This is a genomic window from Streptomyces sp. NPDC037126, from assembly GCF_055605965.1.
On record NZ_JBVJTD010000011.1, the window covers coordinates 57,446 to 170,373 of the forward strand.

Consider the following 112,928-nt stretch of genomic DNA (forward strand, 5'->3'; position numbering starts at 1 on the left):
TGCTCGGCGACGCGGTCCGCGACGCCCTCGACCCGAAGCTGAGGTGACGGCGGCGTGCTGCTCGAAGTGCGGGACCTGCGGGTGGAGTTCCGGACGCGCGACGGGGTCGCGCACGCGGTCAACGGGGTGTCGTACGCCGTCGACGCGGGCGAGACCCTCGCCGTGCTCGGGGAGTCGGGGTCGGGGAAGTCGGTGACCGCGCAAGCGGTGATGGGGATCCTCGACACACCGCCCGGAAGGATCACCGGCGGGGAGATCCTCTTCCAGGGCAGGGACCTGCTGAAGGCGAAGGAGGAGGAGCGCCGGAGGATCCGGGGCGCCGGAATGGCGATGATCTTCCAGGACGCGCTGTCGGCGCTCAACCCCGTGATCCCGGTGGGGGACCAGCTCGGGGAGATGTTCGTCGTCCACCGGGGGATGTCGAGGAAGGACGCGCGGGCCCGGGCCGTCGAGCTGATGGACCGGGTGCGCATCCCGGCCGCCGCGCAGCGGGTGCGGGACTACCCCCACCAGTTCTCCGGCGGGATGCGCCAGCGCATCATGATCGCCATGGCGCTGGCCCTGGAGCCGGCGCTCGTCATCGCCGACGAGCCCACCACCGCCCTGGACGTCACCGTGCAGGCCCAGGTCATGGACCTGCTCGCGGAGTTGCAGCGCGAGTACCGGATGGGGCTCATCCTCATCACCCACGACCTGGGGGTGGTGGCGGACGTGGCCGACCGGATCACCGTGATGTACGCGGGAAAGATCGTCGAGTCCGCCCCCGTCCACGACATCTACAAGGCGCCCGCCCACCCCTACACCCGAGGTCTGCTGGACTCCATCCCGCGCCTGGACCAGAAGGGCCAGGAGCTCTACGCCATCAGCGGTCTGCCGCCGAACCTGACGCGCGTCCCCCCGGGCTGCTCCTTCCACCCGCGCTGCCCGATCGCCCGGGACGTCTGCCGCACGGACGAGCCCCCGCTGTACGAGGTGTCCGAAGAGCGCGGCAGCGCCTGCCACTTCTGGAGGGAGTGCCTGCATGGCGGCGACCAGTGAGCCGATCCTGGAGGTCAGCGGCCTCGTCAAGCACTACCCGCTGATGCGGGGCATCCTCTTCAAGAAGCAGATCGGCGCGGTGAAGGCGGTCGACGGGGTCGACTTCACCCTGGCCCGGGGCGAGACGCTGGGCATCGTCGGCGAGTCGGGCTGCGGCAAGTCGACGGTCGCCAAGCTGCTGTGCAACCTGGAACGGCCGACCGCGGGCACCATCAGGTTCAAGGGCGAGGACATCACCCGGCTGTCGGGCCGTGCGCTGAAGGCCGTGCGCCGCAACATCCAGATGGTCTTCCAGGACCCGTACACCTCCCTCAACCCCCGGATGACGGTGGGCGACATCGTGGGGGAGCCGTACGAGATCCACCCCGAGGCGGCCCCGAAGGGCGACCGGCGCCGCCGGGTCCAGGAACTGCTGGACGTGGTCGGCCTCGACCCGGAGTACGTCAACCGCTATCCGCACCAGTTCTCCGGCGGCCAGCGCCAGCGCATCGGCATCGCCCGGGGGCTGGCGCTGCGCCCGGAGGTCATCGTCGCCGACGAGCCGGTGTCCGCCCTGGACGTATCGATCCAGGCCCAGGTGATCAACCTCCTGGCCAGACTCCAGACGGAGTTCGACCTCTCCTACGTCTTCATCGCGCACGACCTGTCGATCGTCCGGCACATCTCGGACCGGGTCGGGGTCATGTACCTGGGCCGGATCGTGGAGATCGGCCGGGACACCGAGATCTACGAGCATCCGACGCACCCCTATACACAGGCGCTGCTGTCGGCGGTGCCGGTCCCCGATCCCGAGGCCCGCGAACGCCGTGAGCGGATCATCCTCAGCGGCGATGTGCCGTCCCCGACGGACATCCCCTCCGGCTGCCGGTTCCGCACCCGCTGCTGGAAGGCGCGCGAGCGGTGCGTCGTGGAGGTGCCGGCGCTGGCGGTCCCCGCCGTCTTCCGGGACACGGCCGGGCCCGCCGCCCACGACTCTGCCTGTCACTTCGCGGAGGAGATGCCCCCGACCGGGGGCCCCGCACCCGGTCCGGCGCCACGCGAGGAGGTGCGGGAGAACGGCAACGGGCCGGGATGACATGGCGCATCCCGGCCCGCTCACGGCACCCGCACGGCCGTACGCGGTTCAGCCTCGCGCGTCCGTATATCGGTACCGCTTCCGTGAAGTTGCCCGTCCGTTAACGCCGTTGGCGCCTGCTCGCGGGGTCAGGCCAGCGAGCGCCGGAGGAAGTCCAGCTGGAGCCGCAGCAGGTTCTCGGCGACGGTCTCCTGCGGTGTCATGTGCGTCACCCCGGACAGCGGCAGCACCTCGTGCGGGCGGCCCGCGGCCAGCAGGGCGGAGGAGAGCCGCAGGGAGTGGGCGACGACCACGTTGTCGTCCGCCAGCCCGTGGATGATCATCATCGGGCGGTGCGGCTCGGCCGGGTCGACGAGACCGGCGTCGCCGATCACCGAGTTGCGCCGGTAGACCTCGGGCTGCTCGTCCGGATGCCCGAGGTAGCGCTCCTGGTAGTGGGTGTCGTACAGCCGCAGGTCGGTGACGGGGGCGCCGACCACCGCCGCGTGGAAGACGTCCGGGCGGCGCAGCGCCGCCAGCGCCGCCAGATAGCCGCCGAAGGACCAGCCCCGGATCGCCACCCGGTCCAGGTCCAGCGGGAACCTGCCGGCGAGGGCGTGCAGCGCGTCGACCTGGTCCTGGAGCACGACCGCCGCGATGTCGTCATGGATCGCCTTCTCCCAGGCGGGCGAGTGCCCCGGGGTGCCGCGCCCGTCGGCGACGATCACGGCGAAGCCCTGGTCCGCGAACCACTGGGAGGTCAGGTGGGCGTTGTGCGCGGCGACCACCCGCTGTCCGTGCGGGCCGCCGTAAGGGTCCAGGAGCACCGGCAGCGGAGCGTCGCCGTGGTAGTCCCGTGGCATAAGCACGGCGCACGGAATTCGGCGTGCGCCCCCCTCGGTGAGGGTCACCCGGGGGGACATACCAGGATCTTCGGCGTACGACCGGACAGTGGCCGTCGGTTTTCCGTCACGCAGCACCTGGACATGGGCGCCCGGCCTGTCCAGCGTCGCGGACTGGAGCACCGTCACGCCCCCGGCCCGCACCGCCGCGTGCACACCGGGCTCCTGCGACAGCCGCTCCACACCCAGTTCGTTCACCCGGTACACATGGATCTCGCCGGTCTCCGGCAGCTCCGCCTCCGCGCCCGCCGAGGCGGAGACCAGCACGTCGTCCGCACCCACGTCCAGTACCGCACGGATGTGCAACTGCGCGCCGGTCAGCGGCCGTTCGCCGACCGTCAGGACCCGCGCCCCGCCCTCGTCCGCGATGCGGACAAGCTGCCCGGAGGGGCTCCAGCAGGGGGCGCCGGGGAACAGTTCCAGCCAAGTTGGATCTTCATCGGCGTGCACCATCCGGGTGGCCCCGGTGTCCGGGTCCACCGCCAGGAACAGCTGGCTGCCCTGGTCCCGCGCCTGCACCAGGAGCAGCGGCGCGCCCGCCTGTGACCAGTGCACACGAGCCAGATACGGGTAGCGCGACCGGTCCCACAGCACCTCCGTGCGCCCCCCGTCGAGGCCCAGCACGAACAGCTGGACGTCCGCGTTCGCCGTGCCCGCCGCCGGGTACCCGAACTCGTTCGGCCTGCGTTCCGGGTGGGCCGGATCCGCGATCCACCACCGCGCCACGGGCGTGTCGTCGACCCGCGCCACCAGCAGCCGGTCCGACCCCGGCGCCCACCAGAAGCCGCGCGAACGCCCCATCTCCTCGGCCGCGATGAACTCCGCGAGCCCGTAGCCCACGCCCTCCGCCTCCGGCTCGGCGAGCGCCCGGTCGCCCTCGCCCTCGGCGCCCACCACGCGCAGCGCACCCTGCGCGACGTAGGCGACGTGCCGGCCGTCCGGCGACGGACGCGGGTCGATCACCGGTCCGGGGACGGGGAGTTCACGCGCCGTACCGGCCCGCAGCTCGGCCGTGAAAAGCCGCCCTGACAAGGCGAAAGACGCCAGCTCCAGGGTGCCGTCGGTGGCGTAGCCGACGATGCCGGCCCCGCCCTCCCGGCTGCGCTCACGGCGCGCCCGCTCCTCGGGCGAGAGCTGTTCGGAGGCACCCTGGAGAAGGGCGCCCGGATCGGCCGCGAGGCGCTCGGCGCCCTCCGGCAGATCCAGCACCCACAGGGAGTTGGCCCGGTCCGTGCCCGAACCGGAGCGAAGGAAAGCGACACGCGAACCGTCGGGTGCCACGGTGAACGCACGCGGCGCGCCGAGCGTGAACCGCTGGGTCCGGGCGTGCCGACGGGGGAAGGAGTCAGCCTCGGTCGTCATACCCCGACCATATTGGCCATGCGCCCCCTTGTGCGGCCGTGCGCCGAGCGATGCGCGAGTACGGATAGTTATGATCACTACCGCTGTGTGGGTATGAACCTGCTGGCGTCCGCATGGATTTGCTCAACCGATCAGGAACAGCCGCGTCCCTGGGATCTTTGGAGGTGAGCCGCCGTGGCACTCTCGATTTCGGCGGTGGTGCTGCTGGCGATCATCGTCTTCTTGTTGATCAAGAAGTCCGGACTCAAGGGCGGTCATGCGCTCATCTGCATGCTGCTCGGCTTCTACCTCGCCTCCTCGACGGTGGCCCCGACGATCAGCCAGCTGACGACGAACGTCGCCAGCATGATCGGCAGCATCAAGTTCTGACGCCGTCGCGGCGGACCGGGTGTACACCGTGCGGTCACCGTTCGTCTCCCTGGTGACCGCCTCGTAGGGTGGTCCCATGACGGAACTGCCAGCCCGGCGTCTGCTGCTGGTGCACGCGCACCCGGACGACGAGTCGATCAACAACGGCGCGACCATGGCCAGGTACGCGGCCGAGGGTGCCCTTGTGACCCTGGTCACCTGCACCCTCGGGGAGCGGGGCGAGGTCATCCCGCCGCACATGCGGCACCTGACGGGACCCGCGCTGGGCGCGCACCGGCGCGGCGAGCTGGCCGCCGCCGTGCGTGAGCTGGGGGTGACGGACGCCCGGCTGCTCGGCGGCGCGGGCCGCTACGGCGACTCCGGGATGCTGGGCACCGCGGACAACGACGACCCCGGGTGCTTCTGGCGGGCGGACGTCGACCAGGCCGCGGGTCACCTCGCCGACGTGATCCTGGAGACCCGTCCCCAGGTCCTCGTCACCTACGACGACAACGGCGGATACGGACATCCCGACCACATCCAGGCCCATCGCGTCGCCATGCGCGCCGTGGACGTCGCGGCCGAGCGGGGCCACCGCATCGACAAGGTGTACTGGAACCGCGTCCCGCGCTCGGTCGTGGAGGCGGCCTTCACCCGGCTCCAGGACGAGCTGACCGCACTGCCGTTCGACAAGAGCGCGGTCGTGGACGACGTACCGGGCGTGGTGGACGACGAGCGGATCACCACCACCGTCGACGGCGGCCCGCACGCGGCCGCCAAGGCCGCCGCCATGCGCGCCCACGTCACCCAGATCGAGGTGGCCGGACCGTACTTCGCCCTGTCCAACGAGCTGGCCCAACCGCTGTTCACCACCGAGTACTACGAGTTGGTGCGGGGCGAGGGACGGCCCGGCGAGACGGACCTGTTCGCCGGCATCGGCGCCGAGGGGGCGTCATGAGCGGCGGTGGACAGGGCTCGATGCTCGCGCAGCCGCTGCGGCCGCCGTCCGCCGGACGCGCCGCCGCGTACGTGGGCCTGTTCGTGCTCGGCGGGGTCGTCGCCCTCGCCGGGACGCTGGTGCAGGCCGCATGGTTCCCCGGCGGGCTGCTGCTCGCCCTCGCGGGCGCGGCCGGGCTGTTCCTCGGCGGGTCGTACGCCACCCGGAGCCGGGGCGGGGCGGTGGCACCGGCCGCGGGCTGGATCGTCACCGTCATCCTGCTCACCACCGCGCGCCCCGAAGGCGACTTCCTCTTCGGTGCCGGCGGCGGTTCCTACCTCTTCCTGCTCGGCGGCATGGCTCTCGCTGTGATCTGCGCCACCCTCGGTGTGGGGCGGGAGCCCGGCGACGGCTCCGCCCGACTTGGCAAGTGACGTACCACTTTCGCCGTGCCGCGCACGTGCGAGTCCGGTGTGGGTTTCCTCGGCGGTCATGGGATACGCGCCAGAGGTGGCCAGTATGGTGGTGCGCGCCGCCGAGCCTCCCCCAAGGTCTCGACTTCGCTCGAGTTGGGGGGACCCCCAGAGTATTCAGGTCGCAACGGGCGGCGGAGCCAACTGGGAGAACCTGCCTTGAGTCGTGAAACTGACACTCCGTCCTCCGGTCCCAACGGGCACGGCGGAGCCGCATACCCCTCCGGCACGCCGCCGTACGGGACCCCCATGGCTTCCGACGACGCTGCGGACGCGGGCCGCTCGGCCGCGCGCCCGGAGGAACGCAAGACCGAGACCACGCTGACGACCCGGATCCGGATCAACATCCCCGGATCGCGGCCCATCCCGCCGGTCGTGGTGCGCAAGCCCGTCGCGGAGTCCGAGAGCACCCGGGACGAGGCCCCCGCCGCCGAGCCGCGGCCCCCGGCCGCCCCGGCGCCCGCCGGTACCGCCCAGGCCCCCGCCGAACCCCCGGCCGCCCAGGCCGAGGAGAAGGCCAGCGACTGGTTCGCGCCCCGCAAGTCCTCCCCCGGCAAGGGCGGAGCGGGCGGCGGAGGCACGAACGGGGCCGGGATTCCGGGCGGTTCCACCACCTCCACCGGCGCGTCGGGTGCCCGTCCGGGTGGTCCGGGAGCCACCGGTACGACCGGCACCACCGGCGCGCGCCCCGGCGGCGGCCGTCCCGGCGGTGTGGTCGGCTCCATGAGCGTGCCCGGCGCCTCGCGCTCCGGCGGCACGAACGGCTCCGGCCTGCCCAGCGCCACCGGCGGCCCCGTGGCCCCCGGCCACGGCGGCGGCACCGGCTCCTTCGACGTGACCGAGGCGCTGGCCGCGGGCCCGCTGGGCGGCGGCTCCCGCTCCGGTGCGGGCGGCGGCGACGCGCGCCGCGACGACCTGCCGTACTTCGCCGAGAACGGCGGGCAGGACGGCTTCGGCACCGGCGCGGGTGCCGGCGGCGCGCACGGCACGGGCGGTGCCAGCGGCTTCAACGGGCCGGGCGGCCGCGGCGGTGCGGGCGGCCCGCAGGGCCCGGCGGGCCCGACCAGCGGTCCGGTCACCGGTGACGGCCCCCTCGTCCCGCCGGCCGGCGGCCCCGGCGAGCCCTTCGACGGCGTGTCCGGCGCGGGCGGCTTCGGCGGCGCCCCGCGCAGCGCCCTCGCCGACCTCGACGGTCCCACCGGCCCCGGCCCCTCGGGAGCCACCCCCGGCACGGGCCCCACCGGGCTCGGTCCCGGTGGCGGACTCAGCGACGACACCGCGATCCTCACCCCGCAGAAGCCGGCCCCCGAACCGGGCACGCCCGGCTTCCGCGCCCCGGACAACGTCTCCGGACACACCGTCACCAGCGGCATCCCGGTCGTCCCGGGCGCCGGCGGCTCGCCGTTCGGCCCGGGCGGCCCCGCCGACGGACCGGCCCCGGCCACGGCACCCAGGTCCACCCCGGCCGCCGCGCCCAAGGCGGCGGCCAAGCCGAAGAAGAAGGGCCGCAGCAAGCTGGTGCTGCTCGGCGTCGGCGTGGTCGTGGTCGCGGGCGGTGTCTACGGCGCCGGCCTGCTGATGAACCACACCGACGTGCCCAAGGGCACCACCGTGCTCGGCGTCGACATCGGTGGCGGCACCCGCGACGACGCCGTCAAGAAGCTCGACGACGCCTTCGGCGGCAAGGTGAACAAGCCGCTGAAGCTGGCCGTGGGCGGCAGGACGGTCGCCCTCACCCCGGAGAACGCCGGTCTGCAGTTCGACTTCCAGGCCACCGCGAGCAAGGCCGCGAAGAGCGACTACAACCCGGTCTCCGTGATCGGCACCCTCTTCGGGCAGCAGCGCGTGGTCGACCCGGTCATGACGGTCGACGGGGAGAAGCTCCAGGCCGCGCTCCAGCAGGCCGGCGGCGGCTCCGGCTCGGTCACCGAGGGCGGGATCACGTTCAAGCCCGGCACGGCGGTCGCCGTGTACGGCAAGCCGGGCAAGGCCATCGACGCGGCCCAGTCGACGCAGGCGGTCGAACAGGCGTACCGCACGGCGGTGGAGACCGGCGCGTCCACCCCGGTCGACGTCCCGACGAGCACCAGCCGGCCGACGGTCCCCGACTCCGAGGTCGACCGCGAGATGAAGGAGTTCGCGAAGCCGGCGATGTCGGCCAACGTCACGGTGCGGACGGACGCGGCGCACTCGGTCCCGATGAGCCCGCAGAAGTCGCTGTGGAAGTTCCTGAAGGTGACGGCCGTCGACGGCAAGCTCGTCGACAAGCCCGACCTGGCCGCCCTGAAGCAGCTGTACGGCCAGGCCTTCGACGGTGTGCTCATCACCCGGGCCAACGGCGAGAAGACGCCGGTCACGCCCCAGGACGTCTACGGCGCCCTGCGTCAGGCGCTGATGAGCACGACCAACCGGGTCGCCGTGATCAGCACGAACCCGAACTAGCGGCGTCCGAGGGGGCGTCCGGCAGCGTGCGCTGTGCCGGGCGCCCCCTCGGCCGGTGTCACCCCGACGGCATGACATCTGTCATCCGGCTCTCGGGACCGCCGACACTGCCGGGGACGCGCCCCCTGCCGCCACGATGGGGAGCATGACAACGACAGCGGCACCGGCCACCACCACCCCGGTGGTCGGCTTCGACCAGGTGACCAAGACGTACGGGGCCGTCCGGGCCGTCGACGGCCTCTCGCTCCGGCTGTACCCGGGGGAGACCGTCGCCCTCCTCGGTCCGAACGGGGCCGGCAAGTCCACCACGCTCGACCTGCTCCTCGGCCTCAAGCACCCGGACGGCGGCACGGTGAGCCTGTTCGGCGGCACCCCGCGCGACGCGATCGTCGCCGGGCGGGTCGGGGCCATGCTGCAGAGCGGCGGCCTGATGGACGACGTCACCGTGGCCGAACTGGTGAAGCTCTCCTGCTCGCTGCACCCGAAGCCGTACAAGCCCGCCGACGTGATGGCCCGCGCGGGTATCGCGCAGATCGCCGACCGCAAGGTGAACAAGCTGTCCGGCGGCCAGGCGCAGCGGGTCCGCTTCGCCCTCGCCACCGCCGGCGACAGCGACCTGATCATCCTGGACGAGCCGACCACCGGCATGGACGTCTCCGCCCGCCAGGCCTTCTGGGCCACCATGCGCGAGCAGGCCGACCAGGGCCGTACGGTCCTGTTCGCCACCCACTACCTCGAAGAGGCCGACGCCATCGCCGACCGGGTCCTGGTGCTGCACCGCGGTCGGCTGCTCGCCGACGGCACCGCCGCCGAGATCAAGGCCAAGGCGGGCGCCCGCCGGGTCGCCTTCGACCTGGAGGGCGAGATCGACGAGACGGCCCTGCGCGCCCTGCCGTTCCTCACCTCGATCGACGTGTCGGGCCAGACCGTCCGCATCCAGTCCTCCGACGCCGACGCCACCGTGCACGCCCTGTACGGCCTCGGCGTCTACCCCCGCAACCTCGAAGTCGCCGGCCTCGGTCTGGAGCAGGCCTTCGTCGCCATCACGGAGGCCGAGGAGGCCAAGCAGTCATGAACTCGCTGATCAAGCTCGAACTGACCCGCGCACTGCGCAACAAGAAGTTCCTGTTCTTCTCGGTGCTCTACCCCTCGTTCATCTACCTGATCTTCGCCAGCAGCTCCGGCTCCGACCAGAAGGTCGGCGACACCGGCCTGACCGTCGCCACCTACCTGATGGTCTCCATGGCCTCCTTCGGCGCCCTGACCGCCGTCCTCATGGGCAACAGCGAGCGCATCGCCAAGGAGCGCGAGAGCGGCTGGGTGCGGCAGCTGCGGCTGACCCCGCTGCCCGGGCGCGGCTACGTCCTCGCCAAGACCGCCAGCGCGGCCGTGGTGAGCCTGCCGTCCATCATCGTGGTGTTCGCCGTCGCCGCCGGCGTCAAGCACGTACGCCTGGACGCCTGGCAGTGGCTCGCCCTCACCGGGGTCATCTGGGCCGGCAGCCTGGTCTTCGCGGCGCTCGGTGTCGCCATCGGCTACATCGCCTCCGGGGACGCGGTCCGCCCGATCACGATGATCGTCTACTTCGGTCTGTCGATCCTCGGTGGCCTGTGGATGCCGTCCACGACGTTCCCGCAGGTCCTGCAGGACATCGCGAAGTGGCTGCCGACGCACGCGTACGCTGCACTGGGGCGGGCGATCGAACAGAGCCAGGCCCCGAGCACGACGGACGTCGCCATCCTCGCCGTCTACTTCGTCCTCTTCGCGGGCGGCGCGGCCTGGCTGTACCGGAAGGACACGCTGAAGGCGTGAGTACGATGACGGAAGACCCGCTGGCCCGCGAGAAGCGGCCGGAACGCACCGTGACGATCGGCCAGGGGTCCCGCACCCGGCGCGAGCTGCGCGTGAAGGTGCTGTGGATCGGCGTCTGGCTGGTCTTCCTCAGCTCGCCGATCCAGGACCTCACCGGCGGCCACCACACCACCGGTGCCACCGTGGCCGGCGCGTTCGGCCTCGCCGCCTTCGTCGGGGCCTACCTGACGCTGGTCTTCCGCAACATGGGCCAGCCCTTCACGCCGGGGTTCGTGGTCTCCCTGCTCTCGGTCCTCGGCGTGCTGGCCCCCGTGCTGGCCCTCACCCTGGGCGAGTCCTGGCTCGGGCTCTTCGTCTACCTCTCGGTGGCCTGCGGGGCGACCCTGCCGGTCCGGGCGGCGTCCTGGGCGATCCCGGCCACCGGCGTGGTGATGTTCCTCGTCGGCCTGCACGACGGCCGGCAGGCGAACGACTACCTGATCCTCGTGGTCCTCATCGGGTTCGCGATGGTCGGCGTGGGCCAACTGGTCCGTACGACGATCGAGTTGCGCAAGGCCCGGGCCACCGTCGCCCAGCTCGCCGCGAACGAGGAGCGGCTGCGCCTCGCCCGTGACCTGCACGACCTGCTGGGCCACTCGCTGTCGCTGATCACGCTGAAGAGCGAGCTGGCCGGGCGGATGCTGCCCGACCACCCCGACAGGGCGGCCCAGCAGGTCGCCGACATCGAACAGGTCAGCCGGCAGGCCCTGGTCGACGTCCGCGAGGCCGTCACCGGCTACCGGCGCCCCCGGCTCGCCGCCGAACTCGCCGGGACCCAGGTCGCCCTCACCGCGGCCGGTGTCACCGCCGAGGTCCCCGCCGAACCGGACCTCGCCGGCGTGCCCGAGGAGGCCGAGTCCGCGCTGGCCTGGGCGCTGCGCGAGGCGGTCACCAACGTGGTCAGGCACAGCGGCGCCGACCGCTGCCTGGTCCAGCTGGTGCACCGCCAGACCCTGGACGGACCGGAGCTCGAACTCATCGTCGAGGACAACGGATCCGGCGGTTCCGGCGCGGGCCCCGGCAACGGCCTGACCGGTCTGACCGAGCGTCTGGAGAAGGCGGGCGGAAGCCTGGAGGCGGGCCGTGCGAAGCACGGTTTCCGGCTGGTCGCCCGCGTGCCCACGGCCACCCCGGTGGACGTAGGATCCGGTGCATGACGAGCACGATCAAGGTCCTGCTGGCCGAGGACCAGTCGATGGTCCGCGAGGCGCTGGCCGCGCTGCTCGGCCTGGAGGACGACATCGAGGTCGTCGCCCAGGTCGCCCGCGGGGACCAGGTGCTCGGGGCCGTCGGCGCGCACGGCGTGGACGTGGCTCTGCTGGACATCGAGATGCCGGGCTGCACCGGCATCGAGGCGGCGGCCCAGGTCCACCGGGCGTTCCCGCAGGTCAAGCTGGTCGTCCTCACCACCTTCGGGCGGCCCGGCTATCTGCGCAGCGCCATGGAGGCGGGCGCCGACGCCTTCCTCGTCAAGGACGCCCCCGCGGCCCAGCTCGCCGACGCGGTGCGCAAGGTGCTCTCCGGCGAGCGGGTCATCGACCCCACGCTGGCCGCCGCCGCGCTCGCCGAGGGCGCGAACCCGCTCACCGACCGCGAGCGCGAGGTGCTGCGCGCGGCGGCCGACGGCTCCACCAACGCCGAACTGGCCAAGGCCCTTCATCTCTCCCAGGGCACGGTCCGCAACTACCTCTCCACGGCCATCCAGAAGCTCGCGGTCCGCAACCGGGCGGAGGCGGTGCGGATCGCCAGGGAGAAGGGCTGGCTCTGAGGGCTCAGTTGAGCTTCGAGCGTGCCGTGCGCGCCTGCTGCCGCACCTTCTCGGCGGCCGGCTCGTCGACCACCTCGATCAGGTCGGCGTAGGAGTCCATCTCCTCGGCTCCCTCGGTGAACCGGCCGCGCTGCACGAGGAGTTGCCCGCGCTCGTAGCGCAGCCTGGCCGGGTGCGCGGGGATCAGCAGCGCCAGGTCCACCGCCCGCAGGGCGACGTCCGACCGCTCGGGCCGGGCCGTGGCCCACGCCCGGATGTTGTTCAGGATGCGCTGCACGACCTCCAGCGGCGCGGCGGGCTCCAGCATCGTGGGGTCCAGCGGCGCCCCGGTGGATCCCACGACCAGCAGCTCGGCGTCGGGGCCGGTCAGCACCCGGCCGCCGTCGAAGGGATCGGCCAGCACCTGCTCCCCGGCCGTCCCGAACCCCACCACGAAGTGCCCGGGCAGCGCCACGCCGTACACCGGGGCCCCCGCCCTGCGCGCCACCTCCAGCCACACCACCGACAGCAGGATCGGCAGCCCGCGCCGCCGCCGCAGCACCTCGTGCAGCAGCGAGGACTCCAGGCGCTGGTAGTCGGCGGGCGTCCCGTGGAACCCGTGGCGGGCGCCGAGCAGCCGGTGCACGGCCTCCGCCCACGCGCGCGGGCCGCCGGGCCGGTACGGCAGCTCGCCCGCGAGCCGGTCGAGATCGGCCTGTGCGGTGTCGATGCCGGTCTCGTCGAGCGAGCCGTCCGCCTCGGCCCCGATCAGCAGGCACAGCGCCGACAGGTCGGGCCGCTCGGACCCGGCCTCCTCGGCGAAGCGCCGGCGCAGCTCGGCGGACCGTTCCGGCCCGGGCGGATACGGCGGCGGCAGATAAGGGTGACGCATGGCAGGCTCATGCCCTTCCACGGCGGTTCCTACGACCGTTCACCACCACGACCGCCTTCCCCGGGCCGCCCCGCGGCGTCCGGCTCCCGGTAGTGGTGGTAGCTGTGGTGGCGGCTGAAGCCCAGGCCGGCGTAGAGGGCACGGGCGCCCTCGTTGTCCGTCTCGACCTGGAGCCAGGCCGCCGAGGCGCCCTCGTCCAGGGCGCGCCGGGCGAGCGCGGCCATCACCTCGGTGGCCAGCCCCTGACGCCGCCGGCCGGGGTCGACCTCCACGGCGGCGAACCCGGCCCACCGTCCGTCCACGACGCACCGCCCGATCGCCGCGGGGGGCTCGCCCTCCGCGCCCGGCACGGAGGCGAACCACACCGACGGCCCGCCGCCCAGCACCCGCAGGGCCACCTCGCTCACCCCCTTGCGCTGATACCGCGCGAGCCACGCCTCGTCCGCCCGCCGGGTGAGGACGACGTCCGCGCCCTCCGCCCGGTCCGCGACCGGCGCCAGGGCGCCCGTCCACAGCTCGGCGGTCACCTCCCGCACCCAGCCGCGCCGCTCCAGCTCCGCGCACAGCAGTTCCTGGGTGCCCTCGGCGCCGGTGGCGGTCTGCACGTAGGCGGCGAGGCCACGCTCGCCGTACCAGCGTCGTACGGCGTCCAGGGCCGCGTCGAGGGGCAGGCCGGGATCGCCGATCGGCAGCACGCTGTTGGCCCGCCGGGTGAAGCCCGCCCGTCGCCCGGCCACCACCCCGGCCGGACGCTCCCCCGGTGCCGAAAGCCCGGGGGCACCCCCGGGGCGCGGCACCTCCTCGACGGAGGCCCGCAGCTCCCACTCGCCGAGCCGCTCGCTCTCCACCGGGCGCCAGCCACGCGAGGCGATGTGCGCCAGTTCCGGATACGTGGCCGCGGGACCGCGGCGCCGGGCCGGAGCGGCCGGCACCACCTTGCCCGCGACCAGGGTGGATTCGGCGATCCGGACGCTCTGCCCGTCCCGTCGTGTGATCATGAGCACGCCATCATCCCATGATGTGAGAACACCGACCGTGTCGGTGAACTTCTCCGGCGCCGCACCCGGTTCGCCCAACCGCCTTACGGATACGCGTTTTCCCACGTCAGCGGGGGTGATGCGGACTTCGAGACGTCCTGACGCCGAGATTTCCACTGGTCAGTTCACCCCTCCTGTTCGGATCATGCTCCGGAACGGAGATACTAGGGGCGGGCATCGACGACGCCGCGCTCCCGCGCGCCAGGCGGCGGAGCCTGAGGAGGCCCGCCAGCGCCCTATCGAGGAGGAACGACAGCGTGACCTACGTCATCGCGCAGCCTTGTGTCGACGTGAAGGACAAGGCGTGCATCGAGGAGTGCCCGGTCGACTGCATCTACGAGGGCCAGCGGTCCTTGTACATCCACCCGGACGAATGCGTCGACTGTGGTGCCTGTGAGCCGGTCTGCCCGGTCGAGGCGATCTTCTACGAGGACGACACTCCGGAGGAGTGGAAGGACTACTACAAGGCGAACGTCGAGTTCTTCGACGAGCTGGGCTCTCCCGGCGGTGCCAGCAAGCTGGGGCTGATCGAGCGCGACCACCCCTTCATCGCCGCGCTGCCGCCGCAGGGCGAGTGACCGTCTGAGCGCCTAGCGGCCCCGAACCGCGCCGCCTCGGTCCCGTACGGCCCGATCGCCCACGATCGCCGCTGTACGGGACCGAGGCGTTTGCCGCACCGTACGAAAGAGAGCCTGATTCCCGTGTCCGCAGTCTCCGACCGCCTTCCGACGTTTCCCTGGGACAAGCTGGAGCCGTACAAGAAGACGGCCGCGGCCCACCCGGACGGCATCGTCGACCTCTCCGTCGGCACCCCGGTCGACCCGGTCCCCGAACTGATCCAGAAGGCCCTGATCGACGCGGCCGACTCCCCGGGCTACCCGACGGTCTGGGGCACCCCGGCACTGCGCGACGCGATCACCGGCTGGCTGGAGCGCCGTCTGGGCGCCCGCGGCCTGACCCACCACCACGTCCTGCCGGTCGTCGGCTCCAAGGAGCTGGTGGCCTGGCTCCCGACCCAGCTGGGCCTCGGCCCCGGCGACCGGGTCGCGTACCCGCGCCTGGCCTACCCGACCTACGAGGTGGGCGCCCGCCTGGCCCGCGCCGGGTACGAGGTCTACGACGACCCCCGCGAGCTGGACCCGGCCGGCCTGAAGCTCCTGTGGCTGAACTCGCCGTCCAACCCGACGGGCAAGGTCCTGTCCAAGCGGGAGCTGACGGAGATCGTCGCCTGGGCCCGGGAGCACGGCGTCCTCGTCCTGTCCGACGAGTGCTACCTGGAGCTGGGCTGGGAGGCCGACCCGGTCTCGGTCCTGCACCCGGACGTCAACGGCGGCTCCTACGACGGCATCGTCGCCGTCCACTCCCTCTCCAAGCGCTCCAACCTGGCGGGCTACCGCGCGGCCTTCGTCGCCGGTGACCCGGCCGTCCTGGGGCCCCTGCTGGAGATCCGCAAGCACGGCGGCATGATGACCTCCGCGCCCACGCAGGCCGCGGTCGTGGCCGCCCTCGGCGACGACGCCCACGTGCACGAGCAGCGCGAGCGCTACGCGGCCCGCCGCGAGGCCCTGCGGGCGGCCCTGCTCGGCCACGGCTTCCGCATCGAGCACAGCGAGGCGAGCCTCTACCTCTGGGCCACCCGGGGCGAGTCCTGCTGGGAGACGGTCGCCCATCTGGCCGGCCTGGGCATCCTCGTCGCACCGGGCGACTTCTACGGCGAGGCGGGCGAGCAGTTCGTCCGCGTGGCCCTCACGGCGACGGACGAGCGCGTCGCGGCGGCGGTGTCCCGGCTGTAGCCCGCACAGGCCGACGGGGCCCAGGGAAGCCCCTGGACCCCGTCGCCGTCAGCGGGTGCTCAGGTGAGCGGGAGCCCGTGGACCGGCAGGTTCGACGTCGGCAGCCCGCCCTTGGTGAGGGAGTCCGTCGGCAGCCCGCCCTTCGTCGCACCGGCGGCGGTGTCACCGAGGGCGCCACCCGCGGCCCCGGCCGCGGACCCGGCGGCCTGCTGCGCCGCGGGCGCCGCCTTCTTCACGGCGGCGCCGCCGGTCCTGCCCGCGGCCGGCACCGCGTTCTTGACCGCGTTGCCGCCCGCGTTGCCCGCGAGCGACGTGACGTTCTGCGTGGCACCGTCGACCGTGTTGCCGACGTGCGCCCCGTCCAGCGCGGTCAGGCCGCCCAGGTTCGGGGTGGCCGCCGGCAGGTTCGTGGCCGCACCGGCGGAGCCGGCCGCACCGACCCCGGCGGCCGCTCCCGCTGCGACAAGCAGCGCGGCACGGGCGATCCGGCGGGTCAGAGGGAGGGACATGATGCTCCATTCGACGGGAGAGAACGGTGGTGTGTCCGAGCTCGGACGCCGTGACTACCGCTCGAAGCCCGCGAAGGTTGCGGACGCCCCGGGTAAAGAATGGATAACGCATCGCATTATCAGGTGTGGATAAAAACGGGCAAAGAAGCGCTGCCCGAAAATCAGCAGAATCCTTACGGCCCTTGATTTCCCTGGGTTTCCGGGCCTGGACCCGGCCTTCGCCCGACGAGCGGGCCCCGCGGGGCCGCGTCACTCCCGCGGGCGAGAGCCCGCACTACTGTCCGGTCACGATCCGGACGGCGCCCACCGACTGCTCCGCACCGGCGGTCCCGGCGGCGGCGCTCGTCCACCGGCTGCCGCCGCTCCCCGCGCTCCATTCCCGCCCCGCGTACGCCACCCGCCGGATGTGCAGCGTCGAGGCGTTGGCCACCGCCCAGTGCGCCAGCTGCCAGCCCCGCTCGCGCTCCGTGCGCCCGGTCCGGTCCGTCCTCGTGCCCAGCGGCACCGGAACGGTCACGGTGCGCCCGTTCGCGGTCGCGGTCACGCTCGGCCGGGGAGACGGCGAGGGCACGGGAGTGCCGCCCACCTCCGCACCGGTCTCCTGCAGCGCGTCCCGCCCGAAGTCCCGCACCAGCGCGGCCCGCACCGCGTCCGGACCCGTCGCCTCGGCCGCGCCGTCCGGACGTCCGTCGCAGGTCAGCGTGGCCGCCGCCTGCCCGGTCAGCGCCGCCGCGAGGAGCCTGGCGTCCGGTTCGTGCTTGGCGTACGCCTCCGGGTAGCCGCTGCGCTGCACCCGCTGCGCGGCCACCGTCAGCGGAAGGTCGTCGTAGTCGGGCACCTTGGCCAGGTGGGCGTAGAAGATGCCGGCCGCGTACGTGGGGTCCATGATCTGCTGCTCGGTGCCCCAGCCCTGGGAGGGCCGCTGCTGGAACAGGCCGAGCGAATCCCGGTCTCCGTGCTCGATGTTGCGCAGCCCGGACTCCTGGAGCGCGGTGGCGAGCGCGATCGTCACGGCCCGCTCGGGCATGTTCCGCCCGGTGCCGACGGCGGCGATCGTGGCCGCGTTCACGGCCTGTTCGGGCGTGAAGTCGTACGACGTCCCGGCGCCCGAGGCCGGGACCACCGTGCAGCCGCGAGCCCCGCCGCCCCCGGTGACGTACTGCACCACGAGGTAGGCGGCGACGCCGCACAGGACCAACAGGGCCGCGGCGAAACGGAAGAGGCGACCGCGACGCTTGGGACGGGTGGGGGACGGCTCTGACACGCGTACAAGGTACTGGAGTCGCCCCGGGCCCCCACCAGGGGTCGGCACAGTGCGGGCCCGGGGGCCCGCACCTGCGGCGCGCTAGGGTCGGGGCCATGGCCGACACCTCGCTTGACCTCACGCTGGACGCCGCCGCGCTCACCGCGCGGCTCGTGGACTTCGCCTCCGAGAGCGGCACCGAGAAGCCGCTCGCCGACGCGATCGAGACCGCGCTGCGCGCCCTGCCGCACCTGACGGTGGACCGGTACGGCAACAACGTGATCGCCCGCACCCGCCTGGGCCGCGCCGAGCGCGTGATCCTGGCCGGCCACATCGACACCGTGCCGATCGCGGACAACGTCCCCTCGCGGCTGGACGAGGACGGCGTGCTGTGGGGCTGCGGCACCTGCGACATGAAGTCGGGCGTCGCGGTCCAGCTGCGCATCGCGGCCACCGTCCCCGCCCCCAACCGCGACCTGACGTTCGTCTTCTACGACAACGAGGAGGTCGCCGCCCACCTCAACGGCCTGCGGCACGTGGCCGAGGCCCACCCGGAGTGGCTGGCGGGCGACTTCGCGGTCCTGCTGGAGCCCTCCGACGGCGAGGTCGAGGGCGGCTGCCAGGGCACCCTGCGGGTGCTGCTGAGGACCAAGGGCGAGCGGGCCCACTCGGCGCGCGGCTGGATGGGCGCCAACGCCATCCACGCCGCCGCCCCGGTCCTCGCCCGTTTGGCGGCCTACGAACCGCGGTACCCGGTGATCGACGGTCTGGAGTACCGCGAGGGCCTGAACGCGGTGGGCATCAGCGGCGGGGTCGCGGGCAACGTCATCCCCGACGAGTGCGTGGTGACGGTCAACTTCCGCTACGCCCCCGACCGCACCGAGGAGGAGGCGATCGCACACGTCCGCGAGGTGTTCGCGGACTGCGGCGTCGAGGAGTTCGTGGTCGACGACCACAGCGGCGGCGCGCTGCCCGGCCTCTCCCATCCGGCCGCGGCGGCCTTCATCGAGGCGGTGGGCGGCACCCCGCGGCCCAAGTACGGCTGGACCGACGTCTCCCGGTTCTCCGCGCTCGGCATCCCCGCCGTGAACTACGGCCCCGGCAACCCGCACCTGGCGCACAAGCGCGACGAGCGCGTCGAGGTCGCCAAGGTCCTGGCGGGCGAGGAGCGGCTGCGCAGCTGGCTCACCGCGTAGGTGACGGGCACGGCACACGCGTGCCGGACATGCGCATGTCCCCCCTCCGTAACCCGCGTAGATCTAGTCTGACATCGAACTACCCGGCAAGCGGAGGGAGCGCACATGCCTACCGGCAACCCCGTGGGGAAGAAGCAGCCGCCGGACGAGCAGCGACTCGGACCGGTCCTCCGAAGACGAGGTCAGGTGACGGCCAGTACGACCGACCAGCGGCTGCTGGACGAGCGTGCCCCCACGGACTGGGTCCACACCGACCCCTGGCGGGTCCTGAGGATCCAGTCGGAGTTCATCGAGGGCTTCGGCACCCTCGCCGAGCTTCCCCCCGCGATCAGCGTGTTCGGTTCGGCCCGGACACCGGTCGACTCCCAGGATTACGACGCCGGGGTGCGGCTCGGCCGGGGGCTGGTGGAGGCCGGCTGGGCGGTGATCACCGGTGGCGGTCCCGGGGCCATGGAGGCGGCCAACAAGGGCGCGTGCGAGGCGGGCGGCGTCTCCGTCGGGCTCGGCATCGAACTGCCCTTCGAGCAGGGCCTGAACCCCTACGTCGACATCGGCCTGAACTTCCGCTACTTCTTCGTCCGCAAGATGATGTTCGTGAAGTACGCGCAGGGCTTCGTGGTGCTGCCCGGGGGCCTCGGCACCCTCGACGAGCTCTTCGAGGCGCTGACCCTGGTCCAGACCCAGAAGGTCACCCGCTTCCCGATCGTCCTCTTCGGCACCGAGTACTGGGGCGGCCTGGTGACCTGGCTCAGGAACACCGTGGTGGCCCAGGGCAAGGCGGCCGACAAGGACCTGCTCTTGTTCCACGTCACCGACGACGTGGCGGAAGCGGTGGCCCTGGTGTCGAAGGAAGCGGGCCGCTAGGCCCCGAGCGGCGTTCCGCCCTCCGGATCCCGGCGCGGAGGGCGGATCCGGGGGCGGATCCCCGGCGGCTAGGCCAGACCCCGGCGGGCGACCGAGGGGGCGCGGTGGCCGGCGATGGCCGACACCATGTCCAGCACCTGACGGGTCTCGGTGACCTCGTGGACGCGGTACACCTGCGCCCCGAGCCACGCGGACACCGCGGTCGTCGCCAGCGTGCCGAGCAACCGCTCCTTCACCGGCCGGTCCAGCGTCTCCCCGACGAAGTCCTTGTTGGACAGCGACACCAGCACCGGCCACCCCGTGGCGATCATCTCGTCCAGCCGCCGCGTCGCCTCCAGGCTGTGCCGCGTGTTCTTCCCGAAGTCGTGCCCGGGGTCGATCAGCACCGACTCCCGCGGCACCCCGAGCGACACCGCCCGCTCCGCCAGCCCCACGGTCACGTCCAGGATGTCGGCCATGACGTCGTCGTACGTCACCCGGTGGGGACGGGTACGCGGCTCGGCACCGCCCGCGTGCGTGCACACCAGCCCCACCCGGTGGCGCGCCGCCACCTCCGCGAGCCCGGGGTCGACGCCGCCCCACGCGTCGTTCAGCAGGTCGGCGCCCGCCTCGCACACCGCCTCGCCGACCTCGGCCCGCCAGGTGTCGACGCTGATGACCACGTCCGGGAAGCGGCGCCGCACCTCGGCCACGAAGCCGACCGTCCGCCGCGTCTCCTCCTCGGCGGAGACCTCCTCGCCCGGCCCGGCCTTCACGCCGCCGATGTCGATGATCGCGGCGCCCTCGGCCACCGCCTGCTCCACCCGGGCGAGGGCCGGCTCGTCACGGAAGGTGGCCCCCTGGTCGTAGAAGGAGTCCGGGGTCCGGTTGACGATCGCCATGATCACCCGTTCGTGCGGCCCGAATTCCCGCCTGCCCAGCCTGAGCATCCGCTGTGACCTCTCCTAGTACGTCCGGCAGTACGACCGCCTGCGACCCTAACTGTCACACTCGCATGGCACGATCGGACCCTGACAGATTCAGCGTCCGGCACAGCGTCCGGCACGAAGCGTGGGGACCCTAAGGCGATGGTGATGTTCTTGTTCCTGGTCGTCGCGCTGGCCGTCGTGGTCGCCGCGGTGACACTCGCCGTGGTGGGTGGCGGCGAGAGCGGCCCGCTGCCCGAGGTGGCGCCCGAGCGGCTGCAGGACCCGCTGCCCGTGGACCGCCCGGTGAGCCGCGGCGACGTGGAGAGCCTGCGCTTCCCGGTCGCCCCGCGCGGCTACCGCATGGCCGACGTCGACGACGCGCTCGGCCGCCTCGGCGCCGAACTCGCCGAGAGCGAGTCCCGCATCGCCGACCTGGAGTCCGCGCTGGCCGGCGCCCGGGCCGCCGCCGCGCACGCCCGCCTGGACAAGCACGACCGGCCGGAGGACCAGCGATGACCGTCGCCGTCGCCGGGCCGGACGGCGCGCTGCGCTGCCCGTGGGCCCTGTCCACCGACGACTACGTGTCGTACCACGACGAGGAGTGGGGCCGCCCCGTCCACGGCGACGACGCCCTCTTCGAGCGGGTCAGCCTGGAGGCCTTCCAGTCCGGCCTGTCCTGGATCACGATCCTGCGCCGCCGGCCCGGCTTCCGCGCCGCCTTCGCCGGCTTCCGCATCGAGAAGGTCGCCGCCTTCACGGACGAGGACCGCGAGCGGCTGCTCGCGGACCCCGGCATCATCCGCAACCGCGCCAAGATCGACGCCACGCTCGCCAACGCGCGCGAGCTCGCCGGCTGGGCGGAGGGCGAACTGGACGAGCTGATCTGGTCCCACGCCCCGGACCCGGCCGGGCGCCCGGTGCCGAAGACGCTCGCCGACGTCCCGGCCGTGACCCCCGAGTCCACCGCCCTGTCCAAGGCGCTGAAGAAGCGCGGCCTCAGATTCGTCGGGCCGACGACGGCCTACGCCCTGATGCAGGCCTGCGGGCTGGTCGACGACCACCTGGAGACCTGCGTGTCCAGAAGCGCCCGGTAGGAGGCGGGGGAACCGCGCGAGCGGCCGTGCCGCGGCGCGGTTCCCGCGGTGCGTCACCGCCCCAGGTACTTCGGCTTCTCCTTGTTCACGAAGGCCTGGACGGCGATGGCGTGGTCCTCGGACTGCCCGGCCCTCGCCTGCAGCTCGTCCTCCTTGTCCAGCGTCTCCGACAGGGAGTGCGTCAGCCCGAAGGCCACCGCCTCCTTGATCGCCGCGTACGCCACCGTCGGCCCCTCCGCCAGCGCCCGCGCCGTCCGCTCCGCCTCCTCGCGCAGCGCGGCCGCGGGGACGACCCGGTTGGCGATGCCCAGCTCCAGGGCGTCCTGGGCGCTGATGGTGCGCGGGAAGAGCAGCAGGTCGGCGGCGCGGCTCGGGCCGATCACCCGGGGCAGCGTCCAGGAGATGCCGGAGTCCGCGGTCAGCGCCACGCCCGCGAAGGACGTGTTGAAGGCCGCGGTGTCGGCGACGATCCGGTGGTCCGCGGCGAGCGCGAAGCCGAAGCCCGCCCCGGCCGCGACGCCGTTCACCGCGGCGACCACCGGCTTCGGCGCCCCCGCGAGGGCCCGGACGATCGGGTTGTAGTGCTCCTTGACCGTGCTCATCGTCTGCCCCGACCCGGTCTCCCGGTCGGCGGCCAGCAGCCCGATGTGCTCCTTGAGGTCCTGGCCCACGCAGAACGCCCGCTCCCCGGCGGCGGTCAGCAGGATCGCCCGTACGGCCGTGTCCCCGGCCGCGGCTTCGGCGGCCTCCCGCAGGGCGACCTTCGTCGCGATGTTCAGCGCGTTCATCGCCTCGGGGCGGTTCAGCGTGATCGTCGCGAGCCCGTCGCTCACCTCGTAGAGCACGGTGTCGGCCATGGCTTCCCCTCTGCTATCGCGGCTGGTGACGTACCGCTCAGTACGTCGATGTCTGAGGACAGCATGGCGGAGATCGCAGGACCGGGGCCGGACCCGACGTGTGACCTGCGTCAAAGAAAACCGGAGCCGAGCCGGCCGGCGGGTCTCCGTGCGGTGGCGCAGTATCGCAGCCACATCCCCGAATTGAGTGGTTTTGCTCGCGCGCGTTGCCCAAGCGATGCCGACTGATGTTGGTCATCGGGTCCTGAGATGCGGGATAATGGCTTGGAAGCAATGTGTTCGATGCCGGTGTCGCGTGTCCGTCCGGGCCGCGGGTGCCCGCCCGGGCGCCGTCGGCAGACGATGAGCCTGGTTTCAGGAAGGGGAACGAGCATGGCGGCCATGAAGCCGCGGACGGGCGATGGCCCGCTCGAGGTGACCAAGGAGGGGCGGGGCATCGTCATGCGCGTTCCGCTCGAAGGCGGCGGTCGACTCGTCGTCGAGCTGACCCCTGACGAGGCCGAGGCGCTCGGCGACGCCCTCAAGAAGGTCGTCGTCTGACGCGCGAGCGAGTCGGTCCATCCGGCTGCCCCGGCATCGTACGCGGTGCCGGGGCGGTCGCGTCCTCAGGCCCTTTCACCCCGCGTGCCCCCGCAGGCCCACGACAGGCCCCGCGCGGTCCTACCGCTTGACCGCGCACAGCAGGCCGTCGCCCACCGGCAGCAGCGACGTGATCAGCTCCGGGCTCTCGCGCACCGTGCGCAGCAGCTCCCGCAGCCGCAGCACCTCCGTCGGCTGCGGCCCCGAGTCGACCGTACGGCCGTTCGCGAAGACGCCCTCGAAGACGACCAGACCGCCGGGGCGCAGCAGGCGCAACGATTCAGCGAGGTAGTCGAGGTACTCCTGCCGGTCCCCGTCGCAGAAGACGAGGTCGTAGCCGGCGTCCGCGAGCCGGGGGAGCACCTCGAGCGCCCGGCCGGGAATGAAGCGAGCCCGGTTGCTGGCGAAGCCGCAGGCACGGAAGGCCTGCCGGGCGAACTGCTGGTGCTCCGGCTCCGGATCGACCGTGGTGAGCACCCCGTCCGGGCGCATGCCGTGCAGCAGATGGATTCCGGACACCCCGCAGCCCGTGCCGATCTCCGCCACGGCCTTCGCGTCCACGGAGGCGGCGAGCAGTCGCAGCGCGGCGCCCGTGCCGGGCGACACCGAGCGCAGCCCCGCCTCGCGGGCCCGGTCACGGGCCCACCGCAGCGCTTCGTCCTCGGCGACAAAGGCGTCGGCGAACGCCCAGCTCGTCTGCCGGTTGCCGGTAATGACCCTCTCCTGTCCCCATGGTTGCCTGGGCGTGACTGTATCCGTTGGTGTCGGGAACCCGCAGATGGGACCGGGCGTTTATAGGGATGTGACGGTGGCGGGGGCCACGACGGGGGGTAAGAGGTGGATCAGGACGCCGAGCAGCTGCTCACGCAGCCGCATGAGCCGTATCAGCGTGTATCAAATTCTCGTAAAACCGCTTATCCGGAGCTAACGGGCGAGGTGGCTATGGTAGGGGCTCCACTGGACACCACCAGAGCCGACAGGGGAGGTGCGGCTGCGCCCGGGGACCGGGGTGGAGTGCTGCGGCGCTTCCTCGGGTCGGCGGGCAGGCCGAAATCCGTGACCGACACCGCTGCTGACCACCGCGCCGCAGGCGACGCCCAGACCGCGACCTTCGCCACCGACGCGGACGGGCAGGCGTGGACTCCGCCCACGTGGGACGAGATCGTCAGCACACACAGCGGCCGCGTCTACCGCCTGGCCTACCGCCTCACGGGCAACCAGCACGACGCCGAGGACCTCACCCAGGAGGTCTTCGTCCGCGTCTTCCGCTCCCTGTCGACGTACTCGCCGGGCACCTTCGAGGGCTGGCTGCACCGCATCACCACGAACCTGTTCCTGGACATGGTCCGGCGCAAGCAGCGCATCCGCTTCGACGCCCTCGGCGAGGACGCGGCCGAGCGCCTGGCCAGCCGCGAACCCACCCCGCAACAGCTCTTCAACGACGCCCACTTCGACGCCGACGTCCAGCAGGCCCTCGACACCCTCGCGCCCGAGTTCCGCGCCGCCGTCGTCCTGTGCGACATCGAAGGACTGTCGTACGAGGAGATCGCCGCGACCCTGGGCGTGAAGCTCGGCACGGTCCGCTCACGCATCCACCGCGGACGCTCCCAGCTCCGCAAGGCCCTGGCCCACCGGTCCCCGGAGGCCCGCGCGGCCGAGCGGCGCTCCTTCATTGCCCGGGTCCCCGCTCTGGGGGGAGGGGGCGCGACCGCGTGACCGGATCACGACCGAAACCTGTCGAGGAGGCACGCCTCGCAGAGCAGCACCTGGGAGACCGGCTCTCCGCCCTGGTGGACGGAGAGCTCGGCCATGAGACGCGTGAGCGGGTCCTCGCGCACCTGGCCACCTGCGCCCGGTGCAAGGCCGAGGCGGACGCCCAGCGCCGACTGAAGAACGTCTTCGCGGAGGCGGCACCGCCCCCGCCCTCCGAGAGCCTGCTGGCCCGGCTCCAGGGGCTGCCCGGGGGCGGCGACCTGGACGGCGGCGCCACGCCCCCCGGGGGCGGACTCTTCGGACGCGACCCCGACGCCGGGACCTCCGGCGTCTTCGGCGTCAGGCGCGCCGAGCGCTTCGCGTTCGGGTACGTGCCCGCGCGCCCGCACCCGGTGCCCGCCCCCGAGGAGCGCGGCTTCCGCATCCACCCCGTCGGCCGGCCGGACGACGGCCGCTCCGCCTCGCGCGGACTGCGGTTCGCCTTCGCCGCGGCCGGAGCGGTGTCGCTGGCCGCGGTCGCCCTCGGCGGCGTGACCTCAGCGATCCCCGGGGACATGACCGCGGACGCCCGCGGCGGTACCGGCACCGGCAGCAATGTGGTCCCGGCCCGCACCGCGGGCACCGGCGGGACCACGGGCACGGGCACGGGGTCGGCCGCGCCCGACACCCAGCGCCGGCGCTCGTTCGGACCGCTGCTGGCCCAGGGCGGCTCGCTGCTCGGCCGGACGACGGCGGCGCCGACCGCCATGTCCGCGCCGCTGGTGCCCGGGGCACCGACTCCCACGCCCGGCCAGAGCGAGGACGACGCCCATGGGCTGACGGCACCGGTGATGGCCGGTGCGGCCGCGGTGTCCCCGTTGATACGCCCGCTGGAGGAGACCCTGGCCTTCCCGCTCACGGACTGGTCCGGGGCCCCCGAGGTCCCGGGCTCCGGCCTGCTGTCCACGCCCGCCCCCGGCACCGGTCCCACGCCCTCGGCGTCCCCCGCCGCGCCCCCTCAGGCCCGCTGACCGGCCACTGCGCCGCGGCTCGCGAACCTGGTTGAATCCAGTGCGCAGTCGATGTTCCGCGGTCACCGCACGAAGCGGGTGGCCGCGGCCACCCGTGGGGAGAGCATGAACGAGGGCAACCGTGTCCCACCGGAGGCGGTGCCGCGGCCGACGCCAGCGGCCGGCCAGACCTCCGCCGCGACCGACACCGACTACGAACTGCCCAGGCCCACCGGGGCGTCCGCGGCCGACACCGAGAAGACCCATCCCGACCGGACCGACGGCACGCTCGCGGTCGGCAGCGCGCTCGGGGCTGGCGGTGCGGTTCAGGACGGCAGTGTGGACGGCGATGCGATCTCGGGCAGAGGTTCGGCTCAGGACGGCGGTTCGGCCTCGGGCGGAGGTTCGGCTCAGGAGGGGAGTGGGGTTTCGGGCGGAGGTTCGGCTCAGCCGGGTGATCTCGGGCGGTCCGACGGTTCGGCTCCGGCCGGGGGCGCGGCGGCTCGGGCAGCCGAGCCGGCTCAGGCCGAGGGCGCGGGGGCTGCCGTGGGTGGGCCGACTCCGGCCGGCGGTGCCGATCAGGGAGCACGGCACGTCCAGAGTGGCGCTCCGGTCCAGGCCGGTCGGCCGACGCCGTTGCACGACCCCGACCCCTACAGCACCCCGCCCTACGGCGAACCGGGTCCCTGGGCCCCCGCCCCGCCGGTCCAGCACCCGGCGGCAACCCCGCCCCAGGGCACGGCCGAGCCCCTACCGACGGCTCCGCCCACGCCTGCGCCGGGCCTTGCGGCGCCGGGCCCTGTGTCGCAGCCCCCAGCCCCCATGACAGCCATCCCCGCGCCGACTCCCGCGCCCGCGGCCCCCGCCCAGCGAACCGCCGCGCCTGCTCCGTCCCCCACGGTTCCTATCCCCGCGCCCGCGCCGCATCCAGCGGCCCCCACCCAGGGATCCGCGACGCCCGGTCAGGGGTCCGCTGTGCCCGCGCCGAATCCTGCGGCGCCCGCTCAGGGGTCCGCCGTGCCCGCGCCGCATCCAGCGGCCCCCGCTCAGGGATCCGCCGTGCCCGCACCGGCCCCCACGGCGCCAGCCCCGGCCCCCGGCGCCCCCGTGCCCGCACCGGTCCCCGTGATGCCCTCCGCAGCGCCCACGGCCCCGGATCCGGGCCTCCCGGCGCCCACCCAGGCGTACGCCACCCCCGATGCCGGTCAGGCCCCGGCTGTCCCGGGCCCGACCACCTCCCTGGACGCCCCCACCACCCCCGACCCCTGGCGGCGTTACGACCCCTGGGCCGGCGGTTCTCCGTCCGGGCAGGCCCTGACGCACAGCCCGCTCCAGTTGGGCGGCGGCGTCGGGCCCGTCAAGGAGGGGCGCGGGCGGGGGAAGCGGTTCCTCGTGGTGTGGTCGCTGGTGGTCGCGGTGGTGGCCGCCGGCGTCGGCGGGATCGTCGGCGCCTATGTCGAGCGCCAGGGACTGGGGGGCGGGGCGGCTCCCCCGGCCCAGGCCGGGCGGGCGCCGGACAGCGTGGCCGGTATCGCCGCCCGTGCACTGCCCAGCGTCGTCACCCTGCACGTCTCCGGGTCCGACGAGGAGGGCACCGGCACCGGCTTCGTGCTCGACACCCACGGTCACATCCTCACCAACAACCACGTCGTCGCCCCCGCCGCGTCGGGCGGCCGGATAACCGTGACGTTCAGCAGCGGCGACACCGCCAGGGCCACGGTCGTCGGCCGGGACAGCGGCTACGACCTCGCCGTCGTCCAGGTCCACGGGGTCGGCGGGCTCACCCCGCTGACCCTCGGCAACTCCGACGACGTCCGGGTCGGCGACCCCGTCGTCGCGATCGGCGCGCCCTTCGACCTGTCCAACACCGTCACCTCGGGCATCATCAGCGCCAAGGAACGGCCCATCACCGCGGGCGGCGAGAAGGGCGACGGCAGCGACGTGTCGTACGTCGACGCCCTGCAGACCGACGCCCCGATCAACCCGGGCAACTCCGGCGGCCCGCTCCTCGACTCCCGGGCCGAGGTCATCGGGATCAACTCCGCCATCCGCTCCGCCGACGGCGGCTCGGACTCCGGGGACGGCCAGTCCGGCTCCATAGGCCTCGGCTTCGCCATCCCGGTCAACCAGGCCAGGCGGGTCGCCGAGGAACTGATCGACGACGGCCACGCCACCCACCCCGTGATCGGTGTCACCGTCGACATGGGCTACACCGGCGACGGCGCCCGTGTCGACAGCCGCAGCGCCGACGGCGGCCCCGCCGTCGTCAAGGGCGGCCCGGGCGAGCGGGCCGGGCTCAGGGCGGGCGACGTCATCACCTCGGTCGACGGCGAGCGCGTCCACACGGGTGAGGAGCTGATCGTCAGGATCCGCGCCCACCGGCCCGGCGACAGGCTGCGTCTGACAATCGAACGCGGCGGTACCGAGCGGGAGATCTCACTCGTGCTGGGCGCGTCGGAGCAGAACTGACAGAAGTCTCACCTCGGGACGGTACCGGTCGGACGGGAACGCCGGGTACCGTTGAGCGACCGAGGACATCGCAAGGAGCGTCAGGTGTTCAATGACATAGGGCCACTGGAGCTGGTGACGATCATCGTTATCGCCGTGCTCGTCTTCGGTCCGGACAAGCTCCCCAAGGTCATCCAGGACGTGACGCGGACGATCCGGAAGATCCGCGAGTTCTCGGAGAGCGCCAAGCAGGACATCCGCAGCGAACTGGGCCCGGAGTTCAAGGACTTCGACTTCGAGGACCTCAACCCCAAGACGTTCATCCGCAAGCAGCTGGACAACGACGATCTGGGGCTGAAGGAGATCCGCAACGGCTTCGACCTGAAGAAGGAGATGGCCGAGGTCACGGACGCGGTGAACGGCCATGACGTCGAGTCCTCCGGCGCGGCGGCGTCCTCGTCGTCCGGCGCGTCCGGCGGCCGCGTCGACATGTCCAAGAAGCCCGAGGACCCCGGCAACGACGAGCGGCCCCCGTTCGACTACGACGCCACGTAGCCCTCCGACGACACGCGCACGCGGGCGCACGCCGCGCACGTGACGCGTTTCATAGCACGCACCCGTCGCACACGGCCTGAACTGGCCGTTCGTGCGACCCATGCATCAAGCGCCTGCCCTGCGGGTCTCAGCGGTGTGGATATGCTGCCGAGTTGTTGTGCGGACCGGACGAGTACGCCCGAAGGGGGGCGGGCCACCCCGGTCCGACGAGAGCGAGGAGGCGTCCGGGCAGATGGAGACGACAAGTCGGGTGGGCGCGCAGGCGCCGGCCGCGGGGGACGGGCAGCAGCTCTCCTCCGCCCGGCGCGCGGTCGACGGTTACCTGGAGGCGACCTTCCCCTGGTACGGCCTCGACGAGGCGTTCGCGGGGCCGCGCTGGCTGATGCAGGTCGGCACGGCGGCCGACGGAGCCGTGGAACACGGTGCGATCGGGCACGGTGACGAGCCCTCCGTCCTGGCCGAGGCGGCCGGGTCGGCGGGGGAGCAGAGGGAGAAGTTCGCGGTCGTGATCACCGTCGCCGCGCACCCCTCCCGCAGGAGCGCGGACGGCACGGGACTGCTGGAGGCGACGTCGGTGTCCTCGGCGGCATGGCTGGCCGGGGTGGGGCTGCTGTCGTTCACCTGGCCCGGCCAGATGGACCACACGCTGCGGGACGACTGGCTTGAGCAGCAGACGGAGACCGCGTGGGCCCTGGCCGACGATCTCGAGGGACCGGAGTGGTCCAGGCTCTCGCTGCCCGTGGACGGGGTCGCGGCCTCGTTCTACTACCGGGAGTCCGAGTTCGGCTGGGTGCTGGCCGGCACCACGGAGGCCGGTGTGCACCTGGGGGCCTACGGACGAGGGATGAGCGCCTACGGGCTCGGGTTCGCCGCGGTGAAGGACATCACCACGTACGCCTAGCCGGCGCGGAACGCAAAAAGGGGCGCCGTACGCTTCGGCGCCCCTTCGCCACAGCGCCCGGGGCCGTTCGAAAGGCGCGGACAATTCACGACCGGCCGCCCGTCCCCCACGCTCCTGCCGCCCGCCCGCCGAAGGCCCCGACGGCTTCCGGCAGACGTCGTAGAGCGAGATCAGCGCAAGGATGCCGACCGCAGCCGAAGTGTCCCGCCTTGTGCGTCGAGCTGATCGAACTGGCCTGGTCCACGAACTACCCGTCGAGAGGTAGGAACAGTTGATGGATCCTGTGGTCGTACGCCCCTTCGAAGCCGCTGACCTCCCAGGGGCGGCCAAAGCGCTGATCGAAGTGCATGAGACCGACGGGTATCCCGTCGAGGGCGTTGAAGACCCACAGGCGTGGCTCAGGCCGGACGACGTGTTGGCGGCCTGGGTGGCCGAAGCGGACGGAGCCGTTGTAGGGCACGTGGCGATCATGCGTCCTCGGAGGGAAGACGCCGTCTCCCTGTGGGTTGCGGAGAGCGGGGAGGACGAAGCCCGGGTCGCGGTTCTGGCCCGGCTCTTCGTGACCCAGGCGGCTCGTGGCAACGCCACAGGGAAGCGACTCATGGAGGCGGCGATGAGCAGTGCCCGTGCCGACAGTCTTCGCCTGGTCCTGGACGTCGTGGAAAAGGACACCGCCGCGATGCGCCTCTACGAACGCCTTGACTGGCGCAAGATCGGCGAAGCCACCCATCACTTCGGACACGGCCAGAGCATCCCCGCCGTCTGCTACGTCGCACCCGAAGCCTGAACCCGAGCGCGGGCTGACCCCTTGGGGCCTGAAGGGAACTTGTGGCTGACCTGGTCGCGAACTTTCTGTACTGGCGACCCGGCGCCAAATCCGGGGCGGTCCCAGGGAGTAGGCGCGAGGGGGCTGTGGTCGGCGCACGTCGGATGGATGATGATCCAATGACTTCTTGGCTGAGCACCCGGAGCACCTGGTTGCTCGTACTGCTCCTGTGGGCGGTCACCCTGACCGGCGCCATGATCGGATTTGGGTTCGACCGGGCCTTCCTCGAACACCCTCCTCTGAGGCCCTTCGCCTCTGACCTCCCCGTGACAGTGGGCGGCACTTTGTTCGTCGCCATCGCCAGTGCCGTTGGGTTGCGTCGCGGGCAACGGAAGCAGGGGCGATGAGGTAGAGCCGGTTGCCGTACGGCAGCTCACCGCACGCATCCGGATGTCCGACCGAAACGTCGACGGCTCCGCCGCTGGTCAGAAGACTGACCGATGGCGGAGCCGCAGATCGCAGGCGCGTGGGTTCAGAACTTGTTCTTCGGCGTGAGCCCCAGCGACAGGCCGGACAGGCCCCGCTGTCGGCCGCCCAGCTTGCCGGCGATCGCGCGCAGCGCGGCGCCCGCCGGGGAGTCCGGGTCGGTGAGCACGACCGGCTTGCCCTCGTCGCCGCCCTCGCGGAGGCGGACGTCGATCGGGATGTTGCCGAGGACCGGGACCGTCGCGCCGGTGGTGCGGGTCAGGCCGTCGGCGACCAGCTGGCCGCCGCCCGTGCCGAAGACGTCGACCATCTCGCCGCAGTGCGGGCAGGGCAGGCCGGACATGTTCTCGACCACGCCGACGATCTTCTGGTGGGTCTGGACGGCGATCGACCCGGCGCGCTCGGCGACCTCGGCCGCCGCCTGCTGGGGCGTGGTCACGACCAGGATCTCGGCGTTCGGGACCAGTTGGGCCACGGAGATCGCGATGTCGCCGGTGCCGGGCGGGAGGTCCAGGAGCAGGACGTCGAGGTCGCCCCAGTAGACGTCCGCCAGGAACTGCTGCAGGGCGCGGTGGAGCATCGGGCCGCGCCAGACGACGGGGGCGTTGCCGGGGGTGAACATGCCGATGGAGATGACCTTCACGCCGTTGGCCGACGGCGGCATGATCATGTTCTCGACCTGGGTGGGACGGCCGTCCGCGCCCAGCATGCGGGGCACGCTGTGGCCGTAGATGTCGGCGTCGACGACACCGACCTTCAGGCCGTCGGCCGCCATAGCCGCCGCGAGGTTCACGGTGACCGAGGACTTGCCGACGCCGCCCTTGCCGGAGGCGACCGCGTAGACGCGGGTGAGGTTGCCGGGCTTGGCGAAGGGGACCTCGCGCTCGGCCTGGCCGCCGCGCAGGGCCGACGCCAGCTCCCTGCGCTGCTCGTCGCTCATCACGTCCAGCGTGACGCCGACGCCGGTGACGCCCTCGACCCGGGAGACCGCCTCGGTGACGCGCTGGGTGATCGTCTCGCGCATGGGGCAGCCGGAGACCGTCAGGTACACGGTGACCGCGACCGCTCCGTCAGCGCCGATCTCCACCGATTTGACCATCCCGAGTTCGGTGATGGGTCGGTTGATCTCGGGGTCGTTCACCGTCGCCAGTGCCTCGCGCACCGCGTCTTCCGTAGCCATAAGAACGATGGTACGGCGCGCCGAGGGGCCTCCGGGTAGCCCCTCAGCGGTCTTCTGCGTCACGTCCCGGAGGGCGTTCCGTCCGTTCCGCCGGGAATATGACATGGCCGGGGTGGCCGTCGTGCCGGCGGCGCTCCTCCAGCTCCTTGACCAGGTCCTGCAGCTCCGAGCGGATCCAGTCGCGGGTGGCGACCTCGCCGAGGCCCGTGCGCAGCGCGGCGACCTCCCGGGTCAGGTACTCGGTGTCGGCGATGGACCGCTCGTTCTGTTTGCGGTCCTGCTCCAGGTTGACCCGGTCGCGGTCGTCCTGGCGGTTCTGCGCGAGCAGGATCAGCGGGGCCGCGTAGGAGGCCTGCAGGGACAGCGCCAGGGTCAGGAAGATGAACGGGTACTCGTCGAAGCGCAGATGCCGGGGCACGACGATGTTCCACAGCACCCACAGGATGATGACGATCGTCATCCAGACGATGAAGCGTCCCGTGCCCAGGAACCGGGCGATCCGTTCCGACAGCCGGCCGAAGGCCTCCGGGTCCCACTCGGGCAGGAACCGGTGCCGCGGCGGGCGCGGCTGGTCCAGCCGGGGCGCGCGCGGGCGCGTGGCCGCCGTGGCGCCCGAGGGGGCCCGTTCGCGGCCGTGCTCGCGGGTGCTCTCGCGCTCAGGAGTCATGTGCGGACGCCCCCTCTCCTTCGTTCAGATGGAACTCGGTCTCCCGCCAGTCGTCGGGCAGCATGTGGTCCAGGACGTCGTCCACGGTCACCGCGCCCAGCAGCGACCCGGCCTCGTCCACCACGGGCGCCGCCACCATGTCGTACGTGGCGAAGAACCCGGCGATGACGGGCAGGGCGGCGTCCGGGGACAGGGTCTGCAGGTCGTCGTCCACGAGCGAGCTGACCAGGGTGTACGGGGGGTCGCGCAGCAGCCGCTGGAAGTGGACCGTGCCCAGGTACTTGCCGGTCGGGGTCTCGTCGGGCGGCCGGCAGACGTAGACCTGGGCCGCGAGGGCGGGGGAGAGGTCCGGGTTACGGACCCGGGCGAGCGCGTCGGCGACCGTGGCGTCCGGGCGCAGCACGATCGGCTCGGTGGTCATCAGACCGCCGGCGGTGTGCTCCTCGTACGACATCAGACGGCGCATGTCGGCCGCGTCGGCGGGCTGCATCAGGCTCAGCAGCCGCTCCTTGTCCGCCTCGGGCAGCTCGGAGAGCAGGTCGGCCGCGTCGTCGGGGTCCATGGCCTCCAGGACGTCCGCCGCGCGCTCCTCCTTCAGCTTGCCGAGGATCTCGATCTGGTCGTCCTCCGGCAGCTCCTCCAGGACGTCGGCGAGCCGGTCGTCGTCCAGGGCGGCGGCGACCTCCGCCCGGCGCTTGGGGGAGAGGTGGTGCAGGACGTTGGCGAGGTCGGCGGGGCGCAGCTGCTCGAAGGTGGCGAGCAGGCTCTCGGCGCCCTGTCCGTGCTCCTCCAGGGAGAAGCCGGTGACGGCCGACCACTCGGCGGTCAGCGTCTCGCCCCTGGCCCGCCGGAAGGCACTGCCCTTCCGGCCCTTGCGGACGAAGACGCGGTCGACCTCCCAGTCCCGGCGGGCGGGCAGCTGCTGCACGGACACGTCGAGGACGGTGACCTCCTCGCCGGTCTCCACCAGCGTCACCCGCCGGTCCAGCAGCTCGCCGAAGACCAGCCGCTCGGTGGGCCGCTGCTCGAACCGGCGGACGTTCATCACGCCGGTGATGATGACCTGGCCGGACTCGATGCCGCTCACCCGGGTCATGGGCAGGAAGATGCGGCGCCGGGTGGCCAGTTCGACGACCATCCCGAGCACGCGCGGGGGTCTGCGGCCCACGCGCAGCATCACTACGAGGTCGCGGACGCGGCCCACCTGGTCGCCGTTCGGATCGAAGACGGGGACCCCGGCGAGGTGCGAGACGAAGATCCGGGGGGCGCCGGCTGCCATGGCTCTGCTTCCTCTGCTTCCGTGGCCCGGGAATTCTCCGTGGCCCGGGAACCGCTCTGTGCTCGGGTATTTCGCTTTGGTCGGGAATTGCTCGGATTTGCCCGTACGGGTGCGCTTCAGGCTAGCCCGTACCGCTCGGACACGCCCCGGTGGGGGGCCCGGAGGAACTGGCTCCGCCGGGCGGCCGGGGCACCGGTACGCTGCCGTACGCCGCTCAGGAACCGTCAGAAAGGCGATCCCATCTGTGACTGCGACTCCCCACGGCCGTACCCGCCGGGCCGCGCTGGTGACCGCGATGTGCGCACTGGCCGTGACGGGGGTGGCGGTACTGACCGGATGCGGCGGTGACGATCCGGACGTGGGGACGAACGGGGTGGGCAAGCTGCCCGCCGACCGGATCCAGTCCAGGAGCCGTACGGCGGCCGACGCGGCGGCCGCCGTACGGCTGTCCGGGACCGTGGTCACCAGCGGCCGTACGTACCAGCTGGACATGCGGCTGAAGGCCGGCGGCGGGACCGGCTCGGTCACCTCGGGGAACGCCACCTTCAAACTGCTGCGGATCGGGCGGCAGCTGTACCTGAAGGCCGACGCGGGCTTCTGGAACCACGCCGACGGCAAGGACGGCGGCGACGGGACCGCGGGCAAGCTCGACGGGAAGTACGTGAAGGTGCCGCAAGGGGATCCCGCGTACAAGAAGTTCAGCGGTTTCACGGACAAGGACGTCCTCCTCGCGGGTCTGCTGACGTTGCACGGCACGCTGGCGACGGACGGCCACCACGACCAGTCGGGTACCCGCACGATCCGCATCGCGGGCGATCACGGCACCCTGGACGTCTCCCTGGAGGGCACTCCGTATCCGCTGCGCCTGGTGCGGGCCGGTGGCGGGGGCACGCTGAGCTTCTCGGACTGGGGCAAGGACTTCGCGGTCGCGCAGCCGGCGCAGGACGAGACGGTGGACTACGGCAGGCAGCTGCCCACGTCGTAGCGCCGTACCCGCCGCCGGGTGCGGGGCCGCCTCACTTCTTGCGGCGCCTGGCCAGGAGTCTCGGCAGGGCCGCCGGGACCGGTCTGCGCGTCGTCGCCGGGGACGGCACCGGACGCTCGGCCAGGCTGCCGGAGGGCACCGGCGCCACCGTCCCCGTCGGCACCAGGCGGAGCACCCGGCACTCACGGGCCCAGCGGCCCGGCATCTCCTCGCCGTCGGGGGCGTTCAGGCGCTTGCCCTTCAGCTCGGCCACCGCGGCCTCCCACTGCGGCGAGCCCGCGGCCAACTCCGACACGGCCGCGCCGAAGGACACCAGCCGGCCGCCCTTGTCCTTGCTGCGCACGGTCACCTCGGCGGAGCCCCCGTCGGCCAGCCCCTCCAGGGGCTGCTCCCCGGGCCCGTCGCCGACCAGGCACACCGCGCCCTCGTGCCACACGTGCCACAGGGCACGTGCCGCCGGTGCGCCGGCGCCCCTGACCCAGATGAGGCCGGACTTCTTCGAGGCCTCCTCGATCAGGGCCCGGTCGCGCAGCTCGCTTGTCATGACGCTCACCCTATCCAGCCCGCTCAGAGCCAGCCGTTGCGCTTCAGCACCCGGTGGATGCCCACGCACATGGCCACCGTGAGGCTCAGGACCAGCGGGTAGCCGTACTTCCAGTGCAGCTCCGGCATGTGGTCGAAGTTCATCCCGTAGACACCGGTCACCATCGTCGGCACGGCGATGATCGCGGCCCATGCGGTGATCTTGCGCATGTCCTCGTTCTGCGCGACGGACGCCTGGGCGAGGTTGGCCTGAAGGATGGAGTTGAGGAGCTCGTCGAAGCCGAGCACCTGCTCCTGGACCCGGGCGAGGTGGTCGGCGACGTCCCGGAAGTACTTCTGGATGTCCGGGTCGACCAGCCGCATCGGCCGCTCGCTCAGCAGCTGCATGGGCCGCAGCAGAGGCGCGACCGCCCGCTTGAACTCCAGCACCTCGCGCTTGAGTTGGTAGATCCGCGCCGAGTCCACACCGCGCGAGACCCCGCCCCGGCGGCCCGGCGAGAAGACCTCGGTCTCCACCTCGTCGATGTCGTCCTGGACCGCGTCGGCGACCGCGATGTAGCCGTCCACGACATGGTCGGCGATGGTGTGCAGCACCGCCGAGGGGCCCTTGGCCAGCAGCTCCGGGTCGTCCTGCAGACGGTGCCTGAGGGCCCGCAGGGAGCCCTGGCCGCCGTGCCGGACGGTGATCAGGAAGTCCCGGCCGGTGAAGCACATGACCTCGCCGGTCTCGACGACCTCGCTGTTGGCGGTGAGCCGGTCGTGCTCGACGTAGTGGATGGTCTTGAAGACGGTGAACAGCGAGTCGTCGTACCGCTCCAGCTTCGGCCGCTGGTGGGCCTGCACCGCGTCCTCCACGGCCAGCGGGTGCAGCCCGAACTCGCTCGCGATGCCCGCGAATTCGGCCTCGGTCGGCTCGTGCAGCCCGATCCAGACGAAGCCGCCGTCGCGCCGCACCAGCCGCATGGCCTCGTGCGGGCCGAGCGGCTTGTCGCTGCGCAGTCGGACGCCGTCGCGGTAGACGGCGCAGTCGACCACGGCCGACGGCGTGGCCGGGTCGCGCGTCGTGTCGTACGCCGGCGCGCTCGTCTCCTTGCGCAGCGAGACACGGGACGGACGGACCACGGCGCGCAGGTCGCGGATCATCGACATGGGCAGGCTCCTTCGCTACAGGCAACGAAAGACCGCCGGCGACGGGTGGAACTACCCGGAATGGGGACGTCCTGACTGCAGATGTTTGGCACGTCCACAAAGCGGGGAGCACCGCACCGTTGCGGTGGCGACTTCGCTACTGATGCAGAACTGATTCGGATCAGGCGGATCAGGTGATCAGACGGATCAGGCAAAGCGAGACGAAGTGCTCTTCCGAACGGAAACGCGCACAGGAAGGCGGCAGTCAGCCAGAAACCAGCCAGTGACTACATCAGTGGGCGGAAGAGCGAGTGGTACTGCACGGTCGACTTCGATCCATGACAGCCCCACCTCCTCCGGCCGGTCCCTCGTAAGGGAGTCTCCTGGGTTCCGGGACCCGATCGCGACGCTTCTGCGTGCTGTCCCGAACCACCGGCTCAGAGTAGCAGCCGCCCCTGCTGTCAAGGCGCCGCTTTGCCCGCTACTGACGAGTTCTATGCTCACCGCATGGTTGATGTTCTTCCTCTGGTCGAGGCCCGGTTGACCACCGCGCTGGGCGAGCCGGACGCGCGCGCCGCCGTCACGTTCCTCGGCACGGACCGCATCGAGGTGCTCCGCTTCACCGAGGGGGACGTCGTCCGGTACGCCACCCTCGGTATGTCCGCACAGCCCATGACCGACCCCACCGCGATGCTCGCCGATCCCGTCAAGGGGCCCCGCGCCGAGCTGGTCCTGTCCGTGCGCGCGGGTGCCGCCGACACCGACAAGGTGCTCCGTCCGCTCGCCGTGTTCGCCGCGTCCCCGCAGGTGGAGGGTCTGGTGGTGATGCCGGGCGCCTCCCTGGACACCGGTGGCCCGCTGTGGCCCGGCGCCCCCTTCACCTCGGTCCTGGTGGGCGAGTCCGGCGGGCTCGTGGAGGATCTGGAGCTGGACGCCCCGCTGGACCCCGTACGGTTCCTGCCGCTGCTGCCGATGACGCCGAACGAGGCGGCCTGGAAGCGCGTGCACGGCGCCCAGGCCCTCCAGGAGCGCTGGCTGGCGAACGGGACGGACCTGAGGGATCCCTCCCGCAGGTCCGTCCCGCTGGAGTGAGCAAGCTCACCAAGCGTCTTCGGGTAGGGGTCAGTCGGCGAAGACCCCGACCCCGTCCTCGGCGGCGTGCCGCGGCTGGAGCTCCTGCGCCTCGTGGCGCAGGGACCGGTGCCGCACGGCGACCACGGACGCGCCCACCACGGCGGTGACCGCCGCGACCACGAACGGGACGTGGATGTCGGTCCACTCCTCGATCCTCGGCGCGAGGTAGGGCGCGGCGGCGGCCGCGAACCAGCGGACGAAGTTGTAGCCCGCGCTCGCCACCGGGCGCGGCGCGTCCGACACGCCGAGGGCCAGTTCGGTGTAGACGGTGTTGTTCACGCCGATGAAGGCGCCCGACAGGATCGTGCAGACGACCGCGGCGGTGTGGCTGCCGTAGCCGAGCACCAGCACGTCCACCGCGAGCAGCACCAGTGATCCGCCGAGCACCTTCAGCGAGCCGAAGCGCCGCTGCATGCGCGGGGCCACGATCACCGAGAAGACGGCGAGCAGCAGGCCCCAGGCGAAGAAGACCGCGCCGGAGCGGTAGGGGGTCATGTCCAGCACGAAGGGCGTGAAGGCCAGCACGGTGAAGAACGTGTAGTTGTAGAAGAACGCCGAGACGGCCACCGAGGCCAGGCCGCCGTGGCCGAGCGCCCTGATCGGGTCCAGCACCGAGGTCTTCCGGGCCGGCCTGGGCTGCTCCTTCAGGAACGCCGTGATGCACAGGAAGCCGATCGCCATCAGCGTGGCCGTGCCGAAGAACGGGTAGCGCCAGCTGATGTTGCCGAGGACCGCGCCGAGCAGCGGGCCGCAGGCCATGCCGAGGCCGAGCGCGGACTCGTAGAGCAGGATCGCCGCCGCGCTGCCGCCGGCCGCCGCGCCGACGATGACCGCGAGCGCCGTGGAGACGAAGAGCGCGTTGCCGAGGCCCCAGCCGGCCCGGAAGCCGACGAGTTGGCCCACGCTGTCCGAGGTGCCGGCGAGGCCCGCGAAGACGACCACGAAGGCGAGGCCGAGCAGCAGCGTCCTGCGGCCGCCGACCCGGCTGGAGACGAACCCGGTCAGCAGCATCGCGACCGCGGTGATCAGGAAGTACGAGGTGAAGAGCAGGGACACCTGGCTCGGCGTGGCCCGCAGGCCCTGCGCGATCGACGGCAGGATCGGGTCGACGAGGCCGATGCCCATGAAGGCGACGACGGAGGCGCCGGCCGTGGCCCAGACCGCCTTGGGCTGTCGCAGGAGGCCGCCGGCTCCCGCGTCGAGGGGGTCCATGTGCTTCTCCCATCAGCACGGGGATGGTTGCGTTATGCACATAGTAAGTTAGCGCTCCTAATTAATGCAAGATGCATCTAGTTTGGTCCGGCGGGTCGGCGGTCCCGGTGGTTCCGGCCGGACGGGTGATCGTCCTTGACGTGGGCGGGCAGGGGTAGGACCGTGGAGCCCTATGAGGGGCGAACCCAGTTGCCCGCGGTGTGGTGGCCGGGTCAGGGCTCCCGGTCTCTTCGCCGATTCGTGGCAGTGCGATGTGCACGGCGCGGTGTACCCGCTGCAGCCCGTGATCCCGCCCAGCGTCGAGGCCCTCGGTGCCGTGGTGCACCGCACCCATGTCCCGCTGTGGATGCCGTGGCCGCTGCCGGTCGGCTGGCTCTTCACCGGTGCCGCCTACGCGGGCGACGAGCGCAGCGGCGGCCGGGCCACCGCCGTGGCCTGCTCGGGACCCGGTCCGCTCGGCGGCCCGGGGGAGCTGATCCTGGTCGCCGAGGAACTCGGCGTCGGCCTCGGCGCGCGGTACGCGGGCATCGACGGCCCGGACCCGGGGCCCTACATGAACGTCGAGAAGCCGCCCCAGGCCAAGGTGCTCGCCGCCGGCCGGCCGACCCCGCTCTGGCACGTCTACCGCACCCCGGACGACCGCGCCGTCTTCGCGGGAGAGGCGCTCGGCATGTGGCTGTGGGCGGTGACCTGGCCCGAGCAGGCCGGCCTGCTCATGTACGACGAGCTGGTGCTGACCGATCTGCGGGACGCGGGGGCCGAGCTGGACCTGGTGCCCTTCGGCGCGCTGTCCCCCCGGCTGCTGCGTCCCTGAACGCTCGCTGTAGGGGGCGCTCGGCTGCGGCGGGTGTGACAGGGTGCGTCGTTTCTGCGGCTATCCTTAGGTGTCCCTCCTCGTCCTGCCCCCGTCTGGAGTCACCGTGCGCATCGATCTGCACTGTCACTCCACGGCCTCCGACGGCACGGACACCCCGGCCGGACTCGTGCGCAAGGCCGCCGCGGCCGGACTGGACGTCGTCGCGCTGACCGACCACGACACCACCCGGGGATACGCCGAGGCGACCGCCGCGCTGCCCGAGGGGCTCACCCTGGTCACCGGCGCCGAGCTGTCCTGCCGTCTCGACGGCGTCTCGATGCACCTGTTGGCCTACCTCTTCGACCCCGAGGAGCCCGCCCTGCTCGCCGAGCGCGAGCTGGTCCGGGACGACCGGGTGCCGCGGGCCAAGGGCATGATCGCCAAGCTGAACGCGCTGGGCGTGCCGGTCACCTGGGAGCAGGTCGAGCGGATCGCCGCCGGCGGCTCCGTGGGGCGCCCGCACGTCGCCTCCGCGCTGGTCGAGCTGGGTGTCGTGCCCACGGTGAGCGACGCGTTCACCGAGGAGTGGCTGGCCGACGGCGGCCGGGCCTTCGTGGAGAAGCACGAGACCGACCCGTTCGAGGCGATCCGGCTGGTCAAGGGCGCGGGCGGCGTGGCCGTCTTCGCGCACCCGGCCGCCGCCAAGCGGGGCCGTACGGTCCCCGAGTCCGCGATCGCCGAGATGGCCGCCGCCGGTCTGGACGGCATCGAGGTCGACCACATGGACCACGACCCGGACGACCGGGCCCGGCTGCGCGGCCTCGCCGGCGAGCTGGGTCTGCTGGTCACGGGCTCCTCGGACTACCACGGCAGCCGCAAGACCGTGTCGCTGGGCGAGTACACGACCGACCCGGAGGTCTACGGGGAGATCACGCGGCGGGCGACCGGCGCGTTCCCCGTCCCGGGGGCCGGCGGAGCCTGAGGCGTCGACCAGGTCGCCCTTCCGGTTCCTCCCTTTGCCGGCCCGTGCCGGCTCACGCCCGTAGCTCTTCTTCACGCAAGGCCAGTACCTCCCGCATGTTCGACATCGCCGTCTTCGGCTCCCTGTTCCTGACCCTTTTCGTCATCATGGATCCCCCCGGGATCACCCCGATCTTCCTCGCCCTGACCGCCGGACGTCCGGCCAAGGTGCAGAAGCGGATGGCGTTCCAGGCCGTCTGCGTGGCGTTCGGGGTCATCGCCGTCTTCGGCGTCCTGGGCCACCAGATCCTGAACTACCTGCACGTGTCCGTCCCCGCGCTGATGATCGCGGGCGGTCTGCTGCTCCTGCTGATCGCGCTCGACCTGCTCACCGGCAAGACCGACGAGCCGAAGCAGACCAAGGACGTGAACGTGGCCCTGGTGCCGCTGGGCATGCCGCTGCTGGCGGGGCCCGGTGCCATCGTGTCCGTCATCCTGGCCGTGCAGAAGGCGGGCAGCGTCGCCACGCAGGTCTCGGTGTGGTCCGCGATCCTCGCGATCCACGTCGTGCTGTGGCTGGTGATGCGTTACTCGCTGCTGATCATCCGGGTCATCAGGGACGGCGGCGTGGTCCTGGTGACGCGGCTCGCGGGCATGATGCTCTCCGCGATCGCCGTGCAGCAGATCATCAACGGGATCACTCAGGTGATCCGGGGGAGCTGAGCTCGTGGTCTCGGCTCCCCCGGAAAGCTTGAGTGCTACTCCCCGTTACGAGGCCGGGGTCTCGGCCGGGCGGATCCACAGGCGCTGTCCCACGGCGGCGGCCTGCTGAACGATCCGGTTGACGGAGGCGGCGTCCACGACGGTGGTGTCCACGGTGGTGCCGTCGACCTCGTCGAGTCGCATGATTTCGAAGCGCATGGCTTCTCCCTTCGTCTGGTCATCCTCCTGCGGAGAACTACTTGGCGCACCGGCGTGTATCCGGTGTCGTACTAGACAACGCGCTGCCCGTTACAAACATTCCCTACGCTAATGAAATTTTTCGAACGACTAATTACTGAACGGTAAGTGGCGTGCGTGGGGCCGACCGGGACCGGTTGTGTTCGCAGCGTGACCACCGGGACAATGGAGGCGATGAACGACGACCTGGCGGCCCTCGGCGCCCGCATCGACCGCACGAACGAGCTGCTGGAACGCATGCTCGCCGAGGTGGCGAAGACTCCCTCCACCCACGCGATCTTCGTCGACGCGGGGTACCTGTACGCGGCCGCGGGCCGGCTGGTCGCCGGGACGGAGGACCGCCGGGCCTTCGACCTGGACGCCGAGGGTCTGATCGACGCGCTGATCGACAAGGCCCGCACGATCTTCGCGGACAGCCGGCTGCTGCGCGTCTACTGGTACGACGGCGCCCGGCGCCGCATCCACACCGCCGAGCAGCAGTCCATCGCCGAGCTCCCCGACGTCAAGGTCAGGCTCGGCAACCTCAACGCCAACAACCAGCAGAAGGGCGTCGACTCCCTCATCCGGACGGATCTGGAATCACTGGCCCGGCACCGCGCGATCAGTGACGCGGCCCTGCTCGGCGGCGACGAGGACCTGGTCTCGGCGGTCGAGGCGGCCCAGGGCTACGGCGCCCGCGTCCACCTCTGGGGCATCGAGGCGCCCGAGGCCCGCAACCAGGCCGAGCCGCTGCTCTGGGAGGTCGACAGCCAGCGCACCCTCGACCTGGAGTTCTTCAAGCCGTACGTCTCCCGGCGCACGGCCGCCGCCTACGACGCCACCACCGGGACCCGCCCCACCCGCGAGGACGTCCGCTTCGTCGGCGCCCAGATCGCGGCGAAGTGGCTGGCCTCCCGGGGCCGCGAGGCGCTGGTCGAACTGCTGCCCGGCCACCCGTACCTGCCCGGCTCCGTGGACCAGGACCTGCTGGTCGAGGCCGAGGGCCTGCTCCAGTACTCCCTGCGCGGCCAGGCGGACCTGCGCCGCGCGCTGCGCGACGGCTTCTGGGACCACCTGCAGGCGCAGTACTAGCGCCCGTCCGCGCAGTCGTCCCAGAAGCCGGCGAGCGCGCTGGCCGTCTCCAGCGGGCGGTCGGTGTTGGGGGAGTGCTCGGCACCCTCCACGACCGTCCGGCGCGCCCCCAGCCGTACCGCCATGTCGTCGAGCAGCGGCAGCGGCCAGGTGTCGTCCAGCGCGCCCGACAGGACGTGGAACGGCAGCGGTACGGCGGCCAGTTCCGCGACCCGGTCCGGCTCGGCGCACAACTGGCGTCCGGTGGCCATGAGTTGGGCGGGCTTCGTGCCGAGCCAGCGGCGCCGCAGGTCGTCCCGCTCGTCCAGACCGCCGTCCAGCGCGGGCGTCTCCGTCTCCTCGGGCGCCTCCATCGCCTGCATCGCCTCCCACACCTGCGCCATCGTCATCACGGCGAGCGCGTCCCGCAGCAGCTTCACGCGCTCCTGCTGGGACTCGGAGATGTGCGCCGGGCCGGAGGCCATCAGCGTGAGCGAACGGAACGGCGAGTGGTCCAGCAGCACGGCGGCGCGTGAGATCTGGCCGCCGAGGGAGTGCCCGAGCAGATGCACCGGCTGCCCGAGCGCCTCCGCCTGGGCCAGCACGTCCCGCGCCAACTCCTCCCGGGCGTAGGCCGATTCGTCGTGCTCGGGCCCGTCCGACTCGAACTGCCCGCGCCCGTCCACGGCCACGGTCCGGTACCCGCGCTCGGCCAGCGGCACGTGCAGCGGGTTGAAGTCCTCCTTGCTGCCGGTGAAGCCCGGCAGCAGCAGCGCGGTCCCTCTCGCCTCGACCCCGGGGGCCGCGGGGGCGTCGACGACGGCGAACTCCCCGCGCGCCGTCCGAAGAGCGTACGCACGGGCCCCGGGGGGCGGAACGAAGGTATCGGGCCTGCTCATGGGGAGAGGTTAGCGGGCGGTGGCGACGCGCCGAGGCGCGGGAGGGGACCGACGGGCGGCGGGGGTGCGTCGGGGTGCGGGAGGGCAACTGGTGGGCGGTGGGGGCGTGTGTGTGGGCCGGTCGTTGGGTGGTGGGGAGGCGTGGGGTGCGGGAGGGCGGTCGGCGGCGGGCCGTGGGGAGGCGTGGGGGTGCGGGAGGGCGTACCGCGGGCGGGTGGTGACGTGTCGGGGTGCGGCAGGGCGGTCGGCGGGGACGGGTGGGCGTCCGGCGGGTGGTGGGAGGCGTCGGGGTGACGGGGGCGGGCGGTGGGTGCCGGGTGTGTGGGAATGACGACGGCCCGGCCCACCGAAGTGGGCCGGGCCGTCGTCGGGCTCCGGTGCCGCCGTGCGGGCGGCGCCTGATCAGGCCTCAGGGGCCTCCACGACCGCCGTCGCCTTGCGGGTACGGCGGCGCGGCTTGGCCTCCGGCTCCGCGGTGGCCTGCGCCGGGATCTCCGCGGCGGCCGTCTCGGCGACGGCCTTGCGGGTACGCCGCGCCTTGGGAGCGACCGGCTCGGTTCCGTCGACCGCGTCGACGGCGGCTGCGGCGGTCTTGCGCGTGCGGCGGGGCTTGGCCTCGGCCGCGGGGGCCTCGGTCTCCGCCTCGGGGGCTGCGGCGGCCGTCTTGCGGGTCCGGCGCGGCTTGGCCTCGGTGCCTTCGGCGGTGTCCGTCGCGGCCTCGGCGGCTGCGGCGGTCTTGCGCGTGCGGCGGGGCTTGGCCTCGGCGGCGGGGGCCTCGGCGTCCGCCTCGGGGGCTGCGACGGCCGTCTTCCGGGTCCGGCGCGGCTTGGCCTCGGCGTCCGCCTCAGGGGCGGCAGCGGCGGTCTTGCGGGTCCGGCGCGGCTTGGTCTCCGTGCCTTCGGCCGTGTCGGCAGCGGCTTCCGCGGCCGCAGCGGCGGTCTTGCGCGTGCGGCGGGGCTTGGCCTCGGCCGCGGGGGCCTCGGTCTCCGCCTCGGGGGCTGCGGCGGCCGTCTTGCGCGTGCGGCGCGGCTTGGCCTCCGTGCCCTCGGCGGTGTCCGTCGCGGCCTCGGCGGCTGCGGCGGTCTTCCGCGTGCGGCGCGGCTTGGCCGCCGGGGCGGCCTCGTCCGCCGCCGGCTCGGCGGTCGCGGTACCGGCCTCGACGGCCGGCTCGGCCGTCTTGCGGGTGCGGCGGCGCGGCTTGGCCTCGGGCGCCTCCACGGTGTCCACCACGGCCTCCGCCTCGACGGCCGGCTCGGCCGTCTTGCGGGTGCGGCGGCGCGGCTTCGCCTCCACGGCGGGGGCGGCCTCGGCGACGGGCGCGGGAGCCTCGATCGGGCTGTCCGGCACCGTCGGCTCGGTCACCGCGGTCTCGGCAGACACGGCCTCCGGGCGCTCCGCGGACTTGCGGGTGCGGCGGCGGCGCGGCTGCTCCGCGGCGCCCCGGTCCTCGACCGTGTCCACGGCCTCGACGGCGGCTTCGGCGGCCTCGGGCGCCGTGGGCGCCACGGCGGCGGCCGTCACCGGCTCCCCCGACGCTCCACCGCGCGTACGGCGGCGGCGACGCGGGGTACGGGTGCCCGCGGACTCCTCCACACCGGTGGACTCGGCCGCCGGTGCGGGCGCGGAGGCGTCCATCGGGGCGCCGCCACGCGTGCGGCGGCGACGGCGCGGGGTACGCGCCGGACGCTCGCGCTCGGCAGGGGACTCGGCGCTGTCGCCACGGCCACCGCGGTCGCCACGGCCACGGCCGCCACGGCCGCCGGTCTCGCCCAGGTCCTCCAGCACCTCCGCGTCCAGGCCGGCACGGGTCCGCTCCGAGCGGGGCAGTATGCCCTTGGTGCCCGCGGGGATGCCGAGGTCGGAGAACAGGTGCGGGGACGTGGAGTACGTCTCCACCGGGTCGTTGAAGTCCAGCTCCAGCGCCTTGTTGATGAGCTGCCAGCGCGGGATGTCGTCCCAGTCGACGAACGTGATCGCCGTACCCTTGGCGCCCGCGCGGCCGGTACGGCCGATGCGGTGCAGGTACGTCTTCTCGTCCTCGGGGGACTGGTAGTTGACGACGTGGGTCACGCCCTCGACGTCGATGCCGCGCGCGGCCACGTCGGTGCAGACGAGCACGTCGACCTTGCCGTTGCGGAACGCGCGCAGCGCCTGCTCGCGGGCGCCCTGTCCGAGGTCGCCGTGGACCGCGCCGGAGGCGAACCCGCGGCGCTGCAGCTGCTCGGCGATGTCGGCGGCCGTGCGCTTGGTACGGCAGAAGATCATCGCGAGCCCGCGGCCGTCGGCCTGCAGGATGCGCGCGATCATCTCCGGCTTGTCCATGGAGTGACCGCGGTAGACGAACTGCTTGATGTTCGCGACCGTCGCGCCCTCGTCGTCCGGCGCGGTGGCGCGGATGTGCGTGGGCCGGGACATGTACCGGCGCGCGAGGCCGATGACCGCGCCCGGCATGGTCGCCGAGAACAGCATGGTCTGGCGCTTCGCCGGCAGCATGCCGATGATCTTCTCGACGTCGGGCAGGAAGCCCAGGTCGAGCATCTCGTCGGCCTCGTCGAGGACCAGGCACTTGACGTGCTTGAGGTCGAGCTTCTTCTGGCCCGCGAGGTCCAGCAGACGGCCCGGGGTGCCGACGACCACGTCGACGCCCTTCTTCAGGGCCTCGACCTGGGGCTCGTAGGCACGGCCGCCGTAGATCGCCGTCACCCGCACGTTGCGGACCTTGCCGGCCGTCAGGAGGTCGTTGGTGACCTGCGTGCACAGCTCGCGCGTGGGGACGACGACGAGCGCCTGCGGGGCGTCGGTGAGGGCTTCGGGGGCGGCGCGTCCGGCCTCCACGTCGGCGGGGACGGTCACGCGCTCGAGGAGCGGGAGGCCGAAGCCCAGCGTCTTGCCGGTGCCGGTCTTGGCCTGGCCGATGACGTCCGTGCCGGAAAGGGCGACGGGGAGCGTCATCTCCTGGATGGGGAAGGGGTTGATGATGCCGACGGCCTCCAGGGCCTCGGCGGTCTCGGGGAGGATCCCAAGGTCTCGAAACGTCGTAGTCAGGGTGCTGCCTCTTCTGTGTGGCGCGGTGCGAGGCGAGCGCGGGGGTCGTGGTGACCGTGCCGGGGACGTCGGCCGCCGTACGGGCGAACCACTCGGGCAAGCCGTATGACACGGGACCTCTGCCGACGCTCTAGCGCTCGTACCGCTGAGGGTGTCCCTCCGGTCGTCGTACGTAATGAGCCGTACGGCCAGGGAGGGCTGTCGGGTCGGAGCCGATCGGGCCACCGACCGGGCATCCTCATGCGTGCGGCCTGTCGGGACGCGTCAAACACCAGTCGACGCACTCAGCAGGCGCATTACCACCATACCCCGGATTCGCGCACATGCGATGGCCGATTTGGTCACGTAGTCGTGGTCACAGTGGTTGACCAGGGGCTTGAGGGGGGCGCCAAGCGGGCTATTGTGCGCCTCATGACTAGCTCTGACAAGCCTGAGAACGGGTCCGCCGCCGCTTCCGGACCCACCGGTGTCGCCGCCCAGGACTGGACGCAGGCCTCCGCCGAGCCGCAGTACCACGCCGCGGTCGTGGACCTGCTCGGCGCGCTGGCGTACGGGGAGCTCGCCGCGTTCGAGCGGCTCGCGGAGGACGCCAAGCTGGCGCCGACCCTCGCGGACAAGGCGGAGCTGGCGAAGATGGCCTCGGCCGAGTTCCACCACTTCGAGCGGCTGCGGGACCGGCTGACGGAGATCGGTGAGGAGCCGACGGCCGCCATGGACCCGTTCGTCGCCGCGCTCGACGGCTTCCACCGCCAGACCGCGCCCTCGGACTGGCTGGAGGGCCTGGTCAAGGCGTACGTCGGCGACTCGATCGCGAGCGACTTCTACCGGGAGGTCGCGGCCCGGCTCGACTCCGACACGCGCGAGCTGGTTCTGGCCGTTCTCGACGACACCGGGCACGCCGGTTTCGCGGTGGAGAAGGTGCGTGCCGCCATCGACGCCGACCCGCGGGTCGGGGGCCGGCTGGCGCTGTGGGCGCGGCGGCTGATGGGCGAGGCCCTGTCGCAGTCCCAGCGGGTGGTCGCGGACCGGGACGCGCTGTCGACGATGCTCGTGGGCGGGGTGGCCGACGGGTTCGATCTCGCCGAGGTGGGGCGGATGTTCTCGCGGATCACCGAGGCGCACACGAAGCGGATGGCCGCGCTGGGCCTCGCGGCCTGAGGGCCTGTCTGACGATTCCCGTCTGCCGCGCGACGCGATGCACGCACGCTCGCCGCGCCGGTCCCGGACCCGAGTACGTCCGGTACGAGGGCCTGGGTCCGGCACGCCGAGAGCACGCACCTGACGCCGCGCGGCCGCCCTTCGGGCGACGACGCGAATCGTCAGACAGACCCTAGGCGCCGGTGCGCTCCGTGGGGGTCGCGGGGCCACGCGGCCGCGGGTTCGCCGTGGTCGCCGGCGCGGTTCCCCGCGCCCCTTCGGGGCGCTTCCCGCTACGCCGGGGCTGATCGTCGGCGCAGGCGGGGGGAGGGGCGCAGGAGGAGGGACAGGGAGGCCGCCGCGATGACGGCGGCGCCCAGGAGGCTCGGGAGGGTGCTGCCGGGGCCCAGGGCGCTGTGCGTGACGAAGTCGCCGAAGAGCGCCCCGGCCGCGCCGGTCGAGAACACCAGGGGCCGGGCGGGGAGACGGTGTCCCAGGCGGCGGGTGGCCGCCCAGGCGAGGACCAGACCGAGCGCAACGGATCCGAGTGCTTCCAGGATCATCTCGAGGGTCCCTCCCACGGCCTGTCTGCCCTTGACGGTCGTAGCCCGTCATACCCCTGACCTGCGGAGCGCAATCCTCCGCCGTGGAGAAGTTGTGCTCCATCTGTGGGCGGACCCCACGCACGGAAGGGCCCGGCGGCACTAGGCCGCCGGGCCCTTCCCGTGACGTCGTCTACAGCGCGCCGAAGCCCACCTTGCGGACGGTCGGCTCGCCGATCTCCACGTACGCCAGGCGGTCCGTCGGGATGAGGACCTTGCGGCCCTTCTCGTCCTGGAGGCTCAGCATCTGCGTCTTGCCGGAGAGCGCGTCGGACACCAGGCGCTCGACCTCCTCGACGCTCAGGCCGCTCTCCAGAACGATCTCGCGGGGCGCGTACTGCACGCCGATCTTGACCTCCACGGCTATGTCCCTCCGACGGTCAGTGATGTGCGCGATCTTCCGCGCCGTACGCTGCACACATTAGCCCGGTGAGGGGACGTACACGCTGCGAGCCCGAACGCCAGGAGCGAACAGCGTCCGGGAGCGGACCGTCCTCAGTGCTGATCGGTGCCGTGCAGCGGGAAACCGGCGATGCCGCGCCAGGCGAGCGAGGTCAGCAGCTGCACCGCCTGGTCGCGCGGGACACTGCGGTCGCTGTGCAGCCAGGAACGGGCGACCACCTGCGCGAGACCACCGAGGCCGGAAGCGAGCAGCATGGACTCCGCGCGCGAGAGACCGGTGTCCTCGGCGATGACGTCGCAGATCGCCTCGGCGCAGTCGTTGGTGACCTTGTCGACGCGCTCGCGCACGGCGGGCTCGTTCGTCAGGTCCGACTCGAAGACCAGGCGGAAGGCGCCGCCGTCGTCCTCCACGTACGCGAAGTAGGCGTCCATGGTCGCCCGGACGCGCTGCTTGTTGTCCGTCGTGGACGCGAGCGCGCCCCGCACGGACTGGATCAGTGCCTCGCAGTGCTGGTCCAGCAGGGCGAGGTAGAGATCGAGCTTGCCGGGAAAGTGCTGGTAGAGCACCGGCTTGCTGACGCCGGCCCGCTCGGCGATGTCGTCCATCGCCGCGGCGTGGTAGCCCTGCGCGACGAACACCTCCTGGGCCGCGCCCAGCAACTGGTTCCGCCGGGCTCGGCGGGGCAGCCGAGTGCCACGCGGGCGCGCCGCCTCAGTTTGCTCGATGGCTGTCACGCCGCCTCCCAAAGTCGTCCACATGCGGTGTCGGCCGCGCGGCCATCGTACTTTTCGGTAACCGTGGTGTGCGCGGTGCGAGCGCAGAATTTCACGTACCGGACGGTGGCGAAAGCCGCGGGGCGGTGCCCCGCGCGACCGTATGCGTAACCGGAGGTCAGCGGTAGTCGTCCTCGTCGAGTGAGACGACGCGCGCCTGTTCGGCCAGATCGGCCTCGTTCGCCCGGTCCGGGTCGAGGTCGGTCAGGGGGTCGTCACGGTCCGGGTTGATGTCGGCGTGCTGCTCGGCGGCGTCCACCTCGGGGGCCTCGACATCGAGCTCCTGGGCCGTGTCGGCGTCCAGGTCCTCGATCGCGTCGGGCTCGGTGGGGTCATAGGCCATGGTGGGCTCCCTTCCTACGAACGTCCCTGGGACAGCAGGGGCCACACGCGGGTGCCCTTTCTACGAGCGTAGGAGACACGCGATTCGGACGCCATGCCGTGGACGCCTGTTCGTCCCCCGGTGGTGTGTCGCATTCTGTGACGGCGAACACACGGGCCACGGCGTGATCACCTCGTAACATTGCCGCATGTCTTCGACCGAGTCGCCTTCCGTGTCGGCCGCCAGTGTGCTTCCCAGGGTGGCGCCCGTCCGGGTCGGCGAGGGTGAGCGGCTGCGGTCGGTGGGCCTGCCCGGGGTCACCCTGTCGATCCGTTCCCGCCCGCCCGCGCGCGAGGGACTGCCGCCCGCGCTGTACGTGCACGGGCTCGGAGGCTCCTCGCAGAACTGGTCGTCGCTGATGGCCGAGCTGGACGGCGTGGTCGACAGCGAGGCGGCCGACCTGCCGGGCTTCGGCGACTCGCCGCCCCCGGACGACGGCGACTACTCGGTCACCGGGCACGCGCGCGCGGTCATCCGTTATCTCGACGCGGCCGGGCGCGGCCCGGTCCATCTGTTCGGCAACTCGCTCGGCGGTGCCGTCACCACGCGCGTGGCCGCCGTGCGCCCCGATCTCGTGCGCACGCTGACGCTGGTCTCGCCCGCCCTGCCGGAGCTGCGGATCCAGCGCTCGGCGGTGCCGACCGGGCTGCTCGGCGTGCCGGGTGTCGCCGCCCTGTTCACCCGCCTGACCAGGGAGTGGACGGCCGAGCAGCGGGTGCACGGCGTCATGGCGCTCTGCTACGGCGACCCCGGCCGGGTGTCGCCCGAGGCGTTCGGGCACGCCGTCGAGGAGCTGGAACGGCGGCTGCAGCTGCCGTACTTCTGGGACGCGATGGCCCGCTCAGCGCGCGGCATCGTCAACGCCTACACGCTGGGCGGGCAGCACGGGCTGTGGCGCCAGGCCGAGCGGGTGCTCGCGCCGACGCTGCTCATCTACGGCGGCCGGGACCAGCTGGTCGGCTTCCGCATGGCCCGCAAGGCAGCCCGCGCCTTCCGCGACTCCCGCCTGCTGTCCATGCCGGACGCCGGGCACGTGGCGATGATGGAGTACCCGGGGGTGGTCGCCGGGGCCTTCCGGGAACTGATGGCGGAGTCGGGGGACACCGACGGCGGCGGCCACGGGGCCGTCAAGGGCGGCGGCGCCGCCACGGACGCGGGGAGCTGAGGGACAGAGTGGGACGCCACAGCCGCCGCGGGCCGGAGCCCAAGGGCGAGGCCGCCGACATACCGGCGAAACGTACGGACCGCCGGGGCGCCGCCTCGGGCGGCGAGCGGCCCACGCCGGGCCCGGGTGCCTCGGGGGCGCCCGAGGCACCGCGAGCCACGCGGCCGACGCAGTCCGGGCAGTCCGCGCAGCCCAGGCTTCCGGGACAGCGGCAGGCGCCGCAGGGCCGCCCCGCCGGCCACTCGCCGCGCGGCCCGCAGCAGGCCCCCGCTTTCCCGCCCGGCACGCCCGCGCAGGGCGTGCCCCGCGTCCCGGGCCCCACGGGCGCCCAGGGCGGTGGACGCCGTCCCGACGGCACTCCGGCGCGCGGTGTGCCGAGGCCCGCGGACGGTACGCCGGCTCAGGGGGTGCCGCGCTTTCCGGGCACCCAAGGGGGCGGCCGCCGCCCCGAGGGCACTCCGGCGCGCGGTGTGCCGGGTCCCGCCGGTGGTGCGGGGGCCCGCGGCGGGCATCCGGAGCAGCGGGAAGCCGGCGGCGGATGGGGGGACGTCGCGGGGCCGCCCGGCGCCGGCGGGCCCGAGGCGACGCTTCCGCGGCAGCGGAAGGCGGGGCCGGACGGCGTCCGGCGTGGGCCGCGGCAGGACTATCTCGACGCCTTCGAGGGCGGTGAGGGGGACCTCGACGACGTCGACGTCTTCACGCCCCGCGCGGGCGCCCCGCGCCGTGCCGAGGAGCGGACCGAGGTACCGCGGACCGAGTCGGGGGCCGCCGGCACGGACACCGCCGAGGTGCCCGCGCAGCGCGGCGGCAAGGGTCGCGCCTTCACGGGCATCGCCGCGGCAGCCGTCACCACCGTGCTCGCGGTGGTCGTCGCCGGGCAGGTGACCGGCGGCCGGGACGGCGGCGCCGCACGGTCCGGGTCCGCCACCGGCCAGGCCCGGGACACCCGGACGTCCGCCCCCTCCGCGCCGGCGGGCGCGGTGGCGCTGACGTACGAGCAGAAGATGGACCGCAAGTACCCGCTCAGCGCCACCCTGAAGGGTCCGGGGAAGTTCGAGACCGTCCCCGGTTTCGACAAGGCGCCGGGCACCGGGCAGAAGTACACGTACCGCGTGGACGTCGAGCAGGGACTCGGTCTCGACGGCGCGCTGTTCGCCGACGCCGTGCAGAAGACCCTGAACGACGACCGCAGTTGGGGCCACGGCGGCGTGCGCACCTTCGAGCGTGTCTCCTCTGGCAAGCCCGACTTCGTGATCACGCTGGCGAGCCCCGGCACCACCGCCAAGTGGTGCGCCAAGTCGGGTCTGGACACCACGGAGGACAACGTCTCCTGCGACTCGGCCGCCACCCAGCGCGTGATGATCAATGCGTACCGGTGGGCCCAGGGCAGCAGGACGTACGGTGACAAGATCCATGCGTACCGGCAGATGCTGATCAACCACGAGGTCGGCCACCGGCTCGGTCACGGCCATGTGACCTGCCAGAAGAGCGGCGAACTCGCACCGGTCATGCAGCAGCAGACCAAGTTCCTCGACCACGACGGGATCCACTGTCTGCCCAACCCCTGGCCCTACCCCAAGAGTTGACAGCCGCCACTTATGTCACATTGACATCAGCTGCGAGTTCGTTCATATTTCTTGACCATGTGGTCTAGTCATGCCGTCTCCAACAGCGCCGCCATCGAGCTGGCGCTGTTCGGTGTGACCGCTCTCTGCGTGGCCGACATCCACTGTCGCTGACGCCGCCCCTGGCGTTCGCGTCGCGACCTTTCTTCCTCCTTTTCCGCCCGTGACCCTGTCACGGCGTTTTCGACGACCCGGCGCCGGGGCCGACGTCTGTTCGCAGCCGTCTCACTTCTCGTACATCTGTCTCGCTCTGCGAGAAACCCCTGATCAGCACCGAGAGGTCGTCATTCCGATGCGTCAAACGTCCGTCACAGCGCGCCGCGTGGCAGCGGTATCCGTCAGCCTGGTCGTGGCAGCGGGCGCCGCCGCCTGCGGCCCGAAGGACAACGATGCCAAGGGCTCCGGTGGCGACTCCGCACCCCACAAGGGCGGCACGCTCACGGTCCTCAACTCCCAGCCGCAGACCGACTTCGACCCCGCGCGGCTCTACACGTCCGGCGGCGGAAACGTTCCCTCCCTCGTCTTCCGCACCCTCACCACCCGGGCCCGGGCGGGCGGAGCGGCCGGCGCCAAGGTCGTGCCCGACCTCGCCACCGACACCGGGCGTCCCAGCAAGGACGCGACCGTGTGGACGTACACCCTGAAGAAGGGCCTCGAGTACGAGGACGGCACCCCGATCACCTCGGCCGACGTCAAGTACGGCATCGAGCGCTCCTTCGCCCCCGAACTCTCCGGCGGTGCGCCCTATCTGCGGGACTGGTTGGTCGGCGCGGCCGACTACCAGGGGCCGTACAAGGACAAGAAGGGCCTCACGGCGATCGATACGCCGGACAGCCGCACCCTCGTCTTCCACCTGAACAAGCCGGAGGGCGAGTTCCCCTACCTCGCCACGCAGACGCAGTTCACGCCGGTCCCGCGGGGCAAGGACACGGGCACCAGGTACGAGGAGCACCCGGTCTCCTCCGGCCCCTACCGGGTCGTCAGGAACGACAACGACGGCGAGCACCTGCTCCTGAAGCGCAACCCGCACTGGTCCGCGGCCACCGACGAGCAGCGCAAGGCCTACCCGGACACCATCGACGTCCGCTCGGGCCTGGACTCCTCGGTGATCGACCAGCGGCTGTCCGCGTCCCAGGGAGCGGACGCCGCCGCCGTCACCACGGACACCAACCTCGGCCCCGCCGAACTCGCGAAGGTGACCGGCGACAAGGAGCTGGCCGCGCGCGTGGGCACCGGCCACTTCGGCTACACGAACTACATCGCGTTCAACCCGACCGTGAAGCCGTTCGACAACCCCGAGGTGCGCGAGGCCGTCGCCTACGCCGTCGACCGCTCCTCGGTGGTCAACGCGGCCGGCGGCAGCGCCCTCGCCGAGCCCGCCACCACCTTCCTGCCCGACCAGAAGTCCTTCGGCCACACGCCCTACGACCCGTTCCCGGCGGGCGCGTCCGGCAACCCGGCGAAGGCCAGGCAGCTGCTCGCCCAGGCCGGGTACAAGAACGGGCTGACCGTCACCCTGACCCACTCCGACGCCAAGGACTTCGCGACCAGTCCGGAGATCGCCACGGCCCTCCAGGACGCGCTCAAGAAGGCCGGCATCACGGTCAGGCTGCAGGGCCTGGAGGACAACGACTACCGGGACAAGATCCACGGTGTGAAGACCGAGCCCGGCTTCTTCCTCGCCGGCTGGGGCGCCGACTGGCCCTCCGGCGGTCCCTTCCTCGCCCCGATCTTCGACGGCCGGCAGATCGTCAAGGACGGTGCGAACTTCAACGCGAGCCAGCTCAATGACAAGTCGGTCAATGACGAGATTGACTCGATCAACAAGTTGACCGACCTCGACGCGGCCGCCAAGCGCTGGGGCGCCCTGGACAAGAAGATCGGCGACAAGGCCGTCGTGGTGCCGCTGTTCCACCCGGTCTACAAGCGCCTGGTCGGCAAGGACATCCGTAACGTCGTCATCAGCGACTGGACCGGCGTGCTGGACATCTCCCAGGTCGCGGTGAAGTGACGCCGTGAGTGAGGCACTTGCCGCCGTCGAGGCCGCCGGGACGGACTCCTCCGTCCCGGCGGCCTCGGGGGCCCGTCAGTTCTGGCGGCGGCTGCGGGCGCAGCGCGCCGCCCTGGTCGCCGCGGCCGTCGTCGCGCTGCTCGTCCTGGCCGCCCTCGCCGCGCCCCTGCTCGCCGCGCTGGAGGGCCAGGACCCCACCACGTACCACCCCGCTCTGATCGACTCCGCGCGCGGAGGCGTGCCCGTCGGCCCCCTCGGCGGCATCGGCGCGGACCACTGGCTGGGCATCGAACCCCAGACCGGGCGCGACCTGTTCGCCAGGCTCGTCTACGGGGCGCGGGTGTCGCTGGGCGTGGCGCTGGCCGCGACGGTGGTGCAGGTCGCCATCGGGACCGCGATCGGTGTCGCCTCGGCACTCGGCAACCGATGGGTTGATCAACTGTTGAGCCGGGCCACCGACGTCATCGTTGCGATGCCCCTCATGATCATGTCGCTCGCGCTGCTCGCGATCGTGCCGTCGAGCTTCCCGCGGCCCGTGCTGGTCACCCTCGTCATCGGCCTGATCGCCTGGGGCAACATCGCGAAGATCGTCCGCGCCCAGACGCTCACCCTGAAGGGGCTCGACCACGTGTCCGCCGCCAGACTGAGCGGCTGGGGCACCTGGCAGGTCGCCCGGCGCGAGCTGCTGCCGGGCCTGGCCGCGCCCGTCATCACCTATGCCGCGCTGCTGGTCCCCGCCAACATCTCCGTCGAGGCGGCGCTGTCCTTCCTCGGCGTCGGCGTGAAGCCGCCCACCCCGTCCTGGGGACAGATGCTGACCGCCGCGGACGTCTGGTACCAGGCCGCGCCCCAGTACCTGCTGCTGCCGGCCGGCGCCCTGTTCGTCACCGTCCTCGCGCTCACCGTCCTCGGCGACGGCGTGCGCACCGCCCTCGACCCGCGTGCCGCCTCCCGCCTGCGGGTCGGCACCGGCCGCAAGGACTCCGCCGCGACCGGGAAGGAGGCATCGGCATGAGCGGCTTCGGCGGCTTCCTGCTGCGCCGCGCCGTCGGCACCGTGGTCACCCTGCTCGCCATCTCGGTGGTCGTCTACGTCGTCTTCTACGTCACCCCCGGCAACGTCGCCCAGATCACCTGCGGCCCGCGCTGCTCGCCCCCGCAGGTCCACCAGGTGGCCGAGCAGCTGAGGCTCGGGGACCCGCTGTACCTGCGCTACTGGCACTTCCTGGAGGGCCTCCTCGTCGGCCAGGACTACTCGACGGGCACCTCGGTCGAGCACTGCGCGGCGCCGTGCCTCGGGCAGTCGTACCAGAGCGGGCAGCAGGTGCTGGGCATCATCCTGGGCAGGCTGCCGGTCAGCCTGTCGCTGGTCCTCGGCGCCATGGTGCTGTGGCTCGTCCTCGGCGTCGGCACCGGTGTGCTGTCCGCGTGGCGGCGCGGCCGGGTCTCCGAGCGCGTGCTGACCGCCGTCACCCTCGCGGGCACGGCCACGCCCGTCTTCGTCATCGGCCTGGTGCTGATGATCGTCGTCTGCGGCGAACTGCAGCTGCTGCCCTTCCCGCAGTACGTGAACCTCTCCGACGATCCCGAGCAGTGGGCGTGGAACCTGCTGCTGCCCTGGCTCTCGCTCGCCCTGATCGAGGCGGCCGCGTTCGCCCGCCTCACCCGCGCCGCCATGCTGGAGACCCTCGCCGAGGACCACGTCCGGACCTTCCGGGCGTACGGCGTGGCCGAGCGTTCCGTCGTCGGACGGCACGCCCTGCGCGGCGCCCTGGCGCCCGTGATCGCGCTCAACGCCAACAACGTGGGCTCGGCCGTCGGGGGCGCCGTCCTCACCGAGACGCTGTTCGGCCTGCCGGGCATCGGCCAGGAACTGGTGCACGCCGTGACGGTCGTCGATCTGCCGGTGGTCGTCGGCATGGTCCTGGTCATCGGTTTCTTCGTGGTCCTCGCCAACGCCGTCGCGGACGTGCTGTACGCGGTGGCCGACCGACGGGTGGTGCTCGCATGAGCCTGGTGGAAGTCACGGACCTGACCGTCGAGTTCGGCTCCCTGCGGGCCGTCGACGGGCTCTCCTTCAACCTGGCCGAGGGCGCCGCCCTGGCCCTGGTCGGCGAGTCCGGCTCCGGCAAGTCCACCGTCGCGGGCGCCCTGCTGGGCCTGCACCGCGGCACCGGGGCCAGGGTCGGCGGCTCGGTCCTCGTCGCCGGCACCGACGTGCGGCGGGCCACCGACGAGGAACTGCGGCGGCTGCGCGGCGCGCAGGCCGCCATGGTCTTCCAGGACCCGCTGTCCTCGCTCGACCCCTACTTCGCGATCGGCGACCAGATCGCCGAGGTGCACCGCGCGCACGCGCGCGTGTCGCGGCGCGCCGCACGCGCGCGTGCCGTCGAGGTGCTCGACCGGGTCGGGATTCCGGACGCGGGGCGGCGGTCCCGGTCCCGCCCGCACGAGTTCAGCGGCGGCATGCGCCAACGCGCCCTCATCGCCATGGCCCTCGCCTGCAACCCCCGCCTGCTGATCGCGGACGAGCCGACCACCGCCCTCGACGTCACCGTCCAGGCCCAGATCCTCGACCTGCTGCACACGCTGCGCGAGGAGACCGGGATGGGGCTGCTGCTCGTCACCCACGACGTGGGCGTGGCGGCCGAGAGCGTGGACGACGTCCTCGTGATGCGGCACGGCAGGGCGGTCGAGCGCGGCCCGGTCGGCGCGGTCCTCGCGGCGGCCCGGGAGACGTACACCCGCGAACTCCTCGACGCCGTCCCGCGCGTGGACGCGCGCCGCACCGGCTCCGGGGCGGCGGGCGAGGTGGTCCTGGAGGCCGCCGGCGTGCGGCGCGAGTTCGGGCGCGGCAAGCGGGCGTTCGCCGCCGTGGACGACGTCTCGCTGACCGTCCGCCGCGGCGAGACGGTGGGCGTGGTCGGCGAGAGCGGCAGCGGCAAGACCACGCTCGGCCGCATGCTGGTCGGGCTGCTGGAGCCGACCGCCGGCGCGATCCGCTACGAGGGGCGCCCGCACACCGGAGTGAACCCGGCCGTGCAGATGGTCTTCCAGGACCCCGTCTCCTCGCTCAACCCCCGCCGCGGCGTAGGCGAGTCCATCGCCGACCCGCTCCGCGCGCGTGGCGGCCACGAGGAGGGGCACATCCGGGAGCGCGTGGCGCAGCTGCTGGAGCGCGTGGGGCTCGAAAGGGCGCACTACGACCGCTACCCGCACGAGTTCAGCGGCGGACAGCGCCAGCGCATCGGCATCGCCCGGGCGCTCGCCGCCGAGCCGCGCGTCATCGTCTGCGACGAACCCGTCTCCGCGCTCGACGTCACCACACAGGCCCAGGTGGTGGCGCTGCTCGGCGAGCTGCAGCGGGAACTCGGGCTCGCGCTGGTCTTCATCGCGCACGACCTCGCCGTCGTACGGCAGGTCAGCGACCGGGTCGCGGTGATGCGCCGGGGCCGGCTCGTCGAGTACGGACCGGCCGACGAGGTGTACGACAGCCCGCGCGAGGAGTACACCAGACAGCTCCTGGCCGCCGTACCCGCGCTCGACCCGGAACTGGCCGCCCGGCGGCGCGCCGCCCGCCGCGAACCCGCGGCGGCGTAACGTTTCGTGCTCGGATGATCGCCGTGTGACTGCTTAGCGCGGCCGAACGCGACCCGCACGCGAAAGTTACGACCGTTCACCCCTTTTGGTGGTGCGACGGACAACCGTCCGCCGCACCACCACCTTGTCCCCTTACGTTCGTCCCGCTGCGAGCCGCCGGGACAACGGCGGCTCCCCAGACGGGAGATCGGGGGTGCACACATGCGCATAGGACTGGTTACGCAGGGTGGCTACCCGTATGTGACCGGCGAGGCGGCACTCTGGTGCGACCGGCTCGTGCGCGGGCTCGGGCGGCACGAGTTCGACGTCTACGCCCTCAGCCGCAGCCGGCACCAGGAGGACGAGGGCTGGGTCCCCCTCCCACCGCACGTCGGCCGGGTGCGCACGGCGCCCCTGTGGACGACCGGGGACGACTCGCCCGCGTACGGGCGGCGCGCGCGCCGGCGCTTCACCGAGTGCCACGGGGAACTGGTCGGCGCGATGTGCGCCGCGACCGACCCGGCCGAAGCCGCCGACGCCGGGTGCACCGCTCTGGCGGACCGTTTCGCCAGCGCGCTGTACGGCCTCGCCGAACTCGCCCGCGAGGAGGGCGCACTCGCCGGCGCCCTGCGCTCCGACGCCGCCGTACGCACCCTGGAACGCGCCTGCCGCGCCCCCGCGGCGCCGCGCACGGCGCGCGAGGCGCGCGTGCCCGACCTGCTCACCGTCACCGCACACCTCGAACGCGCCCTGCGCCCCCTCTCCCTCGACTGGTACGGCGACGACGGCCTCGGCGCGGCCGACCTCTGCCACGCCACCGCCGGGGGGCCCGTGGCCCTCCCCGGGCTGCTCGCCCGGCACTTCTCCGGGGTGCCCCTGCTGGTCACCGAGTACGGCGTGCAACTCCGCTCGCACTACCTGGCCCTCGGCCCCGGTGCCGCCGCCCCCGCCGTACGCGCCCTGCTCGCCGCCTTCCACGGCCGGCTCGCCACCGAGGTCTACCGCCGGGCCGAGATCCTCACCCCCGGCAACGCGCACGCCCGCCGCTGGCAGGAACGCTGCGGCGCCGAACGGTCCCGCATCCGCACGGTGCACCCGGGCATGGAGGCCGACCGCTTCACGGAGGTCGGCGAGTCCCCGGACCGCGCGGCCCCGGACACGCTGGTCTGGGTCGGGCGCGTGGAACCCGCCAAGGACCTGGTCTCCCTGCTGCACGCCTTCGCCGAGGTCCGCAAGGTGGAGCCCAGGGCCCGCCTGCGGATCGTCGGCGCTCCCTGCGGCCCCGAGGGGGCGGCCTACCTCGGCCACTGCAGGGTGCTCGCCGCACAACTCTTCCCGGACGAGGCGGAGGGCGCGCACGACATCGGCGACAACCCGGTCTCCTTCGAGGAGGTCGGCGGCCCCGAGGCCCCCACCCTGCCCGACGCGTACGCGGCCGGCGCGGTCGTCGTCCTCTCCAGCGTGGTGGAGGGCTTCCCGGTCAGCCTCGTCGAGGCCATGTTCTGCGGCCGGGCCACCGTCTCCACGGACGCCGGCGCGGTGGTGGAGGTCATCGGCGGTACGGGACTCGTCGTACCCCCGCGCAATCCGCGGGCGCTCGCCGACGCGTGCGTGGCACTGCTGCGCGACCCCGAGCGCCGTGCGCGCCTCGGCGCCGCCGCACGCGCCCGCGCACTCGAACTGTTCACCGTCGAGCAGAACATCGCGGCATTTCACGGCATTTACCTGGAGATCGTCGCGCGCTGCCCGGTGCGCCGGGTCGTCCTCGACGAGGCCGGCGCCCCCCTGCCGTTCGCCACGCCCCCCGAGTCCCACGTCCCGGGCCGCTGGACCGGCCGCACCGCACGCGTCCTGCCCCGGGCCGACCCCGGCTGGGCCACGAGCCCACCGGTCCGGGCGACACGGGTGACGGAGGGGGCGTGACGGACGGGATGAACGAGGCGAGCGGCCCGGACACGCCCGGGATGCCCCGCGCCGTCGACGCGTGGGACGCGCGACCGGGGAAGTGGGCCGAAGCCGCTGGGGGGTTGGAAGCGGCGGGGGCGTACGCCGGTGCTGTCGATGCCATGGGTGGCTCTGAGGGTTCCGGCGCGTTCGAGGGGGCCGGTGGTGCTGAGGTGGGCGACCGCTTCGAAGTGGCCGGTGGTTCTGATGCGGCCGGCGCGTTCGAGGGGGCCGGTGGTGCAGAGGTGGGCGAGCGTGGCTCTCGTGTCGTCGGCGTCCCAGGGGTTGCCGACGGTCCTGGACCGCTCCGTGCGGGTGAGGTGCCCCTGACGGCGCTGTACCCCTCCGAGGCGTCCGCCAGCGGCCCGCAGTCACCGGCGTCCTCGGCCGTCCGGCCCGCTGAGGCCGCCCCCGCCACGTGTACCGGTCGGCCGGAGCCCGCCGCGTCCGGCCCGGACAGCGGGCGCAGAAGCGCACCCCGGCGCGGAGCCGGGGACCCCGTGAAGACGCTGCTGCACCGGCACCGGGAGCTGTGCGAGCGGGCCGTGGACCCGCTGGAGATCGCCGCCGGTCTGGAGGCCCACGGCATCACCGACCGCACCGCCGCCCGCTTCCGCCACCGTGACGTCTTCTCACTCGCCGACGAGCTGTACGCGCGCGTGCCACGGGGCGGCGAACTCCGCCCCGGCCCCGAGCCGTTGCCGGCCCCCCGGGCACGCGTGGGCTGGGTCCTGCTCACCCTTCTGCCCGGTGTCCTCGGCGCGGCCGCGGTGACCGGGGTCCGGCTCACCCGAGGAGAGCCCCGACTGCTCGTGGCCGTCGGCGGCGTCCTCGCCGTCGCCCTCGCCACCCGCGCGGCCCTGCGCCACGCACCTCTCGCCGCTCCGTCCGGCACGCGCGCGTGGCGGACGGTGGCCGCCACGTACGCGTGCACCCTCTGGCTGCTCGGATACGTCCTCCTCGGCGACGGCCTCCTCCACGGCGTGCTGACCGGCGGCCCCGACGCGCCGCCCACCGGCGCCCCGGGCGACCCCTGGCCCACGGCCACGGCGCCCGCCCTGGCCCTCACCCTGGCCTGCGCCCCCGCGGCATGGTGCGCCCACCTCCTCACCGCCGGCGCCCGCCGCAGGCTCGCCGGCAGCCGGGGCCTGGAGGACTTCACGGCCGCCGCCAGACCGTTGCTGTTCGGCACCCTCGCCCTGTTCCTGGGCGCGCTCACCGCGCTGCTCCTGCTGTGCGGCTCGGTCCTGCGCGAACCCGCGGCCTACCCGCAGGCCCTCACGCTCGGCGCCCTGCTCCTGCTCGCCCGCCTGCTCAGCGCGCACCACCACCGACGCGCCCCCGCGTACGCCCTCGGCGCCGCGGCGGCCACCGAGGCGCTGGCCGTCGCCCTGGTCCTGACCGGCCGGCTGCCCCGCTGCCGCTTCGTGGCGGTGCCCGTCGAGCGCCTCGTGGACGCCTGGGGCGAAGCCGCCGTACCGGCCCTCGCCTGCGGCATCGCGGCCCTGGCCCTGCTGGTCCACGCCGGCCGCACCCTCACCCGGGCCGCCGCCCACGCGCCCACGGGAGCACCCGGGTGAACCCACCGTCACCGGCCCGCCCGGACCCCCTCGTCCCCCACCCGCGGCGCGCGACAGCACCCCGGGCGGCGGCCGCGGACGCCCGGCGCGCCGCCCCAGGCACCAGCACCACCCCCTTGAAGGAGAAGACCAGATGACCACCTCCCGACCCGGAGCGTCCGGAGCCACCGGAACCGCCGGAGAGCCCGCAACAGCCGGAGCCCGCGCCACGGCCGGTTCCGCCCGCGTGCACACCCCGGGAGCCGCACGATGAGGGTCCTGCTGATCGGAGCCAACGGATACCTCGGCCGCTTCGTCGCCGACCGCCTGCTCGCCGACCCGGCCGTCCAGCTCACCGCGCTCGGCCGCGGCGACGACGCCGACGTCCGCTTCGACCTCGCCACCGGCAGCCCGGGCGCGCTCACCCGCTTCCTCGACGCGGTCCACCCCGGAGTCGTCGTCAACTGCGCCGGCGCCACCCGCGGCGGCGCCCGCGAACTCACCCGGCACAACACCGTCGCCGTCGCCACGGTCTGCGAGGCCCTGCGGCGCAGCGGCTGCGGGGCCCGCCTGGTGCAGATCGGGTGCAGCGCCGAGTACGGCCCCAGCCAGCCCGGCTCGTCCACGGCCGAGGACGCGGTGCCCCGCCCCGGCGGCCCGTACGGCGTCAGCAAGCTCGCCGCCACCGAACTGGTCCTCGGCTCCGGCCTCGACGCCGTCGTGCTGCGCGTCTTCTCGCCCGCCGGGCCCGGCACCCCGGCCGGCTCCCCGCTCGGCCGCCTCGCCGAGGCCATGCGCCGCGCCATGCAGTCCGGCGACGGCGAACTCAAGCTCGGCGGGCTCGGCGCCCAGCGGGACTTCATCGACGTACGCGACGTCGCCCGCGCCGTGCACGCCGCCTCGCTCTCCGCCGCGCAGGGCGTCATCAACATCGGCTCCGGCCGTGCCGTGCGCCTCAGGGAGGCCGCCGCCGTCCTCGCGCGCGTGGCCGGCTACGGCGGCGCGCTGCACGAACTCGACGCCCCGCCCGGGTCCCTGCGCAGCGCCATCGGCCACCCGCGCGCCGACTCCGAGCACGCGGCCCCGGTGGCGTACCCCTACCCGGACGGTTGCGGCAGCTGGCAGCAGGCCGACGTGCGCACCGCGCGCGACCGGCTCGGCTGGCGGCCCCGCATCAACCTCGAAGAATCCCTGGCCGACATCTGGATGGAGGCGGCATGCCGCATCTGACCAGCACCACCACGGACACCACCAGCACCCGGGTCCGCACCGTCCTCGGCGTCCCCGGTTACGCCCACCCGCTCGTCGCGCCCGCCCAGTGGGCCGAGCTGGCCCGCCCCGGCACCCCGCTGGACTGGGTCGTCCTCGACGTGGCCGACGGACCCGGCACCCGCCCCGACCCGCACTGCCTGGAGGCGGCGGGCCGGCTGCGCGGGGCCGGCGTCCGCCTCCTCGGCCACCTGGACCTCGCCCACGGCGCCCGCGCCCTCGGTGACCTGCTCGCCGACGCCCAGCGCCATCTGGACTGGTACCGGGTCGACGGCTTCCTCCTGGACCGCTGCCCCGGGGAGCGGTCCGCGCTCCCCGGGGTCCGCCGCGCGGTCACCACGCTCAGGACGATCAGTGACACCGCCCACATCGTGCTCGGCCACGGCAGCCATCCGCACCCGGGCTACGCCGAGAACGCCGACCAGCTGGTGACCTTCTCCGGGCCCTGGTCCGACTACCGCTGGTCGCAGGTCGCCGAGTGGACCGCCGACTACCCGCCCGACCGGTTCTGCCACTTCGTGCACAGCGTGCCCCGGGGGCATCTGGAGGAGGCGCTGCGCATCGCGCGCTGGCAGGGAGCGGCCACGATCTACTTCACCGACCACACCGACCGGCGTGGCCGCGCCGACCCCTGGGAGACCATGCCCGGCTACTGGGACGAGATCGTCTCGCGTATCGGAACGGGTGTCTCGGAATGAAGGAGGGCGTGGCAGTGTTGCAGCAAGAACCACTGTAGTGATCGACCGACCAACGGAGTCCCCGTGTCGCTGCCACCCCTGGTCGAGCCAGCTTCTGAGCTCACCGTAGACGAGGTCCGCAGGTACTCCCGCCACCTGATCATCCCCGATGTGGGCATGGACGGGCAGAAGCGGCTGAAGAACGCCAAGGTGCTCTGTGTGGGGGCCGGCGGCCTGGGCTCGCCGGCGCTGATGTACCTGGCCGCCGCGGGCGTGGGCACCCTTGGCATCGTGGAGTTCGACGAGGTCGACGAGTCGAACCTGCAGCGCCAGATCATCCACAGCCAGTCCGACATCGGCCGCTCCAAGGCCGAGTCCGCGCGGGACACGGTCAAGGGCATCAACCCGTACGTGAACGTGATCCTTCACGAGGAGCGGCTCGAGGCCGACAACGTGATGGAGATCTTCGGCCAGTACGACCTGATCGTCGACGGCACCGACAACTTCGCGACCCGGTACCTGGTCAACGACGCGTGCGTGCTGCTGAACAAGCCGTACGTCTGGGGCTCGATCTACCGGTTCGACGGCCAGGCCTCGGTCTTCTGGTCCGAGCACGGCCCCTGCTACCGCTGCCTGTACCCGGAGCCCCCGCCGCCCGGCATGGTCCCCTCCTGCGCCGAGGGCGGCGTGCTGGGCGTGCTGTGCGCGTCCATCGGCTCCATCCAGGTCAACGAGGCCATCAAGCTCCTCGCGGGCATCGGCGAGCCGCTGGTCGGCCGCCTGATGATCTACGACGCCCTGGAGATGACGTACCGACAGGTCAAGGTTCGCAAGGACCCGAACTGCGCGGTCTGCGGCGAGAATCCCACCGTCACCGAGCTCATCGACTACGAGGCCTTCTGCGGCGTGGTCTCCGAGGAGGCCCAGGCGGCGGCCGCCGGCTCCACGATCACTCCCAAGCAGCTCAAGGAGTGGATCGACGACGGCGAGAACATCGAGATCATCGACGTCCGCGAGCCGAACGAGTACGAGATCGTCTCCATCCCGGGCGCCAAGCTGATCCCGAAGAACGAGTTCCTCATGGGCGGCGCCCTGGAGACCCTTCCGCAGGACCGGAAGATCGTCCTGCACTGCAAGACGGGTGTCCGCAGTGCGGAAGTCCTCGCCGTCCTGAAGTCCGCGGGCTTCGCCGACGCCGTCCACGTCGGCGGCGGGGTCATCGGCTGGGTCAACCAGATCGAACCGGACAAGCCGGTCTACTAGGCATCGGCCCCGCCGACCGGCAGACCTGACGAGGCCCACGGCACTGAACACTTCAGCCGCCGTGGGCTTCTGCCGTTGCCGTTCGCCCGCCGCCCGGCCTCACCGTTCTGCGAGGATCCTGGCATGCAGTTCGACGACCCTGCCGGGCTGAGCCGCGCCTGCACGGAACGGCTCGGTGAGAAGGCCGGGCGGCAGTTCGCCGCCATGGCCCGCCGCGGCTTCCGGCTGGACCGCCCGGTGGGCGGTACGCGGGCCACCGGCCGATGCCGACTCGGTGGGCCCGCCCTCCTCGAACCGGAGACCTGCTGGCCCGAACACCGCGGGGTTCCGTTGTCCCTGCACGCCGTGCTGGACACCGATGCTCTCGCTGCCTGGCTGGGCGACCAACTGCCCGTACGGCCGGGCCTGCTCAACTTCTTCCACCTCGATCCGGACGTGCCGTATGAGGAGTACCGCCGACTGGACACGTCCGGACCCGGGATCTGCCGCGTCGTCCCCGCCGACCCGGCACGGGCGGTCGAGACGACGGCACCCGAACCGGCGAGAAGCTACCCGACCGTACCCGTTCACGCGGCCGAGGCGGCCATGCTCCCGGACTGCTGGGACGTCGAGGACGAGGACGTGGAGTTCGACAGGGACCAGCACTGGGGCGCGGCATCGCTCATCCTCGACGAGATGGCGGACCTCGACGGGAACACCGCAGGCAGCCACTGCGCCTTCGGCTGGCCGGACACCTCGTACACGCTCAAGGTGTCGTCCCGCGACGCCGACGGCCCTGCCGTCCATCTGCTTCAGCTCGCCGGGGACGCCGAACTGGGATGGGGCTGGGGTGACGCCGGCACGCTGTACTTCACGATCCCGGCCCAGGCACTCGCGGCCGGCGACTTCGGCCAGGCCGTGGCGCAGGCCCTGTGCTGTTGATCCGCACGACGAGCGCGCACCGTCGTCCGTCGGCGGTGACCGGGCTGAGCGCGCGCACCCCGGTCGGCCGCTGAACGCCCGAGCCGGTCCGGCCGCTCACCCCTGCTGCTCGGGCTGTCGGCCGGACGCCGCGGCCCTTCAGGCCGCGAGGGCGTCGTCCTCGGCCGGTTCGTCCTGGGCTGCCAGGCCGGCCACCCACAACGGCATCAGCCGGTGCACCGCCAGGACGGCGATGAGTGCCGGTGCGGCGTACGTCGTCACGGCATGGCCGGCGGACGCACCCGCGATCAGCAGGCCGACGGCGGTTGCGGCAAGGAGCAAGGTCATCAGCCGATGGGCGCGGGCCTGCACCCGGGCGCGCTCGGTCAACTGCCTTTCGTCCAGGGCTCGTCCGCGCAGTTCGAGCAGGCCACGGGTGGCCGCGTTGATCGCCCCGGTCGCGACCACCCACGGCAGCAGCAGCACCACCATGACCACGACGGCCCAGATCGGCCTGGCCTCCGTGAGGGTGCTGTAGGCCATGAGGGCGCCTATGGCCGCCGTGAGCACCACATGTGCGGCGACCACCGTGCGCCGACGTGCGCCCGTGGCGTACAGGGGGCGGCCCCGGCGATCGTTCATCAGCCGCAGCATGTGGCGGTCGTAGCGTGTGAGCGGCGTCGTGGTCATGACGTCTTCCTCCCGTAGATCTCATCCGTGAGCGGCCGGAACGGGTCCAGCGAGAAGAGCGCCTCCACCGGCAGCTCGAAGAACCTCGCGATCTTCAGAGCCAGGTCGAGACTCGGGTTGTACTGCCCCCGCTCGATGTAGCCGATGGTCTGGTAGTGCGCCCCCACCGCCTCGGCCAGGTGCTGCCGCGAGACTTTCCGCTCGGCGCGAACCATGGCCAGTCTGTTGTGTACCTGCTCGCTCATGTATAAGAACTACTACATCTTGAGAAAGGGTTGCAACACGCGAGAAGGGAGGCGGCCGCCCTGCCCTCCGGTGAGACGACGAAGCCCACGGTGTCCGACCCGGTCGGACGCCTGGGCTTCTGCCGTGCTCCGGGTCTCAGCGTGTCTCGACGACGAGCTTCTCGATCACGACCTCATTGACGGGTCGGTCGGTGCGGGGGTCGGTCTGCGTCGTCGCGATGGCGTCGACGACCTTCCTGCTGCCCGCGTCGGCGACCTCCCCGAAGATGGTGTGCTTGCCGGTGAGCCACGCGGTGGGGGCCACGGTGATGAAGAACTGGGATCCGTTGGTGCCCGGCCCGGAGTTGGCCATCGCGAGCAGGTACGGCTTGTCGAAGGCGAGGTCCGGGTGGAACTCGTCCGCGAACCGGTATCCGGGGCCACCCGTGCCGTTGCCCAGCGGATCGCCGCCCTGGATCATGAAGCCGTCGATGACCCGGTGGAAGACCGTGCCGTCGTACAGTGCGTCGGTCGTCGACGCGCCCGTCTCCGGGTGGACCCACTCCCGCTCGCCTTGCGCCAGTTCCACGAAGTTCTTCACCGTCTTCGGCGCGTGATTCGGGAGAAGGCGGATCACGATGTCGCCCTGACTGGTCTTCATGGTCGCGTACAGCTGCTCTGCCACGGTGATCCTCTCTGACGGTTCGTCATGCGATCGTGGCACGCGGCCGTCGGCGGCACGCATCGTCGCCTTCGGGCGGCGCGGCAATCCCGCCGAACGGGTGACGGCCGGGGCCTGGCCGCAGCGCATGCGATCAGCCGGTCGGCGCCGAGCCGGCCTCCTCGGGAGCCTGCTGGTCCTCCATGTCCGCGACGCGCACGGGTCCGCCGGTGGTGACGGACCGGACGGCCGCGAGGGCGACGGCCAGGGCGGCACGGGCGTCCTGGCCGGTGACCCGGGCCTCGGGGCGGCCGCCGGTCCGCCGTCAGGAGCAGACCTTGCTGTCCTTCGGCACCGTCCCGTCCAGCAGATAGGCGTTCACCGCCGAGTCGACGCAGTCGCTGCCGTTTCCGTACGCGCCGTGGCCCTCGCCCTTCCAGGTCAGCTCCATCCCGACGCCCTTGCCCAGTCCGTCGGCCATTCTCCGGGCGCCCTCGTACGGGGTGGCCGGGTCGCCGGTGTTGCCGACGAGCAGGATCGGGGCCGCGCCCGGCGCGCTCACCTGCGGGGTGTCGAACTGGCCCGGCACCGGCCAGTCGTGGCACCAGCCCGCCGTGTCCCAGCCCAGGAAGTCCCCGAACACCGGTGAGATCCGCTCGAATCCGGCCAGCCGTTTCTTCGTCTCGGCGGGCGTCGGCCGCTCCTTGTCGTCCAGGCACGATATGACCCGCTGGGAGTGGGACGTCGTGCCGTAATGGCCCCCGGGCTGCCGCTCGTCGTAGTCGTCGGCGAGCGCTAGCAGTTCCGAACCGTCGCCGCTCTCGGCGGACTTCAGCGCGCTGGTCAGGCGTGGCCAGCTGGACTCGCTGTACAGCGGCAGCACTATCCCGGTGACCGCGAGCGTCTGGGTCAGCTTCCGCCCGGACGAGGTGGGCAGCGGCCGGGCGTCGAGCCGCTTGAGCAGGTCCGCGATTTCGCGCGAGCCCTGCGCGGGGTCCTGGCCGGTGGACTTCAGGTAGTCGTCCAGCGCCCGCTGGAATCCGCGGGCCTGGTTCTCCGCCTGGCCGACGGTGTCCGCGGTCGGGTCGACCACCGCGTCGAGGGTCATCCGGCCCACCCGCTGCGGGAACAGGTGGGCGTACACACCGCCGAGTTCGGTGCCGTAGGAGATGCCGAAGTAGTGCGTCTTCGCGTCGCCGAGGACCTGGCGCATCAGGTCCATGTCGCGTGCGGTGTCGGTGGTGGACACATGGGCCAGCAGTCGGCCGGCGGCTTTCTGGCAGCCTTTGCCGAAGTCGGCGGCGTCCTGGAGGTAGGCCTTCTCCTCGGCGGGGGTGTCCGGTGTGGCGTCGACGTCCTCGGCGGCCTCGATGTCACGGTCGCCGCGGCAGCGGACGCCCTCGCTCGCGCCGACCCCGCGCGGGTCCCAGCTCACCAGGTCGTAGCGCTCACGGAGCCTGGAGACGGTGGCCGCGTAGTACGGCATCATCGACACGCCGGAGCCGCCGGGGCCTCCGAAGTCGAACAGCAGCGAGCCGATGCGGTCGCCTCCGGTCGCCTTCGCGCGGATGAGGGCGAGGCCGATCGTCGTGCCGCCCGGCCTGGACCAGTCCAGCGGCACCTTGAGCGTCGCGCACCGCCAGTCGTCGCTCGGGGCGGGGGAGTCACCCGCGGCCTTGCACCGCTGCCAGTCGAGGCGCTGGGAGGTGAGGGAGGCGGGCACGACGGTGTGCTCGGCCGGCGACCCCGGCGAGGGTGCGGCGTGCGTTCCCCCGCCCCCGTCGTCCTTCCCGCTCCGGTGTCCCTTTCCGTTGGCGCCGCCGTCCGGCGAGCCGCCGCAGCCGGCCAGCAGCAGCGCGGCGGCCACGGCGGCCGTCCACCGCATCAAGCGCACCATGCGCACCCCCCTCACAGGCCCTCCGCGTCGTGCCGCGCCGGGCGTTCCAGGCCATGGTAGGCGTACCGACCCGAGCCCGTGGGGGCCTGTGGATAACCCTCTGACCTGCGGAATCTTTGGGGAGTGTGGTGGCTGATCAGGTGCAGACCGTGCCGGCCTCCGGCTCCTTGCCGTCCAGCAGATAGCTGTTCACCGCGCTCTGCACGCACTTGTTCTTGCTGTCGTACGCGCCGTGCCCCTGGCCCTTGTACGTCAGCTCCACCGCGACGCCCTTGCCGAGCGCGTCCACCATCTTCTTCGCACCCTCGTACGGGGTGGCCGGGTCGCCGGTGTTGCCGACGATGAGGATGGGCGCCGACCCGGGCGCGCTGACGTCGGGATGGTCGGCGGCGCCCGGTACCGCCCAGTCGGTGCAGCTGACCATGCCCCATGCCAGGTAGTCCCCGAACAGCGGTGAGGCGGCGCGGAACTCGGGCAGCTTCTGCTGGACGAAGCCGGTGGTGTACCGCGGCTTCTCGTCGGCGCAGTTGATCGCCGCGTTCGCCGCGGTGATGTTGCTGTACTCGCCGTTCTCGCTGCGGCCGTTCATCGAGTCGGACAGCAGCATCAGGACCCGGCCGTCGCCGTCGTACGCCTGCTCCAGCCCTTCGGTGAGGTACTCCCAGAAGTCCTTGGAGTACAGGGACTCCGCGATGCCGTTGGTCGCGGCGGTCTGGGTGAGCTGCCGCGGGAAGATGCCCGGGAGCGGCTTCTTGTCCAGGTCGCTCAGCAGTTTCGCGATGCGGTCCTTGACGTCCTGCGGGGAGTTCCCGATCGGGCACTCCGTCGGTTTGGAGGTGCAGTCCTCGGCGAAGTTGTCGAGCGCGAGCTGGAAGCCCCGCGCCTGGCCGAGCGCGCTCTGCTCGGGGTTCTGCGTCGGGTCGACGACGGCGTCGAAGACGGCCCGGCCGACCTTCTTGGGGAACAGGTGGGCGTAGACGCCGCCGAGTTCGGTGCCGTAGGAGATGCCGAAGTAGTACAGCTTGGCGTCGCCCAGGACCTGCCGCATCAGGTCCATGTCACGGGCCGCGTCGGTGGTGCTCACCCGCGGCAGGATCTTCTTGGAGTTCCTCTCGCAGGCGGCGTTGAACTGCCTGGTGCGGTTGATGAGTTGGGCCTGCTCGGCGGCGTTGTCGGGCGTGGCGTCCTGCTGGAAGTACGAGTCGAGCTCGGAGTCGCCCTCGCACTCGACCGGTGCGCTGCGGCCGACCCCGCGCGGGTCGAAGCTGACCAGGTCGTAGCGGGTCCGCAAGGCCGCGTAGTCGTTGCCGAACGCGGGCAGCGTGGTGACGCCGCTGCCGCCGGGACCGCCGAAGTTGAACACGAGCGAGCCGATCCGTTTGCTCGGGGGTCCGCCGGCCTTGGCGCGGATCAGCGCGATGCCGATCGTGTCCCCTTTGGGCCTGCTCCAGTCCAGGGGCGCCCGCATGGTGGCGCACTGCCACTGGGTGCCGTTCGGCAGCGGGGAGGGGGCACCGCCGCCGCCCTGCGCCTCGGACGGGGCGGGGCAGTCCCTCCAGTCCAGCTTCTGCGCCGTGAGATCCCCGTCCTGGTCACTGTCGCCGCACCCGGCCAGCAGCGCGGCCAGTAGCACGGCGGTCGTGGTCACGGCGGTGGCACGCAGCCGGAAGGGGTTGGCCATGTATCCATCCTGGGGGCGCGCACGCCGGCCCGCGCGGGGCACGAGCCGTACGAGGTACGCCGTCGGCCGCTGCTACAGGGCGCCCTTGCGGCTCAGGTGGTTGAAGGCCAGCCAGCCCGGAAGCACGGGCAGCCAGAGCGTCAGCAGCCGGTACAGCAGGACGGCCGGCGCGGCGACCTCCTTGGGCAGACCGACGGCGATCAGGCCGACCGTCAGGGTCGCCTCGACGGCGCCGACGCCGCCCGGGGTCGGCGCCGCGGACCCGAGCGCGTTGCCGGCCAGGAAGACGACGGCGACGCTGGCGATGCTCAGCGAGGTCGAGCCGTCGCCGAACGCCCTGATGGAGGCGTCCAGGCACATCACGAAGCAGAACGTCAGCAGCAGGATGCCGCCGATTCCGGTGACGAGCTTCTGCGGCCGCTGCACCACGTCGAGCATGCGGGGCACGACACCGGCGAACAGCGACCTCACGCGCGTGACGACGAACTTCCGAAGGAACGGCACCGAGGTCACGACGAGCACCAGCACCGCCACCGTCAGCAGACCGGCGATGACCGTGCGGGACGGCGACAGCGACGGCGTCTTCTCGGTGCCGGTGAGATAGCCGAAGGACAGCAGCATGAGGATGTGGCAGCCGAGCCCGGCCAGCTGCGACGCGCCGACGCTCGCCACCGCGAGCCCCGGCCGGACCCCCGCGCGCTGCAGATACCGGGTGTTGAGGGCCACACCGCCGACCGCCGCCGGTGCCACGATCTTCACGAACGAGCCGGCCACCTGGGCCGCCATGCCCCGCAGGAACGGCACCCGCTCCGGTACGAACCCGAGGAGCTGCATCGCCGCCGCGACATAGCTGAGCGCCGAGAACAGCAGGGCCGCCACGACCCAGCCCCACTGGGCGTTGGCGATCAGCGGTCCGAACTCGATGTGGGTGAGCTGCGTCAGCAGGAAGTACGCGCCGATGGCACCGGCGATGAGACTGATCAGGGTGCGCGGCCGCACCCGTTCGAGCCGGGCCGGCTCCACCGGTGCCTGGGGCCTGATCCGCAGCACCTGGTGGCGGATCTGGGTGAGCAGGTCCTCCTCGCGCGCTTCGTCGAGGGCCTCGTCGAGGGCGCGCTTCTCGGCCCGCGCCTGCGCGCGTACGGCCTTCTTGTCGGTCGTCTCAAGGAGGTCCGTGCCGTGCTCCCCGGCTTCCTCCAGGCGGGCCTGCTTGGTCTGCCGGGACGCCTCCAGGACCGCCTCGCGCTCGCGCTGGGCCCGCTCCCGGGCCAGTTTTCGCAGCGTCGCGCGCGTGGAGCGCGTCAGGGCGATCGGCTGGAGCAGTGGCAGGCAGTCGGCGACCGCGTCGGGCCCGAGGACCCGGACCGCCGAGGCCACCGCGCGCTCGGCGCCGACCCGCAGGCCGAGCGTGGTGACCAGCTGGGCCACGTCCATGCGCAGCAGCAGGTCACCTGCCGCGATCTCGCCGCCGCGCAGCTCGGCGAGGATCACATTGCCGGAACGATCCACCAGAATCGCGTCACCGGCCAGCCTGCGGTGCGCGATGCGCCGCGACTGCAGCGCGCGTACCTGGTGCCAGGTGTTGCGCAGCAGCTCGTCGGTGATCTCCTCGTCGGCCAGTGAGTCCAGGGTGTGCCCGCCGGTGTGCTCGTAGACGAGCATCACCGCGTCCGGGCCGAGTTCCGAGGTGGCGATCAGCTTGGGGGCGTTGGCGCCCGCCGCGATCGCCGCGTACGCCAGCAGGGCCTCCTGCTCCAGCGCCTGGCGAAGCGACTGGAGGCTGGAGCGGGTGGCGAAGCCGCGCAGGGTCAGATTGCGCCAGGCCCGGTAGAAGAAGCCCTGGGCCTGCTGCTCCCGGTCGACGACCGTGACGTCCAGCGGCGGGCCGTCCTCCAGGGTGACGAAGTAGCGGCGCCCGCGGTCGCCGTTCTCCGCCTCGGAGACGTCCTCGCGGGCCGCGCTGACCGGGTGGAAGCCGACGTGCCTGAGGCCCGCCATCAGGGTCTGGCCGGTGGGGCGGACGTTGGGGGAGCCGACCGCGTACAGGGTTCCGTAGGCGATCGTCCAGCCGATCAGCACCGTCAGGATGATCGAGAAGGGGGTCGTGTAGCCGGTGACCAGCATGGAGAACGCGTCGAGCAGCAGCACGATCCACAGCACCGCGCGCCATCTGGGTCTGCGGGACATGCCGACGGCCGTCATGTAGGCGATGACGGGGGCCAGATAGCCGTGCACCGGGTCGGTCAGGGCGTGGATGTCGCCCGGCGAGGGCTGGGTGAGCGCTTCCTGGATCGAGCCCGGGGCGGCCCGTGCGACCCACAGGTCGGTGGCGAGTGTCACTCCGTGGGCGAGGACGGCCGCGAGGACGCCGTCGGCGATCCGCAGCCCGTCCCGTTTGATCAGCCGTTCGATCGCGAAGGCGACCGGTACGAGGAGGATCGCGATGCTCGACGCTAGCCCCGCGAACCTGATCAGCAGGTCGGGGGCCTGCCCGGTGCCCTTGTTGATGTCCTGTTCGAGACCCGAGGTGGTGCCGTGCGCGAACGCGGCGACGGCCAGCAGCACCACGATGGCGAGCAGGCCCACCAGGAGCCGCATGAGGTCGGAGGGGCGGTGCACGCGCGCGGGGAGCAGCGGTTCGTCCCCCTCGACCTCCTCGGCGTGCGGGTCGTCGGCGTCGGCGCTCGGCTCGGCCGGCGGGTTCTGCGGGATGTGCGCCCCCTCGGCCGCGGTCTCGTCCTCACGCGCGCGCGTGTGACGCGTCTCATTAGCTTCGGTGCGGTCCTCGCGCGCACGCGTGCCGTCCGCCTCGTGGGCGCCGGCGTCCTCCCCCTGCTCGCGTGGACCGTCGTCCGGGCGCGGACCGGTGTCCTCCCGGTGCGCGTCGCTGTCCCCGTCGCCCGGGCGGGCGGCGCCGGGGCGCGCGGGGGTGTCAGGGCTGCCGGCCCCGCCCTCCGGGTGCACGCCCTGCTGCTTCATGGTCTCTTCTTGGTCTCGTATCACCAGTCACCGCCCGCACGATGGTGGCATGCCCGGCCGACACGCGCGGGCATCAGGGTGCGGATGCGCGGGCGGACAGTCTGCCGGAAGTGCCGCCCAGGGGCGAGAGGGCCGCCGGGTGCGCTCCCCGCCACGATGTCGGCGGGGTGCGGCAGGATGGGGCGAATGAGCGACCAGAGCCCTGCCGAGGACACCCGGGAGGCATACCCGGACGCCCTGCCGGAGTACGCCGAGCGGGTCCTTCAGGTAGCCGAGCTTATTCCGCCGGGGCGGGTCATGACGTACGGCGACGTGGCCGAGTTCCTGGAGGAGGGCGGCCCGCGCCAGGTCGGCCGTGTGATGTCCCTCTACGGCGGCGCCGTCCCCTGGTGGCGCGTCGTACGGGCCGACGGTGCGCTGCTGCCCGGCCACGAGCTGCGCGCGCTCGAGCACTACCGCACCGAGGGCACGCCGCTGAAGGAGGCGGGCAGGAGCGCCGAGGGCCACCTGCCGCGGCTCGACATGCGGCGGGCCCGGTGGGACGGCGACACGGGCGCGGAGGGTCACACCTGACAGCTTCCGCCATCGGATGCCGCCGGGGAGGGCCTGTAGTCCGTACGAGGGACACCGGGGACGTCCGTGGCATGACGTACGTTCGTGGGATGAGGGACCCGCGTGGCCGGAGTGCCGTGAGGGAAGAAGCGGAAGCCCTGCTTCCGACCGGGGCGGCGGCGTAGCGTCGTCGGCACGTGTCCCCCTCACCCCACGGTCACCGCCTCGCACGCGTGACCGCCCGACCGCCAGCACGACCACAGGACCGGCCAACCTCGTGAGCTCCTCGTTCTCCACCAGGCGCCTGCCGCACCTCCAGGTGCGGCAGGGGACCCGTGGCGCTTACCGACTGGTCCGTACCCCGCCGGCCCGACTGGATCCCCCTCCACTGGACGCCGCCCAGCGTGCCGTGGTTGACCACAGGTCCGGACCGCTGCTCGTCCTCGCAGGTCCGGGCACCGGCAAGACCACCACCCTCGTCGAGTCCGTGGCGGCCAGGATCGCCCGTGGCGGTGACCCGGAGCGGATCCTCGTGCTGACGTTCAGCCGCAAGGCCGCCGTCGAGCTGCGCGACCGCATGGCCCTGCGCATCGGCGCGGCCCACGCGCCGCGGGCGACCACGTTCCACTCGTACTGCTACGCGCTGGTGCGCGCCCACCAGGACAGCGGCCTGTTCGCCGAGCCGCTGCGCCTGCTCTCCGGCCCCGAGCAGGACGTCACGGTCCGCGGGCTGCTCGCCGGTCAGCCGGAGCTGGAGCGGCTCGGGCTGAACCACGTGCGCTGGCCGGACGAGCTGCGCGCCTGTCTGACCACACGCGGCTTCGCCGACGAGGTCCGCGCCGTCCTCGCCCGCAGCCGCGAGCTGGGCCTCGGCCCGGACGCCCTGGACGCCTTCGCCCACCGGATCGGCCGGCCCGACTGGCGGGCAGCCGCCGCCTTCCTCGCCGAGTACCTCGACGTGCTCGACCTCCAGGGCGTGATCGACTACGCGGAACTGGTCCACCGCGCGGTCCTGCTCGCCCGGCGCCCCGAGGCCGCGGCCGAGCTCGCCGCCCGGTACGACGCCGTGTATGTCGACGAGTACCAGGACACCGACCCCGCCCAGGTACGGCTGCTGCACGCCCTGGCCGGCGGCGGACGCACCCTCGTCGCCTTCGGGGACCCCGACCAGTCGATCTACACCTTCCGGGGCGCCGACGTGAACGGCATCCTCGACTTCCCGGCGGCCTTCCCGCGCATGGACGGCCGCCCAGCCCCCGTCGAGGTGCTGCGCACCTCCCGCCGCTCCGGCGCCGACCTGCTCGCGGCGACCCGGCTGATCACCCGGCGCATGCCGCTGCCCCGGCTGCCCGCCGACAGGGTCCGCGCCCACCGCGAACCGGCCGCCGTACGGGACGGCGGACGCGTGGAGGTCCACACGTACCCCACCCCGGGCACGGAACTGGACAACATCGCGGACATCCTGCGCCGCGCGCACCTGGAGGACGGCGTCCCCTGGGGCGACATGGCCGTCCTGGTACGCGCCGGATCCCGCACCCTGCCGACCCTGCGCCGCGCCCTCACGGCGGCCGGCGTCCCCCTGGACATCGACGGCGACGACCTGCCCCTGCGGCACGAACCGGCGGTGGCCCCCCTGCTGACGGCCCTGCGGGCGGTGGCCACGGCGGAGGCACGTGGCCCGGCGGAGGAACGGAGCCTCGCGGAGGGGGCGCCGGCGGAGACCCGGCTCCTTGAGGAAGAGGTTGCGGCGCAGGCGTCGCACCTCGAAGAGGTGGAGACCCAGAGCGAAGAGGCGCAGACCCAGAGCGCCGAGGAAGAGGCAACGGCCGAGGCGTCGCGCCCCGGGGAGACGGTCCCGGCGGCGGACGCGCAGACCACGCGCGCGTGCTGGCTCGACACCGAGACCGCCCTCACCCTGCTCGCCTCGCCGCTCGCCGGCATGGACACCGCCGACCTGCGGCGCCTGGGGCGCGCCCTGCGCGAGGAGGCGCGGGCCGCCGGGAACCCGCTGCCGCCGCCCTCCGACGAACTGCTCGCCCAGGCGCTCGCCGAGCCCGAACGGCTGGTCGTGCACGACCCGGCGTACGCGCGCGGGGCCCAGCGCCTCGGCGCGCTGCTCCGCACCGCCCGCGAACGCCTCGCGGGCGGCGGCACGGCCGAGGAGGCGCTGTGGGACCTGTGGGAGGGCACGCCCTGGCCCGCCCGCCTGGAGCGGGCCGCACGGCGCGGCGGCGCGGCCGGCCGCAACGCCGACCGGGACCTGGACGCCGTGTGCGCCCTGTTCGCCACCGCCGCCCGCGCCGAGGAACGCACCGGGGGCCGCGGCGCGCTGAACTTCCTGGAGCAGATCGACGCCGAGGACATCGCCGCCGACACGCTCACCCGCCGCGCGGTGCGCCCCGACGCCGTACGCCTGATGACCGCGCACCGCTCCAAGGGCCTGGAGTGGCGGCTGGTCGTGGTCGCGGGCGTCCAGGAGGGCCTGTGGCCCGACCTGCGCCGCCGCGGCTCGCTGCTGGAGGCCGACCGCATCGGCCGCGACGGACTCGCCGAACCGCTGACCCCGGGCGCGCTGCTCGCCGAGGAGCGCCGCCTGTTCTACGTCGCCGCCACGCGCGCGCGTGAACGACTCGTCGTGACCGCGGTGAAGGCGCCGGCCGACGACGGCGATCAACCGTCCCGGTTCCTGACCGAGCTGGGCGTCGAACCGAAGGACGTCACCGGCCGCCCCCGCCGCCCACTGTCCGTGGCCGCGCTCGTCGCCGAGCTGCGCGCCACCACCGTCGACCCACGCGTGTCCGACGTGCTGCGCGAGGCCGCCGCCCGCCGGCTGGCCCGGCTCGCCGCGCTCGCCGACGAGGACGGCCGCCCGCTGGTGCCGTCCGCCCACCCCTACCGCTGGTGGGGCATGTTCGAGCCGACCGAGAGCAAGGTGCCGCTGCGCCACCGCGACCAGCCCGTCGTGCTCTCCGGCAGCGCCCTCGACCAGCTCGCCAACACCTGCGCGCTGCAGTGGTTCCTGGGCCGCGAGGTGAAGGCCGACGCGCCCGCGACCACCGCGCAGGGCTTCGGCAACGTCGTCCACGTCCTCGCCGACGAGGTCGCCTCCGGCCGCACCCCCGCCGACCTCGACGTCCTGATGGAACGCCTGGACTCGGTGTGGAACGCGCTCGCCTTCGACGCGCCCTGGAAGTCGCAGCAGGAGAAGGCCAACGCGCGCGTGGCACTCGAACGCTTCCTGAACTGGCACGTACTGGACCGCGTCGGCCGCACCCCGGTCGCCAGCGAGCAGGACTTCGACGTCACCCTGGAAGCCGGCGACTACCAGGTCCGCATCCGCGGACAGATGGACCGCGTCGAGACGGACGCCGACGGCCGTGCCTACGTCGTCGACTTCAAGACCGGCAAACAGGCCCCCAGCGCGGCGGAGGTGGCCCGCCACCCCCAGCTCGCCGTCTACCAGCTCGCCGTCCGGGAGGGCGCCGCCGACACGGCCTTCGACGGGGTACGGCCCGAAGCGGGCGGCGCCGAACTGGTGCACCTCAGGCAGGCCGCCGCCAAACGCGACGGCGGCGACGACCTGCCCAAGGTGCAGACCCAGGAGCCACTGGCGGGGGAGTGGGTCGGCGAGCTGCTCGCCACCGCCGCCGGCAAGGTCCTCGACGAGCGCTTCGCCCCCAGCACCGGCCAGCACTGCACGCACTGCGCGTTCCGCGCCTCGTGCAGCGCCCGGCCCGAGGGACGGCACGTGGTGGAGTGACCCAGGACACGCGGCGATCCGGCCACACACAGGGGTGACGCACAGCACCACCCGTGCTGACCTGCGCTTCTTCGGTCCCGGGAGGTCGCTGTGTCCTCGACTGTCAGTGCCCGCCGCTAGCCTCTTTCGACATGTCCGCCCGTATCACCGATCCCGAGCAGCTCAAGGAGCTCCTCGGCATCCCGTTCACCCCGGAGCAGACGGCCTGCATCACCGCGCCGCCCGCCCCGCAGGTGATCGTGGCCGGAGCAGGATCGGGCAAGACCACCGTGATGGCGGCCCGTGTGGTCTGGCTGGTCGGCACCGGACAGGTCGACCCGGCACAGGTCCTCGGCCTCACCTTCACCAACAAGGCCTCGGGCGAGCTGGCCGAACGCGTCCGCAAGGCGCTGATCAAGGCCGGCGTCACCGACCCCGACGCCATCGACCCGGACGACCCTCCGGGAGAGCCGGTCATCTCCACGTACCACGCCTTCGCCGGCCGGCTGCTGACCGACCACGGACTGCGCATCGGCCTGGAGCCCACCTCCCGGCTCCTCGCCGACGCCACCCGCTACCAGCTCGCCGCACGCGTGCTGCGCGAGGCACCCGGCCCCTACCCGGCACTCACCCGCTCCTTCGCCGACCTCGTCAGCGACCTGCTCACCCTTGACTCCGAACTCGCCGAACACCTCGTCGACCCCGAGGAGTTGCGGTCCTGGGACGCGGACCTCCTGGACACCCTTCGCAGCGCCAAGCTCACCAACGCCGACCTGCGCAGGATCCCCGAGACCGCCGCCGCCCGCCGGGAACTCGCCGACCTCGTGCGGCGTTACCGCACCGCGAAACGCGAACGCGACCTGCTCGACTTCGGCGACCAGATCGCCCTGTCCGCCCGCCTCGCCGCCGTCCCCGAGGTGGGCCGTCTGCTGCGCGAGGAGTTCCGGGTGGTGCTCCTGGACGAGTACCAGGACACCTCCGTCGCCCAGCGCGTCCTGCTCGCCGGCCTGTTCGGCGGCGGCACGGGCCACCCGGTGACCGCCGTCGGCGACCCCTGCCAGGCCATCTACGGCTGGCGCGGGGCCTCCGTCGCCAACCTGGACGACTTCCCCCAGCACTTCGCCCACGCCGACGGCCGCCCCGCCACCCGGCAGGCACTCAGCGAGAACCGCCGCAGCGGCGGCCGCCTCCTCGACCTCGCCAACGGCCTCGCCACACCGCTGCGCGCCATGCACGCGGGCGTGGAGGCCCTGCGCCCGGCCCCCGGCGCCGAACACGACGGCACGGTCCGCTGCGCCCTGCTGCCCACCCACGCCGAGGAGATGGACTGGATCGCCGACTCCGTCGCCCACCTCGTGCGCACCGGCACGGCACCCGCCGAGATCGCCGTGCTGTGCCGTACGGCCACCGACTTCGCCGAGATCCAGGGCGCCCTCGTCGCCCGTGACATCCCCGTCGAGGTCGTCGGCCTGTCCGGGCTGCTGCACCTGCCCGAGGTCGCCGACCTCGTCGCCGTCTGCGAGGTGCTGCAGGACCCCGGCGCCAACGCGGCCCTGGTGCGCCTGCTGACCGGGCCCCGCTGGCGCATCGGTCCCCGCGACCTCGCCCTGCTGGGCCGCCGCGCCCGCCTGCTCGTCGCCCACGCGCGCGTGGACGGCACCGACGATCCGGACCGCCGGCTCGCCGCGGCCGTGGAAGGCGTCGACCCCTCCGAGGTGATATCACTCGCGGACGCCCTCGACACCTTCCTCGAATCACCCATGGAGGGCGGCTACGGGGAAGACGGCGACGACGGGCTGCCGTTCTCCCCGGACGCGCGCGTGCGCTTCGCCCGCCTGGCCGCCGAACTGCGCGACCTGCGCCGCTCGTTGGCCGACCCGCTGATGGACGTCCTGCACCGCGTCCTCGCCGTCACCGGCCTGGAGGTGGAGCTGTCGGCGTCCCCGCACGCCCTGGCCGCCCGCCGCCGCGAGACCCTGTCCAACTTCCTGGACGTCGCCGCCGGATTCGCGGCCGGCGACGGCGAGGCCACCCTGCTCGCCTTCCTCGGCTTCCTGCGCACCGCGGCCCAGTACGAGAAGGGCCTCGACAACGCCCTGCCCGGCGGCGAGAACACCGTCAAGGTGCTCACCGCGCACAAGTCGAAGGGCCTGGAGTGGGACGTCGTCGCCGTCCCCGGGCTGGTGACCGGCACCTTCCCCAGCGCCCAGGGCCGCGAGAAGTGGACCGCGCAGGCCAAGGTGCTGCCGCACGCCCTGCGCGGTGACACCGACACCCTGCCCGACGTCGACGGCTGGGACGCGCGCGGCATGAAGGCCTTCCACGAAGCCATGAAGGACCACCAGCACACCGAGGAACTCCGCCTCGGCTACGTCACCTTCACCCGCCCACGCTCCCTCCTGCTCGGCTCCGGCCACTGGTGGGGCCCCAGCCAGAAGAAGAAGCGCGGCCCCTCCGACTTCCTCCAGGCCCTGTACGACCACTGCACCGCGGGTCACGGCGAGATCGAGGCCTGGGCGGACGAACCCGCCGAGGACGCGGAGAACCCGGCCCTGCACACGGCCGGCGCCGACCAGGTCTGGCCGCTGCCCCTCGACGACGCGGCCCTCGCGCGCCGCCGCGCGGCCGCCGAGACGGTCCTCGCCCACCTCGACACCATCGCCGCCGGGGACGGCGCCCCGCCGGCCGCCCACGACCCCGCCGCCTTCGACGACCCCGACTGGCCACCGCCCCCGGACGACGAGGACCCCTACGGCGAGGCCCCTCACGGCGAGGCCCCGTACGGCGAAGCCCGCTACGGCGAGGACCCGTACGAGGAGACCGCACGTCACCCGGACGAGCCGCCGTATGACGACGCCCCACACCCGGACGACCCCGCCGACTGGGACTCCTGGAGCGCCGGCCGGCCGGCCGTGCCCCACCAGGCACCCGCCCCCACGGCACACGGCCGTCCCGGCGAGCCCCGCCGGCAGCCCCCCCTCACCCCGGAAGAGACGCGGCTCATCGCCTCCTGGGACCGCGACCTGGACGCACTCACCGGGGAACTGCTGCGCGCCCGCCGCGCCGTCACCGACGTACCGCTGCCCGCCACCCTCACCGCGACCCAGCTGATGCGCCTCGCCGAGGACCCGGACGGGCTCGCACAGGAACTCGCGCGCCCCATGCCGCGCCCCCCGCAACCGGCCGCGCGCCGAGGCACCCGGTTCCACGCCTGGGTGGAAGCACGCTACGAAGAGCTGACGCTGCCCCTGCTGGAACCCGACGAGCTGCCCGGCAGCGACGCCGAGATCGCCGACGAGGCCGACCTCGAAGCCCTGAAGGAGGCCTTCGAACGCACCGAGTACGCCCGGCGCACCCCGTACCGCGTCGAGACCCCCTTCCAGCTCACCCTCGCCGGCCGCGTCGTCCGCGGCCGCATCGACGCCGTCTACCGGATCGGCGACGGCACGACGGCGACGTACGAGATCGTGGACTGGAAGACCAGCCGCACCCGCGCCGCCGACCCGCTCCAGCTCGCGGTCTACCGGCTGGCCTGGGCCGAGCAGCAGGGCGTACCGCTCGACTCCGTCACCGCCGCCTTCCTGTACGTGCGCAGCGGCGAGGTCGTACGCCCCCGGAACCTCCCCGGCCGGGCCGGGCTGGAACGGCTGATCGCAGGCGAGCCGGAAGAGGCACACGACGCAACGGAAGTGACACGGCCCGCATCCTGAGTGTGACGAACCCCCGCCGACGATGTCGGTGCGGGCGGATAGGCTCGTGAGCATGAGCCAGACCCCGGACAGCGCCGTCCACACGTACATCGAGCAGCACCGCGCCGCCTTCCTCGCCGACCTCACCGCCTGGCTGCGCATCCCCTCCGTGTCGGCCCAGCCCGACCACGCGCCCGACGTACGGCGCAGCGCCGACTGGCTCGCCGCGAAACTCGAGGAGACCGGCTTCCCGACCACCGAGGTCTGGCCGACCCCCGGAGCCCCCGCCGTCTTCGCCGAGTGGCCCTCCGACGACCCGCAGGCACCCACCGTGCTCGTCTACGGCCACCACGACGTGCAGCCCGCGGCCCGCGAGGACGGCTGGGACAGCGACCCCTTCGAACCGGTCGTCCGCGAGAACCGTCTCTACGCGCGCGGGGCCGCCGACGACAAAGGCCAGGTGTTCTTCCACACACTCGGTGTCCGCGCCCACCTCGCCGCCACCGGCCGCACCGCCCCCGCGGTCAACCTGAAGCTCCTGATCGAGGGCGAGGAGGAGTCCGGCTCCCCGCACTTCCGCGCCCTGGTGGAGGAACGCGCCGAGCGCCTCGCCGCCGACGCCGTGATCGTCTCCGACACCGGCATGTGGGCCGAGGACACCCCGACCGTGTGCACCGGCATGCGCGGCCTCGCCGAGTGCGAGATCCGCCTCTACGGCCCCGACCAGGACATCCACTCCGGATCATTCGGCGGTGCCGTGCCCAACCCCGCCACCGCGGCCGCCCGCCTCGTGGCGGCTCTGCACGACGAGCACGCGCGCGTGGCCGTCCCCGGCTTCTACGACGGCATCATCGAGCTGACCGACCGCGAACGCGAGCTGTTCGCCGAGCTGCCCTTCGACGAGCAGCGCTGGCTGCACACCGCCAAGTCCCACGCCCCCCACGGCGAGGCCGGGCACACCACCCTCGAGCGCATCTGGGCCCGCCCCACCGCCGAGGTCAACGGCATCGGTGGCGGCTACCAGGGCCCCGGCAGCAAGACGATCATCCCGTCCTCGGCCATGGTGAAGCTGTCCTTCCGGCTCGTCGCCGGACAGGACCCCGGCCACATCGAGAAGGCCGTCCGCGCCTGGGCCGCCGAGCAGGTGCCCGCAGGGATCCGGCAGGAGATCACCTTCGGCTCCGCCACCCGCCCGTGCCTCACCCCCCTCGACCACCCCGCGCTGCAGTCCCTGGCCCGCGCCATGGGCCGCGCCTTCCAGAGCCCCGTCCGCTTCACCCGAGAGGGCGGCTCCGGACCCGCCGCCGACCTCCAGGAAGTCCTCGGCGCCCCCGTCCTCTTCCTGGGCATCTCCGTCCCGTCCGACGGCTGGCACGCACCCAACGAGAAGGTCGAGCTCGACCTGCTCCTCAAGGGCGTCGAGACCAGCGCCTACCTGTGGGGCGACCTGGCCGACAACTGGCGACCCGCACCCTGACCGGCTGGCGCCGCACGGAAGGCCGCCGCGCGCGGGGCACACTGGAGGAACCGCCCCGCACGCCCCGCCCACGCCCGACGCGGTGCCCCTCCGTCCCACGTCCCGCCGAACCGCCCGCCCGAAGAACCGCCGTACTGGGGGAGTTGGAAGCACCCGTGACCACCTGGACCGACCACACAGCCGACCGACCCATCTCGCTTACCGCCCCGAGCGGCATCGACCGCGCCGCCCACCACCGGCTGGACGAGGCCTGGCTCGCGGCGGCGTGGAGCCATCCCACGACCCGCTGCTTCGTGGTCTCCGGCGGCCAGGTGCTCATCGACGAGACCCCGGACGGCCGGACCGAACTCGTCATGACGCCCTCCTTCGAGGCCCCGCTCACCGAGGCCCACCGCTACTTCCTCGGCATCGACGAGGAAGGCGTGGCCTACTTCGCACTCCAGAAGGACGCACTGCCCGGCCGCATCGACCAGTCCGCGCGCCCCGCGGGCCTGCGCGAGGCGGGCCTGCTGCTGTCACAGCGGGACATCGGGCTCATGGTCCACGCGGTCGGCCTGGAGAACTGGCAGCGCACCCACCGCTTCTGCTCCCGCTGCGGCGAGCGCACCGTCATCGCCGCCGCCGGCCACATCCGCCGCTGCCCCGCCTGCGGCGCCGAGCACTACCCTCGCACCGACCCGGCCGTGATCATGGCCGTCACCGACGCGGACGACCGCATCCTGCTCGGCCGCCAGGTCCACTGGCCCGAGGGCCGCTTCTCCACGCTCGCCGGCTTCGTCGAGCCCGGCGAGTCCATCGAGCATGCGGTGCGCCGCGAGGTCTCCGAGGAGGTCGGCGTCACCGTCGGCAACGTCGAGTACGTGGCCAGCCAGCCCTGGCCCTTCCCGTCCAGCCTCATGCTCGGCTTCATGGCCCGCGCCACCACCACCGAGATCGAGGTCGACGGCGACGAGATCCACGAGGCCCGCTGGTTCTCCCGCGAGGAACTCCACGAGGCCTTCGAGTCCGGCGCCGTCCTGCCGCCCTACGGCATCTCCATCGCCGCCCGCCTGATCGAGATGTGGTACGGCAAGCCCCTGCCGACGCGCAGCTTCGTCTGAGCGGACCGGAGGTGCCGGACGAGCCGTACTGGAACCACAACGTCCACTACCACCGCGCCGTGCTGGCAGCCGTACCCGACGGCTGCCGCACGGCCCTGGACGTCGGCTGCGGCGACGGCCTCCTCGCGCGCAAGCTCGCCACCCGGGTACGGACCGTCACGGGCGTCGACCGCTCACCGGAGATGATCCGGCAGGCCCGCGCCCGGCAGCCCGGCAACGTCACCTTCGTCGAGGCCGACTACCTCGACGGCGGCTCGCTCCCGCAGGGCGCCTACGACTGTGTCAGCGCGGTCGCCGTCGTGCACCACGCCCGCTTCGAGGACGCGATCGGCGCCCTGACCCGGCTGATCCTCGTAGGGCTCGCGTACAACCGCACCCCGCTGGCCTGGATGATCAGCGGCTGCGGAGTGCCGGCGAGCCGCCTCCACGCACGCCTGCACGGCGGCAAGGGCGGCCCGGACGGCATGCCCATGGAGGACTCGGCCATGCACTGGGGCGAGATCCGCGAGGCCACCCGCCGGCTGCTGCCGGGCAGTCGCTACCGGCGGCGGCTGCTCTGGCGCTACACGGTCGTATGGGACAGGACGCGGCAGAGCGGCCCCTGACCGATCAGGGGCCGCCCTGCTTGTGCCGTCGCGGAAGCCGCGGAAGCCTTACGCGGCGAGCTTCTGCTTCACCTGAGCCAGCGACGGGTTCGTCAGCGTGGAGCCGTCCGCGAAGAGCACGGTCGGGACCGTCTGGTTTCCGCCGTTCGCCTTCTCCACGAAGGCCGCGGAATCCGGGTCCTGCTCGATGTTGATCTCGGTGTAGGCGATGCCCTCCCGGTCCATCTGGCTCTTCAGCCGCCGGCAGTAGCCGCACCAAGTCGTGCTGTACATCGTCACAGTGCCCTGCATGTCTCTCGCGCTCCTCAAGGCAGCTCGGAAAGTTCGTCCAGGAGGAGAACGTAAGCCACCGGCCGCCCCATTCCCGCCGGGGGTATGCACCCCAGCTGTGACACCTGCCGCATTGGTACGACGAGATGCCCCCGCCTGTGGACAACCGACGCAGCCGTCCCGGGCGACCTGGCAGCATGGCGGTGTGACACCAGCAACGCACCCCACCCTCTTCCCGCAGGGCACCGGCAGCCCCCAGTGCTCGGCCACGCCGAGCGGGGCCGACGCCGTGCTCGAAGGGCTCGACCCCGAGCAGCGCGAAGTGGCCACCGCCCTGCACGGCCCGGTGTGCGTACTGGCCGGAGCGGGCACGGGCAAGACGCGGGCGATCACCCACCGCATCGCCTACGGGGTGCGCGCCGGGATCCTGCAGCCCTCCAGCGTGCTCGCCGTCACCTTCACCAACCGCGCCGCCGGAGAGATGCGCGGCCGGCTGCGTCAGCTCGGAGCCCAGGGCGTCCAGGCCCGCACCTTCCACTCCGCCGCCCTCCGCCAGCTCCAGTACTTCTGGCCGAAAGCCATCGGCGGCAGCCTGCCCCGGCTCGTCGACCGCAAGATCCAGCTCGTCGCCGACGCGGCCGCCGCCCTCGGCACCCGACTCGACCGCGGCGAGCTGCGCGACGTCACCGCCGAGATCGAATGGTCCAAGGTCACCCAGACCATCCCCGCCGACTACCCGTACGCGGCCGCGAAGGCCGGCCGCGAGACACCCCGCGACCCCGCCGAGATCGCCCACCTCTACGCGGCCTACGAAGACCTCAAACGCGACCGCGCCGTGATCGACTTCGAGGACGTCCTGCTGCTCACCGTCGCCGTCCTCCAGGACCGGCACGACATCGCCGACCAGGTACGCAGCCAGTACCAGCACTTCGTCGTCGACGAGTACCAGGACGTCAGCCCCCTGCAGCAGCGACTGCTCGAACTGTGGCTCGGTGAACGCGACAACCTCTGCGTCGTCGGCGACGCCAGCCAGACGATCTACTCCTTCACCGGAGCAACGCCCGACCACCTCCTCGACTTCCGCGCCCGCCACCCCGCCGCCACCGTCGTCAAACTCGTCCGCGACTACCGCTCCACCCCCCAGGTGGTCCACCTCGCCAACGGCCTGCTCGCCCAGGCCCACGGCCGCGCCGCCGACCACCGGCTGGAACTCGTCTCCCAGCGCCCCGCAGGACCCGAACCCCTCTACACCGAGTACACCGACGAGCCCGCCGAGGCCGAGGGCGCCGCCCGCCGCATCCGCGAACTGATCGACGCGGGCGTCCCCGCCGCCGAGATCGCCATCCTCTTCCGCACCAACTCCCAGTCCGAGACCTACGAGCAGGCCCTCGCCGACGCCGGAGTCCCCTACCAGCTACGCGGCGCCGAACGCTTCTTCGACCGCCCCGAGGTGCGCAAGGCCGGCATCGCCCTGCGCGGCGCCGCCCGCTTCGGAGGCAACGACTCCCTCCTCGACGACACCGTGGACCTGCCCTCACAGGTGCGTGCCGTGCTCTCCGGAGAAGGCTGGACCAACCGGCCACCGGCAGGCTCCGGAGCCGTCAGGGAGCGCTGGGAATCCCTCGCCGCCCTCGCCAACCTCGCCCACGACCTCGCCACCGCCAGACCCGGCGCCACCCTCGCCGACTTCGTCACCGAACTGGACGAACGGGCGAACGCCCAGCACGCCCCGACCGTCCAGGGCGTCACCCTCGCCTCCCTGCACGCCGCCAAGGGCCTGGAATGGGACGTCGTCTTCCTCGTCGGCATCGCCGAGGGCATGCTGCCCATCACCTACGCCAAGACCGACGAGCAGATCGAGGAGGAACGCCGCCTCCTCTACGTCGGCGTCACCCGCGCCCGGGAACGGCTCCACCTCTCCTGGTCCCTGTCCCGCTCACCCGGCGGCCGCCCCAACCGCCGCCCCAGCCGCTTCCTCGACGGCCTGCGCCCCGGCACCACCCCCACCGTCGGCCACAGCGGCGCCGGAGCAGCGGGCGGCGTCGAGCGCGGCACCGTCGTCGGCACCGCCGCCGTGCCCCGGCGCACCCAGCGCACCCCCGCCCGCTGCCGCGTCTGCGGCCGCACCCTCACCGACGCGGGCGAGATGAAACTGATGCGCTGCGAGGACTGCCCCTCGGACATGGACGAAGGGCTCTACGAACGGCTGCGGGAGTGGCGGTCCGTCCAGGCCGGGGCAAGCGGACAGCCCGACTTCTGCGTCTTCACCGACCGAACCCTGATGGCCATCGCCGAGACACGGCCCGAGAGCCCCGCGGAGCTGTCCCGCATCCCCGGCGTCCTCAGCCGCAAGCTGCGCAGCTACGGAGCCGATGTGCTGGCCATCTGTGCAGGTCAGGATCTTGACAGCGACGACGAGGACGACTGATACGAACTCGTCGGAAAAATAGTTTGCGCACGCCCCAGCAATCCCCATAGGTTCTAGGCACGGAAGCCGCGGCCTTCTCCAAGGCCCGCCTCCGTGATGTACTTGCATATCCGACGGACTGGCTCACCCCAGTCCCCTAAGACGCCGAGAGGAGGCGAGTCCAGTGATCAGCATCAACACCAGCAACATCAGCACGGCCAAACTGACCGATCGCTCGGCCGTCTCCACGTGCATGCTCGGCGCCTCGAACCAGGGCACCGGTCTGTCCGGCATCCGTGCCGCACGCCCGGCGTCCTCCCTGTCTCTCGCGGGTCTTCCCGTCCGGGAGCGGAATGAGCGACCGACCAAGGCACTGGAAGCGGTAGCGGCACAGGCACATGCCTATGCCTTTGCGGCGGCCGGTGCCGGATTCCGGAAGCAGACGACGCAGCACCACCAGATGTGGGCCTTCCGTGGGCCAGAACCCTGGAGTGATCCAGCCTGACAGCCGATCAGGCCGGCGCCTTCAGGGCCGCGGAACCCCACCCGGGATCCGCGGCCCTTCTGTTTTCCCCCAACGGGGACGACGGAGCGAAGGGGCCTCGGGGCAAGAAAGAACCCGGTACCAGCCGCCACCCGGTCAACAGGCCGGAACGAACAGACGAGGAAAACCAACCGTGCAACTCGAAGCGCACGCCCCGTCAGTACCGCCTTCACAAACGATCCCCCCGCCCGGCCTCACGGAGGACTCCACCTTGATCCCCCTCACCGCGCTCACCGCGCTCGACGACGCCATCGAGAACCTCGGCGTACCCGTCCCCTGCCGCTCCTACGACCCGGAGGTCTTCTTCGCGGAGTCGCCGGCGGACGTCGAGTACGCCAAGTCCCTGTGCCGTACCTGCCCGCTGATCGAGGCCTGCCTCGCCGGCGCCAAGGAGCGGCGCGAGCCCTGGGGCGTCTGGGGTGGAGAGCTGTTCGTCCAGGGCGTCGTCGTCGCCCGGAAGCGGCCCCGTGGTCGCCCGCGCAAGAACCCGGTCACAGCATGAACACCGCAGGAACGATCGACCGTCCCCTCACGCACGACCCCAAGAAGCAGGCCCCGATGAAGCCGTCCGTCAGCGAGCCCGCCGGCTCCGCGACCACAGATTTCACCACCAGCGGCGCGACCGAAGCGCGCCAGAACAGGACCCGAGAAATGCAACTCATGCAAGAAGCCCTGGCACGTGCGCATATGCACGACCGGCTGCATGACGCCGACCAGGAACGCCGGGCCGTGCGCCTGGCCGTCGCCCAGCGGATGCAGCGCCGGGCCGAGCGCGCCTCGCTGCGCGCCCGCCGCGCGCTCGCCATGGCCGTCATGCAGTAACGAACACACCTGAGAAGCGGTGGCCTCCCTGCCCGGGGAGGCGCAGTTTTCCCCGCGGGGGCCGGTCCGGCCGAACGGACCGGCCCCCGCGGTGCGTTGCACGGGCGATCGGCGGCCGGAGGGTTATCGTCGCCAGGTGACGAGTCTTCCCGGAGGAAGCGATCAGGGCGGCTCCACCACGGAGCACGGGCTCCCCGTCGTGTGCGCCCGCTGCGGCATCCCCGCCGGGGGCTCCCCGCCGGTCACCTGGACCTGCTCCGTGGAGAACGGCGCCCGACAGTACTTCTGCGAGGCCTGCTCGCGGGAGAACCTGAGGGCGATCGAGGGGCGGCTGGACTCGGCCTGGTGGTGAACCCCTTCTTCGGGGCCCCTCCCCCCTCCCACCCCGCCCCTCCCCACCCCACTTCAAGGCACCCCTGACTCCAGAGCACCCCTCACCACAGGGTGCCTAGTCCCTCAAGCACCCTTCATCACAAGGCGCCCCGGCTCTCAAGCACCCTCGCTCCAAGACCCCGGATCAGGCCTCCGCCGCCGGTTCCTCCTCCGTCAGTTCTGCTTCGGGGACGAAGCCCGGCAGCCATTCCTCGAGTTCCTCGCGGAGCCGTACGGTGGCACCCAGTTGGCACAGCACACCGATCGTGCTCAGCGTCACCCGGTGGATCAGCAGGTAGGCCGGCGGCAGGTTGAGCCGCTTGCCCAGCTGGTACGCGGGGGAGCGCGGATCGGCGATGCGGGCGGCCTGGCTGCGCATCCAGGAGCGGGTGAAGGTGAACGCGTCGACGCGGGCCGGCTCGATGATCGGCAGCAGGTAGTCGAGCACCGCGTCGGGGTCCAGCTCTATGGACTCCTTGACGAAGCCCTCCTCGCAGAGGTGCTCGTAGACGGTCTCGGCGTCGCCGTCCAGCGTCAGTCGCAGTGAGATCCCGATCGTCTCCGGCAGGCCCCCGGGGAGCCGGTCGACGGTGCCGAAGTCCAGAACGCCGAGGCGCCAGTCCTCGTCGCTGTCCGGGGCCCCCGGCAGCAGCCGGAAGTTGCCCGGGTGCGGGTCGGCGTGCAGCAGGCCGGTGCGGGCCGGGCCCGAGAACAGGAAGCGGGCGAGGAGCTGACCGGCCCGGTCGCGCTGCTCCTCGGTGCCGTCCGAGATCACCTCGGACAGCGGGATCCCGTCCATCCACTCCGTGACCAGCACCTGCTCGCACTGGTGGACCACGGCAGGGACCACCACGTCAGGGTCGTCGGTGAACTCCTCGGCGTGTGCCGCCTGGGCCTGGGCCTCCAGCCCGTAGTCCAGTTCCTCGGAGACGCGGTCCCTGAGCTCGGCGATGAGCGGCTTGATGTCCATGCCGGGGATGAGCGGGCCCAACAGGCGGGCGAAGCGGCTCAGTTGGCCGAGGTCGGACAGCAGGGCGTCACCGGCGCCGGGGTACTGGACCTTGACGGCGACCTCGCGGCCGTCGTGCCACACCGCTCGGTGCACCTGGCCGATCGAGGCCGCGGCCGCCGGCTTGTCCTCGAACTCCTCGAAGAGGTCGCGCCAGTCCGGACCGAGCCGCTCCTCGAGCACCGCGTGCACGGTGCGGGTCGGCATCGGTGGTGCCGCGTCCTGGAGTTTGGTCAGGGCCGCACGGTAGGGGCCGGCGACCTCCTCGGGCAGCGCGGACTCGAAGACGGACAGGGCCTGCCCGAACTTCATCGCGCCGCCCTTCAGCTCGCCGAGCACCTTGAACAGCTGCTCCGCCGTCCGCTGTTGCAGCTCCCGGCCGACGATCTCCGCGGACTCGCCCACGATCCGCTTGCCCAGCCCCCACGTGGCCCGGCCTGCGAAGCCGAGCGGGAGCGCGGCGAGCTTGGCGGTCCGGGTGACCGCCTTCCGGGGAAGATCAGACATGCGCCCTCCAAGTCCCAGTCGGCCGTGCCGCGCCTGCTTCGCTTGCTCGCTCCGTCGACGGCCGTTGCACCGCCATTGTCGCGCGTGGCCGCCCATCGGTTGAGGAGTGCTCCCCCTTGGCTTTGTCCGCCGCGCCGCAGCGGCATGCCGGATGCGGCCAGATCGGGCGGGAATGCCAGTTCAGACCGGGTACGGACACTTCCCAGCGGGCTCCGGTGGCCGACGGCGATTTTCCGTCGAGGAAGGCCAGGGCGTGGGCCGCGGCCAGTCCGGCGACCGTCGTGGACAGGGTCAGGTCGCAGGCGGGAGCCTGGCGGGTCCTGCCGGAGCGCCACTGGGCGATCAGCCGGGGCCAGACCGGATCACGGTCCGTGCGCTCCTCGTGCAGGCAGCCGGCGCAGGCCGTCTCGCCGGGCAGGACGAGCGGGCCGACCACGCCCGTGCCCTCCACGACACCGGCGTACAGGTGCGGGGTGCCGGAGGTCATGAGGGGTTCGGCGGCGCTCGGGTCCGGTGCGTGCACGGCGACGTCGTCCCTGGGAGTGAGGATCACCAGGGAGAGTCCGGGGTCCCGGGCGCCGGATCCGGGGGAGTGGGGGTTGCGGGGCGGGCGGTCCGGGGCGGCGCGGCGGACGGCGGCCCGCGCGGCCGTGTCCCGGCGTTCGGTGACCGACTCCGCGGGCAGGCCGCCGGGCGCCACGTCCCACGGCTGGACGTGTCCGGTGTCGCGGACGTCGACCTCGCCGACGCCGGCGCCCGACAGGACGGAGGCCACGAGGGCGCCGACGCGTCCCGTGCCGTGCACCTGGACGCGCAGTGCGCGGCGGGCGGCGAGCAGGGCGAGCGGGCCGCCGGGCTCGGGTGTGGTCAGGGTGAGCGAGGCGAGGTCGGGGCGCAGCCGCCGCAGGACCTCGTCCTTCCCGCGCAGCGTGTCGGCGGCCGGTCCGCCGCCGCGCGCGTCGTCGACGAGGCCGGCTCCGGCCAGGCGGTCCACCAGTGCGTCGACGCGCCCGTCCGGCAGGTTCGCGCGGCGGCCCTCCTCGCGCAGCAGGGGCAGTCCCCGGGTGCCGTTGAGCAGGTCGAGGAAGCTGCCGGTGGCGGTGTCCATCGGCCCCAGTGTCAGTGCGTGCGCCGGTGTCATACCGAACTGCACGGTGTCGAGATCGCGCCAGCCGCGCCGCAGCGCGGGTTTCACCATGGGATGCATGAGCGGGCCCCCGTAGCCGTTGGGACAGCGGCGGAACCGGTCGTGTTCCGCCGACGCATGCCAGCATGCCCGGCTGGACCGTCGGGTGCCGAGAGTTGTCCACAGGCAGGGGTGTTTGTCATACAAGCCAGTTAGGGCAAAGGGTGCAAAGCGGATTTTCTGACGGGTCGTACGAATCAAACGCATGGTGGGGGATCCACAGAGAACCGTCCCGGAGCCGGGACTTTGCCCTCGCCCAGCGGGTAACGTCGGGGCGTGCCCGCCGACCCACTGCACCGCGCCGGAAAACCACAGCGCAGCACGACGAGCCAGCCGCCCAGCGGCTCGGGGGTGAGCGCGATCGAGGTCCGCAGAAGTGACCGGCGCCGCCGGACGGTCTCCGCGTACCGCGAGGGCGATCGCACTGTCGTGCTGATCCCCGCCCGGATGTCGAAGGCGGAGGAGCAGCGCTGGGTGACCGTCATGCTGGACAAACTCGCTGCTCAGGAGAGCCGGCGGGTGCTCGGCGACGCCGAGCTGGCCGAGCGCGCACAGCGGTTGTCGGCCCAGTTCTTCGCCGGCCGGGCCCGGCCGGCCTCCGTGCGCTGGGTCACCAACCAGAACACCCGCTGGGGTTCGTGCACACCGGCCGAGGGCAGCATCCGGCTCTCGCACCGGTTGCAGGGCATGCCGGAGTACGTCATCGACTACGTGCTCTGCCATGAGCTGGCGCATCTGCTCGTGCCCGGTCACGGGGCGGACTTCTGGCAGCTGCTGGAGGCCTACCCGCGCACCGAGCGGGCCCGCGGGTATCTGGAAGGGGTGGTCGCCGCCGAGCGGCTGCCGCACGTGCCCGGCGCGCGGGGTGAGTGACCGGCCCGTGTGAGCGGCGGGGCGCGGTTGTGTACCGGGTGTGTACCGACCCGGACCGGCGGGGGAGGTTGTCGGCCGTTGCGGTTAGCCTGGCGCGACGCACTCGTATTCGGGATGGGGGACGGTCGTATCGCATGGCCAGGGAATTCCAACGCGGTCACAAGGCCAGGATCAGCGATCTGACGGCAGGCACGGATCTGTACGTGGGCGTGCAGATCTCAGGCCCCGGGCTGACCTTCGACATCAGCTGCTTCGGTCTGGACGCCGACGAGCGCCTCTCGGACGACCGGTACTTCGTCTTCTTCAACCAGCCGAAGTCCCCGGAGGAGTCCATCCAGCTGCTGGGTGCCCAGGCGGGCGACACGGAGTCGTTCCGGGTCACGCTCGACCGGATCCCGTCGGGGATCCGCAAGCTGTCCTTCACGGCGACCATCGACGGCGCCGGACAGATGTCGCAGATCGGCCCCGGATACCTGCGGATCGTCGCGGGCGGCGAGGAGGTCGCCCGGTACTCCTTCAACGGGTCGGAGTTCTCCACCGAGCGAGCCGTGATGCTCGGTGACTTCTACTTCAAGGACGGCTGGCGGTTCGCCGCCGTCGGGCAGGGTTTCGACGGCGGCCTGGAGGCGCTGCTGAAGAACTTCGGCGGCGAGGTGCTGGAGGAGGCGCCGGCCGCCCCCCAGCAGCCGCAGTCCGGCGCCGCCCCCAGTTTCGCCCCGCCCGCCCAGGCCACGGCTCCGCCCGCGTTCGCCGCCCCGGCGGCCCCCGGGCCCACGCCGGCCCCCGCTCCCGCGGCGCCGCAGCCCGCCGCGCAGGGCTTCGCGACCCCGCCCGGTGGCACGCCCCCGCAGGGTTTCACGACCCCGCCCGGTGGCACGCCCCCGCAGGGTTTCGCAACCCCGCCCGGCCACACCCCGCCGCCGCCCCCGGCACCCGGCCCGGTGCCCGCGCCGAACGTGCACGGAGCGCCGACGGTCATCGCGCCCCTCGCCCCGCCCCCCGGTGGCACGGTCCCGCCGCCGGCCCCGGCCCCCGCGCCCTACGGACAGCCGCATCAGCAGCCGTACGGCCAGCCGCCCCAGCAGCCGTCCTACGGCGGGCAGCCGGCCGCGCCGATGCCCCCCGGCTACGGACAGCAGCCCCCCTACGGCGGCCAGCAGGCCCCGCCCATGCCCCCGGGCTACGGCCAGGTCCCCGGACAGCAGGCCGCCGCCTACGGAGTGCCGCAGGGCGCCCCCCAGGGCGGCGCCGGAGTGTCGGCCGCGCTGCAGAAGTTCAAGGAGAAGCCCACCGGGCAGCGCTGGACGCAGCAGAACAAGAAGCTCGTCCGCGTCGACCTCGGCATCGGCGGGCAGCCCGTGCTGGCCCGGCAGGGCAGCATGGTGCTCTACCAGGGCAAGGTCGACTTCGGCTACAAGGGCGCCGGGTTCGCCGGGCGGATCGTCGGCAACGCCACCGGCCAGGAGATGCAGCTGATGCGCTGCACCGGCAACGGCCAGGTGTTCCTCGCCGAGAACTCCACCCATCTGCACCCGGTCGAACTGCAGGGCGACGCCATCTGCGTGTCCGCCGAGAACGTCCTCGCCTTCGACGAGAGCCTGCAGTACGAGGTCCGCCGCATCGAGGGCCACGGCATCCCGGGCGGCGCGCTGTTCACCATGCAGTTCCAGGGCACCGGCACGATCGTCGTCAAGACGCACGGAACGCCCGTGGTCCTGCCGGTCACGCCGACCACCTTCGCCGACTGCAACGCGGTGGTGGCCTGGTCGGCGGCCTCCCAGGTGATCGTCTCCAGCCAGGTCCGCATGCGCCGCAACGCCTACCCCGGAGACACCGGCGAGAGCGTCAACCTCCAGTTCCGGGGCGCGCCCGGCAACTTCATCGTCGTCCAGCCCTACGAGGTCTGAGGGAGCCCGTCATGAATGAGCAGCTCGCGGGCTACGCCCCCGCACCCGTCACCGCCCGCATGGAGAACCACGGCGACCACATGCTGAAGGTCGCCATGCAGACCGGCAACGACCTCCTCGCGCGCGTGGGGTCGATGGTCGCCTACGAGGGCTTCGTCCAGTACGAGCCCAACCCGCCCGCCGTCCGCCAGATCGCCCGCGACTGGATCACCGGCGAGGGCGCTCCTCTGATGAAGTGCACGGGCGACGGCCTCCTCTACCTCGCCGACTACGGCGCCAACGTCGTCGTGATCAACCTCAACGGCGACGGCATCTCCGTCAACGCCACCAACCTGCTCGCCTTCGACGCCCACCTCAGCTGGGGCGTGGAGCGGGTCAAGGGGCTCGCGAAGTTCGCCGGGCAGGGGCTGTGGAACACCAGGATCTCCGGGCAGGGCTGGGTCGCGCTGACCTCCCGGGGCACGCCGATCGTCGTCGACTGCGGCGGCGGCGAGGACGAGACGTACGTCGACCCCGACGCGCTCGTCGCCTGGTCGCCGAACCTGAAGGTGAAGGGCAAGCGCAGCTTCAAGGCGCAGTCGCTGATCGGCCGGGGCAGCGGCGAGGCCTACCAGATGGCCTTCTCCGGGCAGGGCATCGTCGTCGTCCAGCCCAGCGAGGACAGCACCGACCGTCTCCGGATCCGGGGCTGAGGGGGAGTCAACAAGCCATGCAGAGCCCGCTTTTCGCACACAACGACATCCAGACGCAGGAGCGCTGGAGCCTGCAGAACTCGCAGCTGCTCCGCGTCGTCCTGGAGGGCCACGACGACATCCTCGCCCGCAAGGGCACCATGGTCGCCTACCAGGGCCTGGTCGAGTTCGACGCCGAGTACCGCAGCAACAGCCAGGCACGCGCGCGTGCCCACACCGGTGAGGGCCTGGACCTGATGCGCTGTCACGGACAGGGCACGGTCTACCTCTCCAACCTCGCCCAGCACGTGCACATCATGGACGTCGAGCAGGACGGCCTGACCGTCGACAGCTCCTACGTCCTCGCCATGGACTCCTCGCTGTACCACGAGGTCGTCGCCGTCGACAGCCTCTACGGCGTCTCCGGCTCCGGGAAGTACCAGCTGAACATCACCGGGCGCGGCAAGGTCGCCCTGATGACCTCGGGCGCGCCGCTGATGATGCAGGTAACGCCGGACCGGTACGTCAACTGCGACGCCGACGCGATCGTCGCCTGGTCCACCGGGCTGCGCGTGCAGATGCAGGCCCAGACGCACTCCTCCGGGGTGTGGCGGCGGCGCGGCAACACCGGTGAGGGCTGGGAGCTGAGCTTCATGGGCTCCGGGTTCGCGCTGGTCCAGCCCAGCGAGCTGCTGCCACCGCAGAACGCGGTCATCGGGCAGGGCCTCGCCGCCCAGTTCGGCATGGGCCAGCACGGGGCCCGCGGGCAGAACCAGGGCAACGTCTGGAGCTGACCGTCCGGACAGCGGATGTAAGGGGCGGCCGCCCATGCGGCCGCCCCTTACCCGTGTGCGCGGGACGCTCAGAGCCTGGCCCGGGTCGCCTCGAGCAGCCGTACGACCGAGCCGTCGGCGACGGCCGGCACCTCGTCGTAGGCGAACCAGCGCAGGTCCAGCGACTCGTCGCTGATCGCCTCGACGGCGCCGGCCGGGGCGAGCGCCGCGTACTGGACGTCGAGATGCCAGGCGCACGGCGTGTGGTGGCGGTCCAGGCGCACCGGCCCGCCGGGCAGCAGGGACAGCTCCGCGACGCCCGACTCCTCCGTCGCCTCACGCAGGGCGGCCTGCGCCAGGGTGGCGTCGGCCGGCTCGCAGTGACCGCCCATCTGCAGCCACATCCGCAGCTTGCGGTGCAGGGTGAGCAGCACCCGGCCGTGCGCGGGGTCGATCACCAGCGCGCTCGCCGTGATGTGCCCGTCCGCGCAGGCCTTCCACATGCCGTCCGGGTGCGCCGCCAGGTGGTCCAGGTAGGTCTGGCGCAGCTCGTCCTGGCCCTCGTACCCCTTCAGGACGAGGGCCGCGTCGTCGTGGAGGCTCACTCGGTGTCGTCGCCCTTGGCCTCGCCGTCGTCCTTCTTGTGCAGGTCGGGCTTGTCGGCCGCCTCGCCGAGCATCTTGTCCAGCTCGGAGAAGTCCATGTGCTCGCGGTGCACGAAGCCGTCCGGGTCGTCCAGGTCGGTGGCCGTCGGCAGCATGTCCGGGTGGGCCCACAGACCGTCCCGGCCGTCGATCCCGCGCGCGTCCGTGAGCGAGGCCCACAGCCGGGAGGCGTCGCGCAGCCGGCGCGGGCGCAGCTCCAGGCCGATCAGCGTGGCGAACGTCTGCTCCGCCGGACCACCGGTGGCCCGGCGCCGGCGCAGGGTCTCGCGCAGGGCGTCGGCGGACGACAGACGCGGCTTCGCGGCCGCGTGGACCACCGCGTCCACCCAGCCCTCGACGAGGGCCAGAGCGGTCTCCAGACGGGCCAGGGCGGCCTTCTGCTCGGGCGTGTCCTCGGGCTGGAACATGCCCTGCTGGAGCGCGTCCTGCAGTTGCTCGGGGTTCTGCGGGTCGAACTGGCCGACCACGTCCTCCAGCTTGGCCGTGTCGACCTTGATCCCGCGCGCGTACCCGTCGACCGCGCCGAACAGGTGCGAGCGCAGCCACGGCACATGCGCGAAGAGACGCTGGTGGGCGGCCTCGCGCAGGGCCAGGTAGAGCCGTACCTCCTCCTGCGGCACACTGAGGTCCTTGCCGAAGGCCTCGATGTTGGCCGGGAGCAGCGCGGCCTTGCGGGCCGGGCCGAGCGGCAGGCCGATGTCGGTGGAGCCGACGACCTCGCCCGCGAGCACGCCGACGGCCTGCCCGATCTGCGTGCCGAACATGGCGCCGCCCATCGAGCGCATCATGCCGATCAGCGGGCCCGCCATGGCCTGCATCTCCTCGGGCAGCACGTCGCCCATGGCCGCGCCGACGCGCTCGGCGACCGGGTCGACCAGCTCCTGCCAGGCCGGCAGGGTCGCCTCGACCCACTCCGCGCGGGACCAGGCCACCGCGGAGGCGGAGCCCGAGGGCAGGGACGTCGCGTCGTCCAGCCACAGGTCGGCCAGGCGGACGGCCTCCTCGACCGCCCTGCGCTCGGCCGGGCCCACGCTGGCGTCCTTCGTGCCGTCCGGGGTGCCCTGGGAGACCGTCTGGCGGGCGATCTGCTTGGCCATGTCCCAGTTCACCGGGCCGCCCTCGTAGGAGAGCATCTGGCCCAGCTGCTGGAACGCGGCGCCCAAGTCGGTGGGGTTCAGGGAACCGAACATGGCTGCGAGCGGATTGTCGGCGCCCGGGCCGCCAAAGCCCCCGGCCCCGGGTGCCCCGAAACCGAACGGGTTGGCTGGTTCCTGCCCACCGCCGCTCTCCTGGTCCTTCTTCTTGCCCTCGTCGCCGTCGTCCGGCTCCTCCGGCGGAAGGCCGAATCCGAATGGGGTGTCACTCACGGGATTCCTCGGCTGGTAAGGCCACCGGTCTGTCTCCGGCGGCGCGGCTGCCCGACAACACCACCCAGCCTAGACACCCGGACCCGATCGGGCCTCGGTGCTTCGTCCACGGCAGGCCTGCGGCAGGATGGATGCACCTGGTACGCGCGCGTCCCACGCGCTCGTACTGAAGACAACCGCTGGAGACGCCCGGTGAGTTCCCCAGATCCGCAGGTTCGCGCAGCGCGAAACCGTTCAACCCCTCCCGTCGTGCGCGGCCCCGTCGTCGCGGTCACCGGCGCCGCCACCGGGGTCGGCGCCCTGCTCACCGAGCGGCTCGCCGCGTCGGAGGAGATCAGGCAGGTCGTCGCGATCGACGAGCGGCGCGGCGAGTGCGCCGACGCCCAGTGGCACATCCTCGACGTGCGCGACCCGGCCATCGCGGACAAGCTGCGGGGCGCCGACGTGGTCGTGCACCTCGCCCTCGACCTGGACCTGGGCAGCGACGCGGCCGCCCGCACCGCCTACAACGTCCGGGGGACGCAGACCGTGCTCACGGCCGCCGCGGCGGCCGGGGTGCACCGGGTGGTGCTGTGCACCTCGGCGATGGTCTACGGGGCGCTGCCGGACAACGAGCTGCCCCTGTCGGAGGACGCCGAGCTGCAGGCGACGGCGGAGGCCACGGGCGTCGGGGACCTGCTGGAGATCGAACGGCTGGCACGGCGCGCGCCCCGGGCGCATCCGGGGCTGAACGTCACCGTGGTGCGGCCCGCCGTGCTGGTGGGCGGCACGGACACCGCGCTGACCCGGTACTTCGAGTCGCCGCGGCTGCTCGTCGTCGCCGGATCGCGGCCCGTGTGGCAGTTCTGCCACGTCGAGGACCTGTGCAGCGCCCTGGAGTACGCCGTGCTGGAGAAGGTCGACGGGGAGCTGGCCGTCGGCTGCGACGGGTGGCTGGAGCAGGAGGAGGTCGAGGAGCTCAGCGGGATCCGGCGCATGGAGCTGCCGTCGGCGGTGGCGCTCGGCGCGGCGGCCCGGCTGCACCGGATCGGGCTCACGCCGTCCCCGGCGGGCGACCTCGCGTACACGATGTACCCGTGGGTGGTCAGCGGGAGCCGGCTGCACGACGCCGGGTGGCGGGCGAAGTGGACCAACGAGGAGGTGCTCGCCGAGCTGCTGGAGGAGGTCTCCGGACGGCACACGGTCGCCGGGCGCCGGCTCGGGCGCAAGGACGCGACGGCCGCGGGGGCCGCGGGCGCGACCGTGGCGCTGCTCGGCGCCGCCGCCGTGGTCCGGCGGGCCCGGAAGGCACGGCGGCGGGTCTGACGGTGCCCGGCCCGGCCGGGGAACGTCCCCGCGTACCTGTAGAAGGCTCCAAGAACGCCCGCGCGCGTGCCTGGTGAATCTCGTATTCCCCGTTGTCCGGGGCGTGCGGCACGATGGGGGCATGGCTGAGACGACCGAGCACCCTGGTGAGCACGCGGCGCAGGATCCCATCAAACTGATCGGCATCCGGGAGACCGCGCTCTCCGTGGACGAGGTGTTCCGGGCCGTCGGCGACGCCGCGGCCGGCGGGATCGCGCTGTTCGTGGGGACCGTGCGCAACCACGACGGGGGCGCCGACGTCGACGCGCTCGGCTACTCCTGCCACCCCAGCGCCGAGGACGAGATGCGGCGGATCGCCGAGAAGGTCGTCGCGGACCATCCGGTGCGGGCGCTCGCCGCCGTCCACCGGGTCGGTGAGCTGGGCGTCGGTGACCTCGCCGTCGTCGTCGCCGTGGCCTGCCCGCACCGGGCGGAGGCCTTCGACGCCTGCCGCAAGCTGATCGACGGCCTCAAGCACGAGGTGCCGATCTGGAAGCACCAGCAGTTCTCCGACGGCACCGAGGAGTGGGTCGGCGCCTGCTGAGGCTGCGCCGAACCGGTCACTCCCGGCACACCCTCCCCCCGGCTTGCGTAACCGGCCCCCTGGCGTGAGCGTTGTCAGTGCGGATGGTTAATCTGCTGATCAGTCAGTTGCGGACGCTCGGTGCGTTGGGAGGTCGGCATGGGGGCGCTTGTCTGGCTGCTGATCCCGCTCTTGGCCGCGATCGGCGGTGGGCTGTGGGGCAGTTGGGCCAATCGGACCCGCAGGGTGCGCAGCGACGGGCCCGAGCTGGACGGGTACGCCCGGTTCCGGGAGGCGATGGAGAAGTCGCCCCGGGACGCCGGCGGCGCGTGACGGGTGCCCTGACGGTGCGCTGACAGAGGCGTCCCGTACTGTCGTGGCATGCCACGCCGCACCGCGACGATGCTCGCCTCCACCCTGATGCTGATCGCGCTCCTGTGCGCGGGAGTGCTCATCCCCGTGCCGTACGCGGAGATGTCCCCCGGCCCGACCGTGAACACGCTCGGGGACCACGACGGCGAGCCGGTGCTGCAGATCGCCGGGCACAAGACGTACCCGGCGAGCGGCCACCTGAACATGACCACCGTCAGGGTGACCAGCGCGGACTTCCGGATGAACCTGGTGGAGGCCGTCTACGGCTGGCTGTCGCGCGACAGCAAGATCGTGCCGCACGACACGCTCTATCCGGACGGTACGACGGAGGAGCAGTCCACCCAGCAGAACGCCGAGGAGTTCAGCCAGTCCCAGGAGAGCGCCAAGGTCGCGGCCCTCAAGGAGCTGGGCGTCCCGGTGAAGTCCTGGGTGATCGTTTCCACCGTGGTCAAGGGCTCCCCGGCCGAGGGCAGGCTGCACGCCGGAGACGTGATCAAGGCCGTCGACGGCACGGCGATCAAGCAGCCGGCCGATGTCGCCAAGCTGGTCACCAAGCACTCGCCGGGCCAGAAGACCGTCTTCACCGTCGTGCCCGCCAAGGACCAGGCGGCCGCCGAGAAGGCCGGCAAGACGGCGACCAGGACGCAGGACGTGACCCTCACCACGGCCACCTCGGACGACAGCGGCGCCAAGCGGGCCATCGTCGGGATCTCCGCCGGGACCGACCACACCTTCCCGTTCGACATCGACATCAAGCTCGCCGACGTCGGCGGACCGAGCGCGGGACTGATGTTCGCCCTCGGCATCTACGACAAGCTCACCCCGGGCGACCTGACCGGCGGCAAGTTCGTCGCCGGCACCGGCACCATCGACGACAACGGCACGGTCGGGCCGATCGGCGGCGTCGACATGAAGACCGTCGGCGCGCGCAGCATGGGCGCCCAGTACTTCCTGACGCCCGCCGACAACTGCGCCGCCGCCGCCAAGGACACCCCGAGCGGCCTCACCCTGGTGAAGGTGAAGACCATCGGTGACGCGCTCGACGCCCTGAAGGACATCCGCACCGGCGACACCGGCGCTCTGCCCAAGTGCTCCACGAAGGGCTGAGCAGCTCGTGACACGCCTCGGGCGCCCCGCGGAACGCCGGGCGGCGCACGACACGGCTGGTACGACCCGCAGACCGCCGAGCCGCTCCCTGACACGGCTGATACGCCTCGCGGACCGCTGAGCGGCTCATGACACGGCTGGGGGCGCCCCGTGGAACAGGAGCGCCCCATCGCCGTACCGGCCGGCGTCAGTCCGCGAACGTGGCCGCCAGGGCGTCCGCGAGGCCCGGCACCAGGTCCGGGCCGGTCAGGACCTCCGTGGGGGTGTCCTTCTCGCGCAGCCGCAGCGCCGACTCGCGGGTGCCGTCCCGCAGCACCGCCACCGTCATGCGGACCTCCTGGCGCTCGGGGTGCTCGGCCACCCACTTCGCCAGCTTGGCCTCGCTCAGGTCCTTCGGGACCTGCGCCTCGGCGGACGGCGGCAGCATCATCCGCTCCACCGTGAGCGCGCAGCCGGCCACAGGGTCGGGCCAGGCGATCGTGCCGAGGAACTCGTCGAGGGGCTTGCCGGACGGGATCTCGTCCTGCTCGATCGGGGTGAGACCGGTGGTCTCGGGCTCGTCCTGCAGGCCCAGCTGGGCCGCGAGCGCGGGTTCCTGGGCCCGCAGCCGAGCGGTGTCTACGAGGGCGAAGAGGCGAGCGGGCTGGTCCCAGCCGAGGCCGGAGGTGTACTCGTCGATCTCGAGTACGGCCCGGGTGAGCGGGTTCGCTGCCATGGGAGTGTTGGACATGGTCACAATCCTGCCTCGTTCGTGACCGGAATCGGGAACCGAGCAAAGCGTGAGTAAGTTGCATAGGTGTTGGCCCGCGATCACGGGGGGCCAGGGAGGGCTCGCGAACACGGGGGCCTGACGGATCGACAGCGACTTCGAGGGGCGCACCTTGGCTTTCCAGATGCCGGACCGCGGCGGAGGCCCGACGGGGCCACGGACGGGCGCGGGCCGCCCGTCCCGGCGGGTGAGGACCCTGCTCCTGACACTGGGCGTCCTCGCCGTCCTCGGCATGGCGTTCACCATGTTCGCGGGCTTCTGGACGGACTGGCTGTGGTACCGGTCGGTGCACTACTCGTCCGTGTTCACGACCACGCTGTGGACCAAGACCGGGCTCTTCTTCGTCTTCGGCCTGCTGATGGCGGTCGCCGTCGGCTTCAACATCTGGCTGGCGCACCGGCTGCGGCCCCCGCTGAGCGCCATGTCCATGGAGCAGCAGAGCCTGGACCGCTACCGGATGGGCATCGCGCCGTACAAGACATGGCTGCTGCTCGCCGTCACCTCCCTGGTCGGGCTCATCGCGGGGGCCTCGGCGGCCGGCCAGTGGCGCACCTGGCTGATGTGGGTGAACGGCGTGCCCTTCCACCAGAAGGACCCCCAGTTCCACCTGGACGTCTCCTTCTACGCCTTCCAGCTGCCCTGGTACCGGTTCCTGCTGGGCTTCGGCTTCGCCGCCGCGATCCTGTCCCTGATCGCCGCCGCCCTCACCCACTACCTGTACGGCGGACTGCGCGTCACCAGCCCCGGCGCGCGCGCCACCGCCGCGGCGACCGGCCATCTGTCGGTGCTGCTCGGCATCTTCGTCGCCCTGAAGGCGGTCGCCTACTGGCTCGACCGGTACGGCCTGGCCGTCAAGTCCAGCGACTTCAAGGCGACCGGCGACTGGACCGGCCTGCGCTACGTCGACGCCAACGCCTATCTGCCGGCCAAGACGATCCTGTTCTGCATCGCCGTCATCTGCGCGCTGCTGTTCTTCGCCACCCTGTGGCGGCGCACCTGGCAGCTGCCCGTCATCGGCTTCGGCCTGATGGTCCTCTCGGCGATCCTGATCGGCGGGCTCTACCCGGCGATCGTGCAGAAGTTCCAGGTCCAGCCCAACGAGCAGGCCAAGGAAGCCCCGTACGTCCAGAAGAACCTCAAGGCGACGCGTGAGGCGTACGGCATCGACGACACCAAGGTCACCGAGTACGCCGGCAAGGCCGCGACCACGGACAAGACGAAGCTGCGGGGCGACGCGGACGACGCGGCGAGCATCCGGATCATGGACCCGAACATCGTCTCGCCGACGTTCCAGCAGCTCCAGCAGATGAAGAACTACTACGGGTTCCCGACCAACCTGGACGTCGACCGGTACACCAAGGACGGCAAGGACCAGGACACGGTCATCGGCCTGCGCGAGCTGAACCTGGACGGCATCCCGAAGAACAACTGGATCAACGACCACTTCCGCTACACGCACGGCTACGGCGCGGTCGCCGCCAAGGGCACCGAGGCCGACTCCCAGGGCCAGCCGGTCTTCACCGAGTACGACCTGCCGTCCACCGGCGCGCTCGGCACCTACCAGCAGCGCATCTACTACGGCGAGAAGACCACCACCTACTCCATCGTCGGCGGTCCCCAGAAGGAGATCGACTACTCCGACGACAGCGGCGAGAAGACCACGAGCTACCCGGGCAAGAGCGGTGTCAACCTCGACAACCCGGTCAACCGGGCCGCGTACGCGGTGGCGTTCAACGAGCCGCAGATCCTCTACTCGGGCGCGATCGGCAAGGGCTCGCGGATCCTGTACAACCGCACGCCCAAGGAGCGCGTCGAGGCGGTCGCCCCCTGGCTGACCATCGACGGCGACGCCTACCCGGCGGTCGTGAACCACCGCATCCAGTGGATCGTCGACGCGTACACGACGTCGAACGGCTACCCGTACTCCTCCCGTACGACCCTCGGCGACACGACGGCCGACTCGCTGACCGCCACCAACAACAACCGCACCGTGGTGGCCCAGCAGAACCAGGTCAACTACATCCGCAACTCGGTGAAGGCGACCGTCGACGCGTACACCGGCGAGGTCAAGCTCTACCAGTGGGACACCCAGGACCCGGTGCTGAAGACCTGGATGAAGGCCTTCCCGGGCACGGTGCAGCCGCGCGGCGCCATCTCCCCGGACCTGATGGCCCATCTGCGCTACCCGCAGGACCTGTTCAAGGTCCAGCGCGAACTGCTCACCCGGTACCACGTGACGGACGCGCAGACGTTCCTCACCGGCAGCGAGGTGTGGCAGGTGCCGGACGACCCGACCAACAAGTCGGGCAACGCGGTGCCGCCGTACTACCTCAGCATGAAGATGCCCGACCAGAGCGCGCAGGCGTTCTCGCTGTCGACGACGTTCACGCCCAACGGCCGGGACAACCTGAGCGCGTTCATGTCGGTCGACGCCGAGGCGGGCACCAGCGACTACGGCAAGATCAGAATCCTGAAACTGCCGACCAGCACGACGGTCGACGGACCCAAACAGGTCCAGAGCCAGTTCAACTCCGAACAGGACATCGCCGCCGCGATCAAGCTCCTCAAGGGCGGTGACTCGGAGGTCGAGTACGGCAACCTGCTGACCGTGCCGCTGGACGGCGGACTGCTCTACGCGGAGCCCGTCTACGTACGCGGTGGCGGGCTCAAGTACCCGCTGCTGCGCAAGGTGCTGGTCACCTACGAGGGCAGAACGGCCTTCGAGAACACGCTCGGCGAGGCACTGGACAAGGTCTTCGGAACCCAGGGCCCGGCCACCACACCACCGGACACCGGCACCACCACCCCGCCCTCGTCGAGCAATCCGACGGTCCAACAGGCCCTGGGTGACGCCCAGAAGGCCTTCCAGGCGGGCCAGGATGCCCTGAAGCAGCCCAACGGGCCCGACTGGACCGCGTACGCCAAGGCGCAGAAGGACCTTCAGGACGCGCTGAAGCGGGCCCAGGAGGCGGAGGCCAAGGCCGGCAGCGGCAAGAACGGCGACAAGGGCACCGGCGGCAAGGGGAGTTGATCAAGGGCACCCCACGTCGTGGTACGGTTACCAGGCAAACGGCGCGGGGTGGAGCAGCTCGGTAGCTCGCTGGGCTCATAACCCAGAGGTCGCAGGTTCAAATCCTGTCCCCGCTACTGCGATCGAAGGCCCGGATCCCAAGGGATCCGGGCCTTCGTGGTGTGCGAACTCATGTACTGAGGGGAGGTACGGCCGCGCCGCCGCGGGGAGTTGAGTGGGGTGTGTTTGACTTGTCGCCCTGTGGGCATGTCGACAAAACGCTGTAGTGACCTCACGGGCTGCGGTATACCGGGTGTACCCAGGTTGCAGGTGGTGCGACGATGGACGTTATGGGGGACAAGGCAACTCTGTTCGAGTCAGGGCGATTTGTGCAGCCTTCCGGCGAGGAGCCGGCCCGGGACGAGATGGGCGACATGGGGGAGGAGGCCGCCGAGGAGGTACGCCTCGGGCTCGCCGCGCAGAGCGGCGACGTCGAGGCGGCGAGCGTCCTCGGGGCCCTGCTGCTGCGCCGCGGCGACCTCGACGGAGCCGAGGCCCATCTGCGGGCCGCCACCGCGGCCGGTGACCGGGCCGCGGCAAACAACCTGGGTGTCCTCCTGCACCAGCGCGGCTACGCCGACGAGGCCGCCGGCTGGTGGCGGATCGCCGCCGTGGCCGGTTCCGCCGCCGCCGCGCACGCCCTCGGCCGCCACCACCGCGAGCGCGGTGACGAGCCGGCCGCCGAGTACTGGCTGCGCCAGTCCGCCGAGCAGGGCCACGTTCTCGGTGCCTACGCGCTCGCCGACCTTCTGGAGCACCGGGGGGACGCCGGGTCCGGGCGCTGGATGCGGATCGCCGCCGAGCGGGGCCACCGGGAGGCCGCCTACCGGCTGGCGCGCGCCCTCGACCGCACGGCCGGACACGGGGACGAGAGTGCCGCTGACAACGCTGTCGCCGAGACCGAGCAGTGGTACCGGCAGGCCGCCGCGCGCGGCCACCGGAGGGCCGCTCTGCACCTCGGCGCGATCCTGGAGAAGCGCGGTGAGCTGAAGGAGGCCGGGCGCTGGTACCTGACCTCCGCCAAGGACGGCGAGCCGCGGGCCGCCTGCGCGCTCGGCTTCCTGCTGCGCGACGCGGGCGACACCGAGAGCGCGGCCGTGTGGTGGCTGCGCGCCGCCCAGGACGGCGACGGCAACGCGGCCAACGCGCTGGGCGCGCTGCACGCGGAGCGCGGCGAGACCCAGACCGCCGAGCGCTGGTACCGCGCGGCGCTGGACGCGGGCGACGACAACGGCGCCTACAACCTCGGGCTGCTCTGCGCCGAGCAGGGGCGCACCGCGCAGGCCGAGCAGTGGTACCGGCGCGCCGCCTACGCCGGGCACCGGGAGGCCGCGAACGCGCTGGCCATCCTGCTGCTCCAGGGCGGCGACACCACCGGGGCCGAGCCGTGGTTCTCCAAGGCCGCGGAGGCCGGGAGCGTGGACGCCGCGTTCAATCTCGGCATCCTCTACGCCGGGCGCGGCGAGGAGGTGACGGCGCTGCCCTGGTACGAGCAGGCGGCCGCCGCCGGGCACACCGAGGCCGCGCTCCAGGTCGGCATCGCCCGGCTGCGCGAGGGCGACGAACGGGAGGCCGAGCGGCACCTGCGCTGTGCGGCGGGCGGCGGGAGCGCGGAGGCCGCCTACCGGCTCGCCACCCTGCTCGACGCCCGGCGCCCCCCGGACCCGGCGCACGAGCTGGGGGAGATCGTGCACGAGAAGACCGAGTGCGAGGAGTGGTACGAGCGGGCCGCGTCCCAGGGGCACCGGCGGGCGAAGGTCCGCGTGGGGATGCTCGCGGCGGCCCGCGGCGACGTGGTGGAGGCGGCCCGGTGGTACCGGGCGGCGGCCGAGGCCGGGTCGCGCAACGGCGCCTTCAACCTCGGACTGCTGCTCGCCCGCGAGGGGAGCGAGCCGGAGGCCGCCGTGTGGTGGACCCGGGCCGCGAACGCCGGGCACGGACGGGCGGCGCTGCGGCTGGCCCTCCTCTACGCGCGTCGTGGCGAGCTGGCGGAGGGGCAGAAGTGGGCGGACCGGGCGGTCGCGCTCGGCCCGGCCGAGGTAGCGGAGCGGGCGGGGCGGCTGCGGGACGCGCTGCGCGAGGAACTGTCGGCGTGACAAGGCCGGACGCGCCGGGTTACGGCCGGTTTCTCCCGGTCGCCCGCGGGTTCCGGCGGGCCGGCACGTGACGCCGGACACCTCGCGCCCCATGGATTTGCTTCTCGGTACCGCTCTCCCGTAATGTCGTGTTCACCGACGCGGGGTGGAGCAGCTCGGTAGCTCGCTGGGCTCATAACCCAGAGGTCGCAGGTTCAAATCCTGTCCCCGCTACTCAGGACCGAGGGCCGGAATCCAGAAATGGATTCCGGCCCTCGGTGTTTGCACGGGTGTACGAAGAAGCCCCGGTGCCGCATGGGCGCCGGGGCTTCTCGGTGCGTGTGGGCGCGTCCTGCTACGCGCTCGAGCAGTTCGGGCAGAGCCCCCGGTACGTGACCTCGACGTCCGACACCGTGAAGCCGAAGCGCTCCGTGTCGGGGAGGTCGGCGAGCGGGTTGCCCGTCGGATGGACGTCGCGGATCGCGCCGCAGTGGGCGCAGACCAGGTGGTGGTGCGGCCGGTGCGCGTTCGGGTCGTACCGCTTGGCGCGCTTGTCCGTCGAGACTTCCAGCACCTCGCCGAGGGAGACCAGTTCGCCCAGCGTGTTGTAGACGGTCGCCCGGGAGATCTCGGGCAGCTTCGCGACGGCCCGCGCGTGGACCTCGTCGGCTGTCATGTGGACGTGCTCGCCGTCGAGGACCTCGGCCACCACGCGTCGCTGCGCGGTCATCCGCCATCCGCGTCCACGCAGTCGTTCCAGAAGGTCGCTCATGGCTACCAGCCTAACAGCAGGGGGGACCAGGACGGGAATAGGTGTGAGATTGGATCTGCATTTGACTTAGACCTTGTCCAATATAGGATCGAGCCCGGCTTTGGCCACGGGACAGGACGAGTCAGGAATGACGCAGGAGGCGCACGTGACGCAGGGACCGCTCACCACGGAGGCCGGTGCCCCGGTCGCCGACAACCAGAACAGCGAGACGGCGGGCGTCGGCGGGCCGGTCCTGGTCCAGGACCAGCTGCTGCTGGAGAAGCTGGCCCACTTCAACCGCGAGCGCATCCCGGAGCGGGTGGTGCACGCCCGCGGCGCGGGCGCCTATGGCACCTTCACGGTGACCGCCGACGTCACGCCGTACACGCGGGCCGCCTTCCTCTCCGAGGTCGGCAAGGAGACCGAGGTCTTCCTGCGCTTCTCGACCGTGGCCGGAAACCTCGGCGCGGCGGACGCCGTCCGGGACCCGCGCGGCTTCGCGCTGAAGTTCTACACCGAGGAGGGCAACTACGACCTCGTCGGCAACAACACCCCCGTCTTCTTCATCCGGGACGCGATCAAGTTCCCCGACTTCATCCACACCCAGAAGCGCGACCCGTACACGGGCAGCACGGAGGCGGACAACGTCTGGGACTTCTGGAGCCTGTCGCCCGAGTCCACGCACCAGGTGACCTGGCTCTTCGGCGACCGCGGCATCCCCGCGTCGTACCGGCACATGGACGGCTTCGGCTCGCACACCTTCCAGTGGAACAACGAGTCCGGCGAGGTCTTCTGGGTCAAGTACCACTTCAAGACCGACCAGGGGATCAGGAACCTCACGGCCGAGGAGGCCGAGGCGCTGGCGGGCAAGGACCCCGACTCGCACCAGCGCGACCTGCGTGAGGCGATCGAGCGCGGCGAGTTCCCGAGCTGGACCGTGGGCGTGCAGATCATGCCGGCGGCGGACGCGGCGGCCTACCGCTTCAACCCGTTCGACCTGACCAAGGTGTGGCCGCACGCCGACTACCCGGTCGTCGAGATCGGCAGGCTGGAGCTGAACCGCAACCCGCGCAACGTCTTCGCCGAGGTCGAGCAGTCGATCTTCTCGCCGGCGCACTTCGTGCCGGGCATCGGCCCCTCGCCGGACAAGATGCTCCAGGGCCGGCTCTTCGCGTACGGCGACGCGCACCGCTACCGCGTCGGCATCAACGCCGACCACCTGCCGGTGAACCGTCCGCACGCCACCGAGGCGCGCACCAACGCGCGGGACGGGCGGCTGTACGACGGCCGGCACGGCGCCGCCAGGAACTACGAGCCGAACAGCTTCGGCGGGCCGCGGCAGAGCGGCCGTCCGCTGTGGCAGCCGTTCGACGGCTTCACCGCCGCCACCGGTGACCACCCGACGCCGGCGCACGCCGAGGACGACGACTTCGTGCAGGCGGGCGACCTCTACCGGCTGATGTCGCCCAAGGAGCAGGAGCGGCTGGTCGCCAACCTGGCCGGGGCGATCTCCCAGGTCTCGCGCGAGGACATCGCCGAGCGCGCGATCGGCAACTTCGCGAGCGCCGACGCCGAGTTCGGCAAGCGGCTGGACGCGGCGGTACGGACGCTGCGCGGCTGAGCCGGCACACCTGCCCGGCGACCACGGCCGGACGGGCACACCGCCGGGCGACTGGGGCTGCGCACCCGGCCACGCCGGACCGGGGGTGCTTGCCCGCGTCTTCAGGGCCTGGGGGGCGTCCCCAGGGCGGGCCGGACCCCACGGTGCTCGGGGTCCGGCCCGTTCCGCATGCTCAGAGCGCCGCGGCTGGCTCCCGGGCCGGAAGCCAGCAGCGGATGATGTCGCGGACCGAGACGATCCCGGCGGGCTCGCCGTGGTCGAGGACGACCAGGTGCCGGAAGCCGCCGTTGGTCATGGCGCGGGCCGCCTCCTCCAGGGTCCAGGTGGGGGCGGCGAAGACGACGTCGGTGGTGGTGTGGGCGTGGGTGCGTTCCGTGTCCGGGTCCTGGCCGAGGCCGACGGAGTTGAGGATGTCGCGTTCGGTGAGGATGCCGACACCGCCGGCGTCCGGGTCGAGGACCACCGCGGCGCCGACGCGCCGGGCGGACATCAGTGCGGCTGCCTGGCGGAGCGTATGGGCGGGGCCGACGGTCAGGATCACCGTGCTCATGGCGTCACGGACGAGCATGGATGGGCCACCTCCTTCGGAATCCCGGGGCTCTGTCCGGCCCGGCGCCCGAGGCGCCTGTTCGGGATTGCACAAATTCACAAGCGGGGGTGGATTCAGACTGCCAGGTAAAGGGACGGTCAACAAGGGGGCGCGCGAAGTCAGTTGAGGGCGTACCGGGAGTACTCCCGTGCCTCACTGGCGCGGGTTGAGATACCCCAGCAACTCCTCGTGCAGCAGACCGTTGGACGCGGCAGCGTTGCCGCTGTGCGGGCCCGGGCGGCCGTCGAGGCCCGTGAAGGTGCCGCCGGCCTCCGTCACGATGATCGCGTTGGCGGCCATGTCCCACAGGGACAGCTCGGGCTCGGCGCAGATGTCCACGGAACCCTCGGCGACCATCATGTACGGCCAGAAGTCGCCGTACGCGCGCGTGCGCCACACCTCGCGGGTCAGGTCCAGGAAGCCGTCCAGCCGGCCCTGCTCCTCCCATCCGGACAGGGACGAGTAGGCGAAGGACGCGTCCGCGAGCGTGCCGACGCGGGAGGCGTGGATACGGCTCGCGGAGGTCAGGCCCCGGCCGCTGAAGGCGCCGTGCCCCTTCGCGGCCCACCAGCGGCGACCGAGGGCCGGGGCGGAGACCAGGCCCACGACGGGCTGGTAGCCGCCCTCGCCCGCCTCCATCAGGGAGATGAGCGTGGCCCAGACGGGGACGCCGCGGACGTAGTTCTTGGTGCCGTCGATCGGGTCGATCACCCAGCGCCGGGGGCCGGTGCCCTCGATGCCGTACTCCTCGCCGAGGACCGCGTCTCTCGGGCGGGCGCGCTGGAGCTGGCCGCGGATGAGTTCCTCCGCCGCCTTGTCCGCTTCGGTCACCGGCGTCATGTCCGGCTTCGTCTCCACCTTCAGGTCGAGGGCCTTGAAGCGGTCCATCGTGGCCGCGTCGGCCGCGTCCGCGAGGACGTGGGCGAGGCGGAGGTCGTCGAGGTAGTCCGGCATGTGACGAACCGTATCCGCCGGGGTCGGTGCGGGGCCACCACGGGGCGGGCGGGGGTGTCGGGCGGGGTGTCGTGCGGGGCGGGGGAGCAGCGAGTGAAGCGATGTGGCGGGAGGGGGTGGTGGGGTACCCAGGGCCGGTGTGCCGGTGGAGGGGAGCGCCGTCGCGGTCCTCCGCGAACCCTTGACAGTGCATACGAGCGCGTCAAACCTGGGCGCAGAGTCGGTCCACCCCAGGGAGGCGATGATGCCTGCAGCCCGGGAGTCGCTGCTGGACGCCGCGTACACGGCGCTCGCGCGCCGGCCGTGGTCCACGGTGCGGATGGTCGACGTGGCCGCGGCCGCCGGGGTGTCCCGGCAGACCCTGTACAACGAGTTCGGCAGCAAGGACGGCCTGGCCAGGGCGCTGGTACGGCGGGAGGCCGACGGGTATCTCGCCGGGGTCGAGCGGGCGCTGGGCAGCGCCGGTGGGACCGGGGAGAGGCTCACCGCCGCCGCCGAGTGGACGGCCGTCGCGGCCCGGGACAACGCGCTGGTCCGGGCCGTGCTCACCGGCTGCTGGAGCGAGTGGCTGCCCGCGCCCCCGCCGGCCGGCGTGCGCTCCTCCTCCACGGTGCCCGCGCAGCGCCGGGCGGACGGGCCGCTGCCCACGCCCCCCGACTTCGTGCGGATGGTCCGGGAACGTGCCGTGAGCGCGCTGGCCGGGCCCGGCGCCGCCCCGTCCGACACCGTGGAACTGGCCCGCTCCTGCGAACTCGTCGTACGCCTCGCCCTGTCCTGCGTGGCGGCACCACCCGGCGAGGGCGGGGTGGCCGAGCTGGTGCGGGCGGTCCTGCCCCACCAGACGGTCCGAGACGGCCGCCACGGCCCCTGAACGGCCACGAACGGCGGGCCCCGCCGCCCCGGCCGACGCACCACGCGCCCAGACCGGCCCGGCCCAGACGGGCTCCGCACGGCCCGGCCGGAACTTCGCCCGCGC

The 112,928-nt window shown here is 72.5% G+C and carries 103 protein-coding genes and 2 tRNA genes (1 of these 105 cut by a window edge); 69 read left to right on the forward strand and 36 right to left on the reverse strand.

The features are described 5' to 3' along the window. The 3 genes in view from ACZ7FF_RS23770 to ACZ7FF_RS23780 are tightly spaced (at most 7 nt apart) and all read left to right on the forward strand, a layout consistent with a single transcriptional unit that may run on beyond the window. Positions 1-47, forward strand: partial view of an ABC transporter permease gene (locus tag ACZ7FF_RS23770; RefSeq protein ID WP_470814270.1) — the final stretch only. The gene continues 934 nt to the left of window position 1, outside the view; the window shows 47 of its 981 coding nt (coding positions 935-981); the start codon falls outside the window, past its left edge; the stop codon is at positions 45-47. A 7-nt stretch (positions 48-54) separates the two neighbouring features. Then, positions 55-1,038 carry an ABC transporter ATP-binding protein gene (locus tag ACZ7FF_RS23775; protein ID WP_470814271.1) on the forward strand — a complete coding sequence of 328 codons (984 nt, stop codon included), beginning with the start codon at positions 55-57 and terminating at the stop codon, positions 1,036-1,038. Further along, positions 1,022-2,113: an ABC transporter ATP-binding protein gene (locus ACZ7FF_RS23780; protein WP_470814272.1), complete on the forward strand. Its 1,092-nt coding sequence runs from the start codon at positions 1,022-1,024 to the stop codon at positions 2,111-2,113. Before ACZ7FF_RS23775 ends, ACZ7FF_RS23780 begins: the two co-directional genes overlap by 17 nt. A gap of 128 nt (positions 2,114-2,241) precedes the next feature. On the opposite strand, the gene ACZ7FF_RS23785 is transcribed toward ACZ7FF_RS23780, so the two are convergent. Then, positions 2,242-4,356 carry a S9 family peptidase gene (locus ACZ7FF_RS23785; RefSeq protein ID WP_470814273.1) on the reverse strand — a complete coding sequence of 705 codons (2,115 nt, stop codon included), beginning with the start codon at positions 4,354-4,356 and terminating at the stop codon, positions 2,242-2,244. A 174-nt stretch (positions 4,357-4,530) separates the two neighbouring features. Between ACZ7FF_RS23785 and ACZ7FF_RS23790 the strand changes: the two genes are divergently transcribed. The 8 genes from ACZ7FF_RS23790 (at position 4,531) to ACZ7FF_RS23825 (ending at position 12,175) form a co-directional block, all read left to right on the forward strand. Then, positions 4,531-4,725, forward strand: coding sequence for a hypothetical protein (locus tag ACZ7FF_RS23790; protein WP_470814274.1), 195 nt, complete (start codon positions 4,531-4,533; stop codon positions 4,723-4,725). Between the two features lie 76 nt (positions 4,726-4,801). Then, the gene (mshB, locus tag ACZ7FF_RS23795; protein ID WP_470814275.1) at positions 4,802-5,662 is read left to right on the forward strand and encodes an N-acetyl-1-D-myo-inositol-2-amino-2-deoxy-alpha-D-glucopyranoside deacetylase; all 861 of its coding nucleotides are present in this window, start codon (positions 4,802-4,804) and stop codon (positions 5,660-5,662) included. Continuing rightward, positions 5,659-6,075, forward strand: a complete 417-nt coding sequence (locus tag ACZ7FF_RS23800; RefSeq protein ID WP_470814276.1) for a DUF6113 family protein — start codon at positions 5,659-5,661, stop codon at positions 6,073-6,075. The genes mshB and ACZ7FF_RS23800 overlap by 4 nt, the downstream gene beginning before the upstream one ends. Positions 6,076-6,273: 198 nt before the next feature. Next, positions 6,274-8,556, forward strand: a complete 2,283-nt coding sequence (locus ACZ7FF_RS23805) for a hypothetical protein (RefSeq protein ID WP_470814277.1) — start codon at positions 6,274-6,276, stop codon at positions 8,554-8,556. 145 nt (positions 8,557-8,701) lie between these two features. Next, on the forward strand, positions 8,702-9,631 hold the full coding sequence (locus ACZ7FF_RS23810) for an ABC transporter ATP-binding protein (RefSeq protein WP_470814278.1): 930 nt from the start codon (positions 8,702-8,704) through the stop codon (positions 9,629-9,631). Next, entirely contained in the window at positions 9,628-10,368 is a 741-nt protein-coding gene (locus ACZ7FF_RS23815) for an ABC transporter permease (RefSeq protein ID WP_470814279.1), read from the forward strand. The genes ACZ7FF_RS23810 and ACZ7FF_RS23815 overlap by 4 nt, the downstream gene beginning before the upstream one ends. 5 nt (positions 10,369-10,373) lie before the next feature. Further along, positions 10,374-11,564: a sensor histidine kinase gene (locus ACZ7FF_RS23820; RefSeq protein ID WP_470814462.1), complete on the forward strand. Its 1,191-nt coding sequence runs from the start codon at positions 10,374-10,376 to the stop codon at positions 11,562-11,564. Further along, positions 11,561-12,175 carry a response regulator gene (locus ACZ7FF_RS23825; protein ID WP_470814280.1) on the forward strand — a complete coding sequence of 205 codons (615 nt, stop codon included), beginning with the start codon at positions 11,561-11,563 and terminating at the stop codon, positions 12,173-12,175. The genes ACZ7FF_RS23820 and ACZ7FF_RS23825 overlap by 4 nt, the downstream gene beginning before the upstream one ends. 4 nt (positions 12,176-12,179) lie before the next feature. On the opposite strand, the gene ACZ7FF_RS23830 is transcribed toward ACZ7FF_RS23825, so the two are convergent. Together ACZ7FF_RS23830 and ACZ7FF_RS23835 are read right to left on the reverse strand one after the other, a co-directional pair. Beyond that, the gene (locus tag ACZ7FF_RS23830; RefSeq protein ID WP_470814281.1) at positions 12,180-13,046 is read right to left on the reverse strand and encodes a SirB1 family protein; all 867 of its coding nucleotides are present in this window, start codon (positions 13,044-13,046) and stop codon (positions 12,180-12,182) included. 29 nt (positions 13,047-13,075) lie between these two features. After that, positions 13,076-14,200: a GNAT family N-acetyltransferase gene (locus ACZ7FF_RS23835; RefSeq protein WP_470814282.1), complete on the reverse strand. Its 1,125-nt coding sequence runs from the start codon at positions 14,198-14,200 to the stop codon at positions 13,076-13,078. Between the two features lie 140 nt (positions 14,201-14,340). Here ACZ7FF_RS23835 and fdxA point away from each other — a divergent pair, with 140 nt between their 5' ends. Beyond that, a complete protein-coding gene (gene fdxA, locus ACZ7FF_RS23840; RefSeq protein ID WP_018561461.1) occupies positions 14,341-14,661 on the forward strand; it encodes a ferredoxin in 321 nt (106 codons plus the stop codon). A gap of 123 nt (positions 14,662-14,784) precedes the next feature. Continuing rightward, a complete protein-coding gene (locus tag ACZ7FF_RS23845; RefSeq protein WP_470814283.1) occupies positions 14,785-15,876 on the forward strand; it encodes a bifunctional succinyldiaminopimelate transaminase/glutamate-prephenate aminotransferase in 1,092 nt (363 codons plus the stop codon). 59 nt (positions 15,877-15,935) lie between these two features. Here ACZ7FF_RS23845 and ACZ7FF_RS23850 read toward each other — a convergent pair whose 3' ends face one another. Next, on the reverse strand, positions 15,936-16,385 hold the full coding sequence (locus tag ACZ7FF_RS23850; RefSeq protein ID WP_470814284.1) for an ATP-binding protein: 450 nt from the start codon (positions 16,383-16,385) through the stop codon (positions 15,936-15,938). Between the two features lie 274 nt (positions 16,386-16,659). Further along, a complete protein-coding gene (locus ACZ7FF_RS23855; protein WP_470814285.1) occupies positions 16,660-17,649 on the reverse strand; it encodes a VldE C-terminal domain-containing protein in 990 nt (329 codons plus the stop codon). 95 nt (positions 17,650-17,744) lie between these two features. Between ACZ7FF_RS23855 and dapE the strand changes: the two genes are divergently transcribed. After that, positions 17,745-18,824, forward strand: coding sequence for a succinyl-diaminopimelate desuccinylase (gene dapE, locus ACZ7FF_RS23860; RefSeq protein ID WP_470814286.1), 1,080 nt, complete (start codon positions 17,745-17,747; stop codon positions 18,822-18,824). Positions 18,825-18,929: 105 nt separating this feature from the next. Then, positions 18,930-19,688 carry an LOG family protein gene (locus ACZ7FF_RS23865; protein ID WP_470814287.1) on the forward strand — a complete coding sequence of 253 codons (759 nt, stop codon included), beginning with the start codon at positions 18,930-18,932 and terminating at the stop codon, positions 19,686-19,688. Between the two features lie 68 nt (positions 19,689-19,756). Here the strand turns inward: ACZ7FF_RS23865 and folP are convergent, their stop codons facing one another. Next, a complete protein-coding gene (gene folP / locus ACZ7FF_RS23870; protein ID WP_470814288.1) occupies positions 19,757-20,617 on the reverse strand; it encodes a dihydropteroate synthase in 861 nt (286 codons plus the stop codon). A gap of 138 nt (positions 20,618-20,755) precedes the next feature. Here folP and ACZ7FF_RS23875 point away from each other — a divergent pair, with 138 nt between their 5' ends. Continuing rightward, positions 20,756-21,112: a DivIVA domain-containing protein gene (locus ACZ7FF_RS23875; protein ID WP_470814289.1), complete on the forward strand. Its 357-nt coding sequence runs from the start codon at positions 20,756-20,758 to the stop codon at positions 21,110-21,112. Continuing rightward, a complete protein-coding gene (locus ACZ7FF_RS23880) occupies positions 21,109-21,690 on the forward strand; it encodes a DNA-3-methyladenine glycosylase I (protein ID WP_470814290.1) in 582 nt (193 codons plus the stop codon). The genes ACZ7FF_RS23875 and ACZ7FF_RS23880 overlap by 4 nt, the downstream gene beginning before the upstream one ends. Before the next feature lie 53 nt (positions 21,691-21,743). On the opposite strand, the gene chcB is transcribed toward ACZ7FF_RS23880, so the two are convergent. Then, on the reverse strand, positions 21,744-22,547 hold the full coding sequence (chcB, locus tag ACZ7FF_RS23885) for a 2-cyclohexenylcarbonyl CoA isomerase (RefSeq protein WP_470814291.1): 804 nt from the start codon (positions 22,545-22,547) through the stop codon (positions 21,744-21,746). 372 nt (positions 22,548-22,919) lie between these two features. Here chcB and ACZ7FF_RS23890 point away from each other — a divergent pair, with 372 nt between their 5' ends. Further along, complete coding sequence (locus tag ACZ7FF_RS23890; protein ID WP_018544333.1) at positions 22,920-23,087, forward strand: DUF3117 domain-containing protein; 168 nt, start codon at positions 22,920-22,922, stop codon at positions 23,085-23,087. 120 nt (positions 23,088-23,207) lie between these two features. On the opposite strand, the gene ACZ7FF_RS23895 is transcribed toward ACZ7FF_RS23890, so the two are convergent. Next, on the reverse strand, positions 23,208-23,906 hold the full coding sequence (locus ACZ7FF_RS23895) for an O-methyltransferase (protein WP_470814463.1): 699 nt from the start codon (positions 23,904-23,906) through the stop codon (positions 23,208-23,210). A 234-nt stretch (positions 23,907-24,140) separates the two neighbouring features. Between ACZ7FF_RS23895 and sigE the strand changes: the two genes are divergently transcribed. The 6 genes from sigE to ACZ7FF_RS23925 all read left to right on the forward strand — a co-directional run bounded on the left by sigE (position 24,141) and on the right by ACZ7FF_RS23925 (position 30,519). After that, on the forward strand, positions 24,141-24,842 hold the full coding sequence (gene sigE / locus ACZ7FF_RS23900; RefSeq protein ID WP_470814292.1) for an RNA polymerase sigma factor SigE: 702 nt from the start codon (positions 24,141-24,143) through the stop codon (positions 24,840-24,842). Continuing rightward, on the forward strand, positions 24,839-25,849 hold the full coding sequence (locus ACZ7FF_RS23905; protein WP_470814293.1) for an anti-sigma factor family protein: 1,011 nt from the start codon (positions 24,839-24,841) through the stop codon (positions 25,847-25,849). Before sigE ends, ACZ7FF_RS23905 begins: the two co-directional genes overlap by 4 nt. Before the next feature lie 615 nt (positions 25,850-26,464). Then, positions 26,465-28,297 carry a S1C family serine protease gene (locus ACZ7FF_RS23910; RefSeq protein ID WP_470814294.1) on the forward strand — a complete coding sequence of 611 codons (1,833 nt, stop codon included), beginning with the start codon at positions 26,465-26,467 and terminating at the stop codon, positions 28,295-28,297. Between the two features lie 84 nt (positions 28,298-28,381). Then, complete coding sequence (locus ACZ7FF_RS23915; protein ID WP_470814295.1) at positions 28,382-28,831, forward strand: sec-independent translocase; 450 nt, start codon at positions 28,382-28,384, stop codon at positions 28,829-28,831. Between the two features lie 232 nt (positions 28,832-29,063). Beyond that, complete coding sequence (locus ACZ7FF_RS23920) at positions 29,064-29,732, forward strand: hypothetical protein (protein WP_470814296.1); 669 nt, start codon at positions 29,064-29,066, stop codon at positions 29,730-29,732. A 274-nt stretch (positions 29,733-30,006) separates the two neighbouring features. Further along, the gene (locus ACZ7FF_RS23925; protein WP_470814297.1) at positions 30,007-30,519 is read left to right on the forward strand and encodes a GNAT family N-acetyltransferase; all 513 of its coding nucleotides are present in this window, start codon (positions 30,007-30,009) and stop codon (positions 30,517-30,519) included. Between the two features lie 511 nt (positions 30,520-31,030). On the opposite strand, the gene ACZ7FF_RS23930 is transcribed toward ACZ7FF_RS23925, so the two are convergent. The 3 genes from ACZ7FF_RS23930 to ACZ7FF_RS23940 are packed head-to-tail and all read right to left on the reverse strand — an operon-like array spanning position 31,031 to position 34,110. After that, entirely contained in the window at positions 31,031-32,164 is a 1,134-nt protein-coding gene (locus ACZ7FF_RS23930; RefSeq protein WP_470814298.1) for an Mrp/NBP35 family ATP-binding protein, read from the reverse strand. A gap of 43 nt (positions 32,165-32,207) precedes the next feature. Next, complete coding sequence (locus tag ACZ7FF_RS23935; RefSeq protein WP_470814299.1) at positions 32,208-32,831, reverse strand: DUF1003 domain-containing protein; 624 nt, start codon at positions 32,829-32,831, stop codon at positions 32,208-32,210. Beyond that, positions 32,821-34,110, reverse strand: coding sequence for a magnesium transporter MgtE N-terminal domain-containing protein (locus ACZ7FF_RS23940; RefSeq protein WP_470814300.1), 1,290 nt, complete (start codon positions 34,108-34,110; stop codon positions 32,821-32,823). The genes ACZ7FF_RS23935 and ACZ7FF_RS23940 overlap by 11 nt, the downstream gene beginning before the upstream one ends. 244 nt (positions 34,111-34,354) lie before the next feature. Here ACZ7FF_RS23940 and ACZ7FF_RS23945 point away from each other — a divergent pair, with 244 nt between their 5' ends. Further along, positions 34,355-35,095: a hypothetical protein gene (locus ACZ7FF_RS23945; protein WP_470814301.1), complete on the forward strand. Its 741-nt coding sequence runs from the start codon at positions 34,355-34,357 to the stop codon at positions 35,093-35,095. 31 nt (positions 35,096-35,126) lie between these two features. Here the strand turns inward: ACZ7FF_RS23945 and ACZ7FF_RS23950 are convergent, their stop codons facing one another. Together ACZ7FF_RS23950 and ACZ7FF_RS23955 are read right to left on the reverse strand one after the other, a co-directional pair. After that, entirely contained in the window at positions 35,127-35,639 is a 513-nt protein-coding gene (locus tag ACZ7FF_RS23950; protein ID WP_470814302.1) for a hypothetical protein, read from the reverse strand. 23 nt (positions 35,640-35,662) lie between these two features. Beyond that, on the reverse strand, positions 35,663-36,787 hold the full coding sequence (locus ACZ7FF_RS23955; protein WP_470814303.1) for a magnesium and cobalt transport protein CorA: 1,125 nt from the start codon (positions 36,785-36,787) through the stop codon (positions 35,663-35,665). A gap of 486 nt (positions 36,788-37,273) precedes the next feature. Here ACZ7FF_RS23955 and ACZ7FF_RS23960 point away from each other — a divergent pair, with 486 nt between their 5' ends. Continuing rightward, a complete protein-coding gene (locus ACZ7FF_RS23960; RefSeq protein ID WP_470814304.1) occupies positions 37,274-37,858 on the forward strand; it encodes a suppressor of fused domain protein in 585 nt (194 codons plus the stop codon). A 30-nt stretch (positions 37,859-37,888) separates the two neighbouring features. Here ACZ7FF_RS23960 and ACZ7FF_RS23965 read toward each other — a convergent pair whose 3' ends face one another. Then, positions 37,889-39,112 carry an MFS transporter gene (locus ACZ7FF_RS23965; protein WP_470814305.1) on the reverse strand — a complete coding sequence of 408 codons (1,224 nt, stop codon included), beginning with the start codon at positions 39,110-39,112 and terminating at the stop codon, positions 37,889-37,891. Positions 39,113-39,284: 172 nt separating this feature from the next. On the opposite strand from ACZ7FF_RS23965, the gene ACZ7FF_RS23970 reads away from it, so the two are divergent. From ACZ7FF_RS23970 to ACZ7FF_RS23980, 3 genes are all read left to right on the forward strand, one after another. Continuing rightward, complete coding sequence (locus ACZ7FF_RS23970) at positions 39,285-39,926, forward strand: DUF6758 family protein (protein ID WP_470814306.1); 642 nt, start codon at positions 39,285-39,287, stop codon at positions 39,924-39,926. A 106-nt stretch (positions 39,927-40,032) separates the two neighbouring features. Then, the gene (locus ACZ7FF_RS23975) at positions 40,033-40,890 is read left to right on the forward strand and encodes a PHP domain-containing protein (RefSeq protein ID WP_470814307.1); all 858 of its coding nucleotides are present in this window, start codon (positions 40,033-40,035) and stop codon (positions 40,888-40,890) included. A 95-nt stretch (positions 40,891-40,985) separates the two neighbouring features. Next, on the forward strand, positions 40,986-41,591 hold the full coding sequence (locus tag ACZ7FF_RS23980) for a MarC family protein (protein WP_470814308.1): 606 nt from the start codon (positions 40,986-40,988) through the stop codon (positions 41,589-41,591). Positions 41,592-41,636: 45 nt separating this feature from the next. On the opposite strand, the gene ACZ7FF_RS23985 is transcribed toward ACZ7FF_RS23980, so the two are convergent. Continuing rightward, on the reverse strand, positions 41,637-41,789 hold the full coding sequence (locus tag ACZ7FF_RS23985; protein ID WP_470814309.1) for a hypothetical protein: 153 nt from the start codon (positions 41,787-41,789) through the stop codon (positions 41,637-41,639). 204 nt (positions 41,790-41,993) lie between these two features. Between ACZ7FF_RS23985 and ACZ7FF_RS23990 the strand changes: the two genes are divergently transcribed. Next, entirely contained in the window at positions 41,994-42,899 is a 906-nt protein-coding gene (locus ACZ7FF_RS23990) for an NYN domain-containing protein (protein WP_470814464.1), read from the forward strand. Here ACZ7FF_RS23990 and ACZ7FF_RS23995 read toward each other — a convergent pair. Together ACZ7FF_RS23995 and ACZ7FF_RS24000 are read right to left on the reverse strand one after the other, a co-directional pair. Continuing rightward, positions 42,896-43,777 carry an alpha/beta fold hydrolase gene (locus tag ACZ7FF_RS23995; RefSeq protein WP_470814310.1) on the reverse strand — a complete coding sequence of 294 codons (882 nt, stop codon included), beginning with the start codon at positions 43,775-43,777 and terminating at the stop codon, positions 42,896-42,898. The two genes, ACZ7FF_RS23990 and ACZ7FF_RS23995, sit on opposite strands and share 4 nt — an antisense overlap. A gap of 402 nt (positions 43,778-44,179) precedes the next feature. Next, positions 44,180-46,729 (reverse strand): DEAD/DEAH box helicase, encoded by a 2,550-nt coding sequence (locus ACZ7FF_RS24000; protein WP_470814311.1) that lies wholly within the window; start codon positions 46,727-46,729, stop codon positions 44,180-44,182. A gap of 504 nt (positions 46,730-47,233) precedes the next feature. On the opposite strand from ACZ7FF_RS24000, the gene ACZ7FF_RS24005 reads away from it, so the two are divergent. Next, on the forward strand, positions 47,234-47,980 hold the full coding sequence (locus tag ACZ7FF_RS24005) for a ferritin-like fold-containing protein (protein WP_470814312.1): 747 nt from the start codon (positions 47,234-47,236) through the stop codon (positions 47,978-47,980). A 272-nt stretch (positions 47,981-48,252) separates the two neighbouring features. On the opposite strand, the gene ACZ7FF_RS24010 is transcribed toward ACZ7FF_RS24005, so the two are convergent. From ACZ7FF_RS24010 to ACZ7FF_RS24025, 4 genes are all read right to left on the reverse strand, one after another. Then, positions 48,253-48,522 carry a hypothetical protein gene (locus ACZ7FF_RS24010; protein WP_470814313.1) on the reverse strand — a complete coding sequence of 90 codons (270 nt, stop codon included), beginning with the start codon at positions 48,520-48,522 and terminating at the stop codon, positions 48,253-48,255. Positions 48,523-48,694: 172 nt separating this feature from the next. Continuing rightward, a complete protein-coding gene (locus ACZ7FF_RS24015) occupies positions 48,695-48,922 on the reverse strand; it encodes a DUF3107 domain-containing protein (RefSeq protein WP_470814314.1) in 228 nt (75 codons plus the stop codon). A 134-nt stretch (positions 48,923-49,056) separates the two neighbouring features. Continuing rightward, positions 49,057-49,698 (reverse strand): TetR/AcrR family transcriptional regulator, encoded by a 642-nt coding sequence (locus ACZ7FF_RS24020; RefSeq protein ID WP_470814315.1) that lies wholly within the window; start codon positions 49,696-49,698, stop codon positions 49,057-49,059. Positions 49,699-49,855: 157 nt separating this feature from the next. Further along, positions 49,856-50,080, reverse strand: coding sequence for a hypothetical protein (locus ACZ7FF_RS24025; RefSeq protein WP_470814316.1), 225 nt, complete (start codon positions 50,078-50,080; stop codon positions 49,856-49,858). Positions 50,081-50,267: 187 nt separating this feature from the next. Between ACZ7FF_RS24025 and ACZ7FF_RS24030 the strand changes: the two genes are divergently transcribed. The 13 genes from ACZ7FF_RS24030 (at position 50,268) to ACZ7FF_RS24090 (ending at position 66,131) form a co-directional block, all read left to right on the forward strand. Continuing rightward, a complete protein-coding gene (locus ACZ7FF_RS24030; RefSeq protein WP_470814317.1) occupies positions 50,268-51,284 on the forward strand; it encodes an alpha/beta fold hydrolase in 1,017 nt (338 codons plus the stop codon). Positions 51,285-51,292: 8 nt separating this feature from the next. Further along, positions 51,293-52,870: a DUF3152 domain-containing protein gene (locus ACZ7FF_RS24035; protein WP_470814318.1), complete on the forward strand. Its 1,578-nt coding sequence runs from the start codon at positions 51,293-51,295 to the stop codon at positions 52,868-52,870. A gap of 57 nt (positions 52,871-52,927) precedes the next feature. Next, positions 52,928-53,023 (forward strand): Ms4533A family Cys-rich leader peptide, encoded by a 96-nt coding sequence (locus ACZ7FF_RS24040; protein ID WP_470814319.1) that lies wholly within the window; start codon positions 52,928-52,930, stop codon positions 53,021-53,023. Positions 53,024-53,201: 178 nt separating this feature from the next. After that, a complete protein-coding gene (locus tag ACZ7FF_RS24045) occupies positions 53,202-54,920 on the forward strand; it encodes an ABC transporter substrate-binding protein (protein WP_470814320.1) in 1,719 nt (572 codons plus the stop codon). 4 nt (positions 54,921-54,924) lie between these two features. After that, positions 54,925-55,935: an ABC transporter permease gene (locus ACZ7FF_RS24050; protein WP_470814321.1), complete on the forward strand. Its 1,011-nt coding sequence runs from the start codon at positions 54,925-54,927 to the stop codon at positions 55,933-55,935. Beyond that, the gene (locus ACZ7FF_RS24055; protein WP_470814322.1) at positions 55,932-56,930 is read left to right on the forward strand and encodes an ABC transporter permease; all 999 of its coding nucleotides are present in this window, start codon (positions 55,932-55,934) and stop codon (positions 56,928-56,930) included. Before ACZ7FF_RS24050 ends, ACZ7FF_RS24055 begins: the two co-directional genes overlap by 4 nt. Next, positions 56,927-58,519 carry a dipeptide ABC transporter ATP-binding protein gene (locus ACZ7FF_RS24060; protein WP_470814323.1) on the forward strand — a complete coding sequence of 531 codons (1,593 nt, stop codon included), beginning with the start codon at positions 56,927-56,929 and terminating at the stop codon, positions 58,517-58,519. Before ACZ7FF_RS24055 ends, ACZ7FF_RS24060 begins: the two co-directional genes overlap by 4 nt. A 201-nt stretch (positions 58,520-58,720) precedes the next feature. After that, the gene (locus ACZ7FF_RS24065) at positions 58,721-60,421 is read left to right on the forward strand and encodes a DUF3492 domain-containing protein (RefSeq protein ID WP_470814324.1); all 1,701 of its coding nucleotides are present in this window, start codon (positions 58,721-58,723) and stop codon (positions 60,419-60,421) included. Between the two features lie 521 nt (positions 60,422-60,942). Next, positions 60,943-62,022 carry a hypothetical protein gene (locus ACZ7FF_RS24070; protein ID WP_470814325.1) on the forward strand — a complete coding sequence of 360 codons (1,080 nt, stop codon included), beginning with the start codon at positions 60,943-60,945 and terminating at the stop codon, positions 62,020-62,022. Between the two features lie 249 nt (positions 62,023-62,271). Beyond that, complete coding sequence (locus tag ACZ7FF_RS24075; protein WP_470814326.1) at positions 62,272-63,231, forward strand: NAD-dependent epimerase/dehydratase family protein; 960 nt, start codon at positions 62,272-62,274, stop codon at positions 63,229-63,231. Beyond that, on the forward strand, positions 63,219-63,968 hold the full coding sequence (locus ACZ7FF_RS24080; RefSeq protein WP_470814327.1) for a spherulation-specific family 4 protein: 750 nt from the start codon (positions 63,219-63,221) through the stop codon (positions 63,966-63,968). The genes ACZ7FF_RS24075 and ACZ7FF_RS24080 overlap by 13 nt, the downstream gene beginning before the upstream one ends. A 63-nt stretch (positions 63,969-64,031) precedes the next feature. After that, positions 64,032-65,210 carry an adenylyltransferase/sulfurtransferase MoeZ gene (gene moeZ, locus ACZ7FF_RS24085; RefSeq protein WP_470814328.1) on the forward strand — a complete coding sequence of 393 codons (1,179 nt, stop codon included), beginning with the start codon at positions 64,032-64,034 and terminating at the stop codon, positions 65,208-65,210. 123 nt (positions 65,211-65,333) lie between these two features. Beyond that, positions 65,334-66,131, forward strand: coding sequence for a DUF1963 domain-containing protein (locus tag ACZ7FF_RS24090; protein WP_470814329.1), 798 nt, complete (start codon positions 65,334-65,336; stop codon positions 66,129-66,131). 138 nt (positions 66,132-66,269) lie between these two features. Here ACZ7FF_RS24090 and ACZ7FF_RS24095 read toward each other — a convergent pair whose 3' ends face one another. From ACZ7FF_RS24095 to ACZ7FF_RS24120, 6 genes are all read right to left on the reverse strand, one after another. Then, positions 66,270-66,800, reverse strand: a complete 531-nt coding sequence (locus ACZ7FF_RS24095) for a hypothetical protein (RefSeq protein ID WP_470814330.1) — start codon at positions 66,798-66,800, stop codon at positions 66,270-66,272. Continuing rightward, complete coding sequence (locus ACZ7FF_RS24100; RefSeq protein ID WP_470814331.1) at positions 66,797-67,045, reverse strand: helix-turn-helix transcriptional regulator; 249 nt, start codon at positions 67,043-67,045, stop codon at positions 66,797-66,799. The genes ACZ7FF_RS24095 and ACZ7FF_RS24100 overlap by 4 nt, the downstream gene beginning before the upstream one ends. Before the next feature lie 136 nt (positions 67,046-67,181). Beyond that, complete coding sequence (locus ACZ7FF_RS24105) at positions 67,182-67,709, reverse strand: peptidylprolyl isomerase (protein WP_470814332.1); 528 nt, start codon at positions 67,707-67,709, stop codon at positions 67,182-67,184. 301 nt (positions 67,710-68,010) lie between these two features. Continuing rightward, entirely contained in the window at positions 68,011-69,582 is a 1,572-nt protein-coding gene (locus tag ACZ7FF_RS24110; RefSeq protein WP_470814333.1) for an alpha/beta hydrolase, read from the reverse strand. Positions 69,583-69,718: 136 nt separating this feature from the next. Next, a complete protein-coding gene (locus ACZ7FF_RS24115) occupies positions 69,719-71,263 on the reverse strand; it encodes an alpha/beta hydrolase (protein WP_470814334.1) in 1,545 nt (514 codons plus the stop codon). A 72-nt stretch (positions 71,264-71,335) separates the two neighbouring features. After that, positions 71,336-74,242 carry a lysylphosphatidylglycerol synthase transmembrane domain-containing protein gene (locus ACZ7FF_RS24120; protein WP_470814335.1) on the reverse strand — a complete coding sequence of 969 codons (2,907 nt, stop codon included), beginning with the start codon at positions 74,240-74,242 and terminating at the stop codon, positions 71,336-71,338. Between the two features lie 186 nt (positions 74,243-74,428). Between ACZ7FF_RS24120 and ACZ7FF_RS24125 the strand changes: the two genes are divergently transcribed. The 6 genes from ACZ7FF_RS24125 (at position 74,429) to ACZ7FF_RS24150 (ending at position 85,404) form a co-directional block, all read left to right on the forward strand. Next, positions 74,429-74,815: an MGMT family protein gene (locus ACZ7FF_RS24125; protein ID WP_470814336.1), complete on the forward strand. Its 387-nt coding sequence runs from the start codon at positions 74,429-74,431 to the stop codon at positions 74,813-74,815. 256 nt (positions 74,816-75,071) lie between these two features. Continuing rightward, positions 75,072-78,554, forward strand: coding sequence for an ATP-dependent helicase (locus ACZ7FF_RS24130; protein WP_470814337.1), 3,483 nt, complete (start codon positions 75,072-75,074; stop codon positions 78,552-78,554). A gap of 131 nt (positions 78,555-78,685) precedes the next feature. Further along, the gene (locus tag ACZ7FF_RS24135; protein WP_470814338.1) at positions 78,686-82,243 is read left to right on the forward strand and encodes a UvrD-helicase domain-containing protein; all 3,558 of its coding nucleotides are present in this window, start codon (positions 78,686-78,688) and stop codon (positions 82,241-82,243) included. 52 nt (positions 82,244-82,295) lie between these two features. Further along, a complete protein-coding gene (locus ACZ7FF_RS24140; protein ID WP_470814339.1) occupies positions 82,296-83,699 on the forward strand; it encodes a dipeptidase in 1,404 nt (467 codons plus the stop codon). Positions 83,700-83,854: 155 nt separating this feature from the next. Then, on the forward strand, positions 83,855-84,799 hold the full coding sequence (gene nudC, locus ACZ7FF_RS24145; protein ID WP_470814340.1) for an NAD(+) diphosphatase: 945 nt from the start codon (positions 83,855-83,857) through the stop codon (positions 84,797-84,799). An 11-nt stretch (positions 84,800-84,810) separates the two neighbouring features. After that, on the forward strand, positions 84,811-85,404 hold the full coding sequence (locus tag ACZ7FF_RS24150) for a class I SAM-dependent methyltransferase (protein WP_470814341.1): 594 nt from the start codon (positions 84,811-84,813) through the stop codon (positions 85,402-85,404). A 48-nt stretch (positions 85,405-85,452) separates the two neighbouring features. On the opposite strand, the gene ACZ7FF_RS24155 is transcribed toward ACZ7FF_RS24150, so the two are convergent. Then, a complete protein-coding gene (locus ACZ7FF_RS24155) occupies positions 85,453-85,695 on the reverse strand; it encodes a mycoredoxin (RefSeq protein ID WP_189818175.1) in 243 nt (80 codons plus the stop codon). 184 nt (positions 85,696-85,879) lie between these two features. Between ACZ7FF_RS24155 and ACZ7FF_RS24160 the strand changes: the two genes are divergently transcribed. The 5 genes from ACZ7FF_RS24160 (at position 85,880) to ACZ7FF_RS24180 (ending at position 89,799) form a co-directional block, all read left to right on the forward strand. Next, positions 85,880-88,102 (forward strand): ATP-dependent DNA helicase UvrD2, encoded by a 2,223-nt coding sequence (locus ACZ7FF_RS24160; protein ID WP_470814342.1) that lies wholly within the window; start codon positions 85,880-85,882, stop codon positions 88,100-88,102. A gap of 163 nt (positions 88,103-88,265) precedes the next feature. Next, entirely contained in the window at positions 88,266-88,586 is a 321-nt protein-coding gene (locus tag ACZ7FF_RS24165) for a hypothetical protein (RefSeq protein WP_470814343.1), read from the forward strand. A 172-nt stretch (positions 88,587-88,758) separates the two neighbouring features. Beyond that, the gene (locus ACZ7FF_RS24170) at positions 88,759-89,127 is read left to right on the forward strand and encodes a WhiB family transcriptional regulator (protein WP_053664703.1); all 369 of its coding nucleotides are present in this window, start codon (positions 88,759-88,761) and stop codon (positions 89,125-89,127) included. Next, entirely contained in the window at positions 89,124-89,447 is a 324-nt protein-coding gene (locus ACZ7FF_RS24175) for a hypothetical protein (RefSeq protein WP_470814344.1), read from the forward strand. Before ACZ7FF_RS24170 ends, ACZ7FF_RS24175 begins: the two co-directional genes overlap by 4 nt. Positions 89,448-89,583: 136 nt before the next feature. Then, positions 89,584-89,799 carry a hypothetical protein gene (locus tag ACZ7FF_RS24180; RefSeq protein ID WP_470814345.1) on the forward strand — a complete coding sequence of 72 codons (216 nt, stop codon included), beginning with the start codon at positions 89,584-89,586 and terminating at the stop codon, positions 89,797-89,799. A gap of 165 nt (positions 89,800-89,964) precedes the next feature. Here ACZ7FF_RS24180 and ACZ7FF_RS24185 read toward each other — a convergent pair whose 3' ends face one another. Together ACZ7FF_RS24185 and ACZ7FF_RS24190 are read right to left on the reverse strand one after the other, a co-directional pair. Then, positions 89,965-91,335 carry an ABC1 kinase family protein gene (locus ACZ7FF_RS24185; RefSeq protein ID WP_470814346.1) on the reverse strand — a complete coding sequence of 457 codons (1,371 nt, stop codon included), beginning with the start codon at positions 91,333-91,335 and terminating at the stop codon, positions 89,965-89,967. After that, positions 91,328-92,542 (reverse strand): TOMM precursor leader peptide-binding protein, encoded by a 1,215-nt coding sequence (locus ACZ7FF_RS24190; protein WP_470814347.1) that lies wholly within the window; start codon positions 92,540-92,542, stop codon positions 91,328-91,330. The genes ACZ7FF_RS24185 and ACZ7FF_RS24190 overlap by 8 nt, the downstream gene beginning before the upstream one ends. 255 nt (positions 92,543-92,797) lie before the next feature. Between ACZ7FF_RS24190 and ACZ7FF_RS24195 the strand changes: the two genes are divergently transcribed. The 4 genes from ACZ7FF_RS24195 to ACZ7FF_RS24210 all read left to right on the forward strand — a co-directional run bounded on the left by ACZ7FF_RS24195 (position 92,798) and on the right by ACZ7FF_RS24210 (position 96,766). Then, a complete protein-coding gene (locus ACZ7FF_RS24195; RefSeq protein ID WP_470814348.1) occupies positions 92,798-93,394 on the forward strand; it encodes a M48 metallopeptidase family protein in 597 nt (198 codons plus the stop codon). Positions 93,395-93,528: 134 nt separating this feature from the next. Further along, positions 93,529-95,301 carry a TerD family protein gene (locus tag ACZ7FF_RS24200; protein ID WP_470814349.1) on the forward strand — a complete coding sequence of 591 codons (1,773 nt, stop codon included), beginning with the start codon at positions 93,529-93,531 and terminating at the stop codon, positions 95,299-95,301. Positions 95,302-95,312: 11 nt separating this feature from the next. Further along, a complete protein-coding gene (locus ACZ7FF_RS24205; protein WP_470814350.1) occupies positions 95,313-95,993 on the forward strand; it encodes an AIM24 family protein in 681 nt (226 codons plus the stop codon). A 17-nt stretch (positions 95,994-96,010) separates the two neighbouring features. Then, complete coding sequence (locus ACZ7FF_RS24210; RefSeq protein ID WP_470814351.1) at positions 96,011-96,766, forward strand: AIM24 family protein; 756 nt, start codon at positions 96,011-96,013, stop codon at positions 96,764-96,766. A 68-nt stretch (positions 96,767-96,834) separates the two neighbouring features. Here ACZ7FF_RS24210 and ACZ7FF_RS24215 read toward each other — a convergent pair whose 3' ends face one another. Beyond that, on the reverse strand, positions 96,835-97,350 hold the full coding sequence (locus ACZ7FF_RS24215) for an NUDIX hydrolase (protein ID WP_470814352.1): 516 nt from the start codon (positions 97,348-97,350) through the stop codon (positions 96,835-96,837). Next, positions 97,347-98,777 (reverse strand): zinc-dependent metalloprotease, encoded by a 1,431-nt coding sequence (locus tag ACZ7FF_RS24220; protein ID WP_470814353.1) that lies wholly within the window; start codon positions 98,775-98,777, stop codon positions 97,347-97,349. The genes ACZ7FF_RS24215 and ACZ7FF_RS24220 overlap by 4 nt, the downstream gene beginning before the upstream one ends. Before the next feature lie 192 nt (positions 98,778-98,969). Between ACZ7FF_RS24220 and ACZ7FF_RS24225 the strand changes: the two genes are divergently transcribed. The 4 genes from ACZ7FF_RS24225 to ACZ7FF_RS24240 all read left to right on the forward strand — a co-directional run bounded on the left by ACZ7FF_RS24225 (position 98,970) and on the right by ACZ7FF_RS24240 (position 102,123). Beyond that, positions 98,970-100,082, forward strand: coding sequence for an SDR family oxidoreductase (locus ACZ7FF_RS24225; protein ID WP_470814354.1), 1,113 nt, complete (start codon positions 98,970-98,972; stop codon positions 100,080-100,082). Positions 100,083-100,203: 121 nt separating this feature from the next. After that, positions 100,204-100,665, forward strand: a complete 462-nt coding sequence (locus ACZ7FF_RS24230) for a molybdenum cofactor biosynthesis protein MoaE (protein WP_470814355.1) — start codon at positions 100,204-100,206, stop codon at positions 100,663-100,665. Positions 100,666-100,803: 138 nt separating this feature from the next. Then, positions 100,804-100,977, forward strand: a complete 174-nt coding sequence (locus ACZ7FF_RS24235; RefSeq protein ID WP_470814356.1) for a hypothetical protein — start codon at positions 100,804-100,806, stop codon at positions 100,975-100,977. A gap of 48 nt (positions 100,978-101,025) precedes the next feature. Continuing rightward, positions 101,026-102,123 carry a YlbL family protein gene (locus ACZ7FF_RS24240; RefSeq protein ID WP_470814357.1) on the forward strand — a complete coding sequence of 366 codons (1,098 nt, stop codon included), beginning with the start codon at positions 101,026-101,028 and terminating at the stop codon, positions 102,121-102,123. A gap of 187 nt (positions 102,124-102,310) precedes the next feature. On the opposite strand, the gene ACZ7FF_RS24245 is transcribed toward ACZ7FF_RS24240, so the two are convergent. Next, a complete protein-coding gene (locus tag ACZ7FF_RS24245) occupies positions 102,311-102,853 on the reverse strand; it encodes a PPA1309 family protein (protein ID WP_470814358.1) in 543 nt (180 codons plus the stop codon). A 163-nt stretch (positions 102,854-103,016) separates the two neighbouring features. Between ACZ7FF_RS24245 and ACZ7FF_RS24250 the strand changes: the two genes are divergently transcribed. The 4 genes from ACZ7FF_RS24250 to ACZ7FF_RS24265 all read left to right on the forward strand — a co-directional run bounded on the left by ACZ7FF_RS24250 (position 103,017) and on the right by ACZ7FF_RS24265 (position 108,271). Continuing rightward, on the forward strand, positions 103,017-105,923 hold the full coding sequence (locus ACZ7FF_RS24250) for a UPF0182 family membrane protein (RefSeq protein WP_470814465.1): 2,907 nt from the start codon (positions 103,017-103,019) through the stop codon (positions 105,921-105,923). A gap of 42 nt (positions 105,924-105,965) precedes the next feature. Further along, a tRNA-Met gene (locus ACZ7FF_RS24255) sits at positions 105,966-106,039 on the forward strand. Positions 106,040-106,243: 204 nt separating this feature from the next. After that, entirely contained in the window at positions 106,244-108,058 is a 1,815-nt protein-coding gene (locus ACZ7FF_RS24260; RefSeq protein ID WP_470814359.1) for a tetratricopeptide repeat protein, read from the forward strand. Positions 108,059-108,197: 139 nt separating this feature from the next. Continuing rightward, positions 108,198-108,271, forward strand: a tRNA-Met gene (locus tag ACZ7FF_RS24265). A 121-nt stretch (positions 108,272-108,392) separates the two neighbouring features. On the opposite strand, the gene ACZ7FF_RS24270 is transcribed toward ACZ7FF_RS24265, so the two are convergent. Further along, positions 108,393-108,809 carry a Fur family transcriptional regulator gene (locus tag ACZ7FF_RS24270; protein WP_470814360.1) on the reverse strand — a complete coding sequence of 139 codons (417 nt, stop codon included), beginning with the start codon at positions 108,807-108,809 and terminating at the stop codon, positions 108,393-108,395. 145 nt (positions 108,810-108,954) lie between these two features. On the opposite strand from ACZ7FF_RS24270, the gene ACZ7FF_RS24275 reads away from it, so the two are divergent. Next, positions 108,955-110,409 carry a catalase gene (locus tag ACZ7FF_RS24275; RefSeq protein WP_470814361.1) on the forward strand — a complete coding sequence of 485 codons (1,455 nt, stop codon included), beginning with the start codon at positions 108,955-108,957 and terminating at the stop codon, positions 110,407-110,409. A 172-nt stretch (positions 110,410-110,581) separates the two neighbouring features. On the opposite strand, the gene ACZ7FF_RS24280 is transcribed toward ACZ7FF_RS24275, so the two are convergent. Together ACZ7FF_RS24280 and hisN are read right to left on the reverse strand one after the other, a co-directional pair. Next, a complete protein-coding gene (locus ACZ7FF_RS24280; protein ID WP_470814362.1) occupies positions 110,582-110,977 on the reverse strand; it encodes a CBS domain-containing protein in 396 nt (131 codons plus the stop codon). Positions 110,978-111,151: 174 nt separating this feature from the next. Then, positions 111,152-111,952 (reverse strand): histidinol-phosphatase, encoded by an 801-nt coding sequence (hisN, locus tag ACZ7FF_RS24285; RefSeq protein WP_470814363.1) that lies wholly within the window; start codon positions 111,950-111,952, stop codon positions 111,152-111,154. 241 nt (positions 111,953-112,193) lie between these two features. Between hisN and ACZ7FF_RS24290 the strand changes: the two genes are divergently transcribed. Next, complete coding sequence (locus ACZ7FF_RS24290; protein WP_470814364.1) at positions 112,194-112,823, forward strand: TetR/AcrR family transcriptional regulator; 630 nt, start codon at positions 112,194-112,196, stop codon at positions 112,821-112,823. Positions 112,824-112,928: the final 105 nt, after the last annotated feature.

Bases quoted from the DNA above. Each gene is read 5' to 3' on its own strand.
- ACZ7FF_RS24260 (WP_470814359.1), top strand. From the start codon at position 106,244: ATGGACGTTATGGGGGACAAGGCAACTCTGTTCGAGTCAGGGCGATTT.
- ACZ7FF_RS24240 (WP_470814357.1), top strand. From the start codon at position 101,026: ATGCCACGCCGCACCGCGACGATGCTCGCCTCCACCCTGATGCTGATC.
- ACZ7FF_RS24120 (WP_470814335.1), bottom strand. From the start codon at position 74,242: ATGAAGCAGCAGGGCGTGCACCCGGAGGGCGGGGCCGGCAGCCCTGAC.
- ACZ7FF_RS23865 (WP_470814287.1), top strand. From the start codon at position 18,930: ATGCCTACCGGCAACCCCGTGGGGAAGAAGCAGCCGCCGGACGAGCAG.
- ACZ7FF_RS24060 (WP_470814323.1), top strand. From the start codon at position 56,927: ATGAGCCTGGTGGAAGTCACGGACCTGACCGTCGAGTTCGGCTCCCTG.
- ACZ7FF_RS23825 (WP_470814280.1), top strand. From the start codon at position 11,561: ATGACGAGCACGATCAAGGTCCTGCTGGCCGAGGACCAGTCGATGGTC.
- ACZ7FF_RS23985 (WP_470814309.1), bottom strand. From the start codon at position 41,789: ATGCGCTTCGAAATCATGCGACTCGACGAGGTCGACGGCACCACCGTG.
- ACZ7FF_RS24280 (WP_470814362.1), bottom strand. From the start codon at position 110,977: ATGCTCGTCCGTGACGCCATGAGCACGGTGATCCTGACCGTCGGCCCC.
- ACZ7FF_RS24235 (WP_470814356.1), top strand. From the start codon at position 100,804: ATGGGGGCGCTTGTCTGGCTGCTGATCCCGCTCTTGGCCGCGATCGGC.
- ACZ7FF_RS24110 (WP_470814333.1), bottom strand. From the start codon at position 69,582: ATGGTGCGCTTGATGCGGTGGACGGCCGCCGTGGCCGCCGCGCTGCTG.
- ACZ7FF_RS24100 (WP_470814331.1), bottom strand. From the start codon at position 67,045: ATGAGCGAGCAGGTACACAACAGACTGGCCATGGTTCGCGCCGAGCGG.
- ACZ7FF_RS23980 (WP_470814308.1), top strand. From the start codon at position 40,986: ATGTTCGACATCGCCGTCTTCGGCTCCCTGTTCCTGACCCTTTTCGTC.
- ACZ7FF_RS24190 (WP_470814347.1), bottom strand. From the start codon at position 92,542: ATGCATCCCATGGTGAAACCCGCGCTGCGGCGCGGCTGGCGCGATCTC.
- ACZ7FF_RS24290 (WP_470814364.1), top strand. From the start codon at position 112,194: ATGATGCCTGCAGCCCGGGAGTCGCTGCTGGACGCCGCGTACACGGCG.
- ACZ7FF_RS23950 (WP_470814302.1), bottom strand. From the start codon at position 35,639: ATGACAAGCGAGCTGCGCGACCGGGCCCTGATCGAGGAGGCCTCGAAG.
- ACZ7FF_RS23880 (WP_470814290.1), top strand. From the start codon at position 21,109: ATGACCGTCGCCGTCGCCGGGCCGGACGGCGCGCTGCGCTGCCCGTGG.
- ACZ7FF_RS23930 (WP_470814298.1), bottom strand. From the start codon at position 32,164: ATGGCTACGGAAGACGCGGTGCGCGAGGCACTGGCGACGGTGAACGAC.
- ACZ7FF_RS24065 (WP_470814324.1), top strand. From the start codon at position 58,721: ATGCGCATAGGACTGGTTACGCAGGGTGGCTACCCGTATGTGACCGGC.
- ACZ7FF_RS23780 (WP_470814272.1), top strand. From the start codon at position 1,022: ATGGCGGCGACCAGTGAGCCGATCCTGGAGGTCAGCGGCCTCGTCAAG.
- ACZ7FF_RS23890 (WP_018544333.1), top strand. From the start codon at position 22,920: ATGGCGGCCATGAAGCCGCGGACGGGCGATGGCCCGCTCGAGGTGACC.
- ACZ7FF_RS23935 (WP_470814299.1), bottom strand. From the start codon at position 32,831: ATGACTCCTGAGCGCGAGAGCACCCGCGAGCACGGCCGCGAACGGGCC.
- ACZ7FF_RS24040 (WP_470814319.1), top strand. From the start codon at position 52,928: ATGTGGTCTAGTCATGCCGTCTCCAACAGCGCCGCCATCGAGCTGGCG.
- ACZ7FF_RS23800 (WP_470814276.1), top strand. From the start codon at position 5,659: ATGAGCGGCGGTGGACAGGGCTCGATGCTCGCGCAGCCGCTGCGGCCG.
- chcB (WP_470814291.1), bottom strand. From the start codon at position 22,547: ATGGCCGACACCGTGCTCTACGAGGTGAGCGACGGGCTCGCGACGATC.
- ACZ7FF_RS23785 (WP_470814273.1), bottom strand. From the start codon at position 4,356: ATGACGACCGAGGCTGACTCCTTCCCCCGTCGGCACGCCCGGACCCAG.
- ACZ7FF_RS23965 (WP_470814305.1), bottom strand. From the start codon at position 39,112: ATGGACCCCCTCGACGCGGGAGCCGGCGGCCTCCTGCGACAGCCCAAG.
- ACZ7FF_RS24245 (WP_470814358.1), bottom strand. From the start codon at position 102,853: ATGTCCAACACTCCCATGGCAGCGAACCCGCTCACCCGGGCCGTACTC.
- ACZ7FF_RS24210 (WP_470814351.1), top strand. From the start codon at position 96,011: ATGCAGAGCCCGCTTTTCGCACACAACGACATCCAGACGCAGGAGCGC.
- ACZ7FF_RS24230 (WP_470814355.1), top strand. From the start codon at position 100,204: ATGGCTGAGACGACCGAGCACCCTGGTGAGCACGCGGCGCAGGATCCC.
- ACZ7FF_RS23820 (WP_470814462.1), top strand. From the start codon at position 10,374: ATGACGGAAGACCCGCTGGCCCGCGAGAAGCGGCCGGAACGCACCGTG.
- ACZ7FF_RS23960 (WP_470814304.1), top strand. From the start codon at position 37,274: ATGGTTGATGTTCTTCCTCTGGTCGAGGCCCGGTTGACCACCGCGCTG.
- ACZ7FF_RS24080 (WP_470814327.1), top strand. From the start codon at position 63,219: ATGCCGCATCTGACCAGCACCACCACGGACACCACCAGCACCCGGGTC.
- mshB (WP_470814275.1), top strand. From the start codon at position 4,802: ATGACGGAACTGCCAGCCCGGCGTCTGCTGCTGGTGCACGCGCACCCG.
- ACZ7FF_RS24025 (WP_470814316.1), bottom strand. From the start codon at position 50,080: ATGGCCTATGACCCCACCGAGCCCGACGCGATCGAGGACCTGGACGCC.
- ACZ7FF_RS24200 (WP_470814349.1), top strand. From the start codon at position 93,529: ATGGCCAGGGAATTCCAACGCGGTCACAAGGCCAGGATCAGCGATCTG.
- ACZ7FF_RS23830 (WP_470814281.1), bottom strand. From the start codon at position 13,046: ATGCGTCACCCTTATCTGCCGCCGCCGTATCCGCCCGGGCCGGAACGG.
- dapE (WP_470814286.1), top strand. From the start codon at position 17,745: ATGGCCGACACCTCGCTTGACCTCACGCTGGACGCCGCCGCGCTCACC.
- ACZ7FF_RS24270 (WP_470814360.1), bottom strand. From the start codon at position 108,809: ATGAGCGACCTTCTGGAACGACTGCGTGGACGCGGATGGCGGATGACC.
- ACZ7FF_RS24095 (WP_470814330.1), bottom strand. From the start codon at position 66,800: ATGACCACGACGCCGCTCACACGCTACGACCGCCACATGCTGCGGCTG.
- ACZ7FF_RS23995 (WP_470814310.1), bottom strand. From the start codon at position 43,777: ATGAGCAGGCCCGATACCTTCGTTCCGCCCCCCGGGGCCCGTGCGTAC.
- ACZ7FF_RS24135 (WP_470814338.1), top strand. From the start codon at position 78,686: ATGTCCGCCCGTATCACCGATCCCGAGCAGCTCAAGGAGCTCCTCGGC.
- ACZ7FF_RS24075 (WP_470814326.1), top strand. From the start codon at position 62,272: ATGAGGGTCCTGCTGATCGGAGCCAACGGATACCTCGGCCGCTTCGTC.
- ACZ7FF_RS24205 (WP_470814350.1), top strand. From the start codon at position 95,313: ATGAATGAGCAGCTCGCGGGCTACGCCCCCGCACCCGTCACCGCCCGC.
- ACZ7FF_RS24045 (WP_470814320.1), top strand. From the start codon at position 53,202: ATGCGTCAAACGTCCGTCACAGCGCGCCGCGTGGCAGCGGTATCCGTC.
- ACZ7FF_RS24175 (WP_470814344.1), top strand. From the start codon at position 89,124: ATGAACACCGCAGGAACGATCGACCGTCCCCTCACGCACGACCCCAAG.
- ACZ7FF_RS24055 (WP_470814322.1), top strand. From the start codon at position 55,932: ATGAGCGGCTTCGGCGGCTTCCTGCTGCGCCGCGCCGTCGGCACCGTG.
- ACZ7FF_RS24125 (WP_470814336.1), top strand. From the start codon at position 74,429: ATGAGCGACCAGAGCCCTGCCGAGGACACCCGGGAGGCATACCCGGAC.
- ACZ7FF_RS23875 (WP_470814289.1), top strand. From the start codon at position 20,756: ATGGTGATGTTCTTGTTCCTGGTCGTCGCGCTGGCCGTCGTGGTCGCC.
- ACZ7FF_RS24030 (WP_470814317.1), top strand. From the start codon at position 50,268: ATGTCTTCGACCGAGTCGCCTTCCGTGTCGGCCGCCAGTGTGCTTCCC.
- hisN (WP_470814363.1), bottom strand. From the start codon at position 111,952: ATGCCGGACTACCTCGACGACCTCCGCCTCGCCCACGTCCTCGCGGAC.
- ACZ7FF_RS24000 (WP_470814311.1), bottom strand. From the start codon at position 46,729: ATGACGCTCCCCGTCGCCCTTTCCGGCACGGACGTCATCGGCCAGGCC.
- ACZ7FF_RS24250 (WP_470814465.1), top strand. From the start codon at position 103,017: ATGCCGGACCGCGGCGGAGGCCCGACGGGGCCACGGACGGGCGCGGGC.
- ACZ7FF_RS23970 (WP_470814306.1), top strand. From the start codon at position 39,285: ATGAGGGGCGAACCCAGTTGCCCGCGGTGTGGTGGCCGGGTCAGGGCT.
- folP (WP_470814288.1), bottom strand. From the start codon at position 20,617: ATGCTCAGGCTGGGCAGGCGGGAATTCGGGCCGCACGAACGGGTGATC.
- ACZ7FF_RS23815 (WP_470814279.1), top strand. From the start codon at position 9,628: ATGAACTCGCTGATCAAGCTCGAACTGACCCGCGCACTGCGCAACAAG.
- ACZ7FF_RS23955 (WP_470814303.1), bottom strand. From the start codon at position 36,787: ATGTCGATGATCCGCGACCTGCGCGCCGTGGTCCGTCCGTCCCGTGTC.
- ACZ7FF_RS23925 (WP_470814297.1), top strand. From the start codon at position 30,007: ATGGATCCTGTGGTCGTACGCCCCTTCGAAGCCGCTGACCTCCCAGGG.
- ACZ7FF_RS24090 (WP_470814329.1), top strand. From the start codon at position 65,334: ATGCAGTTCGACGACCCTGCCGGGCTGAGCCGCGCCTGCACGGAACGG.
- ACZ7FF_RS23920 (WP_470814296.1), top strand. From the start codon at position 29,064: ATGGAGACGACAAGTCGGGTGGGCGCGCAGGCGCCGGCCGCGGGGGAC.
- ACZ7FF_RS24185 (WP_470814346.1), bottom strand. From the start codon at position 91,335: ATGTCTGATCTTCCCCGGAAGGCGGTCACCCGGACCGCCAAGCTCGCC.
- ACZ7FF_RS24155 (WP_189818175.1), bottom strand. From the start codon at position 85,695: ATGCAGGGCACTGTGACGATGTACAGCACGACTTGGTGCGGCTACTGC.
- ACZ7FF_RS23940 (WP_470814300.1), bottom strand. From the start codon at position 34,110: ATGGCAGCCGGCGCCCCCCGGATCTTCGTCTCGCACCTCGCCGGGGTC.
- ACZ7FF_RS23810 (WP_470814278.1), top strand. From the start codon at position 8,702: ATGACAACGACAGCGGCACCGGCCACCACCACCCCGGTGGTCGGCTTC.
- ACZ7FF_RS23990 (WP_470814464.1), top strand. From the start codon at position 41,994: ATGGAGGCGATGAACGACGACCTGGCGGCCCTCGGCGCCCGCATCGAC.
- ACZ7FF_RS24115 (WP_470814334.1), bottom strand. From the start codon at position 71,263: ATGGCCAACCCCTTCCGGCTGCGTGCCACCGCCGTGACCACGACCGCC.
- ACZ7FF_RS24005 (WP_470814312.1), top strand. From the start codon at position 47,234: ATGACTAGCTCTGACAAGCCTGAGAACGGGTCCGCCGCCGCTTCCGGA.
- ACZ7FF_RS24140 (WP_470814339.1), top strand. From the start codon at position 82,296: ATGAGCCAGACCCCGGACAGCGCCGTCCACACGTACATCGAGCAGCAC.
- ACZ7FF_RS24010 (WP_470814313.1), bottom strand. From the start codon at position 48,522: ATGATCCTGGAAGCACTCGGATCCGTTGCGCTCGGTCTGGTCCTCGCC.
- ACZ7FF_RS23850 (WP_470814284.1), bottom strand. From the start codon at position 16,385: ATGTCCCTCCCTCTGACCCGCCGGATCGCCCGTGCCGCGCTGCTTGTC.